General features: G+C 46.2%; 82 protein-coding genes, 1 tRNA gene and 1 riboswitch (1 of these 84 only partly in view). Of the genes, 35 read left to right on the top strand and 48 right to left on the bottom strand.

All coding sequences use genetic code 11. The features are described from left to right. Positions 1-95: 95 nt before the first annotated feature. The 3 genes from KF839_RS06880 to KF839_RS06875 all read right to left on the bottom strand — a co-directional run bounded on the left by KF839_RS06880 (position 96) and on the right by KF839_RS06875 (position 944). Complete coding sequence (locus KF839_RS06880) at positions 96-236, bottom strand: hypothetical protein (RefSeq protein WP_292917102.1); 141 nt, start codon at positions 234-236, stop codon at positions 96-98. A 353-nt stretch (positions 237-589) separates the two neighbouring features. Beyond that, the gene (locus KF839_RS14865) at positions 590-769 is read right to left on the bottom strand and encodes a type II toxin-antitoxin system RelE/ParE family toxin (protein WP_416362352.1); all 180 of its coding nucleotides are present in this window, start codon (positions 767-769) and stop codon (positions 590-592) included. Then, positions 759-944 (bottom strand): hypothetical protein, encoded by a 186-nt coding sequence (locus tag KF839_RS06875; RefSeq protein WP_292917101.1) that lies wholly within the window; start codon positions 942-944, stop codon positions 759-761. Before KF839_RS06875 ends, KF839_RS14865 begins: the two co-directional genes overlap by 11 nt. 192 nt (positions 945-1,136) lie before the next feature. Between KF839_RS06875 and KF839_RS06870 the strand changes: the two genes are divergently transcribed. From KF839_RS06870 to KF839_RS06855, 4 genes are all read left to right on the top strand, one after another. Then, entirely contained in the window at positions 1,137-1,601 is a 465-nt protein-coding gene (locus KF839_RS06870; RefSeq protein ID WP_292917100.1) for a mobile mystery protein A, read from the top strand. Positions 1,602-1,608: 7 nt separating this feature from the next. Continuing rightward, positions 1,609-2,202, top strand: a complete 594-nt coding sequence (locus KF839_RS06865; protein WP_292917099.1) for a mobile mystery protein B — start codon at positions 1,609-1,611, stop codon at positions 2,200-2,202. 227 nt (positions 2,203-2,429) lie between these two features. Further along, positions 2,430-3,815 carry a class II fumarate hydratase gene (gene fumC / locus KF839_RS06860; protein ID WP_292917098.1) on the top strand — a complete coding sequence of 462 codons (1,386 nt, stop codon included), beginning with the start codon at positions 2,430-2,432 and terminating at the stop codon, positions 3,813-3,815. Positions 3,816-3,822: 7 nt separating this feature from the next. Continuing rightward, positions 3,823-5,124, top strand: coding sequence for an MFS transporter (locus tag KF839_RS06855; RefSeq protein WP_292917097.1), 1,302 nt, complete (start codon positions 3,823-3,825; stop codon positions 5,122-5,124). Between the two features lie 40 nt (positions 5,125-5,164). Here KF839_RS06855 and KF839_RS06850 read toward each other — a convergent pair whose 3' ends face one another. From KF839_RS06850 to KF839_RS06840, 3 genes are all read right to left on the bottom strand, one after another. Continuing rightward, positions 5,165-5,530: a DOPA 4,5-dioxygenase family protein gene (locus tag KF839_RS06850; RefSeq protein ID WP_292917096.1), complete on the bottom strand. Its 366-nt coding sequence runs from the start codon at positions 5,528-5,530 to the stop codon at positions 5,165-5,167. A gap of 354 nt (positions 5,531-5,884) precedes the next feature. Then, positions 5,885-6,487 (bottom strand): ADP-ribose diphosphatase, encoded by a 603-nt coding sequence (gene nudF / locus KF839_RS06845; RefSeq protein ID WP_292917095.1) that lies wholly within the window; start codon positions 6,485-6,487, stop codon positions 5,885-5,887. Between the two features lie 74 nt (positions 6,488-6,561). After that, positions 6,562-6,789, bottom strand: a complete 228-nt coding sequence (locus KF839_RS06840; RefSeq protein ID WP_292917094.1) for a hypothetical protein — start codon at positions 6,787-6,789, stop codon at positions 6,562-6,564. A gap of 179 nt (positions 6,790-6,968) precedes the next feature. On the opposite strand from KF839_RS06840, the gene KF839_RS06835 reads away from it, so the two are divergent. After that, positions 6,969-7,538, top strand: coding sequence for a hypothetical protein (locus KF839_RS06835; protein WP_292917093.1), 570 nt, complete (start codon positions 6,969-6,971; stop codon positions 7,536-7,538). A gap of 166 nt (positions 7,539-7,704) precedes the next feature. Continuing rightward, positions 7,705-8,934 (top strand): EAL domain-containing response regulator, encoded by a 1,230-nt coding sequence (locus KF839_RS06830; protein WP_323802051.1) that lies wholly within the window; start codon positions 7,705-7,707, stop codon positions 8,932-8,934. A gap of 130 nt (positions 8,935-9,064) precedes the next feature. Here the strand turns inward: KF839_RS06830 and rpmG are convergent, their stop codons facing one another. Genes rpmG through radC form a run of 3 tightly spaced genes read right to left on the bottom strand, consistent with a single transcriptional unit; the run spans position 9,065 to position 10,237 of the window. After that, a complete protein-coding gene (rpmG, locus tag KF839_RS06825) occupies positions 9,065-9,220 on the bottom strand; it encodes a 50S ribosomal protein L33 (RefSeq protein WP_292917092.1) in 156 nt (51 codons plus the stop codon). 45 nt (positions 9,221-9,265) lie between these two features. Further along, the gene (gene rpmB / locus KF839_RS06820) at positions 9,266-9,502 is read right to left on the bottom strand and encodes a 50S ribosomal protein L28 (protein WP_292917091.1); all 237 of its coding nucleotides are present in this window, start codon (positions 9,500-9,502) and stop codon (positions 9,266-9,268) included. 60 nt (positions 9,503-9,562) lie between these two features. After that, positions 9,563-10,237 carry a RadC family protein gene (gene radC, locus KF839_RS06815; protein WP_292917090.1) on the bottom strand — a complete coding sequence of 225 codons (675 nt, stop codon included), beginning with the start codon at positions 10,235-10,237 and terminating at the stop codon, positions 9,563-9,565. Between the two features lie 176 nt (positions 10,238-10,413). On the opposite strand from radC, the gene coaBC reads away from it, so the two are divergent. Then, positions 10,414-11,631: a bifunctional phosphopantothenoylcysteine decarboxylase/phosphopantothenate--cysteine ligase CoaBC gene (gene coaBC / locus KF839_RS06810; protein WP_292917089.1), complete on the top strand. Its 1,218-nt coding sequence runs from the start codon at positions 10,414-10,416 to the stop codon at positions 11,629-11,631. Then, entirely contained in the window at positions 11,628-12,077 is a 450-nt protein-coding gene (gene dut, locus KF839_RS06805) for a dUTP diphosphatase (RefSeq protein WP_292917088.1), read from the top strand. The genes coaBC and dut overlap by 4 nt, the downstream gene beginning before the upstream one ends. Positions 12,078-12,103: 26 nt before the next feature. Here dut and ffh read toward each other — a convergent pair whose 3' ends face one another. After that, positions 12,104-13,453 carry a signal recognition particle protein gene (gene ffh, locus KF839_RS06800; protein WP_292917087.1) on the bottom strand — a complete coding sequence of 450 codons (1,350 nt, stop codon included), beginning with the start codon at positions 13,451-13,453 and terminating at the stop codon, positions 12,104-12,106. 143 nt (positions 13,454-13,596) lie between these two features. Between ffh and KF839_RS06795 the strand changes: the two genes are divergently transcribed. Next, positions 13,597-14,430 carry a cytochrome C assembly family protein gene (locus KF839_RS06795; protein ID WP_292917086.1) on the top strand — a complete coding sequence of 278 codons (834 nt, stop codon included), beginning with the start codon at positions 13,597-13,599 and terminating at the stop codon, positions 14,428-14,430. 13 nt (positions 14,431-14,443) lie between these two features. On the opposite strand, the gene KF839_RS06790 is transcribed toward KF839_RS06795, so the two are convergent. The 4 genes from KF839_RS06790 to KF839_RS06775 form a co-directional block, all read right to left on the bottom strand. Beyond that, the gene (locus KF839_RS06790; protein ID WP_292917085.1) at positions 14,444-16,546 is read right to left on the bottom strand and encodes a RelA/SpoT family protein; all 2,103 of its coding nucleotides are present in this window, start codon (positions 16,544-16,546) and stop codon (positions 14,444-14,446) included. 128 nt (positions 16,547-16,674) lie between these two features. Continuing rightward, a complete protein-coding gene (gene rpoZ / locus KF839_RS06785) occupies positions 16,675-16,878 on the bottom strand; it encodes a DNA-directed RNA polymerase subunit omega (protein ID WP_292917084.1) in 204 nt (67 codons plus the stop codon). An 89-nt stretch (positions 16,879-16,967) separates the two neighbouring features. Continuing rightward, the gene (gene gmk, locus KF839_RS06780; RefSeq protein WP_292917083.1) at positions 16,968-17,585 is read right to left on the bottom strand and encodes a guanylate kinase; all 618 of its coding nucleotides are present in this window, start codon (positions 17,583-17,585) and stop codon (positions 16,968-16,970) included. A 34-nt stretch (positions 17,586-17,619) separates the two neighbouring features. Then, positions 17,620-19,230 (bottom strand): HDOD domain-containing protein, encoded by a 1,611-nt coding sequence (locus tag KF839_RS06775; protein WP_292917082.1) that lies wholly within the window; start codon positions 19,228-19,230, stop codon positions 17,620-17,622. Positions 19,231-19,410: 180 nt separating this feature from the next. Here KF839_RS06775 and KF839_RS06770 point away from each other — a divergent pair, with 180 nt between their 5' ends. Beyond that, positions 19,411-19,641 carry a hypothetical protein gene (locus KF839_RS06770; RefSeq protein ID WP_292917081.1) on the top strand — a complete coding sequence of 77 codons (231 nt, stop codon included), beginning with the start codon at positions 19,411-19,413 and terminating at the stop codon, positions 19,639-19,641. A 36-nt stretch (positions 19,642-19,677) separates the two neighbouring features. On the opposite strand, the gene KF839_RS06765 is transcribed toward KF839_RS06770, so the two are convergent. The 5 genes from KF839_RS06765 to rnr all read right to left on the bottom strand — a co-directional run bounded on the left by KF839_RS06765 (position 19,678) and on the right by rnr (position 26,116). After that, on the bottom strand, positions 19,678-20,316 hold the full coding sequence (locus tag KF839_RS06765) for a thiol:disulfide interchange protein DsbA/DsbL (RefSeq protein ID WP_292917080.1): 639 nt from the start codon (positions 20,314-20,316) through the stop codon (positions 19,678-19,680). Positions 20,317-20,399: 83 nt separating this feature from the next. Further along, positions 20,400-21,203 carry an SPOR domain-containing protein gene (locus KF839_RS06760; RefSeq protein ID WP_292917079.1) on the bottom strand — a complete coding sequence of 268 codons (804 nt, stop codon included), beginning with the start codon at positions 21,201-21,203 and terminating at the stop codon, positions 20,400-20,402. Positions 21,204-21,227: 24 nt separating this feature from the next. Next, entirely contained in the window at positions 21,228-22,985 is a 1,758-nt protein-coding gene (argS, locus tag KF839_RS06755; RefSeq protein ID WP_292917078.1) for an arginine--tRNA ligase, read from the bottom strand. Positions 22,986-23,064: 79 nt separating this feature from the next. After that, the gene (gene rlmB / locus KF839_RS06750; RefSeq protein WP_292917077.1) at positions 23,065-23,805 is read right to left on the bottom strand and encodes a 23S rRNA (guanosine(2251)-2'-O)-methyltransferase RlmB; all 741 of its coding nucleotides are present in this window, start codon (positions 23,803-23,805) and stop codon (positions 23,065-23,067) included. An 85-nt stretch (positions 23,806-23,890) separates the two neighbouring features. Then, positions 23,891-26,116: a ribonuclease R gene (rnr, locus tag KF839_RS06745; protein ID WP_292917076.1), complete on the bottom strand. Its 2,226-nt coding sequence runs from the start codon at positions 26,114-26,116 to the stop codon at positions 23,891-23,893. 57 nt (positions 26,117-26,173) lie between these two features. Here rnr and KF839_RS06740 point away from each other — a divergent pair. Next, positions 26,174-26,258: transfer RNA gene (locus KF839_RS06740), tRNA-Leu, on the top strand. A 469-nt stretch (positions 26,259-26,727) separates the two neighbouring features. Here KF839_RS06740 and KF839_RS06735 read toward each other — a convergent pair. The 6 genes from KF839_RS06735 to KF839_RS06710 form a co-directional block, all read right to left on the bottom strand. Then, positions 26,728-27,369 carry a hypothetical protein gene (locus KF839_RS06735; protein ID WP_292917075.1) on the bottom strand — a complete coding sequence of 214 codons (642 nt, stop codon included), beginning with the start codon at positions 27,367-27,369 and terminating at the stop codon, positions 26,728-26,730. Next, on the bottom strand, positions 27,362-30,007 hold the full coding sequence (locus KF839_RS06730; RefSeq protein WP_292917074.1) for a DUF927 domain-containing protein: 2,646 nt from the start codon (positions 30,005-30,007) through the stop codon (positions 27,362-27,364). Before KF839_RS06730 ends, KF839_RS06735 begins: the two co-directional genes overlap by 8 nt. Continuing rightward, positions 29,985-30,899 (bottom strand): hypothetical protein, encoded by a 915-nt coding sequence (locus KF839_RS06725; RefSeq protein WP_292917073.1) that lies wholly within the window; start codon positions 30,897-30,899, stop codon positions 29,985-29,987. The genes KF839_RS06730 and KF839_RS06725 overlap by 23 nt, the downstream gene beginning before the upstream one ends. Before the next feature lie 277 nt (positions 30,900-31,176). Beyond that, positions 31,177-31,629: a hypothetical protein gene (locus KF839_RS06720; protein ID WP_292917072.1), complete on the bottom strand. Its 453-nt coding sequence runs from the start codon at positions 31,627-31,629 to the stop codon at positions 31,177-31,179. After that, positions 31,626-31,880 carry a helix-turn-helix transcriptional regulator gene (locus KF839_RS06715; RefSeq protein ID WP_292917071.1) on the bottom strand — a complete coding sequence of 85 codons (255 nt, stop codon included), beginning with the start codon at positions 31,878-31,880 and terminating at the stop codon, positions 31,626-31,628. Before KF839_RS06715 ends, KF839_RS06720 begins: the two co-directional genes overlap by 4 nt. A 154-nt stretch (positions 31,881-32,034) precedes the next feature. After that, positions 32,035-32,847, bottom strand: coding sequence for a hypothetical protein (locus KF839_RS06710; RefSeq protein WP_292917070.1), 813 nt, complete (start codon positions 32,845-32,847; stop codon positions 32,035-32,037). A 578-nt stretch (positions 32,848-33,425) separates the two neighbouring features. On the opposite strand from KF839_RS06710, the gene KF839_RS06705 reads away from it, so the two are divergent. The 4 genes from KF839_RS06705 to KF839_RS06690 all read left to right on the top strand — a co-directional run bounded on the left by KF839_RS06705 (position 33,426) and on the right by KF839_RS06690 (position 35,682). Next, positions 33,426-33,812: a DUF3579 domain-containing protein gene (locus KF839_RS06705; RefSeq protein WP_292917069.1), complete on the top strand. Its 387-nt coding sequence runs from the start codon at positions 33,426-33,428 to the stop codon at positions 33,810-33,812. Positions 33,813-34,127: 315 nt separating this feature from the next. Continuing rightward, positions 34,128-34,601, top strand: a complete 474-nt coding sequence (locus KF839_RS06700) for a PepSY domain-containing protein (protein ID WP_292917068.1) — start codon at positions 34,128-34,130, stop codon at positions 34,599-34,601. A gap of 486 nt (positions 34,602-35,087) precedes the next feature. Further along, positions 35,088-35,270, top strand: a complete 183-nt coding sequence (locus KF839_RS14860) for a type II toxin-antitoxin system HicA family toxin (RefSeq protein ID WP_292917067.1) — start codon at positions 35,088-35,090, stop codon at positions 35,268-35,270. 13 nt (positions 35,271-35,283) lie between these two features. Beyond that, entirely contained in the window at positions 35,284-35,682 is a 399-nt protein-coding gene (locus tag KF839_RS06690) for a type II toxin-antitoxin system HicB family antitoxin (protein ID WP_292917066.1), read from the top strand. Between the two features lie 40 nt (positions 35,683-35,722). On the opposite strand, the gene KF839_RS06685 is transcribed toward KF839_RS06690, so the two are convergent. From KF839_RS06685 to KF839_RS06675, 3 genes are all read right to left on the bottom strand, one after another. Next, on the bottom strand, positions 35,723-35,977 hold the full coding sequence (locus KF839_RS06685) for a helix-turn-helix domain-containing protein (RefSeq protein ID WP_292917065.1): 255 nt from the start codon (positions 35,975-35,977) through the stop codon (positions 35,723-35,725). Positions 35,978-36,579: 602 nt separating this feature from the next. Further along, the gene (locus KF839_RS06680) at positions 36,580-37,416 is read right to left on the bottom strand and encodes a tyrosine-type recombinase/integrase (protein WP_416362353.1); all 837 of its coding nucleotides are present in this window, start codon (positions 37,414-37,416) and stop codon (positions 36,580-36,582) included. Further along, a complete protein-coding gene (locus KF839_RS06675; protein ID WP_292917063.1) occupies positions 37,389-37,787 on the bottom strand; it encodes an Arm DNA-binding domain-containing protein in 399 nt (132 codons plus the stop codon). Before KF839_RS06675 ends, KF839_RS06680 begins: the two co-directional genes overlap by 28 nt. Positions 37,788-38,337: 550 nt before the next feature. Here KF839_RS06675 and KF839_RS06670 point away from each other — a divergent pair. Continuing rightward, positions 38,338-41,136: an EAL domain-containing protein gene (locus KF839_RS06670; protein ID WP_292917062.1), complete on the top strand. Its 2,799-nt coding sequence runs from the start codon at positions 38,338-38,340 to the stop codon at positions 41,134-41,136. Positions 41,137-41,191: 55 nt separating this feature from the next. Here KF839_RS06670 and KF839_RS06665 read toward each other — a convergent pair whose 3' ends face one another. Next, complete coding sequence (locus KF839_RS06665) at positions 41,192-42,895, bottom strand: PQQ-dependent sugar dehydrogenase (RefSeq protein WP_292917061.1); 1,704 nt, start codon at positions 42,893-42,895, stop codon at positions 41,192-41,194. A gap of 239 nt (positions 42,896-43,134) precedes the next feature. On the opposite strand from KF839_RS06665, the gene KF839_RS06660 reads away from it, so the two are divergent. Further along, the gene (locus KF839_RS06660; protein WP_292917060.1) at positions 43,135-45,858 is read left to right on the top strand and encodes an nSTAND1 domain-containing NTPase; all 2,724 of its coding nucleotides are present in this window, start codon (positions 43,135-43,137) and stop codon (positions 45,856-45,858) included. 105 nt (positions 45,859-45,963) lie between these two features. On the opposite strand, the gene KF839_RS06655 is transcribed toward KF839_RS06660, so the two are convergent. Beyond that, positions 45,964-47,409 carry an undecaprenyl-phosphate glucose phosphotransferase gene (locus KF839_RS06655; RefSeq protein ID WP_292917059.1) on the bottom strand — a complete coding sequence of 482 codons (1,446 nt, stop codon included), beginning with the start codon at positions 47,407-47,409 and terminating at the stop codon, positions 45,964-45,966. Then, a complete protein-coding gene (epsL, locus tag KF839_RS06650) occupies positions 47,409-48,701 on the bottom strand; it encodes an XrtB/PEP-CTERM-associated polysaccharide biosynthesis outer membrane protein EpsL (protein ID WP_323802050.1) in 1,293 nt (430 codons plus the stop codon). The genes KF839_RS06655 and epsL overlap by 1 nt, the downstream gene beginning before the upstream one ends. A gap of 275 nt (positions 48,702-48,976) precedes the next feature. Here epsL and metK point away from each other — a divergent pair, with 275 nt between their 5' ends. From metK to rng, 12 genes are all read left to right on the top strand, one after another. Further along, complete coding sequence (metK, locus tag KF839_RS06645) at positions 48,977-50,140, top strand: methionine adenosyltransferase (protein WP_292917057.1); 1,164 nt, start codon at positions 48,977-48,979, stop codon at positions 50,138-50,140. Between the two features lie 47 nt (positions 50,141-50,187). Further along, positions 50,188-50,265, top strand: a riboswitch (S-adenosyl-L-homocysteine riboswitch). Between the two features lie 16 nt (positions 50,266-50,281). After that, positions 50,282-51,715 (top strand): adenosylhomocysteinase, encoded by a 1,434-nt coding sequence (gene ahcY, locus KF839_RS06640; RefSeq protein ID WP_292917056.1) that lies wholly within the window; start codon positions 50,282-50,284, stop codon positions 51,713-51,715. A 129-nt stretch (positions 51,716-51,844) separates the two neighbouring features. Then, on the top strand, positions 51,845-52,705 hold the full coding sequence (metF, locus tag KF839_RS06635; protein WP_292917055.1) for a methylenetetrahydrofolate reductase [NAD(P)H]: 861 nt from the start codon (positions 51,845-51,847) through the stop codon (positions 52,703-52,705). 169 nt (positions 52,706-52,874) lie between these two features. After that, positions 52,875-53,564: a hypothetical protein gene (locus tag KF839_RS06630; RefSeq protein WP_292917054.1), complete on the top strand. Its 690-nt coding sequence runs from the start codon at positions 52,875-52,877 to the stop codon at positions 53,562-53,564. Between the two features lie 87 nt (positions 53,565-53,651). Then, positions 53,652-54,527 carry a bifunctional methylenetetrahydrofolate dehydrogenase/methenyltetrahydrofolate cyclohydrolase FolD gene (gene folD, locus KF839_RS06625; protein ID WP_292917053.1) on the top strand — a complete coding sequence of 292 codons (876 nt, stop codon included), beginning with the start codon at positions 53,652-53,654 and terminating at the stop codon, positions 54,525-54,527. 166 nt (positions 54,528-54,693) lie between these two features. Further along, positions 54,694-57,354, top strand: a complete 2,661-nt coding sequence (aceE, locus tag KF839_RS06620; RefSeq protein WP_292917052.1) for a pyruvate dehydrogenase (acetyl-transferring), homodimeric type — start codon at positions 54,694-54,696, stop codon at positions 57,352-57,354. 216 nt (positions 57,355-57,570) lie between these two features. Next, positions 57,571-58,890, top strand: coding sequence for a dihydrolipoyllysine-residue acetyltransferase (aceF, locus tag KF839_RS06615; protein ID WP_292917051.1), 1,320 nt, complete (start codon positions 57,571-57,573; stop codon positions 58,888-58,890). Between the two features lie 28 nt (positions 58,891-58,918). Then, a complete protein-coding gene (nadD, locus tag KF839_RS06610; RefSeq protein WP_292917050.1) occupies positions 58,919-59,587 on the top strand; it encodes a nicotinate-nucleotide adenylyltransferase in 669 nt (222 codons plus the stop codon). 5 nt (positions 59,588-59,592) lie between these two features. Further along, positions 59,593-59,940, top strand: a complete 348-nt coding sequence (rsfS, locus tag KF839_RS06605; RefSeq protein ID WP_292917049.1) for a ribosome silencing factor — start codon at positions 59,593-59,595, stop codon at positions 59,938-59,940. A 12-nt stretch (positions 59,941-59,952) separates the two neighbouring features. Further along, the gene (rlmH, locus tag KF839_RS06600) at positions 59,953-60,423 is read left to right on the top strand and encodes a 23S rRNA (pseudouridine(1915)-N(3))-methyltransferase RlmH (protein ID WP_292917048.1); all 471 of its coding nucleotides are present in this window, start codon (positions 59,953-59,955) and stop codon (positions 60,421-60,423) included. Positions 60,424-60,536: 113 nt separating this feature from the next. After that, positions 60,537-61,154, top strand: coding sequence for a Maf family protein (locus KF839_RS06595; RefSeq protein ID WP_292917047.1), 618 nt, complete (start codon positions 60,537-60,539; stop codon positions 61,152-61,154). 71 nt (positions 61,155-61,225) lie between these two features. Beyond that, positions 61,226-62,680 (top strand): ribonuclease G, encoded by a 1,455-nt coding sequence (gene rng / locus KF839_RS06590; protein WP_292917046.1) that lies wholly within the window; start codon positions 61,226-61,228, stop codon positions 62,678-62,680. Between the two features lie 9 nt (positions 62,681-62,689). Here the strand turns inward: rng and KF839_RS06585 are convergent, their stop codons facing one another. The 3 genes from KF839_RS06585 to KF839_RS06575 form a co-directional block, all read right to left on the bottom strand. Continuing rightward, entirely contained in the window at positions 62,690-70,087 is a 7,398-nt protein-coding gene (locus KF839_RS06585) for a calcium-binding protein (RefSeq protein WP_292917045.1), read from the bottom strand. Continuing rightward, complete coding sequence (locus tag KF839_RS06580; protein ID WP_292917044.1) at positions 70,084-70,539, bottom strand: hypothetical protein; 456 nt, start codon at positions 70,537-70,539, stop codon at positions 70,084-70,086. The genes KF839_RS06585 and KF839_RS06580 overlap by 4 nt, the downstream gene beginning before the upstream one ends. A gap of 580 nt (positions 70,540-71,119) precedes the next feature. Further along, positions 71,120-71,491, bottom strand: coding sequence for a DUF4156 domain-containing protein (locus KF839_RS06575; protein WP_292917043.1), 372 nt, complete (start codon positions 71,489-71,491; stop codon positions 71,120-71,122). A gap of 228 nt (positions 71,492-71,719) precedes the next feature. Between KF839_RS06575 and KF839_RS06570 the strand changes: the two genes are divergently transcribed. After that, the gene (locus KF839_RS06570) at positions 71,720-72,232 is read left to right on the top strand and encodes a LemA family protein (RefSeq protein ID WP_292917105.1); all 513 of its coding nucleotides are present in this window, start codon (positions 71,720-71,722) and stop codon (positions 72,230-72,232) included. A 20-nt stretch (positions 72,233-72,252) separates the two neighbouring features. Beyond that, positions 72,253-73,176: a GIDE domain-containing protein gene (locus tag KF839_RS06565; protein ID WP_292917042.1), complete on the top strand. Its 924-nt coding sequence runs from the start codon at positions 72,253-72,255 to the stop codon at positions 73,174-73,176. Between the two features lie 10 nt (positions 73,177-73,186). On the opposite strand, the gene KF839_RS06560 is transcribed toward KF839_RS06565, so the two are convergent. From KF839_RS06560 to KF839_RS06515, 10 genes are all read right to left on the bottom strand, one after another. Next, a complete protein-coding gene (locus tag KF839_RS06560; protein WP_292917041.1) occupies positions 73,187-74,680 on the bottom strand; it encodes a CYTH and CHAD domain-containing protein in 1,494 nt (497 codons plus the stop codon). 40 nt (positions 74,681-74,720) lie between these two features. Next, positions 74,721-75,533, bottom strand: a complete 813-nt coding sequence (locus KF839_RS06555; protein ID WP_292917040.1) for a polyphosphate kinase 2 family protein — start codon at positions 75,531-75,533, stop codon at positions 74,721-74,723. A 174-nt stretch (positions 75,534-75,707) separates the two neighbouring features. Beyond that, complete coding sequence (gene hslO / locus KF839_RS06550; RefSeq protein ID WP_292917039.1) at positions 75,708-76,562, bottom strand: Hsp33 family molecular chaperone HslO; 855 nt, start codon at positions 76,560-76,562, stop codon at positions 75,708-75,710. Positions 76,563-76,597: 35 nt separating this feature from the next. Next, positions 76,598-77,719 (bottom strand): Kae1-like domain-containing protein, encoded by a 1,122-nt coding sequence (locus KF839_RS06545; protein WP_292917038.1) that lies wholly within the window; start codon positions 77,717-77,719, stop codon positions 76,598-76,600. After that, a complete protein-coding gene (gene hypB / locus KF839_RS06540) occupies positions 77,706-78,611 on the bottom strand; it encodes a hydrogenase nickel incorporation protein HypB (protein ID WP_292917037.1) in 906 nt (301 codons plus the stop codon). The genes KF839_RS06545 and hypB overlap by 14 nt, the downstream gene beginning before the upstream one ends. 10 nt (positions 78,612-78,621) lie before the next feature. Continuing rightward, positions 78,622-78,963 (bottom strand): hydrogenase maturation nickel metallochaperone HypA, encoded by a 342-nt coding sequence (gene hypA / locus KF839_RS06535; RefSeq protein WP_292917036.1) that lies wholly within the window; start codon positions 78,961-78,963, stop codon positions 78,622-78,624. Between the two features lie 81 nt (positions 78,964-79,044). Next, positions 79,045-79,551: a hydrogenase maturation protease gene (locus KF839_RS06530; protein ID WP_292917035.1), complete on the bottom strand. Its 507-nt coding sequence runs from the start codon at positions 79,549-79,551 to the stop codon at positions 79,045-79,047. 45 nt (positions 79,552-79,596) lie between these two features. Beyond that, the gene (locus tag KF839_RS06525) at positions 79,597-80,097 is read right to left on the bottom strand and encodes a TPM domain-containing protein (RefSeq protein WP_292917034.1); all 501 of its coding nucleotides are present in this window, start codon (positions 80,095-80,097) and stop codon (positions 79,597-79,599) included. Continuing rightward, positions 80,098-80,940 (bottom strand): TPM domain-containing protein, encoded by an 843-nt coding sequence (locus tag KF839_RS06520; protein WP_323802049.1) that lies wholly within the window; start codon positions 80,938-80,940, stop codon positions 80,098-80,100. Positions 80,941-80,972: 32 nt separating this feature from the next. Further along, positions 80,973-81,650 carry a LemA family protein gene (locus KF839_RS06515; RefSeq protein ID WP_292917032.1) on the bottom strand — a complete coding sequence of 226 codons (678 nt, stop codon included), beginning with the start codon at positions 81,648-81,650 and terminating at the stop codon, positions 80,973-80,975. A 1,060-nt stretch (positions 81,651-82,710) separates the two neighbouring features. Between KF839_RS06515 and KF839_RS06510 the strand changes: the two genes are divergently transcribed. The 4 genes from KF839_RS06510 (at position 82,711) to KF839_RS06495 (ending at position 86,160) form a co-directional block, all read left to right on the top strand. Beyond that, entirely contained in the window at positions 82,711-83,439 is a 729-nt protein-coding gene (locus KF839_RS06510; protein ID WP_292917031.1) for a TorF family putative porin, read from the top strand. Positions 83,440-83,566: 127 nt separating this feature from the next. Beyond that, on the top strand, positions 83,567-84,145 hold the full coding sequence (locus tag KF839_RS06505; protein ID WP_292917030.1) for an RNA polymerase sigma factor: 579 nt from the start codon (positions 83,567-83,569) through the stop codon (positions 84,143-84,145). A gap of 3 nt (positions 84,146-84,148) precedes the next feature. After that, a complete protein-coding gene (locus KF839_RS06500; RefSeq protein WP_292917029.1) occupies positions 84,149-84,832 on the top strand; it encodes a zf-HC2 domain-containing protein in 684 nt (227 codons plus the stop codon). A gap of 26 nt (positions 84,833-84,858) precedes the next feature. Next, a complete protein-coding gene (locus KF839_RS06495; RefSeq protein WP_292917028.1) occupies positions 84,859-86,160 on the top strand; it encodes a S8 family peptidase in 1,302 nt (433 codons plus the stop codon). Between the two features lie 136 nt (positions 86,161-86,296). Here KF839_RS06495 and KF839_RS06490 read toward each other — a convergent pair whose 3' ends face one another. The 4 genes from KF839_RS06490 to nadA form a co-directional block, all read right to left on the bottom strand. Beyond that, positions 86,297-87,067: an HAD family hydrolase gene (locus tag KF839_RS06490; RefSeq protein ID WP_292917027.1), complete on the bottom strand. Its 771-nt coding sequence runs from the start codon at positions 87,065-87,067 to the stop codon at positions 86,297-86,299. Further along, on the bottom strand, positions 87,067-88,119 hold the full coding sequence (locus KF839_RS06485; RefSeq protein ID WP_292917026.1) for an L-threonylcarbamoyladenylate synthase: 1,053 nt from the start codon (positions 88,117-88,119) through the stop codon (positions 87,067-87,069). Before KF839_RS06485 ends, KF839_RS06490 begins: the two co-directional genes overlap by 1 nt. 57 nt (positions 88,120-88,176) lie before the next feature. Then, positions 88,177-89,355, bottom strand: a complete 1,179-nt coding sequence (clsB, locus tag KF839_RS06480) for a cardiolipin synthase ClsB (protein WP_292917025.1) — start codon at positions 89,353-89,355, stop codon at positions 88,177-88,179. A 78-nt stretch (positions 89,356-89,433) separates the two neighbouring features. Beyond that, positions 89,434-89,885, bottom strand: the final stretch of a protein-coding gene (nadA, locus tag KF839_RS06475; RefSeq protein ID WP_292917024.1) for a quinolinate synthase NadA. Its footprint extends 646 nt past the window's final position; only the last 452 of its 1,098 coding nucleotides appear in the window; the start codon falls outside the window, past its right edge — the gene reads right to left on this strand; the stop codon is at positions 89,434-89,436.

Genomic DNA, 89,885 nt, shown 5'->3' with positions numbered 1-89,885 from the left:
CATCTTTCCCTCCTCTCAAATCATTTTATCTCCGGAAAACCCGGGGCGATTCAGTGATGCATGCCTGTCGCTTCCATACACACGGTGCTTTCACCCTACAATTTTTGAATCAAAGCAACTAAGCGTTTATGATCTTCCGGTGCATTCTCATACGGCTGTGCTTTTCGATGCTTACCATTAACACTGACCACCACACTCAATGCTTTACCTGAAACATCAATACCAATATGATTCATTGATTATCACCTCGAAATCATTTTTGTTATTATCATGCTTTCTGGTTTCCCTGACCCTGGCACTTCATCTATCTTCCTTGCAAATTCAGGTTCAGAAGCTAAGCTTACAGACCTTGGATACTCCGCGATATGGATGACGAGGGCGGGGAGCCTTTCTACGTACAAGCTCAGAGCTTAAGGTTGGGTCGGCTTCCCCAGAAATTGGCATTACTCTAATACAATTTTCTTGTCGGGGTTAATATACAAGGTTGGGGTGAGGTACGAACCCCAACATCAGCAAGTAGGGTGGATAAGCGTAGCGCCATCCACAGGTATTGCTGCGATGATCGCCTGAGATCTCGGTGGATGGCGTTTCACTTATCCACCCTACACGCTGGTACGCGTCGCCCGATTTCGGGAAAGTCCTTCAGGCGATTGACTGTATTGAAGATCTGTTCAATAAATTGCTTGGCGTAAAGTATAGAATCCTTGGAAATGTAAGATTGAATGGCTACCAGATCATCTAATGCCAATTCGGTCCATCTAATCTGCATTACCTAGCAGCCGTTTTTTTGCTTCTTCATGGGGCACGGTAAATCCATCTTCAACCGCCTTGAGCCCTTTTTCAATTTTTTGCTTCACATAAAGCTCATACATGATGTCATCCCAGCTTGCCTGATCTGATACTTGATCGATAATTTGTTTTGCTGATTGTTTGGCTGTTTGCATAGAGATTTCCTCTCGATTCTACGTTAATAGCTAAGAATTACCCATTAGTTGTTTAAAGTCAAGCATAAAACCGATTCCAAGAAAGGATCAGATCTCGTTTGTTATCTAATTTTGTTCATATATTAATGTCAATTAATTATTGATATGTTCATATTTATGTATTAATATGATCGATAATATGGACATATTAATATGAACAAAGACCAAGCATCGCTAGCCAGAAAACAATTGGAGAGACGTCTCGCACCCTTGCGTGAGGCAGGGGTTGTTGCGCCGCCACGGGGATGGATAAAGGCCATTCGTGAAGCGCTCGGCATGACGGCCCGCCAGCTTGCCGCGCGTATGGATGCTTCCCCTTCACGTATTCCGGTGATTGAAAAAGCGGAAGTGACGGGCGCAACTACGATCAAGACCTTGCGTGAAGCTGCCGAGGCAATGAATTGTACCTTTGTGTATGCTTTCGTGCCGACGAAACCGCTCGATGATATTCTGCGTGAGCGTGCTATCCAGAAAACGCGCAAAGACATTGCCCGGCTTGATCACACCATGCGACTGGAAAACCAAGCTTTGCTCAAATCCGATCTCGACGATGAACAGCGGCGCATGGTCGAGCTTATCCTGTCAGGCTCACTAAAAGGGTTATGGGAGGATAAGTAGCATTGTCATGCCAGATCCATTATTTACCGACGACGATGATGCGAATACCCCACTGACAGCCGAAGAGCGTGAACAGCTTATTCCTGCCTATATCACGTTGCGGCACGAACTCAACGAAGCGGAGCAAATCAACATCGGTCAGGCGTTGCGCTGGGCTGCCGCACGCAAGAAGCGGGATGTGCTTGATCAAAATTTCTTGCGCCAATTGCACAAGCGCATGTTTGGGGATGTGTGGCGTTGGGCAGGGCGATATCGCACCTCAGCCCGCAACATTGGTGCCGATGCCTATCGGATTACAATGGATATGCATCAAGCCATTGACGATGCTTGTTACTGGATCGAACATAAAACTTATCCCCCCGATGAGATTGCGGTGCGGTTTAGTCACCGTCTTGTTGCAATCCATCCGTTTCCCAACGGAAACGGACGCTTCTCGCGTCTTATAGGCGATCTTCTCGCTCAGCAGCTTGAACAAGAGCCATTCACATGGGGGCGTGCCAATCTGGTCGATGCCGGAGAAACCCGCGCTCGCTATATTGAAGCCTTACGTGCCGCTGACAATCACGATATAAAGCTACTCCTGATATTTGCGCGTTCTTAGCTGTTGGAATAATAAACTCATAGAGACCTTTGCACGGTGTCATGAGCGGTACTAGAATAAGGGAAAAATTTGCGAAGAAAGGAGTTTACACGGGGTAAATGAGCATTTTTCGCGAATTTTTAACGCGATTATCGTGCCGCGTAGTAACCGTGCAAAGGTCTCTCATAGTAATTCAGCGATTCGTTGGCAAATTTATTCAATGATCTAATTTGATGAGGTAACTATCTATGCAAACCCGTGAAGAACGCGACACCATGGGCGTGGTTGAGGTGCCCGCCGAAGCGCTGTGGGGCGCGCAAACGCAGCGCTCGTTGCAGAATTTCAAAATTTCCGGCGAGCGTATGCCGGTGGCGCTGATTCATGCGCTGGCCCGGGTCAAGCGCGCCGCCGCCAAGGTCAATCACGATTTGGGTTTGCTCGATGCCGCCAGTGCTGCGGCGATCATCGAAGCGGCCGACGAGGTGATCGCGGGCAACTTTGACGATCAGTTTCCGTTGGTGGTGTGGCAAACCGGTTCCGGTACGCAGACCAACATGAACGTCAACGAAGTATTGGCGAATCGAGCGTCGGAAATTCTCGGCGGCGGGCGCGGCGCGGATCGCAAGGTGCACCCGAACGACGAGGTCAACAAGGGGCAATCGTCCAACGATGTGTTTCCGACCGCGATGCACGTCGCTGCGGTGAAGGAATTGCGGCAGCGGCTGATTCCGGCGATCCGGCAATTGCGCGAAACGCTGGCGGCCAAAGCGCAAGCGTTCGATGCGATCGTCAAAATCGGCCGCACGCATTTGCAGGATGCGACACCGTTGACATTGGGACAGGAATTTTCCGGTTATATCGCGCAACTGGATCACGGGTTGCGTCATGTCGAAGCGGCCATGCCGCATGTGTGCGAATTGGCGTTGGGAGGTACCGCGGTCGGCACCGGGTTGAATGCGCACCCGGAATTTGCAACGCGCGTCGCCGCCGAATTATCGCGCCTGACCGGGCTGCCATTCGTCACCGCGCCGAATAAATTTGAAGCATTGGCGAGCAATGATGCGTTAGTGCACGCGCACGGTGCGTTGAAAACATTGGCGGCTTCGCTGATGAAAATCGCCAACGATATCCGCTGGTTGGCATCCGGGCCGCGTTGCGGCATCGGCGAATTGCGCATTCCCGAGAACGAGCCGGGCAGTTCGATCATGCCGGGCAAGGTCAATCCGACGCAATCGGAAGCGATGACGATGGTGTGCTGTCAGGTCATGGGCAACGATGTCGCGGTCAACATGGGCGGCGCGCTCGGTAATTTCGAGCTGAACGTGATGAAGCCGCTGATCATTCACAATTTCCTGCAAAGCGTGCGCTTGCTGGCCGATGCGATGGTGAGCTTTAACGACCATTGCGCGGTCGGTATCGAAGCCAATGTCGAGCGCATCGACGCCTTGATGCACAACTCATTGATGCTGGTGACCGCGCTGAATCCGCATATCGGTTACGATAAAGCCGCCGCAATCGCCAAAAAAGCGCACCGTGAAGGAACGACATTGAAAGCCGCCGCGATCGCCACCGGTTATGTCACGGCAGAACAGTTCGACACCTGGGTGGTGCCGGAAAAGATGGTCGGCAAATAACCGCACAATGGCATTACCCTTTCATTCGACCGAGCCCGTCACGCGCCGCGAGCGTTTCGCGTGGTGCATGTACGATTTCGCCAATTCCGGGTTTACCACGGTGATTCTGACCGCTATTTTCAATGCGTTTTTTGTCGGTGTAATCGCCGCCGGACAAGGCAGTGGTAACGCCACGTTATTATGGACATTGGCGATGGCGGTAGCCAACGGCTTGGTGCTACTCACTGCGCCAGTGATCGGCGCGATCGCCGATTATTCCGGTGCGAAAAAACGCTTTCTGGCGGTGACTACCGCCGGTTGCGTGGTATTTACCGCGCTGTTGTATTTCGCCGGTCCGGGCGACATCGCGTTGGCGATGGGGTTGGTGATTCTGGCGACGTTTATGTTTTCCAGCGGCGAGAATCTGATCGCGGCGTTTTTGCCGGAAATCAGCACGCCGGAGACGATGGGGCGGCTGTCCGGTTACGGTTGGGCGCTCGGCTATTTCGGCGGGTTGCTGTCGCTGGTATTGTGCCTGGCGTATGTCACCTATGCCGAAGCGCAAGGCATGGAAGCCGCCGACTACGTGCCGGTGACCAATCTGATCGTGGCGGCGTTGTTCGGTTTCGCCGCGTTGCCGACGTTGCTGTGGTTGCGCGAGCGCGCGACCGTTTCCGGTACCGTCGTTGGCGCGTCATTAATCCGCGCCGGTTTCCAGCGGCTGGGCGTAACCTGGCGTCAGGCGCGGCAACATACCGATTTGTTCCGTTTTTTGGCGTCATTGACGATCTACTACGCCGGGATTTACATCGTCATCGTGTTGGCGGCGGTGTATGCGCAGGAAGTGATGGGGTTTCAAACCCAAGATACGATTATTTTGATTATGGTGGTCAATGTCACTGCCGCGATTGGCGCATTCCTGTTCGGCCACCTGCAGGACCGCATCGGTTCGAAACGCTGCATTGCCATCACCCTGTTGATCTGGATCGCGGCGATCCTATGCGCGTACGTTGCCACCGATGAATTTCTATTCTGGATCGCCGCCAATCTGATCGGCACGGCCTTGGGCGGCGCGCAATCGGCCGGGCGTGCGCTGGTCGGGCAGTTCACCCCGGAAGGGCGGCAGGGCGAGTTTTTCGGTTTGTGGGGATTGGCGACCAAATTGTCCGCGATGATCGGACCGTTAACGTACGGCGGCTTGGTCTATCTGCTGGCAGGCGATCACCGTGCGGCATTGCTCAGCACTTTGGTTTTTTTTGTGGTCGGCCTGCTGATTCTTGCGGCGGTCGATGAGAAGCGCGGGCGGGAAATGGCGAAGGTTGGTTATTAAGACAAAAGAACCTTTATAAAATTTTCGCCGCAAACAGTCTTTAAGTGCCGCTTTGTTTAATACGCTGCGTATCTTTGATTGGATTCAAGATATTTAAGTCGAGCTCCAATTTTTCCCCGAGCCATCTCGCAAATACCGTATGCGCTGCCAATTCGTCATCCTGGACGGGATGAATCAATACCGATAACCCTGCCCGTTTCTTATCGATGACCGGAGCAATGTGATCGATCTCTGCCGCAGGGATATGAATCTCAAACATCGGCCTGGAATGCGGGCCGATCGGTTTTGGTATTAGTTCCCCCACGTAGGTTAATTGCGGAATTGCACGAATTAAATCGTTTCTGACCTGCTGTGCGAGTTCGATTTCGTTATCCGTAAAGTAGATGTGCGCGTGAAATTTTTCCATGATTCGATAAATTTTCCTGTCATGCGAATTCGTTGAGATTTCGATCTTAGAACCGCCATTGGAACTAAGATTCAGTATCATACTATTTCGTAATGACAGCACGTGTCTCACATCGATATCTTTGAGCATTTAAGGAAAATATAGCGTATTCATGAACGATCATCATATTTATCCGGCTGTTAATAACCCGGATAAAGCAAAAAACTGTTACGGCTAACGATGAAATATATTTTGTCGGATAATTCTTTATTGTTTGAAGCGATTGGAGCGTAACCGTGTAGGATTGCTGTTCATTGCGCAAGCCGCGATCGGTGTGGATTTTTGACTTCTGCCAGTAAACGAAGAAATTCCGGATTAACCGGTAAGCCAGCGCGCTCTGACGTCGTCGCGATTGAGCGCCAGCCACTGTAACGCGATGATTGCGCTGGCGGCGGTGATTTTTGCGGATTTTAGTAAGGTCATCGCGGTATCGAAAGCAACGACATGCACTTTGATGTCTTCGCCTTCTTCGCTGACGCCGTGGATGCCGTTTGCGATGGCCGCATTCGTGCGGCCGCAAAATAGTGCGATGCGCTCCGTGGTGCCGCCGGGGCTGACTAGAAAATCGTAAAGCGGAATCAAATCGGTAATGATGCAGCCGGATTCTTCGATACCTTCGCGCCTCACCACGGCTTCGGCGGTTTCGCCGGTTTCGATCATACCGGCGACGATTTCCAATAACCAGGGGCCACCGGGTGCATCAATCGCACCGGGCCGGAATTGTTCGATCAACACGATTTCATCCCGGACGGGATCATAGGGCAGCACAGCTGCAGCATGGCCGCGTTCGAACATTTCCCGCGTTAGTACAGGACTCCATTCACCGTTGAATAACCGATGCCGGAGATGGTATTTCTCCAAGCGGAAGAATCCTTGATAACAAACTGTTTTCTCGATAACTTTTACATCTTTTGCCATTGCGGTAATCCTTACGACGCAGTTTTATGGTTACGCTGCGTTGGTAAGTGGCAATGACATGCCGAGTCTGAGTACTAACGCATTCTTAGCGTATCGATGCTCATATCATCATCATCGTCATCTACCTCGATATCCACATCGGCGCTAACGTCGTAATCATCTTTGACGGTTTCATATTCGTCAATGATTTTCGCAAGCTTCCCGCGTGGAATTTTGTCTTCGACGATGAGTTCTTCGTCGTCAGTCAAATTATCGATGGGATAGAATCCGTCGTCATCGTCAAATGATAGTTCTTTGATCATCATTAACCTCCATGCAATATTATTGAAGAGATGTTATTGAATCACACTGCATTGCTATGTAACGCTTAAAAAAATATGGTTTTTCCCGGTATTTTCAAGCTTTATCAATAAAAACGGACTTATGAACAGCAATCCGTTATATTTGGCATTTTAATTAATATTTTGTTCGTTTTATTGATATGCAGCAATCGTTAAAAAATATTCGCAATATTCTGATTTATGCGGTAACCGTCGGTTTGATTTCGTTGATATATTTTTTCTACGCTTACGCGTTTCATCCGATTCCCGAAGAACGCGAAACCTTTCTAACCGAAATTGGTGAAGTATTCGGAAAATCCGGTTTAGCACTGTTAATCTTTATCTATTGCCGCACTTTGCTCAAATTGTTGCTGGGGCAAGGAAAATTGGCGCAGCGCCTGCTCCCGGATTATGTGCCGCCGGTGGATTCCACGTATTTGAATCGCTTGTTGATTTGGCTGAATCGTACTCATATTTACTTCGGGATCGCGGCTGTGGCGGTGATTTTGCTGCACATTGCGCTGATGGGGTTTCCGCGTTACAGCCATATACTGTTTTTTCCGGCGCTGCTGGGTTTAGTCATTTGGCAAGGTGTTTTCGGGATGTTTCTGACGTTGCGTTATTCGCCGGTGGAGTTGAAGAAGTTTTCCTATCTGGTGCATGCGCAATTCGTTACGGGTATCGCTATCGGGATTTTCGCACTGCTTGGCCATTTGTTGATCGACGATTGAACCGATGATTGAGTACGATGCTCTTCATTAAAGCGCGATTTCCTATTGTGTCTTTCAGCGTGATAAAAGCCGATAGTTATCAACTTTCTTTCTACACGGTGTATGATCTCGTGAATCGTGTCGTGGTGATACTCGATTCGTAATTTTGATAATCAACTAATAATAAATGATGCAGGGACCCGCCAATATTAAAATCCTGATTCTGGATGACGACACGTTCATGCTTAAATTGCTAACCCGGATGCTTGCAAAATTGGGTTATTCCACGGTCACGACCTGTGACAACGGCTCCGATGCCTTAATAAAAATCGATCAAGCGGATACGCGGCCGGAATTGATTTTGCTGGATCTGAATATGCCGGATATGGATGGCATCGAGTTTGTCCGTTATCTGGTCGATCGCGATTATCGAGGTAAGTTGATTCTGGTCAGCGGTGAAGATGAACGGATGCTGAGAACGGCTGAAAAGCTGGTGCAAGCGCATAAAATTCCGTTGCTCGGTTATTTGCACAAACCGGTAGATCCCGGTAAATTATCGGAAATTCTGCAAAAATTGACCGTCGGCGAAGTGGCTTCACCCATTTCTAACAGCAAAACTTATAGCGCTGAGGATGTGCAAGCCGCCATTACCAATCGGGAATTAGTCAATTATTATCAACCGAAGGTGTCGGTTGTCAGTGGTGAAGTGATCGGAGTCGAAACGTTGGTGCGTTGGCACCACCCGCAAGACGGAGTCGTATCGCCGAATCAATTTATTCATATCGCCGAAGACAATAATCTGATTGATGATCTGACACGTTTGGTGTTGACTCAAGCGGTTGTGCAAGCCGGGAAATGGCACCAGGAAGGCCAGACATTGCGCGTATCGATCAATGTCACCATGGATAATCTGACCTCTCTGGATTTTCAAGACATGGTGGTGAATCTTGTCAATGAGAATAATCTGCCGCCGCAAAAAATTGTGATTGAAATCACCGAGAGTCAAGTAATGGGAGCGGATGCACGCGTGCCATTGGAGATTCTGACGCGTTTGCGCTTGAAACGCTTTCATTTGTCAATTGATGATTTCGGGACAGGTCATTCCTCATTAGCGCAACTGCGTGATATTCCATTCAACGAACTGAAAATCGATCAGGGATTTGTGCATCGTGCATGGGAGGACGATACTTTGCGCGCGATTTACGATGCCAGTCTGGCGATGGGTAAACAACTGGGGATGGATATCGTCGCAGAAGGCGTGGAAGACCGGAATGATTGGGAGCTTTTACGGCAAACGGGTTGTGATATGGCGCAAGGAAATTTTATTTCCGAACCGTTATTGCCTGCTGACCTGCCGGGCTGGCAACAGGTTTGGCAGCAAAGAGTGCAGGATGAATTGAAGGTTACAGCGAAATGACCAGATATTCAGTTGACTCAAAGATTGAGGGCGAGGTTGATTTGGATTGACACCTCATAGCTCTAGACCAACCGATTGTTTCTACTGGCAGCCTAGAGCGGATGTGAATATTACGCGAATCGCCGCGCAATTATTTAAGTTTGGTTTCTTTATATTTCACATGTTTCCGGGCAACCGGATCGAATTTCATGATCTCTAATTTTTCCGGTTTTGCTCGTTTATTTTTTGTTGTTGTATAGAAATGGCCTGTGCCGGCTGAAGATTCAAGTTTAATTTTTTCACGCATTCCGATGAGTTCCTAACTTGTCAATGATGATTACGATTGCTCTTATTAAGCGCATTTGCCTTCAGAACGCATTTTTTCCAAGACGGCTTCAATGCCGTTTTTATCGATTGTCCGCAGCGCTGCATTGGTTAACCGCAAGCTAATCCAGCGTTTTTCACTTTCGATCCAAAATCTGCGCCGTTGCAGGTTCGGCAGGAAACGTCTCTTGGTTTTATTGTTAGCATGAGAAACGTTGTGACCAGACATCGGTTTTTTACCAGTTACTTCACATACTCGTGCCATGATGATGCACTCTCCAAAATTCTTAAAAGCTTAAATTATATCCTGATTCGGGTGATTTGCTCAAATTAAATCATGTTCGGCAAATGATAGTGCGGTATCGTTACCGATAATAAAGTGATCGAGAACTTTTACGTCAACAAATGCTAATGCTTGTTTGAGCGATTGTGTCAAAACTTTATCGGAATGACTCGGCTCAGCGACGCCGGAAGGATGGTTATGCGCGAAGATGATCGCAGCGGCGTTGTGATATAGCGCGCGTTTAATCACTTCTCGTGGATATACACTTGTTTGTGTTAATGTGCCGCTGAAGAGTTCTTCGGTTGCGATTGCATGATTTCTTGCATCTAAAAAAATACCGATAAACACTTCCTGTTGTTTGTTCGCAAGGCTAAGGCGTAGAAAATCCCGCACGAGCGCGGGTGAGTTCATGGTATTTCCACTTCTCAATTCTTCACTGAGCGCGCGCCTGGCCATCTCCAGCACGGCTTGTAATTGCGTGTATTTTGCAATTCCCATTCCGGGTATTTTGCAGAAATTGGCTTGGCTTGCTGCAAATATATTGGTCAGGTTACCGAAGTGTGATAACAATTCTCTTGCGAGATCGACAGCGCTCTTGCCGGCTATACCCGTGCGTAAGAAAATAGCCAGCAGTTCTGCATCAGAAAGCGCACTAACACCTTTTTGCAGTAGTTTTTCCCGGGGACGTTCCGATAGGGGCCAGTTGGTGATCGCCATATAACCGTGCAGTTTGCTTAATATTGAATATTCTTGAATGTGATGAAGACGCGGGAAAATTGCCTTTTTCCAGTTAGCGGCACACAATATAGAGAAATTGAACAATTTTGAATGTATCAGTTTTTACGCAACTTATATCATTCGAAGCTTTGCTGTAATTAAGGTAATACTATTTCATGACAACCCTGGAATCCGCCAAATCCCCGAAACATATCGTACTGGGCATTACCGGCGGAGTGGCTGCTTATAAAGCCGCAGAATTGGCGCGCTTGTTGACACAAAATGGCGTCGAAGTACAAACCGTGATGACCGAGGCGGCTTGTCAATTTATAAATTCGGCAACATTTCAATCCTTAACCGGACAGCCGGTTTATACAAATTTGTGGGAGACCAACGCCAGCTATAACATGGCACACATTAATTTATCCCGTGACGCCGATATGATTCTGATAGCTCCCGCAAGTGCTGATTTCATTGCAAAAATTGCCAATGGCTTGGCCGATGATTTGCTTACTGCGTTATGTTTGGCACGTGATTGCCAGTTGCTGGTAGCGCCTGCCATGAATCGTCAAATGTGGGAAAATGCCGCGACACAGCGTAATGTAAGTCGACTACAACAAGATGGCGTGAGAATTTTAGGACCCGCAAGCGGTGAGCAAGCTTGCGGCGAGGTTGGTATGGGACGGATGCTGGAAGTCAGCGAATTGCTGCAATCCGTGCAAGATTGCTTGCAGAGTAACCGGCAGTTGGCCGGAAAAAACATTTTGATCACTGCCGGACCCACCTACGAAGCGATTGATGCAGTGCGTGGAATCACCAACAAAAGCTCCGGGAAGATGGGATATGCAATCGCTCGGGCGGCAATAGAGACGGGTGCATCAGTCACGCTGATTTCCGGGCAAACTTGCCTGCCAGTACCCGCAGTCAACAAGTTTTTACCGGTGGTGAGCGCTGAAGATATGTTGCAAGCAGTCCAAGCAGAAATCGCGCATGCCGATATTTTTATAAGCGTTGCTGCCGTGGCTGATTATCGCCCTGTCAATGTCAGTCAGCAGAAATTAAAAAAAACGGCAAACAATCTAAACATCGAATTGACTCCTAATCCGGATATTTTGAAGTGGGTGTCGAATCTTCCGGAACCGCCATTCTGCGTCGGTTTTGCAGCAGAAACAGACGATTTGGATCAAAATGCCGCAACCAAGCGTGAACAAAAAAAATTGCCTTTATTGGTGGCTAATCTGGCTCAGAAAGCCATCGGATTTGATGAAAGCGAGCTTGTTTTGTTCGATGATAGCGGTAAACATATTCTTCCGAAGGCATCCAAAATTGAACTGGCGCGACAATTGATGCAGCATATTTATGTACTTTACAACCGGCAACATGGCAGAACATGAAAAAAATCGATATTAAGATCCTTGATCAACGCTTACATACACAACTTCCGGCTTATGCGACGCCTGGTTCAGCCGGATTGGATTTGCGAGCTTGTATTGAACAACCGATGACCATCAGTCCGGGAGAAACTTGCCTTATTCCGACGGGTATCGCCATGCATCTGGCTGATACCGGGTTGGCCGCTTTGATATTGCCGCGCTCCGGGCTTGGACATAAACATGGAATTGTTCTAGGCAATCTCGTAGGATTAATTGATTCCGATTACCAAGGACAGATTCTGGTTTCATGCTGGAATCGGGGGCAGACCGCGTTTAATTTGAATCCTTTGGAGCGGATTGCGCAGCTTGTTGTGGTTCCGGTTATTCAAGTCGAATTCAATTGTGTGGATGATTTCGATCAAAGCCACCGTGGCGCGGATGGCTTTGGCAGTACTGGTAAACATTGATCCGGCAATTGTTGATGCTGTTAGGATTAATGGAATCGAGGCAACATGCCTTTTATTCCACGCATCATTTTTGCCATTCCGCCTTTGTTCATCATTTTCATCATCTTTCTGGCTTGTTCAAACTGCGCCAGTAAACGATTGACTTCCTGGACGGATACTCCCGCTCCGGCTGCAATGCGGCGTTTACGCGAGGCTTTGAGAATTTCCGGTTTTACGCGTTCTTGTTTGGTCATGGAGTTAATAATACCTTCCGTCCGGTTAAGCTGTTTATCGTCCACTTTGATATTTTGTGCCGCTTGACTGAGTTGCGCCGGTAATTTGTCCATCAAGGCGTTCATTCCGCCCATATTACGCATTTGCTGAAATTGCGCTTTGAAATCATCCAAATCAAATGCTTTACCTGATTTCATTTTTTTCATCAGCTTTTCAGCTTCTTGCTGATCGGCGCTACGCTGCGCTTCTTCAATCAATCCGAGTACGTCACCCATGCCTAAAATGCGGGAAGCCATTCGATCCGGATGAAATGCTTCGAGGCCGGTCAGTTTTTCCGCGACACCGACAAATTTGATCGGTTTCCCGGTGATATGCTTGACAGATAAAGCGGCGCCGCCTCGTGCATCGCCATCCAGTTTGGTCAGAACCACACCTGTCAAAGGTAATGCATCCGAGAATGCTTTGGCGGTGTTAACAGCATCTTGACCTTGCATGGCATCCACCACGAATAGCGTTTCGATCGGTTTCAACAGCGCTTCCAATTCGCTGATTTCAAGCATCATCGCTTCGTCAATCCCTAATCGGCCCGCGGTATCGACGATCATGACATCGTGGTGATGCCTGCGCGCATAATCCAGTGCGGCTACGCTGATTTCGCCAGGCTTTTGTCCATCCGCAACGGGGAAAAAATCAGCACCGGTTTGTTGGGCGAGGAGCTCCAACTGGTGAATCGCAGCCGGTCGATAAATGTCACAAGATACCAGCAGTACTTTCTTTTTCTTTTGCTCCATCAACCACTTGGCGAGCTTGCCGCTGCTCGTTGTTTTACCAGCGCCCTGCAATCCCGCCATTAAGATGACGGCGGGAGGTACTGTGGCAAGATTAATATCCGCCTTTTCCACCCCCATGAGGTTGATTAATTCTTGATGAACCACGCCGATCAACGCTTGACCGGGGGTAAGGCTATTAAGCACTTCATGCCCGACGGCTTTCTCCTTGATGCGGGCAATAAAATCCTTAACGACCGGTAACGCAACGTCCGCTTCAAGCAGCGCTAAGCGGACTTCGCGCAATGCATCTTGAATATTGCTCTCAGTCAGCCGTGCTTCGCCGCGTAAGGTTTTGATAATACCGCTGAATCGGCTGGTAAGATTTTCAAACATAATGAAGCCTCATAAAGGTCGATGATCACATAACTTAAAGGTGATTCAAATTTTATTAATATAATGCTGGCAAACTCTTTGAATTTGTTAAAGCGCCATGTAGACTAACCAATTATTTCAATTTAATAAAATTTGAACTTCTGATGATCAGCATTTTAACTTATCTCGCTGCTTTTTTGCTTTATATACTGATCAGTTGGTTTCTTTGGAAGAATACTTGGAATCAGCCGTCAGAAGCAAGGGGGCAGGCAGTGAATGTCGCCTGGGCGCATTATGGAATGCTTGTGCCGCTGTTACTTCATGCCACAACACTTTACCAATCGATGTTTGTTGGCGCCAGTCTCAGTTTTGGGTTGAGTAATGCGGTTTCGTCGATCGTGTGGTTAACTGCTTTCATTTATTGGATTTCCGGCTTTTCAAAACGATTACAAGGGATGCAGACTTTGGTTGCGCCGGTGGCTGCCGCAGCTGCAGTCGCCATGTTACTGCCACTGCTGTTTCCATCAATCCGTCCGCTTGAGAACACTGAGTTTCCGGCATTCAAAGCGCATTTGCTGGTTGCCATGATGGCATATAGTTTATTGACGATCGCTGCATTGCATGCGCTATTAATGATCGTTATGGAGCGGCATTTGCATCATCCGGTAACGCGGTCGATTTTTAATAACTTGCCGCCGTTATTGGCAATGGAAAAGTTGCTCTTCCATATTATCTGGGTCGGTTTTATTTTACTCACATTAACGCTAATGAGCGGGGTGGTTTTTTCGAAAGAAGTTTTCGGACAGCCGTTGACGTTCACGCATAAAACGCTTTTCGGATTCGTGTCTTGGGGGGTGTTCGCAGCGTTATTAGCGGGAAGGCAATTTTATGGGTGGCGCGGAAGGATTGCAATCCGCTGGACCTTGGCTGGTTTTATTACGTTGCTGCTGGCGTATATCGGAAGTAAATTTGTGTTGGAGATTATTCTTAATCGATAACGTTCCGTGCACTTTAATTTCTGGTGCGGTTAATTCTGACAACTTCCTTGAGACGCCTAAGATTGCGCATGACCTGGGCCAGATGATGCCTGTTATTGACTTGTATGATTAAGCGCATGTGCATGTAATCGCCTTCGCTTTCCATGGCGATATCGTCAATATTGGAATCAGCTTTGGCTATCTCGGCTGCAATGCGTGCAAGCACGCCTTGTTTATTGGCAGTCGTGACTTTAATACCGGCTTCGAAAGTTTTTGTGATGTCTTTGCCCCATGTTACATCCATAAAATTATCGGAATTTTTATGGTTGCTGGTGACATAACTGCAATCAAATGTGTGAATGATGAGCCCGGAATCTTTTTTAATAATACCAACGATGGTATCCCCCGGAATCGGGCGGCAGCATTTTGCAAATTGCACGGTAATTCCTTCTGTACCCAGAATGGTGATAGGACCGGCACTTTGTTGGTTGGAAATAAATTCAGGTGATGCCAATCGTTTGGCTACGACGATCGGCAATTGTTTACCCAAAGCCATCTCTGCGAACAATTCATCTTTCGATTTGACGCTGCTGTCACGAACCAATTTGTCCCATTGAACATCACTGATTGTTTCCGGATTGACGTTAAATGACAGCAATGCTTGGGTTAACATGCGTTCGCCTAATTTAACCGACTCATCATATTGGATGGTTCTAAGGAAATGACGAATGTGTGAGCGTGCTCTGCCGGTTGCAACATAGCTCAACCATGCAGGATTCGGTTTTGCATACGGCGCGGTAACGATTTCAACGCGATCTCCGCTTTTAAGCTGTGAACGAAGCGGCGCGTTTTCTCCGTTTATTTTAGCGGCGACACAGCAATTGCCGACATCGGAGTGTACTGCATACGCAAAATCCACCGCAGTTGAGCCACGTGGCAACGTCAATATTTTTCCTTGCGGTGTAAATACGAAAACATCGCCGGGAAATAAGTCAATTTTTAAATGTTCCAGGAATTCCAGCGAATCGGTTGATCCGCTCAATGTTTCCAGCAAACTCTGCAGCCATTGATTTGTTTTTGAGTGTAATTCATTAAAATCAATATCCGAGCTTTTATAAAGCCAATGGGAGGCGACGCCATTTTCAGCGATTCGATGCATTTCAGCGGTGCGGATCTGGATTTCGATGGGAATGCCATAGGGACCCAGCAATGTGCTATGCAATGATTGATAGCCGTTGGCTTTGGGGATCGCGATATAGTCTTTGAATTTTCCGGGAATGGGCTTGTATAAGCTATGCAACATACCTAGCGCGATGTAGCAGGATGGAATATTTTTGACAATCACGCGGAAGCCATAAATATCCAATACTTCGGAAAATGATAAATGTTTCTCGACCATTTTCATGTAAATGCTGTAGAGATGCTTTTCGCGACCGCTAACTTCCGCTTCCACTTCCGCATCTTCCAATTTTTGAGTAATGGTGTCGAGAATTTTTCCAACAACTTCCCGCCGATTTCCGCGCGCTGCTTTCGTCGCTTTTACCAAAACCTTATACCGCAAAGGATATGAATAGCGGAAACCCAGTTCTTGCAATTCTTGATAGATCGTATTCAATCCTAATCGGTGTGCGATAGGAGCATAAATTTCGAGTGTTTCGCGGGCGATTCTTCGTTGCTTCTCCGGGAGCATGACTTCCAATGTCCGCATGTTATGAAGCCGATCTGCCAATTTAATCAGGATGACGCGAACATCCCGGGCCATCGCCATAAGCATTTTGCGGAAATTTTCCGCTTGTGCTTCTTCTTGTGTTTGGAATTCAATTTTTGTCAGCTTGGAAACGCCGTCAACCAATTCGGCTACCGGTTCTCCAAAACGCTCGCTAATTTCAGCTTTGGAAATATCGGTATCTTCCACGACATCATGTAATAACGCGGCCGTTAGTGTCGGAGTATCAAGATGCAGCGTACCGAGAATTCTTGCAACTGCGACCGGGTGAGAAATATAGGGTTCACCTGATTTCCGAAATTGCCCGGAATGTGCGCCTTGTCCAAATGAATATGCATTTCGGAGCTGTGTGATATCTTCGGATTTAAGATACTGAGATGTTTCAGAAAATAATAACTCTGTTTCTGACATGACGTTTTTAAGTGTTGATGTGCATCGGGCAATAACTTTAGCGCGATTGAATCGCCTTTTGCAAATCGGCTTTTAAGCTGCTAATACTTCCGAGTTTTTCATGAATCGAAGCAACGTTGAGTAAGGTATTAATTTTTAGAGTTAAGAATATCGATTCCGATTTTTCCTTGAGCCAATTCACGTAGTGCAATTACAGTCGGTTTGTCGCGGCCTGGGTCAACCAATGGTGCTGAGCCGATAGCCAACTGTCTGGCTCGCGTCGTCGCGGTTAATGTCATGTCGAATCGATTAGGAATCATCTTTAAACAATCATCTACAGTAATGCGTGCCATGGGCTTTTCCCTTTGTTCATTAAAAAATTGTCGATAGATTTTACTATATTATTGATGAAATCGTGAGTTTCGCAGTACGCAGTAGCAAGCTAAGAGAATTGCCGTATCAATTCCGAATGATTGATTAACTGTCGTGATTTCTTTAAATGCTCGGCTTTTACAATGCTTACCAAGTCGCTGAGCGCGTGTTCCAGGACATCATTGACAATCACATAATCATACTCGGCAACATGACTGATTTCTTCCCGTGCGGCCGCAAGTCTTTTTTGAATGATTTCCGGGTTATCTTGCGCTCTTGCTTTTAGCCGGGTTACTAAAGCTTGGGATGAAGGAGGGATAATGAAAATACCAACAGACTCCGGAAAAATCCTTCGTATTTGCTGAGCGCCTTGGCAATCAATTTCCAGCAAAATATCTTGCCCGGAAGAGATGACTTTATTGACCCATTGCTGCGAAGTGCCATAGAGATTGCCATAAACTTCCGCGCTTTCAATAAATTCTCCGTTGAGCAGCATTTGTTGAAATGTTGCCGTAGTTACAAAATGATAATCACGGCCATCGATTTCTCCGGGACGAGGCGGCCGCGTTGTGTGTGAAATCGAAAGCGCAAGGTCCGGGTTTAATTGAAGTAAGGCCTTGACCAAGCTCGTTTTGCCTGTTCCGGATGGTGCGCTAATGACAAATAAACAACCGTTTGTTTTAATCATTTGACGTGCTATTTTTAGTTATCTATCCAAATGGTTAGCGGGAATTAAAAGCTGTGAGAGCTTGCCCTTTCAGCGTTCTGATTAACCTGATTTCTTCTGAAGAAACACCTTCCGGCGCATCGGTATCACGATCCGCGTAGAAAAATCCGATGGGCTTCTGACGAGTTACCAAAGGAAGGATCATGAAACTGCGTGCATCGGGTAGTAAATCCTTATGCCATTGCGGAATGAGTTTACGTATTTTGGGTGCAAAAGCATCTGAAATCAGCAAATCGACGTTTTTTTCTAGAGCTCCATGGAATAAATCGATGGAGGATGCGACCGGGAAGTTAAATGCTTTTTGATAAGCCATATTGTTTTTTCCAAGCGTACTTCGTGCACGATACTGGTTAATTTTGGAGTCTAGTAAACACAGCGTGATAAAACGGAAACCTAAGCTATTATAATAAGTTTCGAGCACAAGCATAATCAGATCGTCGAGTTTATAATGACCGGAAGCCATAACTTCCGCCACATCTTGAATTCCATTTAATAGCAATATCGAGGCATTAAAGGGTTTCCCGCTTGGATATCGTTGAATAATTTGATGATTATCGTTTTCGCCCGTTTCGAGTACCAGCTCTTTCAATACATCTTCCTCATTTTCACCATTAAATTCAGTTGGTGCCGAACTGGGATTATTTGTTCGTTTTTTTTCTAACGCGATGAGATCCGTATCCATCAAAAGCGCATATGTTTCTTCAGTTGCATTCGCGATAAGCTGATCGAGCTTCGTGTTGTCGAGATTGAGTGCTTTACCGAAACGATTCAATAGCTTTTCTTTAGTTACAGAGCTGTCAACTTGTGTGCAGGTTAAAGCGAGTGGTGCCGCCTTTTCACTGAATTCCGCGGCTTGCTGCATCCATTCTTGCTTGTTTTTTGCCAGATTGAGATTGCCGCCGGGTCTATTTTTAAGCGCCTGAATAATACTGGCAGGGATACTCCAATTTTCTAAAATATTCTCAGTCAATGTTTCAAGATTAAAGCCAAGTATCTGCATGGCCGCTTGCCATGGCGTATGCGTGCCTTGCGTAATGAGCGCTAGCATTCTTTGATAGTGATCGGGTTCGTAAGCTGCGAGTAATAAGCGGCCGAGGTTCTTAAATAGCGTGACTACGACTATTTCTTCAGCATCACTGAACTGGCTGTGTTTTGCGAGTTCCCGACTTACCATGCTAGCTGCCAAGGTATGAATCAGCTCGGTTCGCACATGTTCAACCTGTTTTCCTGGCATGCCATCGACAAGCAGCATCGCTAAGGCACAGTTTTTTACGGAATTAAAACCCATCAGGAAAATTGCTTTAGTGATACTGGTAATGACCTTATTGGAAGAGGATCTAAATGCAACTGAGTTGGATAACCGCAGAATTTTTTGCGTCAATGAAACATCGGATAATACAAAATAAGATAATTGACGGATGGATTCATGATCGGAAGATGACAATTGAACGATGCGCGAAATGGAGCTGCCAAGCGTTGGAAGATCAGGATCATTGGCGATGGCCTCAAGTAAGCTATTTTTAATCGTTATGGTGCTTGTTCCCGATGAATTCAATTCATTTGGTGCGCTATTTTGTGCTGTAAAGGGTGTGTGTATTGATCTCATCCCGCATTCTCTTAATGATTACATAGATTAAGTAAAACTGAATTAGTTAATTCGTATAAGTAACTATGGTGTCTGAACATTTAATTTCATCAATTATCGGCATGGTCATCGGGTTATTAATATGGACCGTATGTTTCATTTTGAGAAAAATCGTTGTAAAAACCTTCGGAAGCCTTCATCATGAAAATATCGAATGGAAGAATTCTCATCACTTGGAAAAGTGATGAAATTGAAATGCTTGCAGATAGACTCGCAGATTCCGTTTACCGCCGGCATACGGCAGTTAAGCGACTAAGCGGCTCAGCGGAAGCTGGAAATTATGCGATTACAATTATCGTGAAAATAACGAGTGCGATCTCCATAGGCAAGATCGCACTGTTTTTAGAAGCGAACGATGTCCAGAATGGATGATGTATCACTGAAGATTCAAGCATCAGTTCGCCGCTATTATTGCTCTTTACGTACTTTTTCGATCAATCCGTTTAAAGTATTGATGGTGTCTTGCGGCGTGCTTCCCATTCGTCCGCTGGTAATGTATTTACCGTTGACGATTAGAGCGGGAACACCATTGAGTTCGTATTGGCGGGTCATTTGTGTTGATTTGGCAACTTGATTCTGCACGGTAAATGATTGGTAGGTATTTTCAAATTTTTTCCTATCGAGGCCTTGTTTTTCAATCCAATCGAATAATACCGAATCATTATTCAAATCAATTTTGTCACGATGGATCGCATCGTAAACTTTATCATGCAAAGTGCTGGTTACATCCATCGCTTCAATGGTGTGAAATATTTTTGCGGCCGGAACCCAGTTAGCGCGTAGAATCGCGGGTACATAGCGGAAATTTACATCTGCAGGGATGTTGGTTAGCCAGCTAGCAAGATGTGGATGTAAGTTATAACAATGCGGGCAACCGTACCAAAAAAACTCCAGCACCTCAATTTTACCGGTATTCTCTATCGGTACTGGTTTGGCGAGAACTATGTAATCTTTACCTTCAACGATCTCTGCCCGGACGCCGGGAAGATTGATAAAATTGAAACTTAACAAAAGCAGGAAAACCGAAAAAAATTGACGTCGTTTCATTTTTACTCCTTCAATAAAGTTTGAAAGTAAGTGGAGAGGATCATTCAAAGCCTGCATTTTCCTAAAATAACTGGCAAGAGAATTTATTGGATTCTTACAAACTGAGCATTGATTCCGTTTTCTTTCAACGAAGCACTGGCCTGATCGATATCAGTTCGGTTGTTAAAGGGGCCGACACGGACCCGGTACCAAATACCTCTTTCTGCTAGATCAATCGGTTGAATTGTGGCGAACAAACCCAATAAAGCCAATCGGGCTTTTAAATTTTCAGCTTCATCGCTTTTCCGGAACGATCCCGCTTGCAGGAAGAGTCTTTCCTTTACTGGCGGCGGGGTGGTAACAGGAGGTGCAGGAGGTGCAGTCGGCGGTGGAGCGGGTTCCGCAGGATAACTACGCGGCTGAATTGCTGCAACTTGCGGTGAAGGTTCGGGTGGCGTTATAACCGGCGCCGGACGCGGTGTGAGTGGCGGCGTCAATTCCGCGGGTTTGTTGCTGATTTCTGGCGTTTTGACTGGCACCCTCGGTTCAACGGCCGGCGGTTCCGCGGTTTGTCGATAGTTATGATCGATTTCAGGTTCGTCAATACCGGGCAATATTTTGTAAAAATCAAACTTTGGTTTTTCTTCAGCTAAATGAACCGGCTCTTCTTTTTCAACTTTTTCCGGCGTAACAGGTACTTCTACAGTCGCTTGCTTTTGATTGATTTCTGCCGAACTGGGTACTTTCTCCGTCGCGAGAAAAGGGTTAGGCCCGTAGTTAAAATACACCCAAATGCCGATGGCACTCGCGAGACCCAATGCATATCCCACAAATCCGCCCAAGAATGCGGAGCCGCCTTTTTCCGGCGTGGATCGCGTCGACTTGCGGGATTTATAATCTCGACTCATGAATATCCTTCTGTATCATTTCGGTTACATTTTATCAGGAGCGCTGACACCGAGTAATGTCAATCCATTGTTCAGCACTTGACGGATTGCCGCAATCAACGCTAAGCGAGCATTTTGCAATGGAATTTCCGGAACTAGAAAACGTGTTGAATTATAGTAGCTGTGAAATTCGCTCGCCAGTTCCCGCAGATAGAAGGCGATAAGATGCGGTGAATATTCTTTTGCAGCCATTTCCACGGTATCCGGAAAATCGATGAGTTTTTGTAACAGAGTCAATTCTACTGGATTCGTCAAAGTAGCGGTATCAGCGGTTTCCAGATCGCTCATTTGACCATCCCATTGCGCCAGTACGCTGCAGATCCGCGCATGCGCATACTGGACATAATAGACCGGGTTTTCGTTGCTTTGCGATTTGGCCAGATCCAGATCAAAATCCAGATGCTGATCGCTTTTGCGCATCACATAGAAAAATCGCGCGGCGTCTTTACCGACTTCTTCACGCAATTCGCGCAAGGTGACAAACTCACCGGAACGAGTCGACATCGGTGCTTTTTTGCCGTCACGGTATAACACTGCAAATTGCACCAAAGCGATTTCAAGTTTGTCCGAATCCAGTCCAAGTGCTTGCAAAGCGCCTTTCACTCGCGGGATATAGCCGTGATGATCGGCTCCCCAGATATTGATGACTTGTTCAAAACCGCGCTCGAATTTATTCAGATGGTAAGCGATATCGGAAGCGAAATAAGTGTATTGACCATTCTCACGTTGTACGACACGATCTTTTTCATCGCCGAAATCGGTCGAACGAAACCAGATCGCGCCATCTTGTTCGTATAAATATTTTTTCTCCTCAAGCAATTCCATGGTGCGAGCAACCGAGCCATTATCGTATAACGATTGCTCGGAAAACCATACATCGAATTCGACGCCAAACTCCATCAGATCGTTGCGGCAATCGCCGAGTTGTTCGGTTAGCACGAAATTATGAAAATACGCGTAATCCTGTCCCAATATTTTCTTTGCGTTGCCAATCAAAATATCCAAATGCTCATCAGTCGTTACTACTGCTTTCAGAACACTGTCAGGTAGGCCATCCAATAATAATTTCGGCTGATGCACATAACGATCTGCGTGAGCTTGGTGGATTAATTGTGCCATAACGCTAACATAGTTACCTTGATACGCATTTTGCGGAAACGGGATATAGATATCGTTGAGTTCCAGATACCGTAACCAAGTGGATAGCGTCAAAATATCCATCTGCCGGCCTGCATCATTCACGTAGAATTCACGCGATACATTGAAACCGGCCGCAGTCAGAACATTTGCAAGACTGGCGCCATACGCGGCGCCGCGGCCATGGCCGACATGTAAAGGGCCGGTTGGGTTGGCGGACACAAACTCCACTTGAATTTTTTTATCGTGCCCATAATCGCTTTTGCCATACGTATCGGGGTGTTGAAGCACTTGATGCGCGCATTGCTGTTTAGCTGCATGGGTTAAAAACAAATTGATAAAACCGGCGCCGGCAACTTCCGCCTTATCCAGATAAAGGGACGCCGGCATGGCATCAATCAGTTTATTGGCAATGTCGCGCGGGCTTTGATGCAACGATTTGGCCAATTGCATCGCCAGGTTACAGGAATAATCCCCATGGCTGGCTTGTTTGGTGCGGGTCAATTCAATACGGATGGCCGTATCTGGCGATATGATGGTGTAAGCCGCCTGTCTTAAGAGTTCGGCAAAATGAGTTTTAAAGTTTGGATAATCACAAGAAGTCATGGTTAGAAATCAACGTTATCAATTGGGTGGGTATGGCCTGCAATGAGTCGTTTAATCGCTATTTTATCAGGTCATGTAATCAGACCAAAGATTGTTGACGATGGGTTTCAAACAAACAGATTCCGGCGCTGACCGCGACATTCAGGCTTTCAACGCTACCGAGCATTGGAATTCGTACCAATTGGTCGCAATTTTCCCGCGTCAAGCGCCGCATGCCTTTCTCTTCGGAACCGAATACCCATGCAATAGCGCCTTGCAATTGAAAACGGGCCAGATCGTGCTCGGCATCTTCCGAGGTTCCGTAGATCCATACATTTCTGTCTTTTAATTGCTTGAGCGTGCGCGCCAGATTAGTGACCGCGATGAACGGCACAGTATCAGCCGCACCGCTGGAAACTTTGTATACCGTGGAAGTCAAACCAACCGCGCGATCTTTGGGCGCAATTACCGCGTGAACACCGAACGCATCGGCTACACGCAGGCATGCACCTAAATTATGCGGATCCTGGATGCCATCCAGTACCAGCAATCGTGCGGGCTCGGTCAAACCATCGAGAATATCGTCGAGATCCAAATGTTGCCGTGCAACATCAATGTTCGCGATTACACCTTGATGACGATGACTGCCGGCAATCTCGGTCAGTTTATTGCTATTACTTGCGATCATGCGAATTTTGTTGTTCTCGGCGAGTTGTATCAGGCTTCGTGCACGGTGATCATCGCGCGTAGCATCAATGATGATTTCTTTGATGCTGCCAGGATTTTGCCGCAAACGGCTGGTGATCGCATGAAAGCCAAAAATGAAACGAGTACCTGACACGGTTCAATCGATATATGGGTTGGAAAAATAGCAAAATGGTTTGCCGGACGATTTGTGGCCGGTATTGTAAAGTAATTTCAAATCACTAGCGCGGTTTCTTAGCGTTGCCGGATGCGGTTGCTTTGGGCCGGGTTCCTTTTTTTGCTGCAGTAGCCAACACAAAATCGATTTTGCTGGTTTCAAGATCGACACGTACCAGTTGGACGCGTATACGATCGCCAAGTCGGAATTGTTTGCCGCTGCGTTCGCCTAACAATGTGTGTTTTACGGCGTCGAAATGAAAGTAGTCGCTTGGTAAGTCGGAGATATGCACCAACCCTTCCACATACACATTATCGAGTGCCACGAACAGACCGAAGCCTGTTACGTTGCTAATAACACCATCGAAACATTCGCCGATTTTATCCTGCATATAAAAACATTTGAGCCATGCTTCGACATCGCGGGTCGCATCGTCGGCGCGCCGTTCGGTCATGGAACAGTGTTGACCCAATGCACTCCAATCGCCCGGTTGATAGATTTCGCTATTTAAGACTGCTTTGATTGCGCGATGAACGAGCAAATCGGGATAACGCCGGATCGGCGAGGTGAAGTGCGTGTATGCATCGTAAGCCAATCCGAAATGTCCGGTTAAATCCGGACTGTAAATAGCCTGCTGCAAAGACCGCAGCATGACCGTTTGCAATAATTGGGCATCCGGTCTGCCATGTATTTTGAGTAAGGTTTGCGCATAGTCTTTAGCGCTCGGTTTATTCTTGCCTCCGAGCGGAATGCCAAATTCTTTCAGGAAATTGCGTAATGCTTCGATTTTTTCCGGCACCGGGCTTTCGTGAATGCGGTATAACGTAGTTTGTCCATTTCTTTGCAGAAAATCAGCGGCACAGACATTCGCCGCCAGCATGCATTCCTCGATCAATCGATGCGCATCGTTGCGCTGCACCGGCAAGATTTTTTCAATTTTTCCTTGATCATTGAAAAACATTTGCGTTTCAGTCGTTTCGAAATCAATTGCGCCGCGTTTCTTGCGGGCTTTCAGTAGCGCCTTGAAGAGTTTCTCGAGTAATTGTATGTGCGGTAATAGCTCGGAATATTCCAGTGCTTCGCTGCAACAGTCGTCGGCCAGCATTGCAGCAACTTGGCTGTAGGTTAAGCGTGCATGGGACAGCATGACGGCGGGATAAAACGAATAATCGATAATCTCGCCACCCGTCTTAAAGCGGATCTCGCAAACCATGCATAGTCGTTTTTGGTTTGGATTCAGTGAACACAATCCGTTTGACAACACTTCGGGAAGCATCGGAATGACCCGTCGCGGAAAGTAGACGGAATTGCCGCGATTGAAGGCTTCCCGGTCGATTGTATCGCGCGGTTTGACATAATGGCTGACATCCGCAATAGCGACGTACAACCGGTAACCTTTGCCGTCTTTCTCGCAATAGACTGCGTCATCAAAATCTTTCGCGGTTTCACCGTCAATGGTTACCAGCGGTAACTGACAGAGATCCCGGCGTCCGGTCAATTCTTTCTTTCGGACGCTCTTCGGAAATTTTGCCGATAGTTGGTCGATTTCGGCTGAGAATTCATAGGGGAGATCGTGTTTGCGCAGCGCAATTTCAATTTCCATTCCCGGTGCGGTGTAGTTACCCAGAATTTCAACGATTTTGCCGATCGGTTGAGCGTGTTTGCTGGGTTGCTGGATAATTTCCACCATTACAACTTGTCCGGCCTTAGCCTTTAACGAATGTTCTTTGGCAATCAGAATATCCTGGTTGATGCGCTTATTCTCCGCTACCACAAATAAAATGCCGTGATCGATATGCAATCGCCCGACTAATTGCGTATTTTCCGATTCCAGAACTTCCACGATCGCCGCTTCGCGCCTGCCGCGCCGATCCAAGCCAATTTCGCGTACCAGCACATGATCACCGTGCAGTACTTTGTGCATTTCTTTGGCGCTGAGATACAAATCGCTGCTGCCATCATCAGGAATTAAAAAACCGAAACCATCCGGATGCCCTTGCACTCGTCCCTTGATCAGGTTCAGTTTCTCCATTACGCAAATATCGTCTTTACGGTTTCGAAAAATCTGTCCTTCGCGCATCATCGCCACCAGTCGGCGATTGAATAGCGCTTGTTCTTTTTTAGTAATCGATAGGAGTTTATACAGCGCACGTTCGGCAATCGGAATGCCTTGTTGCTTTAAAATCTGCAGGATATATTCCCGGCTTGGCAATGGTTGCGGATAGCGTTCCTTTTCACGCTTGAAGAAGGGATCCAGATCACGCAATTTCTGCTTCTTGTTATTTGACAAAACAGTGATTTCCTATAGAATTACGCGTTTTTCGGCAGCCTAATCTGGCTGCGTTATGCCCAGATGGCGGAATTGGTAGACGCGCATGGTTCAGGTCCATGTGCCTTCGGGTGTGGAGGTTCGAGTCCTCTTCTGGGCACCATCTAAGTAACTTAATGCATTGAATTTAATAGAAAATATTTTAATAAAAATTTTTTCTATGCCCAAAACTATGCCTAAAAAAATTTGCTGGGCAATTTTTAGCTAGTTTTGCGGGCGAATCGCATTATCCTAATCCGCCGCAAATCTTATATCACATTCCGGTAAATTAATTTTGAAAATGGAATCAATCGGAAGTTAATTCTAATTCGCCTTCTAATCGCTGCCCGGTTTTTAGGCAGTTAACTTGCCTGATTTCTAGGCAATAGCAGTTTTGACCCCCCCCTATTTAAATGCGGTTTTTTGCACACGTAGGCTGAGAGCGGTCTAGACCTTAAAGAGACGTAGAGATTTAGACCACCCCCGGTCTGATATAGGCAGGGTATACCCCCCCTCCGAAATTCCCGCACACAAAAATCTGATGGAACGAACGGTCTATAAGGGGATTGGTCCAGACTTTTTGCCACCCCCGGTTATGCCTTGGATTGGTAATCAGTACATGACTCAGGCGCAATCAGTACACGTTCACCGATATAAAAAGCTTCCAGTATGTGGTGTTGCTTACCGCACACGTAGCGGTATACCGGGCGGCCATCGGTTGGTATCCGTTCCATGCTGATGTGTTTGCACCCTTGGCAGCTTGCGCCAGTGTTTCTGGCTTTATAGAAAGGGCGGATTGTTTTGATCGGATCAATACCGTGATTCTGGCAAAGTATCGCCCATGATTTGATTTGTTCAGATTGTGGAATGGTTTGGAGTTTCCAAATTGCTTCGAGTGTTTCTTCTTTGGTGAGTGTTGCTTTATTGCAACAGATCAATAGCAGGGTAACTGCAATCGGATTAATCGGGTGCGTTTTTGCCGCGCAATAATTATCTGAAGCCAGCCCTTCACCGGGCGCATGATTTTCTTTCTCTTTCCTATCCCCTGTTTTTTGTGTCGGAACAGTCGGAACAGTCGGAACAAAATCCTGAAACCCGCATGAATCATTGCTATCAGTGTTCCGACATTGTGCATTATCCGTTCCGACAAACCCCGTTTTGTTCCGACAGTTATCCACATTTTGGGGGGGGTGCTCGCTGCTTTCCGGTGCAATCAGCGTATCCCAGTCAATCATTTGGTGAACCCCAAATGGTGGGTAGGATGTGAAATACCCGCTGCATACCGCAGCCTGGAAGCCGTTTCTTTGTTGCTAAATTGCGACCATCGCCCGGCTTCATGCAACCACGGTCGATCAGCAGACGAGCAACTGAGCGGGAATCGAATCCTTTGCAGATTTCTGTTTTGAACACTTCCGGCAAACAAAAGAACTCCAATTCTCCTTCATGGTTCTTTTCGCGGAAACCAGCACGGTTCAACGTTTTGGGCGCGTGACTATCATCTGCATTTGCCCGGTCGCTATCGGTAAACCTTGCCTCACCGTGCAATTCCAGAAAATGCCGCACTTGTTCAATCATGGCCCGCTCTTCCTTGTTGCCTTCACCGCCGAAGGCTTGCAGCCATGCTTTAAAACATGTGATGGCGGCTTGCATCGCTTCACCCGGTAGCCATCCGGTAATGTCCCAATCGGTAGCCAGCTCTCCCGCTGCACCGGCCAAAGCGAACCTTGCGGCCACCCGTTGCGCTTGGCCGCTGGCTGCTTGGGTAAGCGTTGCTTTCTCGAACTTTTGCCGAGCATTAAATAGCGATTCCCGCAATGTTTCCCGATGCTTCAGCACGTGCTCAATGAAAGCAGGGAAAGCCGTACCATAGTGCTTATTCACGGCGGCATTTAACGCTTTAGAGAATTCATGCCCGTTCTCGAAACCGTGCAGATTCTCGAAACAGCCTAATCCTTGCCCGGCATCGGCGGGAATATCGGCCATTCTTAGTTCAGCACCTGCGGGTGTTTTCTTTCCAGCTTCGGCCACATGCTGGGCCAAACTCAATTCACCGGCTGATAAGAACAGCAGCCGCCATTTAGCGGTATTTCGTGCGCCTCCGCTGACATTCGCTCGAACCTTAGCCGCACCGTTAGCCAGCATGTAAGCTGACTCACCGGCTATTCGGGCATCGATCATTTTCAATTCGTCCAGGGTCAAGAGCGCGTCACAGTGGGATAGGGCGGTGCTTTCCAAGCCGTTATCGGTCGATCGCCAGCGTTGCAAATACTCAGGCGAACCGCACACGCTACCGGCCACGGTTAAAGCACTGGTTTTACCGCTGGAAGTGGTACCGCGAAGATGAAAGCCGCCCGATTCCATTTCGATCAAATGCAGTAACGGCGCAGCGAACGCAACCGATACCGCAAACGTTAACCGGCTATTGCCTACGCACAAAGCCGCTACATGCTCGCGCCACTGCTTCAGCGTACCACGTTGCCGGAATAAGCTCGAATCAGGCTTGCTATCACTGAATAGCCATTCATCACCGGAATGACCTATGGAACCATCCGGCAACACAAACACCAGATCATCACCAATACCATGCCAGCCGGTGCGGTTTGTCGTGCTGGCGCGTTTCTCGGGGTTTTGCGTTTGCAGGTATTCAATGACCAATTGCCGTGCTTTGGGTGCAATGGTCAAACCTTCGGAGAGCAACCGGCCTGAAGCTTCCAATCCATCGCCATTGAACGAACGGGCAGGGATCACCAACTGTTTAACCTTGTTGTCCGGATCGGCGAAACGAACCAGCGTTCCCCATTCCCGTGAATCGGTATCTCTTGCCAATGCCAGCACTTCCAGCCGTGCGCATACCTTGCGGCGGCGTAATCGCCCGTCTTTGGTCGGCTCCAGAAAATATAATCCGTCATCGAACAATTCAAAACCACGTTGCACGGCTTCCGCTTGCGGCTCATCGGGTTTATCGGCTGGCTTCGATTGCCCGGCGCCGGGGTTGGCATTAGGTAAGAACGCATCCTCACGCTTGATGAAATCACCGAACCGGGCAGCATCCCAACCGCACGCCACCAAATCAGCGGCATCGTCTCCCGGCCTCAGTTGTTCACCAGCTCCGCGTTCCAACCGGTCGACATCCAACACCCGAACCGAACGTGCACCCGCAGCCGTCAACCGCTTCATCAAATCATTGGCGGCTTTTTTGCCGGGTAGATCGTAATCCGGGAAGATCACGCAATCACGCCCGGCCAGCGAGGCATAATCACTTTTCTCCACGGCTTGTGATCCACCTTGCCAGCACAATACAGGATGATCAGGCAGCAGCTTTTGCAGGGCTTCCGCTGCCTTTTCGCCTTCGGTAAACCAGCACGTGGCATCATGGAATTGCAGTAATCCGGGCAAGCCGAATAACGGGCGCAATCCCGGCGGAACCTTGAACCGCCATTCGTACTTATTGCCTTTTTCATCATCACCGCCCGGCGAAACCGGGACGGCATTCGATTCTTGTCTGTTGGCTGATGGCTTACCATTGCCCGGCTTTATGGAACCGTTTGTGGCGCGTTTTTGCGGGTTGCTTGCTTCCGCTTCGATACCCAGAAAAACCGCCAAACGATTGGCGGCCTTTCCTTGAGTCTCATTTTCCAGGTAAGCGACCAGCGACACCAGATCAAGCCCCTTGTCGCCGGTGGCAAAGTCTGACCATGCGCCGGTATGCAGATTGATTGAAAACGAACCCGGCGCGCTGTCCGATCTCTTCGGATTCAGCGGCAGGTATTCATGCCCTTCACGTTTGCCGCTGGGCAGCCAGTGATTCAGAACGGAATCAATGCTACCCAGTGCAGCGGCTGCCACCCGTTTAATGTAGGGAATCGTGGGCATCTGCATCACCTGCTTCGATTTGCTCTTCCAACTGACGGAGAACAACTCTTAATGTGCTTGCGGCGTTATCGACAGATAACAAAAGCGGAGCCAAATCGGTGTTTTCGATCACCATGTTCGACTCGAACACTCTAAATACGTGGAATAACAGATCATGCGCAAGATTCAAATCTCTTTGCGGTTCACCTTCCGGCGTCATGTTGCTTATATCCCAAACCGCTTCGACAAGACGCCTTAATTCAGCCACAACACCTTCACTATTATCCAATGCTTCGCATTCACCCCCTTGATAACAAAAACGTAGATACAACGCGCCAATGTCATTGATTGCAGTTTGTACTTGTTCAACAAGCCTTGAGCGATCCTTATACATGCTAGCGTTACCGGCGAAGTCGTGTCGTCCGAACCATTTCATTTGCGCCAAAGCGTCATTGAGAGAGCTTTCGATTCCGCTTATAATTAAACACAAACTAGGAATATCATTTTGAGTGAAGAAACGCGCTTCACCACATTCTCCCGGCGTAAGCGTTATCGATAGAAATGTCAATTGGTTCTCAGCTTGCCTGATATTTTCTAACACATTCTGAAAAACCCCTTCGGTACCGCCCGACGAAAGCAGGTTACTTCTTATAGTTTCGACTTCTTGTTGAAGAGGAAATAACGCCGCATTAAATCCCGCCGCCCGATTCTCTGTTAAGACAATCAGGTCTTTGCTTGAGCGCAATTCCTGGCACATGAAACCAACTGCATTTGCAAGGTATTTCAATTTCCAGACAATGCCAAAACCCACATTAGGATGGATCAATCGGTGTTCGTGGCAGGTTGATGTAGCAGGGCTATCAGCGACTTGGATTTGATTTGCTGCGGTTGCAGCGGTGTTAGATATTGTCATGATTCATGCTCCTTTGTGTGAACGGTTTCGAGAAAACCGCCACCCGTGCGGGACACGGGGCGGGCGGATAAATCGGGTTAGCAGACCGGACACAAGACCGGCGAGCCCTTCGGCTCCCCAAAATATCCACCCAAAACAAAAGGGCAAATAAATAACGGATATAAAAAAACCGCTCAGCGGCGGTATCCGCTTGTGTAACAGGCTGCTAAACCCGTCCATTGATTTTGCAATGGCACAGCGAGCATAAACCCAGCAGAAGGGCAAAGTCAATAGAAAATCATTCATCTTGAATGCCTCCTATTGATCGTTGATCTAACCACTTGAAAAGATCACAAGCAAAGATGTGTTGTTTCCGCGTATGCCCCGGATGACCTGCAATCCATTCTTGCAATAGGTCATGCGCCTTACCGGGTGCGGGTGGCGATACTCTGCAAGCGCACGATGCGGCTATCTTTCCTGATGATTGGTTAAGCTGAATAGGCAAAGTTAACCCCGGCTCATCGAAGTGAATCAGAATTTCCGCAATCAGTTCATCAAGCTTATGATTCAAAATCGCAGTATGAAAATCAGCCGCTACTGTTCGCATGAAATCACCGATTAATTCCGGGTGGGTTTTGGCATAACCTTCACCGAATTTAGAATCAATGATGCGGACCGATTGATTGAAGTATGTTTCTGCTGAATCCCGCGCTTGTAGCATCAGGTCGGTAGGGGTTAGCTGATTGCTCATGCCGCCACCTCGCATGAGTTCTGGCGATCTGCAATCAATCGCTTAACAAGCTCTTTAATTTCGCTTTCAGATTTACCGGCAATCAGGGCGGCGTTAATTGCAGCCACTTCATTTTCCGGCCACCCAACTGAGCGCCCGCCCAAATTAACCGGCGGCGTCATCATGCCTTTTTGAATATCATCGTAATGTGCTGATCGGCTTTTTCCACGCAGTTCTAACACGCGCGGAAGCCGTAATAGTTTGTTTGTCATCATTCACCTATAAACATTATTTGTACTAATGAATCCGCCCGGAATTGCTGGGCGTTGTGTGAATGATGAAATGTGATGAAACTGCCACACAACCGGCGTGACAGTAGTTTTTTCGATGTAAAAAAAGAAAGGCTAGAAAAGCGATAAGCTATTCTTATGAATCAGGATTATCTTTTAATGCACGCCAGATAGTTCTTTCGCCATATCCTTTTGATACTAATTCTTTTACGAGATTTGTTTTATTCTTATGAGGTTTAATTTTAGATAATTCACTAAATTCCCGTTTGATTTCCGCGTAATTAGCTGCCGCTTCTTCCTGCTGTTCACAAATACGTTTTTTATTTCCGGCGTTCATCCTATCAATCGAAGGAAAATATTTTTGCTTACTGCTCAAATAAATATTATCCCTGTGCATAACGATTTCAAGCGAAGCGGCATGGTAGCGAGTTAAGGTTTGTTTTAATTCGTTAATGCAATAACTTACCCATTCATGATCACCAACATATTTATAGGTATACATGGCCATTTGCAATGATCTTGCAGCGGCATGGTACGCCGGGTCATAGAATCTTGTGTTTTTTCCATTCACCAGCCCCCATCTGCCATGATCAAGTTCATTGACAAGCCACCAAAGCTCTTCAGGATCATTCATGTATTCATTAAATTCTTCATCCTCTTCCAAATTCCAATCTTCTTCATCAATCCAAAACCGCTCATACTCGAAACATGCTTTTTTAAGTTGCCCAATGAGGTAGCACATAGTTGAATATTTAAATATATCTTCCCATTCATTACTTGAAATATTGGGCGGTGCTGAATTGGCGTTTTCATTTAATTGGTCGAGTAAACCGAATACATGATCAAGGTCACTGATATCACTAAAAATGAGTATTTCTTCAGTACGCGGGTATCGATCAGGTAGTTCTTTGACTGCTGGCTTATTGGATTTCTTGCCTTTTCCTGGCATAGCACATCCCTTCAAAAGTGCACCCTTCAAGAAAGGTCACTCCAAGGCGGTTGAAGGTATCCGCTTTTTCGCCTGGCCGGGCTATGGAGTGATTAAATAATTCTAGCCGGAAAAATCTTTTTCTACTCAAAAATTTCCCGAAGCGTTATTAGATTTGAAGCCAAGATATGCACAAAAAAACGTGGATTTACTTTTTCAAAGGAATGTGAATTTTTTCTGTATGTTTTTGCTATCCCGCTTCACAGGATTTTCATATTAACTATTTCAAAATATAACTGAAATTTGGGTGTCAAGGTTTGAGCAACCGTTTGAAATTTATCTGAACGCATTGCCCTCTGTGGAGGTGGATCGATGGATCAGTTCGAGGTTTGCATAAAGCATTGCGATTATCGAAATTTTCATCTTGATACGATGGAATGGCCATCCATTGTTTGCAAAAATTCCTCAATTACCGTTTGGAATAGTGACAGTAGAGTAATTAGCTGTTCACTCTTAATTGTTGCTACAGAAAAACTGCTATGGTCCATGGTCAAGCAGTTCCGTAATTGTAGATTCTCTTTTCATTGCTGGTTAATCCTATGAAAACCGAGCCGAAAGAGTGGTTGATTCTGGGTGTAACCGAAGATAATCAACCATTCAGGCCAAGCGATTGGGCGGAAAGACTCTGCGGAACACTTGCATGTTACAAGAATAGCCGTTGGGTGTACTCAAAATATGCCCATCCCGTTATTCGTCAGGGTAAAGTTTGTGTGTTGGTTGAGGTGGCTTTAAAAGGTACAAATCCGGATGGTTACAAATTTATTATGGATTTTGCCTATGACAATAGGCTTCAAGTAATACCAGGAAAAGAAGTGATTTGTCAGGATACAGTTGCCGCAGAAATGCAATTCATATCATTTATGAGAAAACTTAGATTGATTCTATTGATGCAACAGAGAAAGGTTAAATTTCCTTTTAGATATTGATTGGAATTGACTCAAGGCCATTGCCTTGCTTCCCGAGTCGATTTTTGGATTTGAAGTCAAGATTTGGGTTGCTCAGATATCGGGCAATCGACACGAAGAACAGGGGAGCGCTTTTCAAAAAAGCGGGTAACTTATGCGAGTAGCTCTAAATGTTGAAAATATAGGGTGTTCCTAATAAAGGATTTCAACGAGTAATGCGAATCCTCACAGACAACGAAATTATTTTACTGAGGTCTTAGTAGTTACACTTAAAAATTCAAGTGTATCAAAAGGTTTTTATCAATTCATTTTTGGCTGAAGCCGAAGGAGTATCTAATGAAAACACAATTTTCGTTTGTAGCTTTATTGGTTGTTGTATTACTTACATTCAACTCGGTTAATGCTGCCGAGGAAAAGGTAAGCAAAGACCAAGTACCAAAAGCAGTACTTGAAGCTTTCGAGAAAGCCTACCCAAATGCCAAAGAGGTTGAATTTGAGAAGGAAATGATTGAAGGGAAAGCTGCTTATGAAGTGGAATACAAAGAAAATGGCAAAGAGTATGAAATTCTATATGACTCTGAAGGGGTAGTTTTGCAGAAGGAGGAAGCCATTGACGTAAAAACGCTCCCGGAACCAGTAGTTCAAGCCATAACCAAAGCATACCCAGAAGCAACTATCAAAGAGGCGGAGAAGGTTATGGCACCTGATGGCACGATTACGGGCTACGAAGTCGAAATTAAAACGGAAGGTAAAGAGCTTGAACTCGAATTGGATACCTTCGGAAAAATCCTAAAAACTGAACAGGATTGATTCAAACTGGATTAAAGAGATTTAGGCGGATCATCGGGTATTCTTTCCCTGTTTGTTGATGCACGAGGACTCCGCGAAATTGCGGCTCTAAATGAACCGGCTTCCCGGTTTGGGACAAATTGGCGGCAATCTTATCTCACCCTCAATTTGAGGGTGGGTTATAAATTATTCATGATATTTATCTGCACCGGTATAGCTTGATTGGATGATGGGGTAACGTTTCGTTACGTCATAGGGTGAATAATTTCAAGTGCATCGTAAATTCGTTCTTGTCATCTATACTCTTCAAAAAAAATCCATAACACCCTTTCAAAGTATTGCCCTTCAAGATAGGTCGCTCCAAGACGGTAAAGGTATCCGTTTTTCGTTCCGCCGAACTATGGAGTGATGAATTAGTTTATCTTAAGAGCTTGTTTTATCAACAAGTAGTCTTATGGAAATTTAGCTTTTTATCTATTGTGTCGTTAAGTGTGTATAATACACATTATGAGTAGTGCGGAGATTATCAGGCAACTTGAAAAAGCAGGGTGGGTGCTTCGAGGCGTGAAGGGATCGCATCATATCTATACACACCCGGAACGATCCGGGCATATCACTGTTCCCCACCCTAAAAAAGATTTAGGAATAGGGCTTGTTAACAAGTTATTGAAGCAGGCTGGTTTGAAATAAAGGAGTGTAAAAAATGAGATTCCCAATTGTGATTGAACCGGGAGACGATAAGCACGCTTTCGGCGTGATCGTTCCCGATTTGCCGGGCTGTTTTTCGGCGGGCGATACTCTGGATGAAGCGATTGACAACGCACGGGAGGCGGTTGAATTATGGCTCGAAACGGCGATTGATGATGGATCTGCGATTCCTGAACCGCGTTCTATCGGTGAACATCAATCGAATCCGGAGTTTTCCGGCTGCGTGTGGGCCGTGGTAACGATTGATCTTTCTGAATTATCGGACAAGGCGGAAAGAATAAACATCACGCTGCCCGCCCGTGTATTGCGGCGCATTGATGCAGCAGCCAAGGCAGCAGGCGAATCACGCTCAAGCTTTATTGCCCGTAAAGCTTTACAGGAAGCTTGCACTTGAAAGGCAATTAATGCCGCATGCCTTTGGCGTTTCCTTCGATTTATGAAACGGCATCACGCCGCGCCATTTTGGCTTTCTTTGTGGGCGGTTCGAGTAGGGTAGCGGCCACATCATGAAGTGTTATTAATAGTTTCAAATGCCGTTGCGCCCATACTGGTAACGGCGCGATCCCGGTCAACCAATTGCTGACTGCGACCGGAGTAACCCCCGCTTCCATTGCAAAATCAGATTGCTTCCAATTCAATTTTGCTAATCCGTTTCTGAACTCATCCCGTGTCATTTCTTCCTGCTTCATAGTGCTTTCGCGCGCGCGTGAGAATAATTACGCATCTTAGCAAGTAAAAACAATTAAAGCAACTTTATTCATAGGTGGGAAATAATGTAATAAAATTAAATAAAATTTATCATAAAGTGGTAAATAGTTATAGTTGTATTATTTAACATAATGCTCGTTATACGCAGTTGGTTTTTATAGTAAAGTCGAAGTGGGGAATTGTTTTATTACAATGAGTTAATCGGTGTTTTTATACTTTGTGTGTGTTTGCGCATTCATTTGAATAATTATTTATGAGCTATGAATGGCGGGTGTGCATAACAATGCTAATAATGCAGTTGTTCCTTGGCGTGAGGTGGACAACAGGATCATTCCGCGCCGGATTTTCGTATTAAAACTTGCTGAAAATCTCAAAATATCCGGTACCAATCGAAGCATAAAACCCACGAATTACCCCAAATTGTCGGAACAAAATGGGGTTTGTCGGAACGTTTTTTGAAAATGTCGGAACACGGAAAGCAATGATTCATGCGGGTTTCAAGATTTTGTTCCGACTGTTCCGACTGTTCCGACAAGTTTTTAAGGGGGTAGGATAAAAATACAAAAAACAGCATAAGAAAAAATCACCTTGCATTTTTGAATAGCTGGATAACTGTTTCATTATTTTTCAGTGCATCAACGTAGTCAGCCCATTGTTGAATTAGCTTATGGCGCTCATCAAGGAATTGCGTTCGATCATAAGCTGCTTGTACTTCTCCCTTTTTGGCATGTGCTATTTGTGCCTCTAATACATCAGGTGCAATCCGCAGTCTTTCTCTTGCTATGGTTCTGAAGGTTGCGCGGAATCCATGCGTAACTGCTTTGTCACGCATTCCGTTTTCCCTAAGTACCTTGCTCAAGCTATCGCGGTGCATGTGCTTATTAATCGGATCACTAACACCAGGAAACACAAACGGCGATTCACCGGTAAGCGTTCGCAATTGCTGCAGCATCGTAATCAATTGATCGGGTAGGGGTGTGATATGGTCGTTACCCATTTTCATGCGGCTGGCTGGTATGTGCCATTCGTTGCTATCCAGGTTCAATTCATCCCAGCGCATACCGGCGACCACACCGGGACGGGTTGCTGTGTACAAGCACGTCAATAAGGCTACCTTTGAATGAATTGAATTTATGCTTTCAATTGTTTTAAGTAAGGCTGGTAAATCGGCCGGTTTTGTAACAGCGGCATAATGTCCTTTCTTGCAGTCCGGAAGCGCACCCTTCAGAGACAATTCACGGCCATCCTCCCGCAAACCTTCCTGAATCGCATAGTGAATAATCTGATTAGAATATTGCCGTGCTTTTATTGCTAACCGTGGGGCGCGTTCGTGGATCTCAAGCAACACTTGTTTTACATCGGACGATGTAACCTCAGCTACCGGCTTCTTTGCTAACCGGGGTAATAAGGAATCATCCAGTATTTCCCTTGCCTTACGGGCGGTTTCTTTGGCCCATTATACCATTCTTCGGAAACTGCCTTGAATGTTCCACGGATTGCGATTTCTTGCTTTAATCTCTCTGATTTCTTATATTCAACAGGGTCAATTCCCTGGCGTAGCCTTTGCCGGATTTCTTCCGCTGCGATACGTGCAGCACTAGCCGTTACATCAGGATAAGAACCGAGTCCAAGCATATTGCGCCTTCCATCCGTTCGTCTGTAGCGTAAAACCCAACGCTTATTTCCTTTGGTATCTACAACGAGTTCCAAACCATTGCCATCATATTTAGTTTCACCGGGTTTAGCTGCCCGGATTTGTATATCTGTTAAACTGGTAACTTTTTTAGGCATGGTTCGGGTCTCCCAAAATTCCTATGCCTAAAACTATGCCCAAAAATTTCCGGCTGCGCAAGGATTATTATGGATTGTTACGGACACCAATTTTTCAAAATGGCTTGGATATTAAGATTAAGAAAGGGTATTTTGGATTGCTGCGGAAGTGAGCGGATGAGGGTTCGGGGTTTCTTCTGGCACCATCAACATAATACCGTAGTATTATTCTAAACGATTGGTTATCGCCACGCAGGGTTAATACGATACACGATATGCTTGGGTTGCGTGTAAGTTGATATCTAATTTTCGTTGACAAATATAGCGATGCAACGATAAGAAAAATATTAGGGTAACGAATCAATGTAGTGATAAATTATGCTCATCAGAGAATTTCAAGTAGAGCGCACTTGTGATCCTGAATCTTGTTTCAAAGCTACGGAAGATCAGTAACCTGTGCTGTGAATTGCTGGTCGATTCTGCATTTCAGTGAATAGCGTTTTCTATTGCTTCAGCGAACTTATATCAATGACCGCAGATCCACTTGTTAAGTCAACCCGGTTAAAATGAAATGAAAATGACCGATTCGAGTGAATTGTTTCGTGTTGGTTATCTCATGCTGAATCAACATGGTCTAATTCAAATAATCAATCCAGCCGCAAGCAGGTTTCTTGGAATCGATAAAAACGAGCTGTTGCATAAGAATTTTTCCTCTTTTATCGTCTCAGAGGATAGATTGCTATGGGATCGCGTATGTTCGTGTAAAAATGCGCATGATCTGCGAGGAAGCCTGCAGTTACGATTACTGCGTTGCGATGGTTCGGCTTTACTTTCAAACCTCCAATATCATTATCAAAAAGATGAATTAGGCTTGTCGGTATATCGCGTATTCCTGACCGAAGCTTCTTCACCCAATTCTCCAGGAATCGCCACTCATTCCACATTTTCGCAGACCGATTATTTTTTCGCGTTTTCCCCCGTGATTGTTTACAAATGCGATGTTTTTTCTCCGCATACCATAAAATACATCAGCAGCAATCTAACCAAAATTCTTGGATATACTGTCGACGAATTTCTTTCCGTGCCGGATTTTTGGAACAATCGTATTCACCCCGAAGATCGCGATAAAGTATTTGCCAATCTTTCGCGCTTATTTTTCTTCGGTACACAGCTTCATGATTATCGGTTTAAACATCAGAACGGTCAGTGGAGATGGATCAGAGATGAGCTTTATTTAATTATGGATCCGAACGACACTACCGTGGAGATTATCGGCTATCGAAGCGATATCACTGAGAATCGGGATAAAGAAGTTGCGTTGTACGATTCGCGCAATTTGCTTAAAACCATTGTTGATACGGTACCGCTGCGTATTTTCTGGAAAGACAAGCAATCGCGTTATTTGGGTTGCAATCCCGGGTTCGCCAAAGACGCCGGTCTGCAATTACCGCAGCAGATAATTGGCAAAACTGACTACGATTTAAGTTGGACTCATGAGCAAGCCGATCTTTATCGCACCGATGATAAGTACGTCATCGATTCCGGCGTTTCCAAGCTTTATTATGAAGAGACGCAGAATACCTCGAGCGGTAACACGATCTGGTTGCAAACATCAAAAGTGCCGCTACGTAATACTGAGTATGAAGTCATCGGAGTACTCGGAATCTATCAAGATATTACCGAACAAAAACAATCCAACGATACCATGCGATTGGCATCCGCAATCTACCATTACAGTAACGAAGCCATTATGGTAACGGATGAAAATAATCGGATCATGGCGATTAATCCGGCCTTTACTCGAATGACAGGCTATGAGTTGGATGAAATTAAAGGCAAAAATCCGCGAATATTTAATTCCGGGCGGCACAAAAAATCCTTTTATCGGAAAATGTGGCAAAGGCTACTTGCCGAAGATCATTGGCAAGGGGAAATTTGGGATCTTCATAAGAATGGCAGCATTCAAGCGAAATGGATGAATATCAGCATCATTCGTCAGGTCAATCAGCAGATCTATTGTTATGTTGCGCAATTCTCTGACATCACTGAGAAAAAGAAACTGGATGAATTATATTTGGCGCAGGCCAATTATGATGATTTAACCAATCTGCCGAATCGAAGCTTATTCAAATATCAATTGAATAAGGAAATCAAAAAATCGCGCCGCAATAATTTGCTGCTATCTTTGTTGTTTCTTGACTTGGATCATTTCAAGGATATCAACGATACGCTTGGGCATGCGATCGGGGATAAACTGCTCACGGAAGTTTCGTCACGCATTTTAAAGTGCGTACGCGAAACCGATACCGTAGCGCGTTTGGGCGGTGACGAATTCGCAATTATTCTTCCGGATATTACCAGACCGCGTATTGAAATGATCGCTCAAAATATTATTGTGGCGTTAAATAAACCCTTCATTTTGGATCAAAATAAAGTCGAGCATTTCATTTCAACCAGTATCGGTATTGTGTTATATCCGGCAGATGGGCTTGACTTGGAAAATCTCATGAAGCATGCCGATCAAGCAATGTATAAGGCGAAATTGGAAGGGCGGAGCCGATTTTGTTATTTTACCCGTTCGATGCAATTCGAGGCCTATGAGAAAATGACGCTCACGCATCACCTTAGAAGCGCATTGGCAAACGATGAGTTGCAAGTTTACTATCAACCGATTCTGGATTTATCCAGCAAACGGATTATTAAAGCGGAAGCGCTATTGCGCTGGAAGCATTCAAGCCGAGGCATGATTGACTCATCCATGTTCATTCCCATTGCCGAAGAAAGCGGTTTAATCAATGAGATCGGCAATTGGGTGTTCATGCAAGCGTGTTCGCTGATTAAACGCTGGCGGGATGAATTTGGTTACATTATCCAGATCAGCGTCAATGTATCGCCCATTCAGTTTAAATATTTCAATAAATATTCTTGGTCGGAGAAACTGAGTCAACTAGGATTGCCGGGAAACTGCATCAATGTCGAAATTACCGAAGGATTGTTATTGAAAGATACCTCCGATGTTAAGGATCGGCTGCTGGAATATCGCAACGCCGGGATTGAAGTATCGATTGATGATTTCGGTACCGGCTTCTCTTCGCTTTCTTACCTGAAAAGATTCGACATCGATTATCTCAAGATTGATCGTTCATTTATCAGCAACCTGATTAACAATGAAACCGATCGCGCATTGGTCGAAGCCATTATCGTAATGGCGCATAAACTCGATATTTATACCATCGCTGAAGGTGTCGAATCCAAAGAACAGCAGGATTTATTGATCCAATTCGGTTGCGATTACGCGCAAGGTTTTTATTATTCTCCCGCCATCCGGACCGGTGAATTTGAACGCTTGCTGGTGAATCAGCAAGCGTGAATGAGCTTCAAGATCAGCGTGTTTGGGCGGCGTTGTTCGATTCGGAAGTCTGCCGTTATTTCACTAAGCTGGCGGTTTTCAATTCGAAGGTCAGCATCGGCGCGTCGGTAATCCGCTGCAGCTCCACGGCATATGTGGTGATATTACCGCTTTCACCGGTGACGTTGATAAATGGTATTTCCAGTTTACCGGTGGCTTGAGTGAATATCGTGACATCGTCACGATAGCGTTCCGCCAATTGTTCAGCTTGCGCTAATTCAAACCGGAGTGGCGAGCTTCCGGCGATCAGTTGTAAGCGTACGCGGTAAAACGCTTCGTCGCCATTGGAAAATCTCGCAGTGACCGCGGGAATGTCAACCGTGCTACCGTCGAATCCGGCATTGGGAATCAGTTTGTAAACGGTGCCGGTTTCGCCGAATGGCGTGCCGGTGGTATTGCCGAGCACGTAGAGTTCGCCGTCGCCATCTTGCCCGAACCCAAGCACCCAGAAACCCGGTTGCGCGCGATCCGCAAGGTCCAATTCAAAAATGGCGCTGCCATCGGTATAAAAGATTCGGCCATCGCCGCTACCGGTTTTTGAAACATCGCCAAAGACATACTTTCCTTGCAAATCGGTGATGGTGTTGCCGTGATAAACAAATCCGCCAATCACAGCGGTGCCTTCATCATGATCATATTGCACCACTGGATCTATAAAGTCGCCGATGGTTGCGTCGTCGGTTACAAATCCGGCACCGGTGCCATTCGAATCAAAGTTAAAACTGCCTTCCTTTAATCCCCACCCATAATTGCCGCCTGCTTGAACCAAATCAACCTCTTCGATTGCGTTCTGTCCGACGTCGGCTAACACCAGTGCGCCAGTTTGCGTATCAAACGAAAAGCGGAATGGATTACGGAAGCCGTATGCATAAGTCTCAGGGAGAACAGTCGATGAAGCGACGAAGAGATTGTCGGTTGGAATACCGTAACGGCCGTTGTCTGAATTCGTTCCGAGCGGATCAATCCGCAGCAAACTACCAAGCGGATTGGCCGGATTCTGTCCATTGCCGTTAGCGCCATGACCGATCATCGGAGCGCCGATGAATATCTGACCATCGCGATCATCAGCGCCGCCGCCATCGCCGAAAGCGATATAGAGTTTTTCATCCGGACCGAAATTGAGTGCGCCGCCGTTATGATTGAACTGCGGTTGATCGACAGTCAGTAGCAAGCGGCTGTCGATGGATGCCGGTTCTGATGTGAAGTTCGATAAATTCAGCTTCCATTCGCGAACGGCGGAGCGATGATTTGCCGACCCGCCGGGCGGGATCGTGGAAAAATCGCTATTCGCCGCCGCCGGCTCGGAAGTATAAGTATAGACCAGTTCGTTGCTGGCATACTGCGGATGGAAAGCGAACCCGAGGAATCCACGCTCATCGTATGATTCGCTGCCGAAAGCGCCCAGCGGCACCAGCAGCGTGGATAAGTCGAAGAACGCTTTACTACCGTCGGCCAGATTTATTCGCCACAATTTACCGTTTTGATCGCTCACGTACAAATATTCGGAATCACCTGGTGCCGAGATGCCCCAGTTCGGTGCGGCCAGACGCGTTGCGACAGTTTTTAGCCGCAAGCGGATAGCGCCTTTCCCGATTACGGCAGGAATCGGGTTATCCAGTCTCGTGGCTAAAGCTGTGTCATTGGCACCGGCTTCCAACGCAATGGCCGGGCATGCCAGGCTCAGTAATGCAACAAACATAACCAGTTGGTAGGTTTTCATGCGAGACCTCCTGTCAGCAGAATGAGGGTTCGAGAGATTGAGTCGTGGTACGATTTATCGCCAATGGAAGTTTTTTATAGCTGTTGTGCCACTGCAAGCTGACACGATAAGCTATTTTGATTGATGTGACAATGCAACCCGCTGCTAAAATACGAATCGGCACCGATCCGCGGCGTTCATCCGCATCAGTGATCAATCCTCTGTTTCCGAAGCACTTATTATAATTTCATTCGATTATTATGCGTGTCTATTTATCGTCGACCTTAAACGATCTCTATTCTGAACGGCAAGCGGTCAAGGAGGCGCTGGGCGGCGAATGCGTGGTGGTCGAGAGTTATTCCGCCGACGAGCGCAGCGTGCGGGATAGCTGTCTTGCCGACGTGGCTGGTTGCGAGCTGTATATCGGTATCGTCGGGCGGCGTTATGGGCACATTCCTGATGGAGAAAACCAATCCATTACCGAGCTCGAATACCGCCAAGCGGTGGCACGTGGTATTCCAACCTTGGTTTTTATCAAAGACGATGACGAGATCAGAAGAAAATTTGACGATGCAATTACTAAAGAAAATCCTGCAGAGTTGATCGAAGCCTTCCGGCAGCAAATCGCCAGCCGCGCCGCCGAATTTAAAACGGCGGAAGGATTAAAGGCGCAGGTTGTAATAGCCTTTTTCCATCACTTGCGGCGGAATCAAACACCGCAACGAAAACGCATCGAAGGCGAACCCTATCCCGGTTTGCGCGCTTTCAGGCCGGAAGAATCCGATCGCTTTTTCGGGCGCGATGTCGAGATCGAGGATTTGCTCGAGCGGTTGCTGGCGCGCAATGACCGTTTCATCGCGGTGATCGGACCATCTGGTTCGGGCAAATCGTCGCTGGTGTACGCCGGATTGATCCCGACGCTGAACCAAAGCCATGTAAGTGGTATGCGCTGGTTTCCTGTTAGTTTCTCACCGCGCGAATTGGGCGACGATCCGTTCCTGCCGCTGGCAGCCGCGTTGAGTAAAACGTTTCCCGGTTGCGGCTGGCGCGCGCCGGATCTATCACAGCGATTGCGCGCCGATCCGGCCAGCATCGCAACCATTGCCGAAGAAGCCATACAACCGCAAGGTACAAGTGCGCAATTGCTGCTGTTTGCCGACCAGTTTGAAGAACTGTTTGCGGCAAAAGTCGATGCGGCCGCGCGCGATGCGTTCTTTCGATTGCTCGCGGCTGCGGTGGCCAGCCCGTGGCTGCACGTCATGGTGGCGATGCGCTCCGATTTCTACAGCCAATGGCCGCAGGACGAAGCTAGTGCCGCGTTGCTGCGTAGCGGACATTATTCCGTCGGCACGCCCGGCGCTGCCGCGTTGGAAAAAATGATTGTCGAACCTGCCAAAGCCGCCGGGCTGACCATTGCGACGAAGCTGGTGCAACGCATCCTCAGCGATACCGGAACGGCGCCGGGCGCATTGGCGTTAGCCGAATTCGCGTTGGCGCAGTTGTATGCGCGCAGAAACGGCAACGAGCTGACCGAAGCCGCGTACCAAGAGATCGGCGGCATTGCCGGCGCCATCGACGGTCTGGCCGAGGAAGCGGTGACACGCGCACAACAAACCAACAACCTGGACGAGGAAACCTTTTCGCGCTTGTTTCTTGCCATTGCCAGCGTCGAGCAGCGCAATGACGACGCCACCGGATCACTGACGGTGGTACGCCGTCGCGCACAATTGCACGAGTTATCACAACCGGCCTTGCAACTGGTGCAGCAGTTGATCGAGCGGCGCATTCTGGTCAGCCGCCAGGACGGCAACGACCGACCGGTGATCATTGAAGTTGGACACGAAGCCGTGTTCAGTCATTGGCAGCGATTCAAGGATTGGCATGGACGCTATGCTGACGATTTGGCGCTGCGCCGCCAAGCGGAACAAGCCGCGCGTGAATGGCAGAGTCAGCAATGTGCGCCGCTATTGCAATGGGGCTGGGAACGGCAAAAACCCGCCATTCTCGCTCTGGCCAACCTGCACCGGCTTGTTGCACCTGCGCTGGATGCGGATTTCAGCGACCCGGCTATTATCTTGTGGAGCACGTTGGAATCGTATCTGGAGCCACCATTGCGGCAATTTCTGTACCCGGAACCGCTGCGATTGCTCGATGAACTGAACACCGATGCCACCACGCATCAGCGGCGCGAAGAAGTCGGCCTGCGCTTGAATCAAATGAACGATCCACGCCGCGGCGTTGGTTTGGATGAACAAGGATTACCGGATATTACGTGGATTGATGTTCCCGCAGGTGAAATTACCTTGGGAACCCGTGATTATTTTCAATTTGCAGGTTTTCGCATCGCGCGCTATCCGATCACCTGGGTGCAGTATCGCGCGTTTGTCGATGCCAAAGACGGTTACAACAACAAAAAATGGTGGGACGGACTGAAAAAGGAAAGAAAACCGGGTGATCTTCTGTGGGCGTTTGATAATTATCCGGCGATCAATGTTTCCTACTATGACGCCATGGCGTTCTGCCGCTGGTTGAGCGCGAAATGCAAACTGACCATCCGGCTGTCGGCGGAATGGGAATGGCAATGGGCCGCCATTGGTAGTACTGGGCAGGATTATCCTTGGGGTGATGAGTGGCATCCGGCGCGAGTCAATTGCCGTGAGGCAGGCATCGGGCGCACCGTCGCAATTGGATTGTATCCGCTGAGTCGTAGCCCATTCGGCGTCGACGATATGGCGGGTAACATTTGGGAATGGTGCCTGAACGCTTATGATCAACCCAACGATATTACCTTAATGGACGATCAAGCCCGCGTGGTGCGCGGCGGTTCCTGGCACTATGGTCCGGGCCTCGCGCGCTCGGCGGCTCGCTACGGCTTCCATCCGGACGGTCGCGACGTTAGTATCGACTTCCGGGTGTTATGTGAGTCCCCCATCGTTGAAACGCTGCCCGCTGCGCCGCTGAACGCTGAAAAGCTGATGCGCTGAACACTGAGCGCCGCGTAGCGGCGCTCGCGGCTGGTTGCGGCAACAATACCCCCCGGCTGCCAGTTGTTTACCGGTTAGTTGCCGGTGTACTTGAACGCGGCCTAATCAATACGCATTATCTTTTTTGAAGACGACGAGGACGGTTTTGAAGATGATCCAGAGGTCGAGCCAGATGGACCAGTTTTTGAGGTAGTAGAGGTCATGCTCGATGCGGGCTTTCATTTTTTCTAGAGCTTCGGTTTCACCGCGCCAGCCGTTGACTTGCGCCCAACCGGTGATGCCGGGTTTGGCTTTGTGGCGTAGCATGTAACCTTTGATAAGCTTGCGATAGAGCTCGTTATGCGCGACGGCATGGGGGCGGGGGCCTACGATGCTCATTTTGCCTTCGAGTACGTTGAAGAATTGCGGCAGTTCGTCCAATGAAGTACGCCGCAGGAAACCACCGATTTTGGTGAGCCGCTGGTCGTTTTGCTTAGCTTGCTGAATATTGGCGCCGTCTTCGGTAACGGTCATGGAACGGAATTTGTAGACGATGATTTCTTCGCCGTTCAAACCATAGCGGCGTTGCTTAAAGATAACCGGACCGGGAGAAGTGAATTTCACCGCCAGGGCAATGCACAGCATGATCGGGGAGATCAGAATCAGGATCAACAGCGCCAGCACGAAATCGCTGGCATTTTTCACCACACCGTCGATACCGGTGAACGGTGATTCGTTCATGGCAACTACCGGGAGATCGCCGATATATTCGAAGCGTGCTTGCATCAAATCGAAGATATAAATATCCGGCAGGAAATAAATCGAGGTGGTGGTATCCGGCAGTTCATCCATCAGCTTCTGGATGCGCGGTTGCGATGCCATCGGCAAACTGATAAAGACCATTTCGACATTATGTTTCTGAACATACGGCACGACATCGGCTAATCCGCCTAACCGAGAACCAAAACTATTCGGACGGGTAACCGGTTCGGTAAAATGCAAATCAGTCCGCTCATCGTCATGAGACTCCAGAATGCCGGCAATCCGTGAGCTGCTGCGCTCGTCAAAGAAGCCTTGGTAGCTGATCAACAAGAAAGGCAGATCCGCGATATGCTTGATAAATTGCAAGCTGGTTTCGTTAGCGCCGATGACGACTGCCGATCGCAATTTACCTTTGTTGTAGAGATTGGTAACGATACTACGTACAGTCAAGTGACTTGCAATCAGCATCAACGGCGTGACGATAAACCAAGTCAATAAAACCTGCTTGGAAAACTGATTGTGAAATTTAGTGGCGTAACCGAGAAATATCAAAATGGCGACAATCACCAGCCAACCCATAATGGTATCGCGCATATACGCCAGCAACCGTCCTTTACGCCAATTGCGGTAAATCAGAATACGCTCGTAAATATAGGTGGAAACAAAAAAGGTGATGATCACCAGCACCAGATAGTAACTGGTAAAATCCTCGTGATACATCCAGGTGGTTAATATCAGCATGCTCCAGATGATGAAAGGGTCGAGCAAATGCTTGAAAAAAGCGACGATGGGTAAATCGTTAACTGTCATTATCTTCCGTAGGTATATTGCAGACCGAGCGTGGCGCCATTGGCGTTAAATCCGCCCAGTGCCTGATCGGTTTTTAAATCATTGTGAAAAGCCGAAGCAGTGAGTTGCAATCCGCGATAAGGCACGTAGATGAGTCTCATGGTTGCGTTGCGTATGGTATTGTTGGTACCCAAAGGCAATACGCTATCGGTCAGAAGCACGAAACTATTAAATTTCCGCGTTTCATAGGAGAAATTTCCCTCCAACCTGACTTTGCGCGAAATATTCCAAGAAGGCACGACGCTGACACCGGTATTGAGACCATAACTGGCGGTCAGCACTTGCATCGCCGAAGTTTCGCGCCAACCGTTGACCGTTAGTTCTATTTTATCGGTGGGTTGCCACTGATAAGCCAAGCGGGCGTTAAAGCCGCTAAAATTTCGCTCCGAGAAGCTGGCGTTGATACGCTCCACCCAGCCGCCACGCCAGGTAAAATTAGATTTTCCGGTGATCGCCCAAACCACCCGGCTCATAACCTCTATTTGATCATAGCTGTTGTCCCTGGCGGAACCATCCGGTGTTAATACCCGCACCGGGAAATCGCCGATGGTATAACGAAAATCGATCCCGACGGTATTCCGGTGCGCTGTGATGTAATCGAGGCCGCCCTCAAACCGATTCTCAACCCGGCTCAGGAAACGGAATAGGCCATTAGAGCTACCGGTATTCAAATCATAGCGGAGATAATCGGCAGTTACGCGCCAGCTGGGATGAAAGCGCCATGCGGCATTAAAAAACTCTGTCTGCTCGGCGCGGACATTTTTTAAGCCCGGCTGAAACAGAAACGGTGCTAACGATTGCACATAACTGGCGCCCATATTGCCTTCCAGCTGATTGCCGAGAAACCAGTTCCAGTTACCATTGAAACTTTTCAGATCGTTGTTCATTTGACTGAACTTCTCAAAGCGCGTATGGGTAAAATTCAAATTAGCGCTTAGAAATTGCCTGCTGATTCTTTTCTCCAGCATCGCACCGCCGGTAAGGCGATGGGACATATCAAAAAGATTATTCGTGCCGAGCAATGGTAAAGGATTGGTTTTTTCACGAATGCGCAACATATTGTCGTCGGCGGTGAATGTGTAACTGCCATAAGGTTTTATGACCCGGCCTATAACCGATGCAAATGCCATCGAGCTGGAGAACAGCGCGATCAATAAAATCAGTAGGCATAAAGGACGTACACCTCCGAGTGGAGGACGCTTAAAATACAGTTGAATGTGGTTAGATTTGGCTGCTATGAATGGGTGCCTCATTGACTTGATCTCAGAACTTTCCGTAACCGGATATCAGTGATTATCGACAGAGCATACTGCTTTTATTGAACATGTTCTCATAAAACTATTTTAAACAATCACTTTTCGCATACTTAATCACTAACTTTCGTCTTACTTACAACAGTTTGTTTTTTTACTGTATTGGGTAATTTTAAAAATTTCAATAATAAATAACCTCAATAGATAAGTTAAATTGCATGAATTCATTAAAAAATTAGGTATAATCAACACTTTTTTAATTTTCTTGACAAACCATGAATGACTATCTTTTTACTTCCGAATCTGTTTCAGAAGGCCATCCCGATAAAGTAGCAGACCAAATTTCCGACGCTGTTTTAGATGCAATTTTAAGTCAAGATGCAAACGCCAGAGTCGCTTGCGAAACTTTGTGCAGTACCGGTTTAATCGTATTGTCAGGGGAAATTACTACGCACGCGTCGGTGGATTACAATATCATTGCACGCGAGACGGTTAAGCGTATCGGCTATACCAGTTCGAATATTGGTTTTGACTCAACGACCTGTGCAGTATTAACGGCTTTTAATAAACAATCGCCGGATATTGCGCAGGGAGTCAATCGAACGAAAGAAGAAGAAATGGATCAAGGCGCGGGTGATCAAGGGCTTATGTTTGGTTATGCCTGTGATGAAACGCCAGAATTGATGCCGATGCCGATTTTTTATGCGCACCGATTAGTGGAGCGTCAGGCTGAGCTAAGAAAGAACGGCCGATTATCTTGGTTGCGCCCTGATGCGAAATCGCAGGTTTCAGTACGTTACGAAAACGGTAAACCAAAAAATATTGAGACTGTTGTGATTTCAACCCAACATGATCCTGATATTTCACATCAAGCATTATCTGAAGCGGTCATCGAAGAGATTATCAAGCCGATACTGCCTGCCAGCATGATCAGTAAGAATGTTAATTACCTGGTTAATCCTACGGGGCGTTTTGTTGTTGGAGGTCCAATGGGAGATTGCGGTTTAACCGGGCGTAAAATCATTGTCGATAGTTATGGCGGAGCGGCGCACCATGGTGGAGGGGCTTTCTCCGGGAAAGATCCATCCAAAGTTGATCGTTCCGCTACTTATGCGGGCCGTTATGTTGCTAAGAATATTGTGGCCGCCGGAATTGCAAACAGATGTGAAGTACAGGTTGCTTATGCGATTGGTGTAGCACGGCCAGTTTCATTAATGGTTAATACATTTGGAACAGGTAAGATCGCTGATGAAAAAATTGTTCAGTTAATAGAGAAACATTTTGATTTGCGACCTCGGGGCATCATTTATGCATTGAATTTGTTGCGTCCAATTTACTCTCAAACTGCAGCATATGGTCACTTTGGTCGTGAGCTTCCTGATTTTACTTGGGAAGCTACCGATAAAGCGGCACAATTGCGCGCGGATGCCGGGCTATAAATATTTCGTAATAGTTGCCGTCAACAACCGATTCTAATTATTTTCCCTACGCTGAGGAGCGCTGCAACGGTTCTTTCCGTGAGGCTCAGCATAGATGGAGCATATTTCAACTGCGCTCGTTCATATTTTAAGGAGATGACTATGAACGCTGTGCCAAATTCAAATGGCGGTTTTTTTAATGACTATAAAGTAGCGGATATTTCCCTGGCGGAATGGGGGCGGAAAGAAATAGCGATTGCCGAAACTGAAATGCCCGGATTAATGGCGTTGCGTAAAGAATATGCAAATCAGAAACCGTTGGCGGGAGCACGTGTCGCGGGTTCGTTGCATATGACGATTCAAACCGCAGTGCTTATTGAAACGTTGGTGGCATTAGGTGCGGAAGTGCGTTGGGCATCCTGTAACATTTATTCAACACAGGATCACGCGGCTGCCGCTATTGCAGCAAAAAATATCCCGGTATTTGCATATAAAGGCGAGTCTTTGCAAGATTACTGGGAATATGCCCACAAAATTTTTGACTGGACAGTGGATGGTCAACCCAGTGGTGCTAATATGATTCTGGATGATGGCGGTGATGCCACATTACTACTGATTCTCGGTGCAAAAGCAGAAAAAAATCCATCGGTTATCGCTAATCCCAGCAATGAAGAAGAATCGGTATTGTTTGCAGCAATCAAAGCGAAATTGGCTACGCACCCGGATTGGTATTCCAAAAATCTTGCAAGAATTCGTGGCGTAACTGAAGAAACCACAACCGGCGTGCACCGATTATATGAGATGCAGAAAAGTGGTGAACTTCCGTTTCCAGCTATTAATGTCAATGATTCAGTAACAAAATCTAAATTTGATAATCTCTATGGTTGTAGAGAATCCCTCGTTGATGGTATTAAACGAGCAACGGACGTTATGATTGCCGGGAAGATTGCGGTTGTCTGCGGTTACGGTGATGTAGGAAAAGGTTGTGCGCAATCGTTGCGTGGTTTGGGCGCCACTGTTTGGATTACTGAGATTGATCCGATCTGTGCATTACAAGCAGCGATGGAAGGTTATCGTGTGGTTACAATGGATGACGCCTGCAGTCAAGCGGATATTTTTGTAACGGCAACGGGTAATGTGCGAGTAATCACGCATGATCATATGCTGCAAATGAAAGACCAAGCGATTGTTTGTAACATTGGCCACTTTGATTCGGAAATTGATATCGCAGCGGTGCAGAAATATTCCTGGGAAAACATCAAACCGCAGGTTGATCATGTCATATTTCCAACCGGTCGGCGCATTATCGTATTGGCGCAAGGCCGATTAGTGAATCTCGGGTGTGCAACGGGACATCCATCATTCGTGATGTCAAGCTCGTTCACCAACCAGGTATTAGCGCAACTAGAGTTGTGGCAGCACGGCACCGATTATCAAAAGAATGTCTATGTATTGCCAAAGCATCTGGACGAAAAAGTTGCGAGACTGCATCTCGGGAAGCTTGGCGTGAAACTGACAGAGTTGACCGACGAACAAGTTAAATACCTGGGCTTAAATAAAGATGGCCCTTATAAACCTGAAATGTATCGTTATTAATTTTTGAATCTTGCGGGAATTAATCGATGACTTTAATTTGATTGATTCTCGCATCTCAACAATTAATTCTCGGAATTCAATAATGAAAGAAGTTATTGATTGCATTTAATTCTTAGGTAAGCTTGTGAAATGGAATCACAGAAAAAATTTTCTCCTGCTTTCAGTTTTGAGCTTTTCCCTCCTCAAACCCCTCAAGGGATTGAAAAATTAAGGTTAACTCGGCAGCAACTGGCTGAGCTAAGCCCTAAATTCTTTTCTGTAACTTTTGGTGCGGGTGGTTCAACCAGAGAAAGGACGCTTGAAACGGTACTGGAAATCCATGCGGAGGGACACAATGTTGCTCCCCATTTATCTTGTATCGGTTCGACACGCCAAAACATCCACTCATTATTAGAAAAATATTTCCAAGCAGGTATCCGGCAAATTGTTGCGTTACGAGGGGATTTACCTTCCGGCATGGCGCAACCGGGAGAATTTCGGTATGCCAGCGAGTTAGTCGCTTTTATCCGACAAGAATTTGGTACTTCATTTCATGTCGATGTGGCGGCTTATCCAGAGTATCATCCGCAGGCGCGCTCCGCACAATTTGATTTTGAGAATTTTAAGCGGAAAATTGAAAGCGGCGCCAATTCGGCAATTACGCAATACTTTTATAATGCGGATGCGTATTTTCATTTTGTAGAATGCTGTGAAGCGGTAGGCGTGAATATACCGATAGTCCCAGGAATAATGCCTATTAATAAATTCTCGCAACTCGTCAGATTCTCGGATTCATGTGGCGCCGAAATCCCTCGCTGGGTTCGGAAAAAGCTTGAAGGGTATGGAGATGACAGTGAATCTATTCAAGCATTCGGACTAGACATCGTGACCGATCTCTGTGAGAGACTGCTTAATGAAGGTGCGCCGGGTTTGCATTTCTATACTTTAAATTCCGCTGATCTTACTTCCATCATTTGGCAGCGACTGCAGCTTCCACGTCACATCAACTAGCATCATCGTCGATCCAAGCTCTTATCAGAAGTGATGAGAGCGTTTGTTTCAATCGCCAATCGTTAAAATCACGAGATGAATCAGAAATGATTTTTTTCCTGATTATCTGAGTCGGATATAATGTATGTCATCATCGGGACAATGAAATTTAAAGTATGGGGCTTCAAATATGACAGACAATAAAACAACAGAAACCACTCCAGTTGCAGAGCCATCGGCTGCAGAAGCAAAAGATTCCGATGTTTCTACAGTGGATGCGTGCATCGCTCATGCCAGAGAAGTTAAAGATACGCAACTGGAACTGATTAAAAGTAAGCAATATGATTTTGCACCGGAATTCCGTGACTTGACGATTCAGCTCTATTTATTCGGTGTAATGTGGAAATTTGCTGAAAATCTGGGTAACGTCAAGGATGCTCGTGAATTGGCATTTACAGCTTTGCAGACGATGTTGATACAAGACGGCCTGCAAAAACACAAAACACTTAAGCGAATTGAGTTTCTGAGAAAAATGTCAAAACTTGAGGATGATCACAATGCGCTTGCGGTTGCGATAGGGTATGAATCTGAACCCGATGACAACAGCCTGGCCGAAGTGTTTGATCATTATGTGGATGATTTACAAGTATCGGGTGCATTTTGGCGCTTATATGATCGCGGCAAAAAGATAATGCTATATGGCGGGCTGGGTATCGCTTTTCTGGTGATCTGGTTCATTACATTATTTATGCCTGGAAATAGTGCGATAGCAATTCTCGCCGCAGGACTCATTTCAGCCGCGATTTTTGTAATTCCGGTATTTTTGATCGGTGTTTTTATCTATCATACCAAATTGAAAAAAGCCAAACCAACAAGCTGATTTTCTGGCGTTTATCCAGAGCAGCGTCGTTATTGATAATTGACAGAAGGCACTCAATAAATAGTAAAAATGGTTATTTCCTTATAAATGAGCACGCAGATTATTGATGGCAAGAAGATAGCCGAATTAGTGCGATCAGAGTGGCGGGTTCGGGCGGAAAAACTGATTCAACTCGACATGAAACCCGGACTGGCTGTTATTATCGTTGGTGATAATGCAGCCTCGGCTATTTATGTGAGGAATAAGGTTAAGGCATGCAGTGATATAGGCATTTACTCCGAGGTGCATAGCTTTCCCGGGAATACCGATCAAAATGAGATTCTTACTTGTATTCAAACATTGAATAATAATCCTCATATCCATGGGATTTTGGTTCAGTTGCCACTACCGGCGCATTTTGAAAATAACCGGATCATCACTTCCATAGCGATTGAAAAGGATGTGGATGGTTTTCATTTTTATAATGTCGGTGCCTTAGTGACAGGCAATACGGTATTTTCTCCTTGCACACCGTATGGTGTGATGGTGATGTTGCAACGCAAGCAAATTCATGTTGAGGGTCAACATGCTGTGGTCGTCGGACGCAGCAATATCGTTGGCAAGCCGATGGCATTAATGCTTTTGGAACAAGGCGCGACTGTTACTATCTGCACATCAAAAACACGCAATTTGCCCGAATTTACCAAAAGTGCCGATATCCTGGTGGTGGCAACCGGCAGACCACGCATGATTACCGGTGAGATGGTTAAGTCCGGTGCGGTTGTAATCGATGTCGGCATCAATCGGTTAGCAGACGGAACGCTTTGCGGCGATGTTGATTTTGCATCTGTCAACGGAGTTGCCGGTTATTTATCGCCGGTTCCGGGAGGTGTGGGCCCTATGACAATTACGATGTTGCTTTGCAATACCATTTTGGCTGCGGAACGTGCGCACGCCGGTATTTGCGTTGGCTATACCAGATGAGACCTTTGCGCGGAGTCATGAGCGGTGCGAGAATAAGGCAAAAATTTGCGAAAAAGCGGAGTTTACACAGGGTAGATGAGCATTTTTCGCAAATCTTTAACGCAATTATCGTGCCGCGTAGTAACCGTGCAAAGGTCTCAAGATAACTTTTAGGAGTGTGCTTGATATGGGATTGCAGTCGGACATTGACCCGCAAGAAACTCAGGAATGGCTGGATGCATTAGATTCGGTTATCACTCAAGCGGGTGGCGAACGCGCGCATTTTTTGCTGGAAAAATTGATTGAGAAAGCCCGCCGATCAGGTGCTTATTTACCTTATAGCGCCACCACCGCTTATATCAATACGATACCGACCGGGAAGGAAGAACGCTCACCCGGCAATAACGCTATTGAGCATCGCATTCGGTCATACGTGCGTTGGAACGCCATGGCCATGGTGTTGCGTGCTAACAAAAAAACGAATGTAGGCGGGCATATCGCGAGCTTTGCATCGGCGGCGACGCTATATGATGTCGGCTATAACCATTTCTGGCATGCACCATCGGAAACGCACGGCGGTGATTTGGTTTACGTACAGGGACATTCTTCTCCGGGCGTATATGCTTATGCATTTCTTTCCGGAGAGCTCAGTCAAGCGAAGTTGGACAATTTTCGTCAAGAAGCAGGCGGTAATGGGTTATCGTCGTATCCCCATCCGTGGTTGATGCCGACTTTTTGGCAATTTCCGACGGTTTCAATGGGGTTAGGCCCTTTGATGGCTATCTATCAAGCCCGGTTTATGAAGTATCTCGACAGCCGGGGATTGATCGATAGTACCGGACGAAAGGTCTGGGCTTTTATGGGGGACGGTGAAATGGATGAGCCTGAATCGCTCGGCGCCATTTCCTTGGCTTCCCGGGAAAATCTCGACAACCTGATCTTCGTTGTTAATTGTAACTTGCAGCGCCTGGATGGTCCTGTTCGCGGGAATGGTAAAATTATTCAGGAACTGGAAGGCGCGTTTCGTGGCGCGGGTTGGAATGTCATCAAAGTGATTTGGGGATCCTACTGGGATCCGTTGCTGGCGAAAGATACTAAGGGCTTACTACAAAAGCGCATGATGGAATGCGTCGATGGCGAATATCAAAATTTTAAATCCAGAGATGGCGCTTATGTGAGAGAGCATTTTTTTGGTAAATACCCTGAATTATTGGAAATGGTCGCCAATATGTCGGATGATGATGTCTGGCGGCTAAATCGTGGCGGGCACGATCCTTATAAAGTTTATGCCGCCTATGCAGCGGCGGCTAAGCACACAGGGCAACCCACTGTTATTTTGGCAAAAACGATCAAAGGATACGGTATGGGTGAAGCTGGTGAAGCTCAGAATATTACGCACCAGCAGAAAAAAATGGGAACAACCTCATTAAAAGCTTTCCGGAATCGGTTCGGTCTGGATATCCCGGATGACCAAATCGACGAAATCCCATATCTCACTTTTGCTGAGGATTCTCCTGAGTTCAAATATCTGCAAGAACGCCGGAACATACTGGGCGGTAGCTTTCATCGACGCAAAACAACAGCGGCTTCTTTGCGAGTACCACCGTTATCAGCTTTTGAAGCATTGCTCAAAGCCAGCGGGGAAGGGCACGAATCATCGACGACTATGGCGTATGTGCGTATTCTGAATATCCTGGTCAAGGATAAACAGATTGGCAAACATATTGTTCCCATCGTAGCGGATGAATCACGCACTTTCGGCATGGAAGGAATGTTTCGGCAACTGGGTATCTGGTCCTCGGTGGGGCAGCTATATACACCGCAAGATGCGGATCAGTTGATGTATTACAAAGAAGACAAGCATGGGCAGATTTTGCAAGAAGGAATTTGCGAAGCGGGTGCGATGTCGTCCTGGATAGCCGCAGCGACATCGTATAGCACGCATGGAATTCAGATGATTCCTTTTTTCATTTTTTACTCGATGTTTGGTTTTCAACGCATTGGTGACTTGACTTGGGCTGCTGGCGATATGCGTTGCCGTGGTTTTCTGATCGGTGGTACGGCAGGGCGAACAACCCTGAATGGTGAAGGGCTGCAGCATGAGGACGGTCATAGTCACATTATTGCTTCGACAGTTCCGAATTGCGTATCGTATGATCCGGCATTCGCTTATGAATTGGCTGTCATTATTCAGGATGGTTTGCGGCGAATGTATCAAGAACAAGAAGATGTCTATTATTACATCACTGTCATGAATGAAAATTACTCGCACCCTGCAATGCCCGGCGGTGTCGAGCAAGACATTCTCAAAGGGATGTACTTATTCAAAGAAGGCGGTAAGGATGCTACCCATCCGCGTGTGCAGTTGCTTGGAGCCGGTGTTATTCTGCGGGAAGTGATCGCAGCCAGCGAAATTCTCAAAGCTGAGTATCAAGTAAATGCCGATATCTGGAGTGTAACCAGTTTCAACGAATTGCGGCGTGAAGCACTGGGTGTGGTGCGATGGAATACGCTCCATCCAACACAGCCGGGCCGGTTATCGCATGTGGAAAATTGCTTGAATGGTCGTTCAGGGCCGGTTATCGCCGCATCCGACTATATGAAAATTTATGCCGATCAGATCCGGGAGTTCGTGCCGGGGAAATATCGCGTTTTGGGAACCGATGGCTTCGGACGTTCGGATACCCGGCAGAAACTGCGGCATTTCTTTGAAGTGGATCGATATTATATTGTCGTTGCTACACTCAAAGCGCTTGCGGAAGACGGAAAAGTTTCCCAACAACAAGTGGTCGATGCAATGCAAAAATATGGCATCGACCCTGAGAAACCGAATCCTGTAATTAGCTAGATTAGGAAAACACTGATTAATTCGACGAACGAGATGAAGCACGAGGCGCACGGAACGGAACAGCCGGGGCATATCAACAAAATAGGTGATGGAGCGAGTGCCGCGCGACGAAGTGATTCGCTCGTGCAATCAATTAATCAGCGTTTCCTTGGATATATGAGAATGCGAAAGTATCTATGATTATCGCTGTATGGGTGAGTGTTTAGAGGATAGCGTGTGGCGAAGATAAAACAAGTCTTAGTTCCTGATATTGGTGATTTCAAGGATGTCCCTGTTATCGATATCCTGGTGAAATCCGGTGATAGCGTTACTGTGGAAGATTCGCTAATAACGCTGGAATCCGATAAGGCCACCATAGAGATTCCTTCGCCTTATACTGGCTTGATCAAGGAAGTATTTGTTAAAGCCGGCGACAAAGTATCCGAGGGAAAAGCGATACTTGCCATCGAAGTAACCGGCGAGATCCAACCGGAATCTGCGAAGCGGCCGGATGAAAATATCGATTCACCAAAGGCGCCTGTCGTTTTACCCGAACCGACGGCTAAACCGGCAATCGAACCGGAGTTAGTTCAATCAGCATCCAAGTCGATACCACCAGATGCAAATACTCGTACTGAACCTTCCAAAGCGCATGCGAGTCCATCGATTCGGCGTTTTGCCCGTGAATTGGGTGTCAATCTGGATTTGGTAACGGGAAGTGGCCTTAAGCATCGGATTCTGAAAGAAGATGTGCAAGCCTATGTCAAAGCGGAGCTTTCAAAATCCCGTGTAACTGATAGCGGAGCTGCGCTTGATTTACTACCTTGGCCGCAGGTTAATTTTGCAAAATTCGGCCCTGTCGAATTAAAGTCACTGACGCGAATTAAACAAATTTCGGGCGCTAATCTGCATCGAAATTGGGTGATGATTCCACATGTAACGCAATTCGATGAAGCGGATATTACTGAATTGGAGGCTTTGCGAAAAGAATCGAACGCAAATGCTAAAGAGAATCCTGTGAAATTGACCTTTCTGGCTTTTTTAATGAAAGCATTAATTGCGCCGCTGAAAAAATTTCCGGAATTCAACGCCTCTCTCGATAAAGATGTCGAAGGTGAAATCAATCTGATTATCAAGCATTATTATCATATTGGTTTTGCAGTCGATACTCCCAATGGTTTGGTTGTTCCAGTCATAAAAGATGTTGATCAAAAGGGAATTATTACGATCGCTGAAGAATTGACGCGATTATCATCGCTCGCTCGCGAAGGTAAGATCAAGCCAGCCGACATGCAAGGATCCGGTTTTACTATTTCGAGTCTTGGCGGTATCGGTGGGACGGCATTTACTCCGATTATCAATGCGCCGGAGGTTGCCATTTTAGGAGTTTCAAAAGCCAGCATTAAACCGGTTTTTCGTGACAATAAATTCGTTCCGCGCCTAATGCTTCCTTTATCGCTTTCGTATGATCACCGCGTCATTGATGGTGCCACGGCAGCGCGGTTTACCACGCATTTATCCGAGGTGTTAACCGATATGCGCTTGGCCTTACTCTGATGATTTTTCGTTTCTTTATTGATAAAAAGTGCAGATTATCAATAAACTGCCTCTAATTGGCATCTATGGTGGAACATTCGATCCTATTCATGACGGCCACTTACGGATTGCCGAAGAGCTATGCGATACGATCGGCTTCCAGAAAATTTTTTTTGTGCCTTCAGGCGCTCCCCGTCTTCGACGTACTCCCGTAGCATCCAGAGATCATCGTGCGGCAATGGTGCGCTTGGCTATCCGGGACAACCTGCGATTTGAATTGGATGAACGTGAAATCAGCCGGCCTGGCATAACGGCGACGGTGCAAACATTGCGGGAATATAAATGTGAATTAGGGGATCATGCGGTACTTTGTTTCATTTTGGGAACCGATGCTTTTATCAAGATTGATCAATGGACCGAATGGCTCGAGTTATTCGACTTGTGCCATTTCATTATTGTCGCCCGTCCTGGCTACGCTTCGTTAAAAGAAACGCAACAGCTGCCGGCAATCACGCAACAAGAATTTTCAACTCGTCACATTGTTAGTGTCAGTGATTTAGCGATTCAATCCAGTGGATTCATCTATACTGCACAGACTTCCATGTTGGAGATATCTGCTTCGCGGATACGTGCATTACTCTCCGCTGGAAAGAGTATTCGTTACTTGCTTCCGGAGAGTGTGCTCGACTATATTAAAAGCAACCGGTTATATACCTGAAATTTATGAATTCTAAAGAACTTATTACGATCGTTATTGATGCGCTGGAAGAAATAAAAGCGCATGATATTGATGTAGTGGATGTCGCAAAAATTACATCAATGTTTGAATATATTGTCATTGCCAGCGCGGACTCAACCCGGCAAACAAAAGCGCTCGCCGGTAATGTACAAGAAAAAGTTAAAGCCGCCGGCGGGAAAATTTATAGCGTGGAAGGAGAACAAACCGGGGAATGGTTACTAGTCGACCTTGGCGATGTGATCGTTCATATCATGCTTCCGGCTATTCGGGATTATTATAATTTAAAAGCTTTATGGTCAGATCCGGCTGCTTCCATTCCCAATAGCGCGTGATAACTTTCCATTATGAAATTTTTTATTATCGCTGTCGGAAATAAATTGCCTGACTGGATTAACAGCGGTTATCAGGAATACATCAAGCGGTTGCCACGAGAGATAATGGTCAATCTCATTGAAGTCAAGCCGGAAAAACGAACCACCGGGAAAACGGTCGAGCAATTATTATCGTCAGAATATCAAAGAATTCAAACAGCTATACCGCCGCAGTGCCGAATTAAGGTATTGGATGAGCGCGGTCAGCATTGGACCACTAAAGAATTTTCGCTTGCCTTGCAGGATTGGATGGATCAAGGTGAAACAGTGGCGTTCGTCATTGGCGGCGCCGACGGGTTGCACCGTGATATCAAAAGTACCGGTAACGAACTGATTGCGCTATCGAACCTTACTTTGCCGCATGGACTTGCCCGGGTATTGCTGGCGGAACAAATATATCGTGCGGTATCCATTATCAAAAATCATCCCTATCATCGGGATTAATCAACGCAGTCACTTCGAAAAATGAACGATCCTGATTATCATAAGAAGTAGAGAACGGCTGATTCCTGCTGAATGTTTCATATTTATCTTTTTTGAATGTAAATGGATCTCTCATGATTCCTGAAAACCAAATATACCTTGCTTCCAGAAGTCCAAGAAGACGTGAATTATTAAGGCAAATCGGCGTGAAGTTTAATTTGTTGATGATGCGCGAAACGGCTGGCCGTGCGATCGATATCGATGAAAAACCACTTGATAATGAATCACCTAAAGATTATATCTACCGAATAACACGAAATAAGGCCAGCGAAGGCTGGGATAAGGTATTGCAACGGCACTTACCCATTTACCCGGTATTGGCTGCCGATACTGTCGTTACGATTGATGGTTGCATTCTAGGAAAGCCGCGAGATAAAGCCGATGCCGAAAAAATGCTGAAAACTTTGTCGGGTCGTTCCCATCAGGTAATGACAGCCATTGGCGTTGTGGTGAAAGATGTTTTGCAAATCAGATTATCGACCTCTACTGTCCGGTTTCGTGAACTCAGTGAAATCGAAATTCGGAATTTTATAACCAATCATCACGTGCTTGATAAAGCGGGTGCTTATGCCATTCAAGGCATCGCGGCTGCATTTATCGTTGATATTTCCGGAAGTTACAGTGGCATCATGGGCTTGCCGCTGTATGAAACCGCCCAGTTACTTGAAGAAGTCGGGATCACGATCATTTGATCGGATAATTGGTTGTGAGCTATTGAAAATAAAAATTAAGAATTTAATAAACTGATTAATTCATCGCAAGCATGAGTAATGAGATTCTGGTGAATATCACACCACAAGAAACCCGGGTGGCGATTCTAGAGCAAGGGGTGACACAAGAATTACATATCGAACGAACCAGCGGTCGCGGCATTGTCGGTAATATTTATAATGGCCGTGTCAGCCGTGTCCTGCCAGGGATGCAATCAGCTTTTGTCGATATCGGTCTTGACCGGGCCGCATTTTTGCATGTGGCCGATATCCGCAATTCAATGCAAGAAGGAGACGTGGTCAAGCCCATTGAGAAACTCCTATACGAAGGCAATTGCATTCTGGTGCAAGTAATCAAAGACGCGATCGGCACCAAAGGTGCGCGGTTATCCACGCAGATCAGCCTGGCCGGACGGTTATTAGTCTATTTGCCGCAAGAATCCTATATCGGGATTTCGCAACGGATTGAAGACAATAGCGAACGTGAGATGCTCCGTGAGAGACTGCAGCAAATCCTGCCCCCTGAAGAAAAGGGGGGGTATATCATCCGAACCATGGCGGAAACTGCGGATGAAGATGACCTGCGCGCGGATTTTGGCTATCTGCACCGGCTATGGCATGACATCGAACTGCAATCAATCACGATCGCGGCGCCGGTGCTGCTGTATCAAGACCTCGATCTGAGTCACAGAGTTTTACGTGATTTTGTCGGCGACGATACCGATCGCATTTGGGTCGATTCGCGCGAGAATTATCACCGGCTGGTGCGATTCGCGCAAAATTACATGACCAATATTGCCGAACGGGTAACCTTATACACTGGTGACCGGCCGTTGTTCGATTTATACGCCGTGGAAGAAGAAATCGACAAATCGCTGGCGAAACGCGTCAATTTAAAATCCGGCGGGTATGTCATTATCGATCAAACCGAAGCACTCACCACGATGGATGTTAATACCGGCGGATTTGTCGGTGTCCGCAATTTCGACGATACCATTTTCAAAACCAACCTCGAGGCCGCGCAAGTGATTGCTAGGCAACTGCGGCTGCGCAATCTCGGCGGTATCATCATTATCGACTTCATTGATATGGATTCCGAAGAGCATCGCAATGCGGTACTTGCGGAACTGAACAAAGCCCTGCAAAAAGACCGCACCCGCATCACCATCAGTGGATTCAGCGCGCTCGGATTGGTCGAGATGACGCGCAAACGCACTCGCGAAAGCCTGGCGCAAGTATTGTGCGAAACCTGCCCGACCTGCCAGGGGCGGGGAGAAATTCGCACCGCGCAAACCGTTTGTTACGAAATCTTGCGTGAACTGCTGCGCGAAGCCAGGCAATTTGAAGCCAACGAATTTCGCATACTGGCATCCCAGCAAGTCATCGATCTATTCCTCGACGAAGAATCGCAAAGCCTGGCGCAATTGGGCGACTTCATCGCAAAACCGATCAGCCTACAAGTCGAAGAATCGTATACGCAGGAACAGTATGATGTCATTTTGATGTAGTGGCTGGTGTCATGCCAACCATAATGCTGAAATCAGCGGATCGAGTATCGGTTCGTAAGATGCCGGCAGATCAGTTTGTCCGGTTCCAGGTTTTGTGAGGGGTGCCATGGCTGCGACTAGAGATTCAATTTCATGATCTTGCAACATCGCATCATCAGCGGTTTTAAATTGATCAATCCGGTGTTTCGAATCAAGATACCAATCTTTGATGATCAATTTGTCACTGGTACCGATGATACTAACTTCCAGGTTATTACCGACGTGTTGAAACCAAATCTGATCCGGGTTTATGTCTGGTAAAAAAGTGACCTGATCGGTAACATCAATGGTCGAATCTTCTTCAAAAATCGTATCTCTCCCATATCCTCTGCCGAAAATATAGGTATCGTTGCCTGTTCCACCTATGAGCGTGTCCTTGCCGGTCCCGCCATCAAGCGTATCATCACCAACTTCACCATAGAGTGTATCCGCGCCACCATCGCCGAGAAGTATGTCATTTCCAGAGCGGCCCCATAGGATATTCGCCGCTTTACTTCCAGTGATGATATTATTTTCTGAATTGCCGATACCCGTATCGGCTGCAGCGCCGGATAAAGTCAGATTCTCAACATGATCGGTAAGCGCATAGGCAATTGTTGCAATGACCGTATCATGACCGGCATTCGCTTCTTCAATCACTTGGTCACTTGAATGATCAACGAAATAACTGTCGTCGCCGTCGCCGCCTTGCATGATATCGGCGCCGCCTTTGCCGTTGAGTTTGTCGTTACCGGCATTACCAATTAGCACATTATCGGCGCTATTCCCTGTGATTTCGTTGTCCAGTGCATTGCCGGTTCCGAAAATGATATTGCTGCCGATAAGTATCAAGTGCTCAACATTGTCAGTCAAGGTATAACTGATATTCGACCGGACGGTATCAGTTCCTTCTTGAAGTTGCTCGATAACGGTATCCTCGCTATGATCGACCCAATAGATATCATTTCCAGTACCCCCGATCATCGTGTCGATCCCTTTTCCGCCGTTTAAACGATCGTCTCCTGCATAACCGTTCAAGATATCGTTCCCAGAAAAACCGCTGAGTGTGTCGTTCCCACTGGCGCCATTAAGGATATCGGCTGCAGAAGTGCCGCTTAAAACTAGATCTTGTGCGACTACATTAATTTCAAAAATGTCTGATATCGAAATATTTTCTGAATCTGTTGCGGTAACAAGTATACCCAGAGCACCCGAAACGATAGGGATCCCGCTGAAACTGCGAGTGACTGGATCAAAATTAAGCCATGCCGGCAGAGGACTACCATCAGTCTGTGTTGCATTTAATGTAAGCGTATCGCCATCGGGATCATAAAATGTAGCAGGATCTATCGAGAAATTGAAAATGGTTCGTTCGTTAGTTAATTGATCCGGAATAGCCATCAATAATTCAGGTGCATGATTAGTATTTGTCAGTTTTGTTTTAACTGTGGCCAAATCCCATACATCATCAGTTTCATTAAATTTGATTTGTTCGATTGCATAAGGCGTGATCCCTTCATTTCTCCAATAATTCTGAATGGAAAGCGTATCACCGGTGCTGATGATAGTAAGAATCAAATCCTCATTTGAACGATTTAAACGGATATCCTCGGGGAAGATTCCGTAATCGAGCAAAACTGTATCAATTTTTCCATTATCCGTATCATAGCTGTTGATGGTGTCATGACCGGAATCTTTGCCGAATAAATAAGTGTCATTACCGGCACCTCCTTCGAGGACGTCATTTCCGGTACCGCCATTCAGAATATCATCACCGTCACCGCCGTCCAGAATATCGTGCCCGCCTTCACCATAGATGACATCATTCGTATTTGAGCCCGTAATGTGATTATCCAGATCTTGTGGATTGAGTGTTGCTGCAGAAAAATTGGCTAAAGTGACTAGCTCGGATAGGGTAAATACCGTGCCGTCATCAAATTGTATGCGTTCAATCCCCATGCCGGGCAAATCGGTCGAGTTCGGCAAAACGATTTCTACACCGCCGTCCAACCAAGACATGATAAGAGTTGCGTGCATGGTTTGACTGTACATTGCATCGGCAAACTCATCGGCGGTACCGCGCCAGTAATCACGCATACCCTCGACAACGCGTTGGCTGCTTGAAAGTGTGACGTGTTCCGGTTTAATTCCAATCAATTGCAATGTATCTTGCGCAATTGGTAGCGGATCTGGTCGCTTGCTTAAATAGAGATACGATGCGATAAATTCATCCGATTGATTGTTAATTTGCCATAATTGTGTTCCTGAATCCCAAATCGTATCGACGCCGGATTCGCCCGCAAATACGACGTATGTATCCTGACTGAATCGGCCATCCAGAAAATCATTACCGCTCCCACCTGTCAGAGTATCTCTGGCGTAATTTCCAAAGAGCTTGTCATCCCCTGAATTGCCGTAGAGAAATCCGCCAAGATTGGGAGCAACATCAGCAAAATAAAACACTTCATCATTCAATCGAATTTTTCCTGAAGCAAAAAGGGTATCATTTCCATCGCCGCCGTCGATCAACGAGATTTCGCTTCCTCGAATCAAATCACTGTGACCGGAGCCGTTGTTGGATTGGTAATAATTACCTTTCTTGAAACCTTCAATAATATTGTCACCGTCACCACCCTGAATCCGCTCGATCTGAGTTTCAATGATTGTGTTTTTTTGCCAAAAATGTTGAATCGAATCAGGAGTTATCGAAGCCCGATTGTCTGAAATGAATCCGATCAGAATATCGTTATCGTAGACTGGATACATGCCATTGATACTCGAGACGCCTATCGGTATTACTTGGCTATTGGTGAGTTGATACCATTCGGAAATTGGAATGAATCGCTGCTCAAGTGCTGGCTGCTCTTCCGAGGCTTCGCCAGTTGTTGATTGGATAAGATCGGTCGTGGTAATGGATGAATTCCAACCATCAGATTGGCGTCGGATTATGGGAGTGTCACTTGAAACATCCGTTAGCGTTAAGCGCTGCTCCACCATGTTAGCTTCACTTGCGGAAACCGAATGCGCACGATAAGTTGTATTGTCAATCCGCGTATAAATCCCGGAATCGGTATCGGTCGCATTATTCCTCAAGTCATTCACCCACTGTGCACGTACCGCATCCAAAAAATCAGTTTGGAGTTGCGCAATATCGATAGCAGGCTTTTCTTTGGTTAACCAATCGGCCAGATCAATTGTTTCATTGTTATCTGTATGGATATGCCAGATTTGCTGCGATTCGAAATAATCTTTCAACGTCAATGTTGTTCCACCGCCCCGTAACGTTAAAATCAAATCATTATTAGTTCGCGTATAACGCAAATCGGTCAGTAATGTGCCTTCGGTCAATTGTATATGATTCGAGCTTAGCGGAGCTTCGGTGATTACATCGTTACCTAGCGAGTTCCATCCGAAAAGATAGTTGTCGTCACCATCACCTCCTACGAGTAAATCATTACCCGGACCACCATCGAGAATATCGTTGCCCGCATATCCTTCAATATGATCATCGGCGGTTGTACCTATTAATAGATCATCGCCCATTGTGCCCCCGAGAATTCCGGTTGCGAGTGTGGTCATCTCGCTGGCAGCGATTAAAGAAAGGTCGCTCATTTGCAATGCTGCAATATTAGGCCCTTCCGTGAACCAATTCTTAAAAAGAATGCTATCTTGCGTTCCTTCGATGCGCATCAACAAACTATTATCAGCCAGTTTAAAGAAACGCAGATCATTGGCATTGATGCCTTCGCCCAACTGCACAATATCCTCCGCAGCATCTTCAGCAATCGCGGCAGTGATAACGTCAGCACCGTCTCCGCGATTGAATACATAAACATCATTGCCGCTGCCGCCGGTAAGGAGATCGGCACCGGTACCACCGACCAAGGTGTCGTTACCAGCTTGCCCGAATAGCGCATCATTGCCTGATCCGCCCATGAGTTTGTCATCGCCGCTGCTGCTCAGGAGATAATCGTCACCGCCGTAACCGCTAATGGTATCGTCGTTAATGCCGCCCTGAATTAAATCGGCGCCTTTTCCGCCGTATGCTTTTGTAATTGGCTGCTCAGGACTGCCGGTAAAGGCGGATAGATTCAGAACGACTGCTTGGCTCAAGTTTTCGCTTACCCAGGTTTCCAAGTCGATTGAGCTGTGACCATGATCAAATTGAAATTGCGCATTCATGCCATAAAGTGCGTTTTGTAAATCTAATGTACCACCGGTACTAAGGGAAATTTGTAAGGCACCGGTTTCACCCGACCAGACAAGATTCGTGAATCTGTTCGAAGCTGAGGTGCCATTCGTCGAGGCAATCAGGCTTTGAGGCTCGGTATGGAATTTAACCGCAAAATCCGCCTGAGCAGTGGCGTCATTGACTTCAGCAAGCAAAATCGTATTCTGACCTTCCAGATCGCTGATGAAATCACCCGCTTCGACGTCAATATATAGATCATCGCCGGCCCCGCCGTATAGTTCATCATTTCCAGAACCGCCGATCAAGGTATCGTTGCCACCCCCACCCAGTAATTGATCATCACCCTGACCACCGTCAAGATAATCGTCACCTTGAAATTGCAGGGGAATTTCTTTGTCATCACCGATCAAAACGTCTTTTCCGGAACCGCCGGCCAGGTAATCGGAGCCTCCGGATCCGACTAGATAGTCGTTACCGTCACCGCCATCGAGGTAATCGTTGCCATGCAATGATGAATCAATTTTCGTAGGGTGATTGTCGCCAATTATCACATCATTACCATCTTTTCCCATGATGGTGTCGTTACCGGCATCACCAAAAATTACATCGTCATCGGCTCCGGCATCGACAAAATCGTTACCGCCGCCCGCGAAGATCCAATCTTTGCCGGTGCCGCTTGAGATGACATCGTTACCACCAGAAATCGCGGCGGTCTCAGCAGGTGATACGCCGAAATTGTAATCCCGGTAATAAGTGGTTAATTTATCCTTAGTGTCGGTTGATCGAGTGATTTTCCAGTCACGATCTGCTGATTCGATGTTTCGGTCGCTCTCGATCGTGTCATTACCGCCAAGCCCAATTAAAATATCGTTACCGAGTCCTCCCATCAAAATGTCGTCTCCGGCATCGCCGATCAGTGTGTCGTCGCCGGTATAACCATCCAATAGATCGCCTCTTTTACCATTACCGGTTTGCGTGTTGCTGAGCAAATAAGCCGTATCCAAATTATATTCGGTATCCGCATACAGCCGATCATTGTGTAATTGCCCTTTAACGATATCGCTGCCACTGCCTCCCAGCACAATGTCGTCGCCAAGATCACCTGAAAGAATATCATCGCCACTACCACCTTCGATTCTATCCTTACCATCTTTGCCATCGATTTCGTCATTACCTCCGCGACCCAAAATATGATCGTTCTCAGCGCTACCGTATAGAAAATCTTCGCGATCAGGGTCTTCTTCCGCACCGACGATGATATTTCCCAGTTCATCATAATCAAATGGATCCTCAGGTTTTAAATCGCCGGTAATGATGCGATCCAGAACCGGTGCGTCGGTGGAGGTATTATTTCCGCCAAGAGTGATACCCAATTTGCCGTCGCTCCAATTTTTAATTCTTACCCGGGCGCTGTTACTGGAGCCGACAAAACTTACAAATAAATCGTATGAGCCGTTTTCTTGGGCTACGAGGAGATAAACCAAATCATTCTGAAAATCCATCCATGATTCGCCTACCTTAATCCAATCTTTATTGTTATTGACACCGCTTCTACCTTGCGCGATTAAAGAGCCGAATTGAATGACGCCAAGCCCATCGATATCCAATACTGTGTCAGTTCCGTCACCAGGGTTGATGATATAAGTATCTACTCCATATCCGCCTTCCAGATAATCGTTTCCTTCAAGACCTTTCAGTGTGTCATTTCCATTACCACCGTACAGATGATCCTCAACTGCTGAAGCAGCCGGGTTGTCTGCATTTTCTCCACCAAAGAAATAACGCGGTGTACTAGCGGTTAATTCGCCTTGAGAAATCTTGAGGCCGGAAGTGACATCTTCAAAATAATCATTGATATTTTGGAAACTATGATTGCTTGAGCTAAACGTAGCTGACGAGTCCAACGGATTCTTGTCTTCTATGTTGAACCAATTCTTACGGATCAACATCGTCATGCGATCGACCAAGTACGCGGAAGTCAATGTGCCACTTCCTGATGCCGGATCAAAACGCGTCAATGTATCATTTTCGTTAAAAATATTGTAATCAAGGTTTTCTCCTTCCAAAATGAAAGGATTCAGCGCAATCAACGCAAATCGTGCTGCCAATCCTTGCTGATCATTGCTTTCCAGTTTGGCGATTAAATCACTTGACGATAGATCGGATAACATAGTTAGCTGAACTTTTCCTGCCAGCTCTTTAAACTTAATGCTATTTTGCAATTCGTAAAGATTTGCATAAAATTGGTCGCGATTACCCGTTTCCGTTTTCTGATTCTCAACCAGCGCAACCTTGCCGTCCGCGGGATTCAAAATAATGATGCGCAAGGCATCGAGCGCCGCTTCCAGTGTTTTGCTGTTCGATGCACCGATGATGTCCTTGGTTGAACCGAATGCATCGATCAACGTGCTGAGCTTGGATAATTCCAGGTCGGGAGCAAGTTGCGAATAGGCTGCGTAGACTGCTAGGGCATCGGTTAACACCTGCTGGCTGTGATTGCGCGCACCTGGTGGATCAGTGATATCTAAGGCGATTTGATCTTCAATTACGATGTCAATCGGCGGAGCGGCATCGAAACCCAAGCCAGCGATTGGACTAATGCCGGTGGCAGCAATAATATTGCTGATTTTGGATTGATCGTAGGTGGAGGCAAGGCCCATCCAATCAAGTACGGTATTAATGAAAGGACCTGCAAAACCACCTAATCCCGGCGCATTAAAAAGATAAGCGTGAGAAATGTTATTGATAAAAAGCGGATCGTCGGCCAGGCCGATCGCCAAAAAACCGCCCATGCTGTGGCCGGTGACAGTAAACGTTGGAGATAATGTGCCATTGCTTAACCATTCCGTAACTTTGGTTCTAAGGCTATTATATTGCGGATGCAATTGCGTGCTACCAAACAGCATAATGTCAAAAACTCCAGTGGCAAAGTCTCTGACATCGTCGATCTCCGTGCCACGTACAGCAAGAAAGGTTTCTCCAGAATTTTTGTCGGCGAATACTGTTGCTGAAAGACCTGTAGCGGAGTCATTGAATTGGTCAATTACGCTGTAGCTATCGGTAAAAGAATGGGCTTGATAATCGGAAAATTCTGCATTCTTTAACTTTTCAATAGCCGGACGACCAATCTCCAAATTCTTTGAGTAAGCAGCTAAAGCTAACTCAGCCTGTTTAAAATAATCAATAGGTTGATTCACTTTCTACCTCCTCCTTGGCTTCTGATAAAAATTTGTTGCATCAGATTATTAAAGCCCTCATTCTCAGGGCACATATGCGACGAAGGCTGCCAAGGGCCAGGTATGTCCCCGCCAACTCTCGAATAGTTTATTGATTCACCAAGAAGCTTCTCATCAGATCGCCGATATATTTTTGAATGATATTTCCTCAATTCTGGATTCCCTTTAATAAGATGAACTGTGGACGAATCGTAGTAATACTCATCCATGGGCTTAATATTTTCTTTAAATGGAATTAATACTTGTTCATACTGATCAAATTTCTCCGCCGGCAACCTAACCGTCTCATAAACTTTAACTCCGCCGTCAATGGCGCAAAGCCGTTTTACTTCCCTATCCAGCCGGTCTTTTTCTGTGAAAAAAGTGGCATAGATCAATATTGAAGCGAATATCAACCAAAAAATGATTTTCATAAAATGATTCCTCATTCAGGTAAGGTGTCACTGAGTAAAATGTAATGAATCAATTATTAGTTCGCTCATATCGGAGTGAAAAGTTAACGGCATTAATTAATATTAAAGTTAATATATTTTTAAATGTAATATTGATGTGATCTAAATAATTGATATCTAATGGTTACTGCATTGCACCGGATTAGAAGAAATCGAGTAAGCGGTCAAGGTGTTAATACTTGTTTGACCGTAATCGTACATACAGGGAAGGGTATGGATGCATCCAGCCATTTGATTTTAAATCACAATGTTGATCGGTGAAACAACATCAAAACCCAAGTCTGGAATTGGACTAATACCGGTGGTAGCAATAATATTGCTGATTTTGGATTGATCGTGAGCAGGGGCAAGATCCATCCAATCAAATACGGTATTGATGAAAGAAGTTGCCCGCCTAATCCCGGTGCGTTAAAAAGATAAGTGTGAGGAACATCATACGTAAAAAGTGGATCGTCGGCCAAGCCGATCACCAGAGAAAATTATCAAGCAGTGCGAGATGCCTAGAATCGCTGACGAAGATAACAAATTAGCATTTCCCGATTCATTTGCACCGGTAAACATTTCCAATATGAATGATTTCTTTATCCCCGCCGGGGATTTCATATTTCCCGGTATTGTTGGATCGAATGATATGTACGGTATCTCCGCCTAGTTTCAGTGCTTCGTCTCTTAAATTGTTTCTCGCTTTCATTAATCGCTCGGTATAAGGAACATTGGCTTCTTGAACTTCCCCTTCTTTGGAGGATCCCGTGACTGTTCCAAGTAATTCGCAGCCTACCGGGCCGTCAGCGCCGACCATCATGGTAATCGCTTTGTTCTGTTCCGCGTGCACAAGGCTATTCACTAAAAGAATAAGAGAAAATATAAATAAAATGTTACCGATCAATCTTGATGAATAGTTTGAAAGTCGCATGAATGATTCCTTTAATAAAATGATAATTCGCTTTTCAAGGTAGCATAGAGAAACACGGTGTCAGGCGTCAAGATTTGAGAAATAAAGCCGCTAGCCCTATCTTTTTAACCCTGTATTCAGCGGCGGGCTAGGATATATTGATTCGAAGTATTTAACAGGAGAAAAGAATTGGATATTTTCATTTATAGTTCTCTCGCGGGGTTGGTAATTGCCGGTGTTTATGGTGTGATGTTGTATAACAGTCTGGTTGATATCAAGCATTCGGTGTCCCAAGCTTGGTCAAATATCGATATTCTGTTGAAGCAACGCCATGATGAATTACCTAAACTTGTTGAAACTTGCAAGCAATATATGGGGTTTGAGCAAGAAACGTTGAAACAGGTGATAGCCGCACGTTCACAAGTTGCAACCGCTCGCGAAACGGGCAATATCGGTGCGCTTGGTTCTGCTGAAAATATGCTGCGCGTAGGGTTGGGTAATTTATTCGCGGTTGCGGAAGATTATCCTGAGTTGAAAGCCAGTGAGAAATTTCAGCATTTACAAACCCGCATCACCGGGTTGGAAAACAGCATTGCCGACCGGCGCGAATACTATAACGAAGCGGTTAAAATCAACAACGTCCGCATTGAACAGTTTCCGGACGTTATCATTGCCAATTGGTTTAAATTTAAACCCAGGGATTTGCTGGTATTTGAAAATGGCGAAAAGCAAGACGTCAATATTGGGAAGTTGTTTGGATAATACCAGGTCTGTCTGAGATCATGGCGCCAACGGAGCTTTTGCCGGAAGAATACCATTTCGCATTGGGTGTATTGTTGACGGCGGCGTTGCTGAGTATGTATTACTTCGCACGTAATTGGAAGCGGTTTCGGCTGATTGAAGATACGCCTACCGCGAAATTGCGCTCAGCGCATCAAGGTTACATTGAGCTCGTCGGCAAAGGGCTGTCGATTAACGATCAACCGATATTCGCACCGTTATCCAATCATCCATGTCTTTGGTATCAAAGTCAGATTGAAGAACAGGAAACTTATATCGAAAAAGGCCGCACCCAAACCCGCTGGAATGTCGTGTATAAAACGATCAGCGACCAGCGCTTTAAATTGACCGACGGGGTGGCTACTTGCTTGGTCGATCCGAAAGATGCGGAAGTGACCGGTCACGAGAAATTAATATGGTATGGCAATACCGAATGGCCTGCTCGAACGCAGGTTTTTGAAAGCCAATCGATCATCCATGCCATGGCTAATCAATATCGTTACACGGAATCGTTGATTTTGCCGGGGCAGCCGGTGTATGTGCTTGGACAATACAGAACCTGGTCTGAAGCAACGCAACAAACCGTTCGTGACGTGATGATTCAGTTGATCAACAGCTGGAAACAGAATCAACAACAGTTGCGCGAACGCTTTGATATCAATAAAGACGGTAACATTGATCAAGAGGAGTGGGAAGTCGCGCGACAGCAAGCCCGATTGGAAGCGCAGCAGCTCCATGATCAACTGGCGTTACAGCCGGATGAGAACATCATTGCACGACCGGATCGTTCCGATCGTCCTTTTATTATTTCGGTTTATTCTCAAACGGTGTTAGTGCGGAAATATCGCCGTCATGCAGCGATCGCCGGAATTGTATGGATTGTTATCGTTGGTTATGCGATATGGCTGGCGCATACATATGGATAGCGCAATGCATTCAACGCCAAAATAATTTAGAAGCCAGCAATTTTTTCCAAACAGTGGTTGATGAGTGAGTCGTATGCAGGGTCTGGTATTTCAGCACTCCTGACATCTGGCCGAATGCAAAACCAATCGCAGCGGTTCGTTTAGGCAGTGTGTGCAACAATTGCCGCGCGATCACGCGATCATTGACATACCCAAGTTCATCCTGCAGTTCGGATAATAAAGCGATGAAAGGATCGGTATTTTTTTTGCGGAATATCGATGCGGCCATGTCAATGGCATAACGAAGTTTTTTAGCGGCTATCCGGATTTGATGCCGCTGGGTGTCATCCAAATTTGCAAAGTTCTGTCCTCGCTCGAGTAATTTCTGCCAGCGAGATTCAAGCATTGCTCGCGCCCATGATTCTGCTGTACGCTGCGGATCATCGGCGGGCGCTGATAAAAGATCGCAGCCGATATCAAGCACGAGTTGCGTAAAAGCCGGTCTCAATAGCATTGCCTGTGCTTGTTGACGTGCGCGTGCTGCGGTGTGGTACAGCCGATCCAGTGTTGCTTCGTTCAATTCGAGTTCATCATCCGGCGTTTCGAGTGCCGTTAAAATTTCCGGCAAAATTTCGTGTTGCAAAACATCCCAGTTGCGCGCGGGATTTAATGAAGACATCAATTGGCGCAGCGGTTGATTAAATTCAATAAAAGCTTTGCCGAATGATTTTCCCACAGCGATACCGGTCAGTAGCCGCCGGACGGCAACACGCAACTGGTGCAGATACTCCGCTTCGTGCGCATATTCCAGGAAACCCGGTACATTCGCTGTCAGATGAACCAGCGCAGCTTGCATCGTACGATGCCATACAACATTCGCAGGTAGATTTTTATCGTAGGCAGGGCGGCTAAATTTAGTGGGTGCAGGAATCATTGCGCCACATAAGATATAACCCCGTTCGGCTTTGCTGCGCGGTTCGATTTGCAGCGGGTTATGGCGCAATAACTGACGAGCTGTTTCGAACAGAAATTCCGGCGCACCGGACTTAAGTTCAATTTCCACTTCGCTGATATCCCGGTGGGATTCTCCAGCTTGTATTTTTCCGATATCGAGCGCGACTTCGGCTTGCGCATGGTCATTCCCGATGAGCCAAATGATTCGTTGAAATTCCGTGACAAAAACCGGCATGACTTGATTGAAATCGATGTCGGAGAGTAAATCCAATACTTCCGCCGGGAGCGCAGTAAAATCGGGACGCTGGCCATCCGCAACCGTCATTTCCCATTCCGGGCGGCTGGTCAATGCACCGATTGAGCGGGATTCAGCTTTTAACGTTTGAATCCAATAAGCATCGACGCGACGCAAGCGTAAAGCAATGCGGCGGCGAAATAAATCAAATTCGGGGGTGTCGAAGTAAATACTATGCAACGTGCGTTGCTGATGGTGAATGCCGCGTAGTATCGGATGCCGCCGGAGACGATCGTGATGATCAGGATGCAAAGCCAGTTTCAGTTCAATTTCCATAACTGCTTTCCTATTGCATTTGTCGTTTGTTATCGCGACATCACTCAATCTTCAAGGTATCGAAGTTAATATCCGCAGCCGGAGGCGGTGAAGTGAGTTTCATACATTCCAATGCATCCACGATGCGATCGGCTATGACTAAATTGCGGTACCACTTGTGGTTGGCCGGGACGATATACCAGGGCGCATGGCGCGTGCTGGTTGCAGCCAGCATGGTTTCAAATGCGTGTATGTATTGACTCCAGAACTTGCGTTCTTCCAGATCACCGGTGCTGAATTTCCAGCGTTTCTCCGGGTTGTTGATACGCTCTTCCAGACGTTTCTTCTGTTCGTCCTTGGAAATATGCAGAAAGAATTTCAAAATCGTTGTGCCACTTTCCACCAATAATTCTTCGAATTCATTGATCTGATTAAACCGTTGTTTAACTACTTTATCCGAGATTAATCCATGCACACGGGTGATTAATACATCTTCATAATGCGAGCGGTTGAAAATGCCGATTTGCCCTTTGGCAGGTGCTTTTTGATGTACGCGCCATAAAAAATCATGACCAAGCTCTTCCGTGGAAGGAGTTTTGAAAGTGACTACTTTGCACCCTTGCGGATTCACGCCCGACATCACATGTTTAATCGTGCCATCCTTGCCGCTGGTATCCATGCCCTGTAAGACAATCAGCAGTGCTCGGTTATTATTGGCGTATAAGTGTTCTTGCAGGGTGTCAAGCTTGTCGACTAATTTTCCCGTGACTGCTTTGGCTTTACTTTTGCCGCTTTTTTGATAATCACCGGTGTCGCTCGGATTGATTTCCGATAAATTCAGTCGGCTTTCCGGCGGTACGCGATGATTTTTCATTGAACAATAACACTCCGGTTATTACGTTGATCTTGCAGTATTAAAACACGAAAACAGGAAGCAGGGTACCTTTCGCTAACGCCTGCTTAATTTGATCGGCCGATGTTTGTAATGAAAAGGAACGATAGTAAACAGGCACAGGCGATCATGAATCGCTATTTTGCCGGGAATTCATTAATGAATGGTTGGTCCGGCGTCTCTAAAAACCGCATCGATTGTCAGTGCATCCAACCGGTATTCACGGTTACAAATATCGTCGTTAATTACGACCTCACCGAATTCATGCAATATCGCATCGACTTCCTCGCGTCCTAATGCACGCAGCATTGCATAAATTTTAGCCGGATTGGCTTTGCAACCATACTGCACACTCCTGGCGTCGTAGACGCGAATTGTTTCCTCGTAGAACAACCGGATCAAGATTTCTTCCGCGGGTAAATCAAACAGCTGATGTTCGTGGATCGTTGCAGCCAGCGCTTCAGCGCGTGTCCAACCATCAGGGTCGAGCAGATCGGCATTGGGAAGCTTTTGCAGCAATAAACCGAAAATGGCGTTGTTGGCGGTAAACAGAAACATGCGTGTCTGTAACTGTTCGGATTGATTGAAATAATGCTCAAAAATTTCAGTGATCGTATTGCCGTTAAGCGGCACGATACTTTGATATGTTTCCCGCATGGACTGCATATCCAGTGTGAGTATTAATTTTCCGTGCCCGAGTAATTCGAGCACCGATTGCGTTTCAATCAGCGGGTCGCATTTCGCCATGCCGCGAAGCTGCAAATTTTCTGTGCAATCCAGTATCAGCATGGAAACCGGGCCGTTACCCGTCAATTGAATGGTCAGCCGCCCGGTTTGCTTGAGATTTTCACCCATTAACAGCGTCACGGCACTCATTTCCCCCAACAAATGAGTGACAGGATCGGGATAGCCGCGCCCCGCCAGAATTTCCTGCCAAACCGAATCCAAGTGCACCACTGCGCCGCGTATATCGAGATTTTCAAGAAGAAAGCGCTGTACGTAATTGCTCATTTTAAAACCTTTACTTGTGTGTAGTATGGTTGTCATTATAACCACTTACTTTGCAATGCGACCCAAGCTTGTCCCAGCGATATCGCGCGATCATCGGGAGGCAACTGTCTTGGCAACAATAATTTAAAACCGATAGCGGCTAATTGCCGTGTAAGGCCGTGTCGCAGCACAGTGTTATGAAAGCAGCCGCCGCCGAGTGCGAGTGTTGAAATTTGATAATGTTGTGCGGCTCTTTTCACCCACTCGATCAATCCGTCAATCAAGGTGGCGTGGAAAATAGCGGCTGCAAAGGCCGCATCACTATGGATGTCGAAGCAGTCAACCAACGCCGAAAGGATGGGTGAGAAATCTAATTCGTTTTCCATGGTAAATCGATACCCCTCGGTTAGAGGCGGCGTCGGTCCGTAGCTTTCTGCCAGTTGCTGTAACTGCATGGCTGCTTGTGCTTCATGTGTCTGGATTAAATTGATTCCTAGCAAACCCGCTGCAGCATCGAATAACCGGCCCATGCTCGAGGTTTGCGGGCAATTGAAGTTTTTCATCAACATGGATGTAACCGTCGCAGCAGCGGGCTGGCCGGCGTAACGCGGCACAATTTCATCGTGCCGGTTCAGGCGGGCAAGGACAGCGGCAGCCATGCGCCAGGGCTCGAGTGCCGCGCGATCGCCGCCTGGCAACGCCAAGGGCGAGAGATGGCCAAAGCGCTCGAATTGCGCCCCATCGACCCACAGCAACTCACCGCCCCAGGGCAGATTATCCGTGCCGAAACCCACGCCATCCAGCGCTAAGCCAAGCACAGGCTGATTTATTTGATGCTCAGCGCAGATCGCGGCAATGTGAGCATGATGGTGTTGCACTGGCAAAATTGGAACTTGAAATTGCTCGGCAAACGCCTGTGCAAACTGCGTACTGTAAAAATCCGGGTGTAAATCATGTGCGACCACATCCGGCGGTTTTGAATAAGCATGGAGCATGCGTTCCACAGCGTGATCGAGTTGCGCGCGGGCTTCGGCTGTGCTGAGATCGCCGATTAACGGAGAAACGTAAGCGGCGCGGTGTTGCGTCAAGCAAACGGTATTTTTCAGCCAGGCGCCGCACGCCAATATGCTTTGATCCGCATCAGGCAGCGGAATGGCGATGTCTTCAGATTGATTCAAATGTCACGGAATGGTTGTGGTGCGTTTCGGATGCGATAGCCGCGCGGCGGCACTGGGTTCTGATCCAATCGCACCATGTGTGCATACCGGTTCCTTGCGTTGCCGAAAGAGATATCACCGGCAATCCGGGGTGAATGCGATGTGCGTAGTCGATGGTCAATTCGGTATCGAAACTCAGATAAGGCAAAAGATCGCACTTATTGAGCAGCATCAGATCAGCAACATGGAACATGTCGGGATATTTAAGCGGTTTATCTTCACCTTCGGTAACCGACAGAATGACGACTTTATGCGCTTCACCAAGATCGAAGTTGGAAGGGCATACCAGATTACCGACATTTTCAATCAGTAATAAGCTGTTATCCTGCAATGGCAATTGCTCAATCGCATGAGCCACCATGCGCGCATCCAAATGACAGCCCTTGCCGGTGTTGATTTGAATCGCCGGTACACCGGTTGCACGAATACGGGCGGCATCGTGATCGGTTTGCTGGTCACCTTCGATCACGGCGATCGAGAAATGGTCACGTAGTTTTTGGATGGTGTTGACCAATAGTGTGGTTTTGCCGGAACCGGGACTGGAAACCAGATTGAGTGCAAAAATGCCGCGCTCCGCTAACCGGCGACGGTTTCTTGCTGCATATTCATTATTTTTATCCAGAATGTCCCGTTCGATTTTAATCATGCGCGCTTGACTCATTCCTGACGCATGCATCTCCGTTATGCCGGTACCAAAATCGAGCATTTCTAAACTATTCGCTGTTGCCGATGTTGGAAAGTACTGCGTAGTATGGGGTCGGAATCGTAGCGGCTTATCCGGATGTTGTTGCGATTCAATCGGTTTGCCATTAATGCGTGCTTGACCAACGCTGCATCCGCATGTTGTACACATAATTCACTCCTTATTCGACTTCCAGTTCTTTAATGCGCATTTCCTCACCTTGGGTAATCTTGATCTCGTAACTGCCGCAATACGAACAGGTTTGATAATATGTTGCAATCAAGAGATGCTGCTGGCATTGCTTGCACAAAGCTTGTCCTGCGATTTCGATTATTTCGAGTTTAGCATGTTGAGCCACGCTATCTTTTGTGACGATCTCAAAATAAAACCGCAGCGATTCCGGCTCGACGCAGGTTAATTGTCCGATTTCCAGAAAAACCGTTCTGACCTGTGTAAATTGTTGCTCGTGCGCGGCATCTTCGATGATTTGCAGCAAGTTTTCAGCGAGAGAAAGTTCATGCATCGGAGTCAAAGTAATTCTGCATAAATGCAACCATAATGCAATAAGTATAAACCCTGACGCGTAGGTTAACCGCGGGGGTGTTCAAAGGCCAGTGAAGGGTCGCAAACAGCCATTCTTAGAATCGGCACAACCAGGTGATCTAATGTTTTCATTGATATAGAACCACTGCCGAATGGCCGCCAAAGCTGCTTGCATGTTCATGTCAGCTTGCTTGCTTAAGCGATCTTCCAATTCAAAAGAATAACCCCTGATGCGCAGTAAAAATGACGGAGGCGGCGGCTGACGGTAGATGTTCTGGAAAGTATAGAGCAACGTTGCCGGTGTCAATGCATGGCTGGTGTAACTATCATCTTTTTTGGCGGATACTTCTGAAAATTCAAACGGTTCTTTGCACATCATATCCGCATCGACAAATACGATGCGATCGTATCCGATTAAATCGGTAACATGCTCGATCATTAATTGCATCTCAACGAGACTTGATAAGCCTGTAAGGCTTAATTGATGGATGTGTTCAATCAATAATGGACCCAGCGCATCGTCGCCGCGGCTCGGGTTGCCATAGCCGAAAAATAACAATTTTTGCATTGATAGATGATTGTTTTTAATGGTAGAAGACAGAAAGGCCGGCGTTTAAAGTATCACCGGTTCGTTCGATATTTCATTGCTTTCTTTTTTGCGATCCAGCGGAAAATGTTTGTGCAGATATACATCAATTGCCCGGATACCTTCAATGATGCCGGTTTCAAACTGTTGTTGCCGGAAAAATGACTCCATCATTTGACATATGGTTTCCCATTCCTGATCGGATACTTTGGCATGAATGCCGCGATCGGCGATGATTTCCACATCACGGTCCGCGAGCAGTAAATAGATCAATACACCGTTGTTTTTCTCGGTATCCCAGACACGGAGTTGCGAAAAAACTTCGATTGCCCGCTCGCGAGCCGTTTGTTTTCTCAACAAGGAAGCGGTATTTAACGATGCCTCTATGGCAAAGCATATTTCACCGCTATGGTGCGCTTCCGATTGCTGGATCGCTTGCTCGATGGCTGTCAGTGCAGTAGCTGGAAATGAGCGCCGCACCGCCAATTGCCCGGTCATAAAATGCTGTAAGATGCGCATTAATTTCATTCACCACCTTCCCGACGCACCGCCGCCGCCAAAACCTCCGCCGCCGCCACCGAATCCGCCACCACCAAATCCACCATAACCGGAATCATGATTCGGCCAATAGCCGCGGCGATTTCGATAAATTCCTCCGCCCGGCGAAAGGAACAGCGTTATGAAAAAACCAAGAGTGGCGATCAATAGTGCGGCTGCCAATGAGGAAAAAGCTAACCAGCTGATGAAGCCTAATCCGATTCCGGTCACTGCAGCGCCGATCAACCGGCCCAACATGACTTGTAAGATTCTTCCAAACACGAAAGGCAGGATCAGGAGAAAAGCGATCAAATCAAGCAATGATTCCTGATTATTCGACACATTGTGATTTTTGGGTGGCGGTAGCGGTTCGCCTTTGATGACTCCCAGAATTGCATCAACGCCGGCATTAATGCCTTCGGCAAAATGACCTTGTTTAAAATGCGGCGTAATGATTTCGGTAATAATGCGCTTAGCGATTGCATCCGGAAGCGCGCCTTCGAAGCCATATCCGACTTCCAAGCGAAGCGAGCGATCATTCTTCGCGATTAACAACAGCAGGCCGTCATCAACGCCTTCTCGTCCCAGTTTCCAGGTTTCTGCGACGCGCATGGAATATTGCTCGATTGTTTCGGGTTGCGTGGTAGGGACGATCAGAATCGCGATTTGGCTGCCTTTAATTTTCTCAAAGGCTGTTAGCTTTTGTTCCAGTAGCGCAACTTCATCGGGAGCAAGCGTTGCTGTCAAATCGGTAACGCGTGATTTAAGAGTCGGAATCGCAACATCCGCGATGCTATGTGTGTGACAGATAAGCGCGCCAACTACTATCAGCACATAGCACCAATTCCGAATTATATGATAGGACGTCATATTGTCCGAAAATCAACTGTCATAAGTGCGGTATAAAATGTTGAAGTGTGGTGATTGGCGCTTTGTTTTTCCGGTATTTTGGGTGCATCAAATTCAACATTGGGTGGCGTGGAAATTTCCTGCTCGTTCTCGACCGTGAAACTGGGCTTTGTCTGAAAGCCGAATAACATTGCAGTGAGATTGCTTGGAAAAGACCGAACCACCGTATTATATTCCTGCACGGCTTTGATATAACGGTTGCGCGCTACCGTGATGCGATTTTCCGTTCCTTCCAATTGCGCTTGTAAATCACGGAAATTTTCATCCGATTTTAATTCCGGGTAATTTTCAACGACCACGAGCAATCTTGATAGAGCACTCGTTAAGTCACCTTGCGCTTTCTGAAATTTAGTAAAAGCATCGGTATCATTGATCAGATCTGGCGACGCTTGAATACTTCCAACTTTAGAACGCGCATTAGTGACGTTTAGCAATACGTCTTTTTCTTGAGAAGCGAATCCCTTGACCGTGCTAACCAAATTGGGAATCAGATCGGCGCGGCGCTTGTATTGATTCAATACTTCCGCCCAACTGGCTTTAATTTGTTCATCGGTCGATTGCAGTGTGTTGTAACCGCAACCGCTTAAAAATAGCGCACTCAAAATGGCCATCAGAAATATAAGCGTTCGTGCCATCTTATCTCCAATAAAATAGAAATCGATCAGTCAATTACAGTAAGAACCTTTTATGATTATTAAAGAAAAGTATACCCGGATTGAAGTGCAATTTTCTTCATCAAATGGGCAGTTGTGACCATTGGATCATTTAATTCGCTGAAACCGGATATATAGTTTAAAGAAAGCAGGGCGGATGCGGTAAAAAATTGCTAAGTGAATTGACAGAGCGGTATCGGCGATCAGTTGGGAGCTGAATCACCATTACCGATTCGGGCAAACAATCAAATCGCTATTCTGAAAGCGCACAAAAATCACAATTGAAGTGTGTCACCGGATAGCGTAATTAGTGAATCAGGATCGAAATCCGGATATCGTGGAGTCAATTGTTTCAATCGATTGGAAGAGAAGAATCTTCAAGAAATGAAAGCATTTGCCATGAAATACTTTAGAAAATAGCGATCACCGGGAGGTAAGAGTTCTGAAAAATGCTATTACTGGTTAGTGGCGGTTTATGACGGATATGGGCAATAATCAGCCGGTTCCCCCCATTCCTTGTTCAAATGCGCTTGATGAAGCATCAGAATAACAAATTCCAACTGCGGTTATTATTATATAGAGGCTGTTCAATTTCGTAATCTCCTGATTCAACACGATAGAAATCAATCAAAATATTTTTTTACCTCACGTTTATTCTGCTAGAACAGAAAAAGGTTCATTGGTAGTAAAAATTTTTATACATAAGTAATTTCAATCGATTTTTATCCATTTAAATTCTTGCGATTGCGAGTTATTCGGAAAATCAGCCGATTGTTTTACGCGGGGTGATGGATTATTGGTATTACCGAGGTTTATTCTTTCAAATTTTTCGTTGCATAATCTTACAAGACATCTCAGAATTACGGAAAGGTACGCTAGCTTCCCGGCGGATCCGCGATGTCCTTCAAGTCCAATAGATTCCTCGATTATTTTACTTTATGGTCATGTTAACCGTTTTGTTTGAGGTCGTCCGATAAGAAGCTTTTGACTTGGACTTTAATTAATAATTTGAAGGTATTTTGAAAATACACGCTGGTCATCAATGAAGAAAATACGCTGGTTTTTTTTGAGTTATTTTCTGGGAGTGGGATTGTATTCCGCGGATTGCTTCGCCGAATTAAGCGGTAGCCTGACAGGAACCACACATTATATCTGGCGCGGCTACTCAAAAAGCGATGCTAAACCCGCTGCTCAAGCCAATATCGATTACGAGTTCAAATCGGGTATTTATCTCGGTACTTTCGCTTCAACAGTTAACTTTGCGGACTACGGATTCAAGGATCGATCAACCCTGGAATTCAGGCCATACATGGGTATTACGTATACATTATCAAATGATTGGCGAATTAATACTGAGTGGACGCGCTTTATTTATGATGGAAAAATATTCGGAGAGACCGCGGATTATAATGAGTTTTATTTTTATGGCCATTTTCGTGATTTGTTAACGGCCAACTTCAGGTTTTCCGAAAATAGCTATCAGCAACATCACATGTCATTCAATTACGAGGTAGCAGGCCGTTACCCCATTACTGACTCGATCGAAATATCCAGTACGGTTGGCTACAATAACCAAAAGCAAGCGCTGCATTATGATTATCTTTATTGGACTTCCGGGCTGACTTTGCATTTTTCCCGGAATGTCGGTATAGACGTACGATATTACGGGGCGATGCATACTTCGACTAGAAAAGAGGAGCCCTTCCATTGGCAATTTCAACCCCATGCGGTCGATAATCGCATTGTATTCTCCATAACAGCCGGATTTTGATTTTTCTGTTATTTTTCTGAAAATGAACCTTTTATTGATTGCGAGAAATATACAAGGCAGTTTGATAGAAAATATGATTTTCCATTTTGGCCTATGAAGCAGTATGCACGAATTATCAGTGTCAAAAATGCAAAAAACCTTTAGCACGCAAGAACAACAATTTAAGGAAAAAAATTTGATCGCAGAAACTGCTGCCGGTAATGGAAAATCATTTGAACAGCTATATCAGATTTATTTTAATCGGTTGTATCAATTTATTTTCCATATTACAAGACGCCAGGATAGCATTGAAGAGATTATTAATGATGTGATGTTTGTCGTTTGGGAAAAAGCATCGACTTATGATCATACATGTCGGCCTTCCACTTGGATTTTAGGGATTGCCTACTTAAAAGCGCTAAAAAGTGTCGAACAAAGCATAATCAGAGAAGATCGGGCGATTGAGTTTAATGATGAGCTGGATTATTTTCCCGATAAAGGCGTTCAATCAATTTCTCAGTTGGAAGTCAGCAACTGGCTTGAAGTTGCATTCGATAAACTTTCCACAGAGCAGCGTGCAGTGGTGGAAATGACGTATTTCCAAGGCTTGCATTACAAAGAAATTTCAGAAATTATGCAATGTCCTGAAGGTACGGTAAAAACCCGAATGTTCCATGCGCGAAAAATTTTGGTCAAATTGCTTCCCGAGCTTTCTGAGAGGAATTAGAAGATGTTATCCATTAATCCCCAAAACACCCCTAAAAGTGACCATCAAGAAATATGGAACTTGTTGCCTTGGTATGTAAACCGGACATTGGATATCGCCGAGCGAGATATTGTAAAAAGACATATTAAAACGTGTATTGCTTGTCGAATTGAATTGGATCGGCAACAGCAAGTATTCGAGAATATTCAACAAATAGATCTGTTAAATCAAGTATCGCAGGTTTCCTATGCGCAGTTGAAAAAAAGAATTAAAAATCATACGGAACCGGATGTTGTTGCGATACAGAATCAGCCTGATAAGCCATCGAGGTTTTTTACTTTCGAGTGGATGGGTTTTTTTAAATATACAGCGCTGGTCGCAAGTTTATTGCTGCTGGCAGTTCCATTTATGTTAATTTCATCAATCGACAAACCGGATTTTGGAAGCGAGTACAGAACATTGGCTAATTCATCCGAGGGTGAACCGAGAAACAATGTCATACGCATCGTTTTTGCGGATCAATCTGATTCAGAACAGATTGAAGTTATTTTAGAAAGCATTTCAGGTCGAATCGTGAAAGGACCTTCGCAAAATGGTGTCTATGAGGTGGCGATCGGCGATCAGTCTGTCGATACGCAAAAGATTACCGACACTGTTGCGCAATTACGTAAAAATTCAAGGGTCATTTTTGCCGAACTTGCTCAATAACTACTTACTTTTGACCAGAGTCTACGATGATACTAAATAAGCTTATGAGAATCCGCCTATACTTATTCATGCTATTGGCGGTGATTCCGGCTTTTTTGCCGGTGAAAGCGGAACAGGAATTATTGATCGATTCTAAAATTTTTGATGTTAAACAAGCCGATCGCATTATATTAGTAACCTATGCTGACAAGAGCATAAAGCGCATTCCGATCGGGTCGGTTAATCAAAATTATCGCCGAAGAGGTGAATACGACAGTTCAACTTGGAGTAAAAGAGTCGCGTCGAGCATTGAATCAGATTACAAATTACAGATCCTGTCACAATGGTCAATCAGGGAAATTGGGGAACATTGTGTTGTATATTTGATTCATGAAGATCAGCTTATGGATGATGTTATCAACGCATTAGCAGAGGATGACCGTATTGATAATGTTCAATCGATGGGTATTTTTCGAGTGATGGCGGATAAGTACAGTGATCCCTATTACCGGTTGCAAACGAATATTCATTCGATCAACTTGGCTGAAATGCATGGCCGAACAACCGGGAAAAATGTATCGATTGCAATTATTGATACCGGTGTTGATACAAAACACCCTGATTTAGAAGGACAGATCCAGCTTACTAGGGATTTTGTTACCCATAGTTCACCGAATTTTTTCAGTGATCTGCATGGAACAGCAATCGCAGGTGTGATTGCCGCTAAAGCTAACAATGGGCAGGGTATCGTCGGTATTGCACCGGATAGTCACGTAATTGCACTAAAAGCATGCTGGGAAGTACGAGCTGGTAGCCTGGAAGCTATTTGCAATAGCTTTACTTTGGCCTTGGCGATCAATACGGCTATTGAGATGAAGGTTAATGTTCTTAACTTAAGTTTAACCGGTCCGTATGATCCGCTCCTGGCCAGGTTAATCGAAAAAGCCATTCGGCAAGGTATTTTTGTTATCGCTTCGCAGTCTGACAGAGAAGATGTGGGATCAGGGTTCCCCGCCCGGCAACCTGGTGTCATTGCAGTTAGAAGTAACGGGAGCAAAGTTACGCAATTAGTCAATGAGAAAAATCAAGCATTCATTATATCCGCGCCTGGAGAAGAAATATTAACCACATTGCCCAATGGCGCGTATGATTTTGTATCGGGCAACTCCCTCGCCACCGCACATGTTTCAGGCTTAACAGCCTTATTATTGGAGTTAAAACGTAGTTTAACCAATCGAGAACTATACCAGCTATTAGCCAAAGCGAATGAACCGGCTTTCTATAAATTGATCAGTGGAAGCTATCTGAACAATCTTGTGAGCATTACATCGGAGGATAATAAGTTGTAGCATAAGGGTAGTTAATTTGCACAATATAACTACCCGGATTTAAAAGCTAATATCCAGTATCACAGCTCTTCGCGATGTTATGAGCGCAAAACCCATGGCCCTTCGCTCAAGTATTCCAGGGGCTTCCAAGTTGTATCTATTGACTGATTAAATCATTGAGAAATTTATAATCCACCCATTTTTTCTCGGAGTGGGTTCCTTTGATTTCCTCAAATGGTTGAGAGGGTTCGCCAAGGTCTGACAAAACCGTGATTGCGCCGCTAAAATTTTGTGAACGGGTGTAACCGCTGACCGTAATGAGCGTGGGAAGCTTTGCTGCCAACGCTGACTTCAATCCATTTTCCGAATCTTCAATGGCGATACACTGATGCGCTGCTAAGTTGAGTTGATTCAGTACCCATTGATAAATATCGGGTGCTGGTTTTTTTAACGGCACGATATCACCAGCACCGATTACATCGAACCAGCCAATCGATTCTTCACCTAAAGTCGATTTGAGTAAGGCGGTAACATTTTCCATGGTGGTTGTGGTGGCAATCGCTATTTTTATTTTCTCTTGGCGCAACTCTTGCATTAATCGCGCAACGCCCGGGCGTAACGGTATGTTGCCAGCTTCCATCAGCGCTTCAAAGTAACTGGTTTTGGTTTTGTGCAAACTGGCGATCCATACCGTTAAATCGCTTTTATTGAGCATAGCCGGAGCATACTGTTCCATATAAAAACGAATCCGCTCTTTTCCACCGGTCACTTGTAATAATTCACCGTAAAGCTCAATGTCCCAGTTCCAATCGAGTCCGAATTGCTGGAATGCGGCATTGAAAGCGAGGCGGTGCCCATCCTGCTCAGTATCTGCAAGAGTGCCATCAACGTCAAAGAGTACTGCTTGTAGTTTATTATTTGTATTCATTAGATTAATTGGTGTTGGTTATGGTCGGATGTGTGATGGTTTGCACGTTGCAAGCGGTCTGCAATGGCCAACCAGTTTGGATGCTCGGGAGGTGCTTCAACCAGTAAATAGTCAAAAGCCGCTTCATCAAACTGACGTAATTTTGCATACAATTGTTTGCCATAATCAATCGGATCCGCCGGCATGACAAATTGTTCGATCGACTGATTAATAGAGTGCGGTTTATGGGTGCCTGACCATGTTATTACCAGTACATGCAAATTCTGAGCGGCTAATATTGAAGCTTGCTGCCATATCTGGGTCGTTGGAAATAATCGCAAAGGGGTTGTAGGTGCATAATGTGCGAGCAATGATCCGGGGGTACGGATCGCATGATTAGTAGTGTTCGCTACCACGACAGGTTCATCCAGAACCGCTTTGATTGCGGATAATGAGATTCCACCGGGTCGCAATATCATCGGCGACTGTTCATGAAAACTGACGATGGTGCTTTCCAAACCTACTTCGCAAGACCCGCCGTCGAGAATCATATCAACATTGTTTCCCAATTCTTGTTGCACATGCGCCGCAGAAGTCGGGCTGATGCGCCCAAACCGATTTGCTGATGGAGCAGCCAAGGCTTTTTGGGGTCCTAATATATCCAATAAAGCCAGTGCGACTGGGTGTGCTGGTATGCGTATCCCAACAGTGTTCTGGCCACCGGTGACATCATCCAGTATGTGGCGGCTACGTTGCAGAATAAGTGTCAGCGGCCCAGGCCAAAAGTGACTGGCCAATTTCCAAGCGGATTCCGGTATAGCCCGCGCCCAATAATCCAGTTGTGAAATTGCATGAATGTGCACGATCAGTGGGTGATTTGCGGGGCGTTGTTTTATTTTGTAAATTTTATGAACAGCCGCGGCATTTGTAGCATCTGCACCAAGACCGTAAACAGTTTCAGTGGGAAAAGCGACCGTGCCACCTTCATTTAATATTCGAGCGGCTGCGGCAATCCGATTCAGTTGCTCTGGTGATAATCCGGATTGCCCAAGTTCGTGGTGTATCTGTTGCATTTCTGTAATTTTGAATATTAAATCGGTACGAAAGAATGAATTCGATTGATAAAAGACTTATGGATTTCTATCGTACCAATCATAGCCCAGTATACCCTGCATCACCCGGATAAAATAAAAACTTAACCAATTAATCAGATAATTGCGCCAAGAAAAAAAGTTTTTATCGGCAATCCTCACAGGGGTGGATTCTTGCGTAATAGTTGTTTTTAAGCTTGTTCTTAATTCATTGGCGAACGAAAGATTATCAATGAGAACATTCGCTTCTCGTGCTAGCAGCAAACTGAATGGATCAATGTTCGAGGAACCAACGGTTGCCCAATGTTGATCGATAACCGCTACTTTAGCGTGCAGGAAACTGCGATTATATTCGTAAATTTTAATCCCGGCTTTCAATAAATTTTCATAAAGCGCCTGAGTTGCATGATATTGCAAGCGATATTCAATTCTTCCTTGCAATAATAACTCAACATTGACACCTCGCTTAGCAGCTTCTTTTAGCGCATTGCTAAATTTTCTTCCGGGCAAGAAATAAGCATTGGCAATGATAATTTCAGTTTCTGCCTGATTGATGGCATCCAAGTATGCGTGTTCAATATCATGGCGATGGCGCCAATTATCGCGGATGACAAACGCCGCTTTTTGGTCTCCATAGCATTTATCTGTTGGCGTAATCGCACTCGCACTCGATAGACTCCAGCGTTTCTTTAAATGCGCCCAAGCGACTAGCATCCATAAATGTTTCACAGCTTTATGTATCTGAAGCAATAATGGGCCTTGGATAGCCACAGCATAATCGAAACGCGGCGACAACTTTTCCGGATTATCTTGATCGTCGATAATATTAATTCCACCGGTATACGCGATTTGAGCGTCGATAATAGCAATTTTTCGATGCATTCTGCGTAACCGGTAACGTCGTGGCATTGCAAAGATAAACTCTGGCCGGAATATGAGCACTTTCATACCGGCATGTAACATCCGGTTGATTTCTTCTACAGGAAAATCTTGCGAACCAAAGCCATCCAATAGCAGATATACGGATACGCCGCGTTGCGCGGCGCGTTTTAAAGCTGCTGCAATTTTGCCGCCGATGGTATCGAATGCAAAAATATAAGTTTCGACGTGTATTTCATATCGGGCTTTTTCAATTGCCGCTTCCAATTCCGGAAAATATTCTTCGCCATTGCGTAATAGGGTGATATGGTTGCCTTCAACAAAATGAAAGTTTTTCATCAATGGATCATTTTCGTTGCTGGTGCAGCATATTAATCTCCTGGCTTACATTATTTTCCGGCACCGGTTCTGCATTGATTACGAAATTTTCAGCATTCTATCCAATGCGATTCGCGCCAGCTTTGCTTCGTTTTCAGGTACTTTGATTTGATTGACAACATTTCCATTCACGAGATTTTCCAATGTCCACGCTAAGTGCTGCGGATCTATTCGAGCCATTGTGGAGCACATGCAAACCATCGGCGACATAAACTGAATAATTTTTTCTTGCGATTTAAATTCTTCCGCAATCCGGCTGACGAGATTCAGCTCGGTGCCCACCAGCCAGCGGGTTCCGTTATCTGCCGCCGCAATGGTTTTTATGATGTATTCCGTTGAACCGACATAATCGGATGCTTTGCAGACTTCATAACTGCATTCGGGATGCGAAATGACGATGCCATCGGGATGTTGATTGCGGAAGCGGATAATATGTTGCGGTTGAAACATTTGATGTACCGAACAATGACCTTTCCAGAGCAATATTTTGG

Source organism: Nitrosomonas sp., assembly GCF_019635155.1.
Lineage (GTDB): Bacteria > Pseudomonadota > Gammaproteobacteria > Burkholderiales > Nitrosomonadaceae > Nitrosomonas.
Note: the sequence above shows the minus strand (reverse complement) of the source record. Positions and strands in the feature narration are given on the sequence as shown.

Bases quoted from the DNA above. Each gene is read 5' to 3' on its own strand.
- KF839_RS06880 (WP_292917102.1), bottom strand. From the start codon at position 236: ATGAATCATATTGGTATTGATGTTTCAGGTAAAGCATTGAGTGTGGTG.
- KF839_RS14865 (WP_416362352.1), bottom strand. From the start codon at position 769: ATGCAGATTAGATGGACCGAATTGGCATTAGATGATCTGGTAGCCATT.
- KF839_RS06875 (WP_292917101.1), bottom strand. From the start codon at position 944: ATGCAAACAGCCAAACAATCAGCAAAACAAATTATCGATCAAGTATCA.
- KF839_RS06870 (WP_292917100.1), top strand. From the start codon at position 1,137: ATGAACAAAGACCAAGCATCGCTAGCCAGAAAACAATTGGAGAGACGT.
- KF839_RS06865 (WP_292917099.1), top strand. From the start codon at position 1,609: ATGCCAGATCCATTATTTACCGACGACGATGATGCGAATACCCCACTG.
- fumC (WP_292917098.1), top strand. From the start codon at position 2,430: ATGCAAACCCGTGAAGAACGCGACACCATGGGCGTGGTTGAGGTGCCC.
- KF839_RS06855 (WP_292917097.1), top strand. From the start codon at position 3,823: ATGGCATTACCCTTTCATTCGACCGAGCCCGTCACGCGCCGCGAGCGT.
- KF839_RS06850 (WP_292917096.1), bottom strand. From the start codon at position 5,530: ATGGAAAAATTTCACGCGCACATCTACTTTACGGATAACGAAATCGAA.
- nudF (WP_292917095.1), bottom strand. From the start codon at position 6,487: ATGGCAAAAGATGTAAAAGTTATCGAGAAAACAGTTTGTTATCAAGGA.
- KF839_RS06840 (WP_292917094.1), bottom strand. From the start codon at position 6,789: ATGATCAAAGAACTATCATTTGACGATGACGACGGATTCTATCCCATC.
- KF839_RS06835 (WP_292917093.1), top strand. From the start codon at position 6,969: ATGCAGCAATCGTTAAAAAATATTCGCAATATTCTGATTTATGCGGTA.
- KF839_RS06830 (WP_323802051.1), top strand. From the start codon at position 7,705: ATGATGCAGGGACCCGCCAATATTAAAATCCTGATTCTGGATGACGAC.
- rpmG (WP_292917092.1), bottom strand. From the start codon at position 9,220: ATGCGTGAAAAAATTAAACTTGAATCTTCAGCCGGCACAGGCCATTTC.
- rpmB (WP_292917091.1), bottom strand. From the start codon at position 9,502: ATGGCACGAGTATGTGAAGTAACTGGTAAAAAACCGATGTCTGGTCAC.
- radC (WP_292917090.1), bottom strand. From the start codon at position 10,237: ATGGCGATCACCAACTGGCCCCTATCGGAACGTCCCCGGGAAAAACTA.
- coaBC (WP_292917089.1), top strand. From the start codon at position 10,414: ATGACAACCCTGGAATCCGCCAAATCCCCGAAACATATCGTACTGGGC.
- dut (WP_292917088.1), top strand. From the start codon at position 11,628: ATGAAAAAAATCGATATTAAGATCCTTGATCAACGCTTACATACACAA.
- ffh (WP_292917087.1), bottom strand. From the start codon at position 13,453: ATGTTTGAAAATCTTACCAGCCGATTCAGCGGTATTATCAAAACCTTA.
- KF839_RS06795 (WP_292917086.1), top strand. From the start codon at position 13,597: ATGATCAGCATTTTAACTTATCTCGCTGCTTTTTTGCTTTATATACTG.
- KF839_RS06790 (WP_292917085.1), bottom strand. From the start codon at position 16,546: ATGTCAGAAACAGAGTTATTATTTTCTGAAACATCTCAGTATCTTAAA.
- rpoZ (WP_292917084.1), bottom strand. From the start codon at position 16,878: ATGGCACGCATTACTGTAGATGATTGTTTAAAGATGATTCCTAATCGA.
- gmk (WP_292917083.1), bottom strand. From the start codon at position 17,585: ATGATTAAAACAAACGGTTGTTTATTTGTCATTAGCGCACCATCCGGA.
- KF839_RS06775 (WP_292917082.1), bottom strand. From the start codon at position 19,230: ATGAGATCAATACACACACCCTTTACAGCACAAAATAGCGCACCAAAT.
- KF839_RS06770 (WP_292917081.1), top strand. From the start codon at position 19,411: ATGAAAATATCGAATGGAAGAATTCTCATCACTTGGAAAAGTGATGAA.
- KF839_RS06765 (WP_292917080.1), bottom strand. From the start codon at position 20,316: ATGAAACGACGTCAATTTTTTTCGGTTTTCCTGCTTTTGTTAAGTTTC.
- KF839_RS06760 (WP_292917079.1), bottom strand. From the start codon at position 21,203: ATGAGTCGAGATTATAAATCCCGCAAGTCGACGCGATCCACGCCGGAA.
- argS (WP_292917078.1), bottom strand. From the start codon at position 22,985: ATGACTTCTTGTGATTATCCAAACTTTAAAACTCATTTTGCCGAACTC.
- KF839_RS06735 (WP_292917075.1), bottom strand. From the start codon at position 27,369: ATGATTGACTGGGATACGCTGATTGCACCGGAAAGCAGCGAGCACCCC.
- KF839_RS06730 (WP_292917074.1), bottom strand. From the start codon at position 30,007: ATGCCCACGATTCCCTACATTAAACGGGTGGCAGCCGCTGCACTGGGT.
- KF839_RS06725 (WP_292917073.1), bottom strand. From the start codon at position 30,899: ATGACAATATCTAACACCGCTGCAACCGCAGCAAATCAAATCCAAGTC.
- KF839_RS06720 (WP_292917072.1), bottom strand. From the start codon at position 31,629: ATGAGCAATCAGCTAACCCCTACCGACCTGATGCTACAAGCGCGGGAT.
- KF839_RS06715 (WP_292917071.1), bottom strand. From the start codon at position 31,880: ATGACAAACAAACTATTACGGCTTCCGCGCGTGTTAGAACTGCGTGGA.
- KF839_RS06710 (WP_292917070.1), bottom strand. From the start codon at position 32,847: ATGCCAGGAAAAGGCAAGAAATCCAATAAGCCAGCAGTCAAAGAACTA.
- KF839_RS06705 (WP_292917069.1), top strand. From the start codon at position 33,426: ATGAAAACCGAGCCGAAAGAGTGGTTGATTCTGGGTGTAACCGAAGAT.
- KF839_RS06700 (WP_292917068.1), top strand. From the start codon at position 34,128: ATGAAAACACAATTTTCGTTTGTAGCTTTATTGGTTGTTGTATTACTT.
- KF839_RS14860 (WP_292917067.1), top strand. From the start codon at position 35,088: ATGAGTAGTGCGGAGATTATCAGGCAACTTGAAAAAGCAGGGTGGGTG.
- KF839_RS06690 (WP_292917066.1), top strand. From the start codon at position 35,284: ATGAGATTCCCAATTGTGATTGAACCGGGAGACGATAAGCACGCTTTC.
- KF839_RS06685 (WP_292917065.1), bottom strand. From the start codon at position 35,977: ATGAAGCAGGAAGAAATGACACGGGATGAGTTCAGAAACGGATTAGCA.
- KF839_RS06675 (WP_292917063.1), bottom strand. From the start codon at position 37,787: ATGCCTAAAAAAGTTACCAGTTTAACAGATATACAAATCCGGGCAGCT.
- KF839_RS06670 (WP_292917062.1), top strand. From the start codon at position 38,338: ATGAAAATGACCGATTCGAGTGAATTGTTTCGTGTTGGTTATCTCATG.
- KF839_RS06665 (WP_292917061.1), bottom strand. From the start codon at position 42,895: ATGAAAACCTACCAACTGGTTATGTTTGTTGCATTACTGAGCCTGGCA.
- KF839_RS06660 (WP_292917060.1), top strand. From the start codon at position 43,135: ATGCGTGTCTATTTATCGTCGACCTTAAACGATCTCTATTCTGAACGG.
- KF839_RS06655 (WP_292917059.1), bottom strand. From the start codon at position 47,409: ATGACAGTTAACGATTTACCCATCGTCGCTTTTTTCAAGCATTTGCTC.
- epsL (WP_323802050.1), bottom strand. From the start codon at position 48,701: ATGAGGCACCCATTCATAGCAGCCAAATCTAACCACATTCAACTGTAT.
- metK (WP_292917057.1), top strand. From the start codon at position 48,977: ATGAATGACTATCTTTTTACTTCCGAATCTGTTTCAGAAGGCCATCCC.
- ahcY (WP_292917056.1), top strand. From the start codon at position 50,282: ATGAACGCTGTGCCAAATTCAAATGGCGGTTTTTTTAATGACTATAAA.
- metF (WP_292917055.1), top strand. From the start codon at position 51,845: ATGGAATCACAGAAAAAATTTTCTCCTGCTTTCAGTTTTGAGCTTTTC.
- KF839_RS06630 (WP_292917054.1), top strand. From the start codon at position 52,875: ATGACAGACAATAAAACAACAGAAACCACTCCAGTTGCAGAGCCATCG.
- folD (WP_292917053.1), top strand. From the start codon at position 53,652: ATGAGCACGCAGATTATTGATGGCAAGAAGATAGCCGAATTAGTGCGA.
- aceE (WP_292917052.1), top strand. From the start codon at position 54,694: ATGGGATTGCAGTCGGACATTGACCCGCAAGAAACTCAGGAATGGCTG.
- rsfS (WP_292917049.1), top strand. From the start codon at position 59,593: ATGAATTCTAAAGAACTTATTACGATCGTTATTGATGCGCTGGAAGAA.
- rlmH (WP_292917048.1), top strand. From the start codon at position 59,953: ATGAAATTTTTTATTATCGCTGTCGGAAATAAATTGCCTGACTGGATT.
- KF839_RS06595 (WP_292917047.1), top strand. From the start codon at position 60,537: ATGATTCCTGAAAACCAAATATACCTTGCTTCCAGAAGTCCAAGAAGA.
- rng (WP_292917046.1), top strand. From the start codon at position 61,226: ATGAGTAATGAGATTCTGGTGAATATCACACCACAAGAAACCCGGGTG.
- KF839_RS06580 (WP_292917044.1), bottom strand. From the start codon at position 70,539: ATGAAAATCATTTTTTGGTTGATATTCGCTTCAATATTGATCTATGCC.
- KF839_RS06575 (WP_292917043.1), bottom strand. From the start codon at position 71,491: ATGCGACTTTCAAACTATTCATCAAGATTGATCGGTAACATTTTATTT.
- KF839_RS06570 (WP_292917105.1), top strand. From the start codon at position 71,720: ATGTTGTATAACAGTCTGGTTGATATCAAGCATTCGGTGTCCCAAGCT.
- KF839_RS06565 (WP_292917042.1), top strand. From the start codon at position 72,253: ATGGCGCCAACGGAGCTTTTGCCGGAAGAATACCATTTCGCATTGGGT.
- KF839_RS06560 (WP_292917041.1), bottom strand. From the start codon at position 74,680: ATGGAAATTGAACTGAAACTGGCTTTGCATCCTGATCATCACGATCGT.
- KF839_RS06555 (WP_292917040.1), bottom strand. From the start codon at position 75,533: ATGAAAAATCATCGCGTACCGCCGGAAAGCCGACTGAATTTATCGGAA.
- hslO (WP_292917039.1), bottom strand. From the start codon at position 76,562: ATGAGCAATTACGTACAGCGCTTTCTTCTTGAAAATCTCGATATACGC.
- hypB (WP_292917037.1), bottom strand. From the start codon at position 78,611: ATGTGTACAACATGCGGATGCAGCGTTGGTCAAGCACGCATTAATGGC.
- hypA (WP_292917036.1), bottom strand. From the start codon at position 78,963: ATGCATGAACTTTCTCTCGCTGAAAACTTGCTGCAAATCATCGAAGAT.
- KF839_RS06530 (WP_292917035.1), bottom strand. From the start codon at position 79,551: ATGCAAAAATTGTTATTTTTCGGCTATGGCAACCCGAGCCGCGGCGAC.
- KF839_RS06525 (WP_292917034.1), bottom strand. From the start codon at position 80,097: ATGAAATTAATGCGCATCTTACAGCATTTTATGACCGGGCAATTGGCG.
- KF839_RS06515 (WP_292917032.1), bottom strand. From the start codon at position 81,650: ATGGCACGAACGCTTATATTTCTGATGGCCATTTTGAGTGCGCTATTT.
- KF839_RS06510 (WP_292917031.1), top strand. From the start codon at position 82,711: ATGAAGAAAATACGCTGGTTTTTTTTGAGTTATTTTCTGGGAGTGGGA.
- KF839_RS06505 (WP_292917030.1), top strand. From the start codon at position 83,567: ATGCAAAAAACCTTTAGCACGCAAGAACAACAATTTAAGGAAAAAAAT.
- KF839_RS06500 (WP_292917029.1), top strand. From the start codon at position 84,149: ATGTTATCCATTAATCCCCAAAACACCCCTAAAAGTGACCATCAAGAA.
- KF839_RS06495 (WP_292917028.1), top strand. From the start codon at position 84,859: ATGATACTAAATAAGCTTATGAGAATCCGCCTATACTTATTCATGCTA.
- KF839_RS06490 (WP_292917027.1), bottom strand. From the start codon at position 87,067: ATGAATACAAATAATAAACTACAAGCAGTACTCTTTGACGTTGATGGC.
- KF839_RS06485 (WP_292917026.1), bottom strand. From the start codon at position 88,119: ATGCAACAGATACACCACGAACTTGGGCAATCCGGATTATCACCAGAG.
- clsB (WP_292917025.1), bottom strand. From the start codon at position 89,355: ATGAAAAACTTTCATTTTGTTGAAGGCAACCATATCACCCTATTACGC.